At 68.6% G+C, this 110,695-nt stretch carries 123 protein-coding genes (2 of these 123 cut by a window edge); 70 read left to right on the top strand and 53 right to left on the bottom strand.

Annotation, left to right across the window (positions count from 1 at the left end):
- Positions 1–432, bottom strand: the 5' portion of a protein-coding gene (glp, locus tag ACH413_RS14160; RefSeq protein WP_360046470.1) for a gephyrin-like molybdotransferase Glp. It extends 765 nt beyond the left edge of the window; the window shows 432 of its 1,197 coding nt (coding positions 1–432); it begins with the start codon at positions 430–432; the stop codon falls past the left edge of the window.
- A gap of 72 nt (positions 433–504) precedes the next feature.
- Here glp and ACH413_RS14155 point away from each other — a divergent pair, with 72 nt between their 5' ends.
- The 4 genes from ACH413_RS14155 to groL all read left to right on the top strand — a co-directional run bounded on the left by ACH413_RS14155 (position 505) and on the right by groL (position 4,581).
- Positions 505–1,146, top strand: coding sequence for an AIM24 family protein (locus ACH413_RS14155; protein WP_360046472.1), 642 nt, complete (start codon positions 505–507; stop codon positions 1,144–1,146).
- Between the two features lie 88 nt (positions 1,147–1,234).
- Entirely contained in the window at positions 1,235–1,441 is a 207-nt protein-coding gene (locus ACH413_RS14150; RefSeq protein WP_090014840.1) for a cold-shock protein, read from the top strand.
- A gap of 69 nt (positions 1,442–1,510) precedes the next feature.
- Positions 1,511–2,734, top strand: a complete 1,224-nt coding sequence (locus ACH413_RS14145; protein ID WP_360046474.1) for a serine/threonine-protein kinase — start codon at positions 1,511–1,513, stop codon at positions 2,732–2,734.
- Positions 2,735–2,961: 227 nt separating this feature from the next.
- Complete coding sequence (gene groL / locus ACH413_RS14140; protein WP_360046476.1) at positions 2,962–4,581, top strand: chaperonin GroEL; 1,620 nt, start codon at positions 2,962–2,964, stop codon at positions 4,579–4,581.
- A 1,001-nt stretch (positions 4,582–5,582) separates the two neighbouring features.
- On the opposite strand, the gene ACH413_RS14135 is transcribed toward groL, so the two are convergent.
- The gene (locus tag ACH413_RS14135; RefSeq protein ID WP_169746023.1) at positions 5,583–6,059 is read right to left on the bottom strand and encodes a carboxypeptidase regulatory-like domain-containing protein; all 477 of its coding nucleotides are present in this window, start codon (positions 6,057–6,059) and stop codon (positions 5,583–5,585) included.
- Positions 6,060–6,064: 5 nt separating this feature from the next.
- Complete coding sequence (locus ACH413_RS14130; RefSeq protein ID WP_319975859.1) at positions 6,065–6,670, bottom strand: sigma-70 family RNA polymerase sigma factor; 606 nt, start codon at positions 6,668–6,670, stop codon at positions 6,065–6,067.
- A 356-nt stretch (positions 6,671–7,026) separates the two neighbouring features.
- On the opposite strand from ACH413_RS14130, the gene ACH413_RS14125 reads away from it, so the two are divergent.
- The 5 genes from ACH413_RS14125 (at position 7,027) to ACH413_RS14105 (ending at position 12,124) form a co-directional block, all read left to right on the top strand.
- Positions 7,027–7,686 (top strand): copper homeostasis protein CutC, encoded by a 660-nt coding sequence (locus ACH413_RS14125; RefSeq protein ID WP_360046481.1) that lies wholly within the window; start codon positions 7,027–7,029, stop codon positions 7,684–7,686.
- Between the two features lie 79 nt (positions 7,687–7,765).
- The gene (locus ACH413_RS14120) at positions 7,766–9,043 is read left to right on the top strand and encodes an extracellular solute-binding protein (RefSeq protein WP_360046483.1); all 1,278 of its coding nucleotides are present in this window, start codon (positions 7,766–7,768) and stop codon (positions 9,041–9,043) included.
- Positions 9,044–9,045: 2 nt separating this feature from the next.
- A complete protein-coding gene (locus tag ACH413_RS14115) occupies positions 9,046–9,930 on the top strand; it encodes a sugar ABC transporter permease (protein WP_360046485.1) in 885 nt (294 codons plus the stop codon).
- On the top strand, positions 9,927–10,760 hold the full coding sequence (locus ACH413_RS14110) for a carbohydrate ABC transporter permease (RefSeq protein ID WP_360046487.1): 834 nt from the start codon (positions 9,927–9,929) through the stop codon (positions 10,758–10,760). Before ACH413_RS14115 ends, ACH413_RS14110 begins: the two co-directional genes overlap by 4 nt.
- On the top strand, positions 10,757–12,124 hold the full coding sequence (locus ACH413_RS14105) for a beta-N-acetylhexosaminidase (RefSeq protein WP_360046489.1): 1,368 nt from the start codon (positions 10,757–10,759) through the stop codon (positions 12,122–12,124). The genes ACH413_RS14110 and ACH413_RS14105 overlap by 4 nt, the downstream gene beginning before the upstream one ends.
- Positions 12,125–12,130: 6 nt before the next feature.
- On the opposite strand, the gene ACH413_RS14100 is transcribed toward ACH413_RS14105, so the two are convergent.
- Both ACH413_RS14100 and ACH413_RS14095 read right to left on the bottom strand, forming a co-directional pair.
- On the bottom strand, positions 12,131–12,361 hold the full coding sequence (locus ACH413_RS14100) for a PspC domain-containing protein (RefSeq protein ID WP_360046491.1): 231 nt from the start codon (positions 12,359–12,361) through the stop codon (positions 12,131–12,133).
- Positions 12,362–12,445: 84 nt separating this feature from the next.
- Positions 12,446–12,829, bottom strand: a complete 384-nt coding sequence (locus ACH413_RS14095) for a VOC family protein (protein ID WP_360046493.1) — start codon at positions 12,827–12,829, stop codon at positions 12,446–12,448.
- Between the two features lie 29 nt (positions 12,830–12,858).
- Here ACH413_RS14095 and ACH413_RS14090 point away from each other — a divergent pair, with 29 nt between their 5' ends.
- The 9 genes from ACH413_RS14090 (at position 12,859) to ACH413_RS14050 (ending at position 21,874) form a co-directional block, all read left to right on the top strand.
- On the top strand, positions 12,859–13,689 hold the full coding sequence (locus ACH413_RS14090) for a MoxR family ATPase (protein ID WP_360046495.1): 831 nt from the start codon (positions 12,859–12,861) through the stop codon (positions 13,687–13,689).
- Entirely contained in the window at positions 13,686–14,660 is a 975-nt protein-coding gene (locus ACH413_RS14085) for a VWA domain-containing protein (protein ID WP_360046497.1), read from the top strand. Before ACH413_RS14090 ends, ACH413_RS14085 begins: the two co-directional genes overlap by 4 nt.
- A complete protein-coding gene (locus ACH413_RS14080) occupies positions 14,653–15,744 on the top strand; it encodes an XdhC/CoxI family protein (protein ID WP_360046499.1) in 1,092 nt (363 codons plus the stop codon). Before ACH413_RS14085 ends, ACH413_RS14080 begins: the two co-directional genes overlap by 8 nt.
- 80 nt (positions 15,745–15,824) lie before the next feature.
- Positions 15,825–16,358 (top strand): (2Fe-2S)-binding protein, encoded by a 534-nt coding sequence (locus ACH413_RS14075; protein ID WP_360046501.1) that lies wholly within the window; start codon positions 15,825–15,827, stop codon positions 16,356–16,358.
- Positions 16,355–18,781 carry a xanthine dehydrogenase family protein molybdopterin-binding subunit gene (locus ACH413_RS14070; RefSeq protein ID WP_360046503.1) on the top strand — a complete coding sequence of 809 codons (2,427 nt, stop codon included), beginning with the start codon at positions 16,355–16,357 and terminating at the stop codon, positions 18,779–18,781. Before ACH413_RS14075 ends, ACH413_RS14070 begins: the two co-directional genes overlap by 4 nt.
- Entirely contained in the window at positions 18,778–19,602 is an 825-nt protein-coding gene (locus tag ACH413_RS14065) for an FAD binding domain-containing protein (protein ID WP_360046505.1), read from the top strand. Before ACH413_RS14070 ends, ACH413_RS14065 begins: the two co-directional genes overlap by 4 nt.
- The gene (locus ACH413_RS14060) at positions 19,599–20,195 is read left to right on the top strand and encodes an SRPBCC family protein (RefSeq protein ID WP_360046507.1); all 597 of its coding nucleotides are present in this window, start codon (positions 19,599–19,601) and stop codon (positions 20,193–20,195) included. Before ACH413_RS14065 ends, ACH413_RS14060 begins: the two co-directional genes overlap by 4 nt.
- Before the next feature lie 26 nt (positions 20,196–20,221).
- Positions 20,222–21,313 carry a CapA family protein gene (locus ACH413_RS14055; protein WP_360046509.1) on the top strand — a complete coding sequence of 364 codons (1,092 nt, stop codon included), beginning with the start codon at positions 20,222–20,224 and terminating at the stop codon, positions 21,311–21,313.
- 27 nt (positions 21,314–21,340) lie between these two features.
- The gene (locus ACH413_RS14050; RefSeq protein ID WP_360046511.1) at positions 21,341–21,874 is read left to right on the top strand and encodes a Uma2 family endonuclease; all 534 of its coding nucleotides are present in this window, start codon (positions 21,341–21,343) and stop codon (positions 21,872–21,874) included.
- On the opposite strand, the gene ACH413_RS14045 is transcribed toward ACH413_RS14050, so the two are convergent.
- The 4 genes from ACH413_RS14045 to ACH413_RS14030 all read right to left on the bottom strand — a co-directional run bounded on the left by ACH413_RS14045 (position 21,859) and on the right by ACH413_RS14030 (position 25,551).
- Positions 21,859–22,782 carry an o-succinylbenzoate synthase gene (locus tag ACH413_RS14045; protein WP_360046646.1) on the bottom strand — a complete coding sequence of 308 codons (924 nt, stop codon included), beginning with the start codon at positions 22,780–22,782 and terminating at the stop codon, positions 21,859–21,861. The two genes, ACH413_RS14050 and ACH413_RS14045, sit on opposite strands and share 16 nt — an antisense overlap.
- Positions 22,783–22,790: 8 nt before the next feature.
- A complete protein-coding gene (locus ACH413_RS14040) occupies positions 22,791–23,243 on the bottom strand; it encodes a hypothetical protein (RefSeq protein ID WP_360046513.1) in 453 nt (150 codons plus the stop codon).
- Between the two features lie 257 nt (positions 23,244–23,500).
- Positions 23,501–24,874, bottom strand: coding sequence for an ATP-binding protein (locus ACH413_RS14035; RefSeq protein ID WP_360046515.1), 1,374 nt, complete (start codon positions 24,872–24,874; stop codon positions 23,501–23,503).
- Positions 24,871–25,551 (bottom strand): response regulator transcription factor, encoded by a 681-nt coding sequence (locus ACH413_RS14030; RefSeq protein WP_319975839.1) that lies wholly within the window; start codon positions 25,549–25,551, stop codon positions 24,871–24,873. The genes ACH413_RS14035 and ACH413_RS14030 overlap by 4 nt, the downstream gene beginning before the upstream one ends.
- A gap of 129 nt (positions 25,552–25,680) precedes the next feature.
- Here ACH413_RS14030 and ACH413_RS14025 point away from each other — a divergent pair, with 129 nt between their 5' ends.
- Positions 25,681–27,192 carry a trypsin-like serine protease gene (locus ACH413_RS14025; protein WP_360046517.1) on the top strand — a complete coding sequence of 504 codons (1,512 nt, stop codon included), beginning with the start codon at positions 25,681–25,683 and terminating at the stop codon, positions 27,190–27,192.
- Here ACH413_RS14025 and phnE read toward each other — a convergent pair.
- Genes phnE through ACH413_RS14005 form a run of 4 tightly spaced genes read right to left on the bottom strand, consistent with a single transcriptional unit; the run spans position 27,110 to position 30,750 of the window.
- Positions 27,110–27,895: a phosphonate ABC transporter, permease protein PhnE gene (phnE, locus tag ACH413_RS14020; protein ID WP_360046519.1), complete on the bottom strand. Its 786-nt coding sequence runs from the start codon at positions 27,893–27,895 to the stop codon at positions 27,110–27,112. The two genes, ACH413_RS14025 and phnE, sit on opposite strands and share 83 nt — an antisense overlap.
- Positions 27,892–28,509 carry an ATP-binding cassette domain-containing protein gene (locus ACH413_RS14015; RefSeq protein WP_360046521.1) on the bottom strand — a complete coding sequence of 206 codons (618 nt, stop codon included), beginning with the start codon at positions 28,507–28,509 and terminating at the stop codon, positions 27,892–27,894. Before ACH413_RS14015 ends, phnE begins: the two co-directional genes overlap by 4 nt.
- Positions 28,509–29,396: a phosphate/phosphite/phosphonate ABC transporter substrate-binding protein gene (locus ACH413_RS14010; protein ID WP_360046523.1), complete on the bottom strand. Its 888-nt coding sequence runs from the start codon at positions 29,394–29,396 to the stop codon at positions 28,509–28,511. The genes ACH413_RS14015 and ACH413_RS14010 overlap by 1 nt, the downstream gene beginning before the upstream one ends.
- Before the next feature lies 1 nt (position 29,397).
- The gene (locus ACH413_RS14005) at positions 29,398–30,750 is read right to left on the bottom strand and encodes an FAD-dependent oxidoreductase (protein ID WP_360046525.1); all 1,353 of its coding nucleotides are present in this window, start codon (positions 30,748–30,750) and stop codon (positions 29,398–29,400) included.
- A 96-nt stretch (positions 30,751–30,846) separates the two neighbouring features.
- Here ACH413_RS14005 and ACH413_RS14000 point away from each other — a divergent pair, with 96 nt between their 5' ends.
- Both ACH413_RS14000 and ACH413_RS13995 read left to right on the top strand, forming a co-directional pair.
- Positions 30,847–31,593: a GntR family transcriptional regulator gene (locus ACH413_RS14000; protein WP_360046527.1), complete on the top strand. Its 747-nt coding sequence runs from the start codon at positions 30,847–30,849 to the stop codon at positions 31,591–31,593.
- Positions 31,590–32,249 carry a phosphonatase-like hydrolase gene (locus tag ACH413_RS13995; protein ID WP_360046529.1) on the top strand — a complete coding sequence of 220 codons (660 nt, stop codon included), beginning with the start codon at positions 31,590–31,592 and terminating at the stop codon, positions 32,247–32,249. Before ACH413_RS14000 ends, ACH413_RS13995 begins: the two co-directional genes overlap by 4 nt.
- Here ACH413_RS13995 and ACH413_RS13990 read toward each other — a convergent pair.
- Entirely contained in the window at positions 32,223–32,609 is a 387-nt protein-coding gene (locus tag ACH413_RS13990; protein ID WP_360046531.1) for a hypothetical protein, read from the bottom strand. The genes ACH413_RS13995 and ACH413_RS13990 overlap by 27 nt on opposite strands.
- 38 nt (positions 32,610–32,647) lie before the next feature.
- The gene (locus ACH413_RS13985; RefSeq protein WP_360046533.1) at positions 32,648–34,288 is read right to left on the bottom strand and encodes a DNA repair helicase XPB; all 1,641 of its coding nucleotides are present in this window, start codon (positions 34,286–34,288) and stop codon (positions 32,648–32,650) included.
- 109 nt (positions 34,289–34,397) lie between these two features.
- On the opposite strand from ACH413_RS13985, the gene ACH413_RS13980 reads away from it, so the two are divergent.
- The 5 genes from ACH413_RS13980 to ACH413_RS13960 all read left to right on the top strand — a co-directional run bounded on the left by ACH413_RS13980 (position 34,398) and on the right by ACH413_RS13960 (position 37,674).
- Positions 34,398–34,982: a hypothetical protein gene (locus ACH413_RS13980; RefSeq protein ID WP_360046535.1), complete on the top strand. Its 585-nt coding sequence runs from the start codon at positions 34,398–34,400 to the stop codon at positions 34,980–34,982.
- A gap of 50 nt (positions 34,983–35,032) precedes the next feature.
- Positions 35,033–35,515 (top strand): hypothetical protein, encoded by a 483-nt coding sequence (locus tag ACH413_RS13975; RefSeq protein ID WP_360046536.1) that lies wholly within the window; start codon positions 35,033–35,035, stop codon positions 35,513–35,515.
- Between the two features lie 52 nt (positions 35,516–35,567).
- The gene (locus ACH413_RS13970) at positions 35,568–36,080 is read left to right on the top strand and encodes a hypothetical protein (RefSeq protein ID WP_360046538.1); all 513 of its coding nucleotides are present in this window, start codon (positions 35,568–35,570) and stop codon (positions 36,078–36,080) included.
- A gap of 126 nt (positions 36,081–36,206) precedes the next feature.
- Positions 36,207–36,767 (top strand): hypothetical protein, encoded by a 561-nt coding sequence (locus ACH413_RS13965; protein WP_360046540.1) that lies wholly within the window; start codon positions 36,207–36,209, stop codon positions 36,765–36,767.
- Between the two features lie 82 nt (positions 36,768–36,849).
- Entirely contained in the window at positions 36,850–37,674 is an 825-nt protein-coding gene (locus ACH413_RS13960) for a hypothetical protein (RefSeq protein ID WP_360046542.1), read from the top strand.
- Positions 37,675–37,733: 59 nt separating this feature from the next.
- On the opposite strand, the gene ACH413_RS13955 is transcribed toward ACH413_RS13960, so the two are convergent.
- Positions 37,734–38,711, bottom strand: a complete 978-nt coding sequence (locus ACH413_RS13955) for an ABC transporter substrate-binding protein (protein WP_360046544.1) — start codon at positions 38,709–38,711, stop codon at positions 37,734–37,736.
- Between the two features lie 484 nt (positions 38,712–39,195).
- On the opposite strand from ACH413_RS13955, the gene ACH413_RS13950 reads away from it, so the two are divergent.
- From ACH413_RS13950 to ACH413_RS13935, 4 genes are all read left to right on the top strand, one after another.
- The gene (locus ACH413_RS13950) at positions 39,196–42,525 is read left to right on the top strand and encodes a nitrate- and nitrite sensing domain-containing protein (RefSeq protein WP_360046546.1); all 3,330 of its coding nucleotides are present in this window, start codon (positions 39,196–39,198) and stop codon (positions 42,523–42,525) included.
- Positions 42,522–42,941, top strand: a complete 420-nt coding sequence (locus ACH413_RS13945) for a roadblock/LC7 domain-containing protein (protein WP_030470879.1) — start codon at positions 42,522–42,524, stop codon at positions 42,939–42,941. Before ACH413_RS13950 ends, ACH413_RS13945 begins: the two co-directional genes overlap by 4 nt.
- 216 nt (positions 42,942–43,157) lie before the next feature.
- Positions 43,158–43,742 (top strand): DUF742 domain-containing protein, encoded by a 585-nt coding sequence (locus ACH413_RS13940; protein WP_360046548.1) that lies wholly within the window; start codon positions 43,158–43,160, stop codon positions 43,740–43,742.
- A complete protein-coding gene (locus tag ACH413_RS13935; protein WP_093605474.1) occupies positions 43,723–44,328 on the top strand; it encodes an ATP/GTP-binding protein in 606 nt (201 codons plus the stop codon). The genes ACH413_RS13940 and ACH413_RS13935 overlap by 20 nt, the downstream gene beginning before the upstream one ends.
- A 139-nt stretch (positions 44,329–44,467) precedes the next feature.
- Here the strand turns inward: ACH413_RS13935 and ACH413_RS13930 are convergent, their stop codons facing one another.
- Positions 44,468–45,250 carry a hypothetical protein gene (locus tag ACH413_RS13930; RefSeq protein WP_360046550.1) on the bottom strand — a complete coding sequence of 261 codons (783 nt, stop codon included), beginning with the start codon at positions 45,248–45,250 and terminating at the stop codon, positions 44,468–44,470.
- Between the two features lie 122 nt (positions 45,251–45,372).
- Positions 45,373–47,625, bottom strand: a complete 2,253-nt coding sequence (locus ACH413_RS13925; RefSeq protein ID WP_360046552.1) for a helicase-associated domain-containing protein — start codon at positions 47,623–47,625, stop codon at positions 45,373–45,375.
- A gap of 85 nt (positions 47,626–47,710) precedes the next feature.
- Here ACH413_RS13925 and ACH413_RS13920 point away from each other — a divergent pair, with 85 nt between their 5' ends.
- The 5 genes from ACH413_RS13920 (at position 47,711) to ACH413_RS13900 (ending at position 50,806) form a co-directional block, all read left to right on the top strand.
- The gene (locus tag ACH413_RS13920) at positions 47,711–47,896 is read left to right on the top strand and encodes a hypothetical protein (RefSeq protein ID WP_330271303.1); all 186 of its coding nucleotides are present in this window, start codon (positions 47,711–47,713) and stop codon (positions 47,894–47,896) included.
- Between the two features lie 116 nt (positions 47,897–48,012).
- Positions 48,013–49,395, top strand: coding sequence for an NAD-dependent malic enzyme (locus ACH413_RS13915; RefSeq protein ID WP_360046554.1), 1,383 nt, complete (start codon positions 48,013–48,015; stop codon positions 49,393–49,395).
- 48 nt (positions 49,396–49,443) lie between these two features.
- The gene (gene moaC / locus ACH413_RS13910) at positions 49,444–49,917 is read left to right on the top strand and encodes a cyclic pyranopterin monophosphate synthase MoaC (protein ID WP_093605470.1); all 474 of its coding nucleotides are present in this window, start codon (positions 49,444–49,446) and stop codon (positions 49,915–49,917) included.
- Positions 49,914–50,384, top strand: coding sequence for a MogA/MoaB family molybdenum cofactor biosynthesis protein (locus ACH413_RS13905; protein WP_360046556.1), 471 nt, complete (start codon positions 49,914–49,916; stop codon positions 50,382–50,384). Before moaC ends, ACH413_RS13905 begins: the two co-directional genes overlap by 4 nt.
- Positions 50,381–50,806 carry a molybdenum cofactor biosynthesis protein MoaE gene (locus ACH413_RS13900; protein WP_360046558.1) on the top strand — a complete coding sequence of 142 codons (426 nt, stop codon included), beginning with the start codon at positions 50,381–50,383 and terminating at the stop codon, positions 50,804–50,806. The genes ACH413_RS13905 and ACH413_RS13900 overlap by 4 nt, the downstream gene beginning before the upstream one ends.
- Positions 50,807–51,429: 623 nt before the next feature.
- On the opposite strand, the gene ACH413_RS13895 is transcribed toward ACH413_RS13900, so the two are convergent.
- The 3 genes from ACH413_RS13895 to moaA all read right to left on the bottom strand — a co-directional run bounded on the left by ACH413_RS13895 (position 51,430) and on the right by moaA (position 54,088).
- Complete coding sequence (locus tag ACH413_RS13895; protein WP_360046560.1) at positions 51,430–52,077, bottom strand: transglycosylase family protein; 648 nt, start codon at positions 52,075–52,077, stop codon at positions 51,430–51,432.
- A 692-nt stretch (positions 52,078–52,769) separates the two neighbouring features.
- Positions 52,770–53,018 carry a MoaD/ThiS family protein gene (locus ACH413_RS13890; RefSeq protein WP_322789025.1) on the bottom strand — a complete coding sequence of 83 codons (249 nt, stop codon included), beginning with the start codon at positions 53,016–53,018 and terminating at the stop codon, positions 52,770–52,772.
- 11 nt (positions 53,019–53,029) lie between these two features.
- Positions 53,030–54,088 carry a GTP 3',8-cyclase MoaA gene (gene moaA, locus ACH413_RS13885; RefSeq protein ID WP_360046562.1) on the bottom strand — a complete coding sequence of 353 codons (1,059 nt, stop codon included), beginning with the start codon at positions 54,086–54,088 and terminating at the stop codon, positions 53,030–53,032.
- A gap of 115 nt (positions 54,089–54,203) precedes the next feature.
- Here moaA and ACH413_RS13880 point away from each other — a divergent pair, with 115 nt between their 5' ends.
- The 4 genes from ACH413_RS13880 to ACH413_RS13865 are packed head-to-tail and all read left to right on the top strand — an operon-like array spanning position 54,204 to position 57,895.
- The gene (locus ACH413_RS13880; RefSeq protein ID WP_319975810.1) at positions 54,204–54,650 is read left to right on the top strand and encodes a MarR family transcriptional regulator; all 447 of its coding nucleotides are present in this window, start codon (positions 54,204–54,206) and stop codon (positions 54,648–54,650) included.
- 4 nt (positions 54,651–54,654) lie between these two features.
- Entirely contained in the window at positions 54,655–55,446 is a 792-nt protein-coding gene (locus ACH413_RS13875; protein WP_360046565.1) for an HAD-IIA family hydrolase, read from the top strand.
- A 53-nt stretch (positions 55,447–55,499) separates the two neighbouring features.
- Positions 55,500–56,285 (top strand): metallophosphoesterase, encoded by a 786-nt coding sequence (locus tag ACH413_RS13870; RefSeq protein WP_360046647.1) that lies wholly within the window; start codon positions 55,500–55,502, stop codon positions 56,283–56,285.
- Between the two features lie 14 nt (positions 56,286–56,299).
- The gene (locus ACH413_RS13865; RefSeq protein WP_360046567.1) at positions 56,300–57,895 is read left to right on the top strand and encodes an AMP-binding protein; all 1,596 of its coding nucleotides are present in this window, start codon (positions 56,300–56,302) and stop codon (positions 57,893–57,895) included.
- On the opposite strand, the gene ACH413_RS13860 is transcribed toward ACH413_RS13865, so the two are convergent.
- The gene (locus ACH413_RS13860) at positions 57,892–58,374 is read right to left on the bottom strand and encodes a DUF3558 family protein (protein ID WP_360046569.1); all 483 of its coding nucleotides are present in this window, start codon (positions 58,372–58,374) and stop codon (positions 57,892–57,894) included. The two genes, ACH413_RS13865 and ACH413_RS13860, sit on opposite strands and share 4 nt — an antisense overlap.
- 106 nt (positions 58,375–58,480) lie before the next feature.
- Here ACH413_RS13860 and ACH413_RS13855 point away from each other — a divergent pair, with 106 nt between their 5' ends.
- Positions 58,481–58,873, top strand: a complete 393-nt coding sequence (locus ACH413_RS13855) for a VOC family protein (protein WP_360046571.1) — start codon at positions 58,481–58,483, stop codon at positions 58,871–58,873.
- 57 nt (positions 58,874–58,930) lie between these two features.
- Here ACH413_RS13855 and ACH413_RS13850 read toward each other — a convergent pair whose 3' ends face one another.
- Positions 58,931–59,305: a YccF domain-containing protein gene (locus ACH413_RS13850; protein WP_360046573.1), complete on the bottom strand. Its 375-nt coding sequence runs from the start codon at positions 59,303–59,305 to the stop codon at positions 58,931–58,933.
- A gap of 22 nt (positions 59,306–59,327) precedes the next feature.
- Between ACH413_RS13850 and ACH413_RS13845 the strand changes: the two genes are divergently transcribed.
- On the top strand, positions 59,328–60,281 hold the full coding sequence (locus tag ACH413_RS13845) for a Gfo/Idh/MocA family oxidoreductase (protein ID WP_360046575.1): 954 nt from the start codon (positions 59,328–59,330) through the stop codon (positions 60,279–60,281).
- Here the strand turns inward: ACH413_RS13845 and ACH413_RS13840 are convergent.
- Positions 60,260–61,465 (bottom strand): Nramp family divalent metal transporter, encoded by a 1,206-nt coding sequence (locus ACH413_RS13840; protein WP_360046577.1) that lies wholly within the window; start codon positions 61,463–61,465, stop codon positions 60,260–60,262. The genes ACH413_RS13845 and ACH413_RS13840 overlap by 22 nt on opposite strands.
- Before the next feature lie 55 nt (positions 61,466–61,520).
- Entirely contained in the window at positions 61,521–62,063 is a 543-nt protein-coding gene (locus ACH413_RS13835) for a TetR/AcrR family transcriptional regulator (RefSeq protein ID WP_093605457.1), read from the bottom strand.
- Positions 62,064–62,115: 52 nt separating this feature from the next.
- On the opposite strand from ACH413_RS13835, the gene ACH413_RS13830 reads away from it, so the two are divergent.
- The gene (locus ACH413_RS13830) at positions 62,116–62,733 is read left to right on the top strand and encodes an HAD hydrolase-like protein (RefSeq protein WP_360046579.1); all 618 of its coding nucleotides are present in this window, start codon (positions 62,116–62,118) and stop codon (positions 62,731–62,733) included.
- Here the strand turns inward: ACH413_RS13830 and ACH413_RS13825 are convergent.
- Complete coding sequence (locus tag ACH413_RS13825; protein WP_319975801.1) at positions 62,705–62,908, bottom strand: hypothetical protein; 204 nt, start codon at positions 62,906–62,908, stop codon at positions 62,705–62,707. The genes ACH413_RS13830 and ACH413_RS13825 overlap by 29 nt on opposite strands.
- Before the next feature lie 122 nt (positions 62,909–63,030).
- On the opposite strand from ACH413_RS13825, the gene ACH413_RS13820 reads away from it, so the two are divergent.
- Positions 63,031–63,420 carry a cold-shock protein gene (locus tag ACH413_RS13820; RefSeq protein WP_090065801.1) on the top strand — a complete coding sequence of 130 codons (390 nt, stop codon included), beginning with the start codon at positions 63,031–63,033 and terminating at the stop codon, positions 63,418–63,420.
- Positions 63,421–63,433: 13 nt separating this feature from the next.
- Positions 63,434–64,018, top strand: a complete 585-nt coding sequence (locus ACH413_RS13815; RefSeq protein ID WP_360046582.1) for an HD family hydrolase — start codon at positions 63,434–63,436, stop codon at positions 64,016–64,018.
- On the opposite strand, the gene ACH413_RS13810 is transcribed toward ACH413_RS13815, so the two are convergent.
- Genes ACH413_RS13810 through ACH413_RS13800 form a run of 3 tightly spaced genes read right to left on the bottom strand, consistent with a single transcriptional unit; the run spans position 64,019 to position 66,744 of the window.
- Positions 64,019–64,474 carry a DUF2771 family protein gene (locus tag ACH413_RS13810; RefSeq protein ID WP_360046584.1) on the bottom strand — a complete coding sequence of 152 codons (456 nt, stop codon included), beginning with the start codon at positions 64,472–64,474 and terminating at the stop codon, positions 64,019–64,021. It abuts the gene before it with no gap.
- 10 nt (positions 64,475–64,484) lie between these two features.
- Positions 64,485–65,987, bottom strand: coding sequence for an MFS transporter (locus ACH413_RS13805; protein WP_360046586.1), 1,503 nt, complete (start codon positions 65,985–65,987; stop codon positions 64,485–64,487).
- Positions 65,988–65,991: 4 nt separating this feature from the next.
- Complete coding sequence (locus ACH413_RS13800) at positions 65,992–66,744, bottom strand: glutaminyl-peptide cyclotransferase (RefSeq protein ID WP_360046588.1); 753 nt, start codon at positions 66,742–66,744, stop codon at positions 65,992–65,994.
- A 58-nt stretch (positions 66,745–66,802) separates the two neighbouring features.
- Here ACH413_RS13800 and ACH413_RS13795 point away from each other — a divergent pair, with 58 nt between their 5' ends.
- Both ACH413_RS13795 and ACH413_RS13790 read left to right on the top strand, forming a co-directional pair.
- Positions 66,803–67,540, top strand: a complete 738-nt coding sequence (locus tag ACH413_RS13795) for a DUF3027 domain-containing protein (RefSeq protein ID WP_360046590.1) — start codon at positions 66,803–66,805, stop codon at positions 67,538–67,540.
- Positions 67,537–70,311 carry a sacsin N-terminal ATP-binding-like domain-containing protein gene (locus ACH413_RS13790; protein ID WP_360046592.1) on the top strand — a complete coding sequence of 925 codons (2,775 nt, stop codon included), beginning with the start codon at positions 67,537–67,539 and terminating at the stop codon, positions 70,309–70,311. The genes ACH413_RS13795 and ACH413_RS13790 overlap by 4 nt, the downstream gene beginning before the upstream one ends.
- 9 nt (positions 70,312–70,320) lie before the next feature.
- Here ACH413_RS13790 and ACH413_RS13785 read toward each other — a convergent pair whose 3' ends face one another.
- Complete coding sequence (locus tag ACH413_RS13785; RefSeq protein ID WP_360046594.1) at positions 70,321–70,890, bottom strand: TetR family transcriptional regulator; 570 nt, start codon at positions 70,888–70,890, stop codon at positions 70,321–70,323.
- A gap of 84 nt (positions 70,891–70,974) precedes the next feature.
- On the opposite strand from ACH413_RS13785, the gene ACH413_RS13780 reads away from it, so the two are divergent.
- Complete coding sequence (locus tag ACH413_RS13780; RefSeq protein ID WP_360046596.1) at positions 70,975–71,433, top strand: cupin domain-containing protein; 459 nt, start codon at positions 70,975–70,977, stop codon at positions 71,431–71,433.
- On the opposite strand, the gene ACH413_RS13775 is transcribed toward ACH413_RS13780, so the two are convergent.
- From ACH413_RS13775 to ACH413_RS13765, 3 genes are read right to left on the bottom strand one after another with little or no spacing between them, the layout of a single operon-like run.
- A complete protein-coding gene (locus ACH413_RS13775) occupies positions 71,430–72,692 on the bottom strand; it encodes an MFS transporter (protein ID WP_360046598.1) in 1,263 nt (420 codons plus the stop codon). The two genes, ACH413_RS13780 and ACH413_RS13775, sit on opposite strands and share 4 nt — an antisense overlap.
- 58 nt (positions 72,693–72,750) lie before the next feature.
- Positions 72,751–73,176 carry a MarR family winged helix-turn-helix transcriptional regulator gene (locus ACH413_RS13770; RefSeq protein WP_396424978.1) on the bottom strand — a complete coding sequence of 142 codons (426 nt, stop codon included), beginning with the start codon at positions 73,174–73,176 and terminating at the stop codon, positions 72,751–72,753.
- A gap of 40 nt (positions 73,177–73,216) precedes the next feature.
- The gene (locus ACH413_RS13765) at positions 73,217–74,650 is read right to left on the bottom strand and encodes an NCS2 family permease (protein WP_360046600.1); all 1,434 of its coding nucleotides are present in this window, start codon (positions 74,648–74,650) and stop codon (positions 73,217–73,219) included.
- A gap of 17 nt (positions 74,651–74,667) precedes the next feature.
- Here ACH413_RS13765 and ACH413_RS13760 point away from each other — a divergent pair, with 17 nt between their 5' ends.
- Positions 74,668–74,931, top strand: coding sequence for a DUF2530 domain-containing protein (locus ACH413_RS13760; RefSeq protein ID WP_360046602.1), 264 nt, complete (start codon positions 74,668–74,670; stop codon positions 74,929–74,931).
- A gap of 225 nt (positions 74,932–75,156) precedes the next feature.
- On the opposite strand, the gene ACH413_RS13755 is transcribed toward ACH413_RS13760, so the two are convergent.
- The gene (locus tag ACH413_RS13755) at positions 75,157–75,780 is read right to left on the bottom strand and encodes a superoxide dismutase (protein WP_093605442.1); all 624 of its coding nucleotides are present in this window, start codon (positions 75,778–75,780) and stop codon (positions 75,157–75,159) included.
- 91 nt (positions 75,781–75,871) lie between these two features.
- Between ACH413_RS13755 and ACH413_RS13750 the strand changes: the two genes are divergently transcribed.
- The 3 genes from ACH413_RS13750 (at position 75,872) to ACH413_RS13740 (ending at position 78,965) form a co-directional block, all read left to right on the top strand.
- The gene (locus tag ACH413_RS13750; protein ID WP_360046604.1) at positions 75,872–77,524 is read left to right on the top strand and encodes an ABC-F family ATP-binding cassette domain-containing protein; all 1,653 of its coding nucleotides are present in this window, start codon (positions 75,872–75,874) and stop codon (positions 77,522–77,524) included.
- Positions 77,521–77,931 (top strand): hypothetical protein, encoded by a 411-nt coding sequence (locus tag ACH413_RS13745; RefSeq protein ID WP_360046606.1) that lies wholly within the window; start codon positions 77,521–77,523, stop codon positions 77,929–77,931. The genes ACH413_RS13750 and ACH413_RS13745 overlap by 4 nt, the downstream gene beginning before the upstream one ends.
- 65 nt (positions 77,932–77,996) lie before the next feature.
- A complete protein-coding gene (locus ACH413_RS13740) occupies positions 77,997–78,965 on the top strand; it encodes a hypothetical protein (RefSeq protein WP_360046608.1) in 969 nt (322 codons plus the stop codon).
- Here ACH413_RS13740 and ACH413_RS13735 read toward each other — a convergent pair.
- Entirely contained in the window at positions 78,962–80,458 is a 1,497-nt protein-coding gene (locus ACH413_RS13735) for a glutamate--cysteine ligase (RefSeq protein ID WP_360046610.1), read from the bottom strand. The genes ACH413_RS13740 and ACH413_RS13735 overlap by 4 nt on opposite strands.
- Before the next feature lie 209 nt (positions 80,459–80,667).
- Between ACH413_RS13735 and ACH413_RS13730 the strand changes: the two genes are divergently transcribed.
- A complete protein-coding gene (locus tag ACH413_RS13730; protein WP_360046612.1) occupies positions 80,668–81,459 on the top strand; it encodes an RNA methyltransferase in 792 nt (263 codons plus the stop codon).
- Here the strand turns inward: ACH413_RS13730 and ACH413_RS13725 are convergent.
- The 3 genes from ACH413_RS13725 to ACH413_RS13715 all read right to left on the bottom strand — a co-directional run bounded on the left by ACH413_RS13725 (position 81,456) and on the right by ACH413_RS13715 (position 85,754).
- Positions 81,456–82,052, bottom strand: a complete 597-nt coding sequence (locus ACH413_RS13725) for a DUF2537 domain-containing protein (protein WP_360046613.1) — start codon at positions 82,050–82,052, stop codon at positions 81,456–81,458. The two genes, ACH413_RS13730 and ACH413_RS13725, sit on opposite strands and share 4 nt — an antisense overlap.
- Positions 82,053–82,182: 130 nt before the next feature.
- Positions 82,183–84,018: an ABC transporter ATP-binding protein gene (locus ACH413_RS13720; protein ID WP_360046615.1), complete on the bottom strand. Its 1,836-nt coding sequence runs from the start codon at positions 84,016–84,018 to the stop codon at positions 82,183–82,185.
- Entirely contained in the window at positions 84,015–85,754 is a 1,740-nt protein-coding gene (locus ACH413_RS13715; RefSeq protein ID WP_360046617.1) for an ABC transporter ATP-binding protein, read from the bottom strand. The genes ACH413_RS13720 and ACH413_RS13715 overlap by 4 nt, the downstream gene beginning before the upstream one ends.
- A 157-nt stretch (positions 85,755–85,911) precedes the next feature.
- Here ACH413_RS13715 and ACH413_RS13710 point away from each other — a divergent pair, with 157 nt between their 5' ends.
- Complete coding sequence (locus tag ACH413_RS13710) at positions 85,912–86,136, top strand: hypothetical protein (protein ID WP_360046619.1); 225 nt, start codon at positions 85,912–85,914, stop codon at positions 86,134–86,136.
- On the opposite strand, the gene ACH413_RS13705 is transcribed toward ACH413_RS13710, so the two are convergent.
- The 7 genes from ACH413_RS13705 to ACH413_RS13675 all read right to left on the bottom strand — a co-directional run bounded on the left by ACH413_RS13705 (position 86,126) and on the right by ACH413_RS13675 (position 90,676).
- Complete coding sequence (locus ACH413_RS13705) at positions 86,126–86,545, bottom strand: hypothetical protein (RefSeq protein WP_360046621.1); 420 nt, start codon at positions 86,543–86,545, stop codon at positions 86,126–86,128. The two genes, ACH413_RS13710 and ACH413_RS13705, sit on opposite strands and share 11 nt — an antisense overlap.
- A 68-nt stretch (positions 86,546–86,613) precedes the next feature.
- A complete protein-coding gene (locus ACH413_RS13700) occupies positions 86,614–86,961 on the bottom strand; it encodes a hypothetical protein (RefSeq protein WP_360046623.1) in 348 nt (115 codons plus the stop codon).
- Positions 86,962–86,984: 23 nt separating this feature from the next.
- The gene (locus ACH413_RS13695) at positions 86,985–87,395 is read right to left on the bottom strand and encodes a hypothetical protein (RefSeq protein WP_360046625.1); all 411 of its coding nucleotides are present in this window, start codon (positions 87,393–87,395) and stop codon (positions 86,985–86,987) included.
- A 42-nt stretch (positions 87,396–87,437) separates the two neighbouring features.
- The gene (locus tag ACH413_RS13690; protein ID WP_360046627.1) at positions 87,438–87,806 is read right to left on the bottom strand and encodes a hypothetical protein; all 369 of its coding nucleotides are present in this window, start codon (positions 87,804–87,806) and stop codon (positions 87,438–87,440) included.
- Between the two features lie 16 nt (positions 87,807–87,822).
- The gene (gene sepH / locus ACH413_RS13685; RefSeq protein WP_360046629.1) at positions 87,823–88,764 is read right to left on the bottom strand and encodes a septation protein SepH; all 942 of its coding nucleotides are present in this window, start codon (positions 88,762–88,764) and stop codon (positions 87,823–87,825) included.
- A 101-nt stretch (positions 88,765–88,865) separates the two neighbouring features.
- On the bottom strand, positions 88,866–90,020 hold the full coding sequence (locus ACH413_RS13680; RefSeq protein ID WP_360046631.1) for an ATP-binding protein: 1,155 nt from the start codon (positions 90,018–90,020) through the stop codon (positions 88,866–88,868).
- A complete protein-coding gene (locus ACH413_RS13675; RefSeq protein WP_360046633.1) occupies positions 90,017–90,676 on the bottom strand; it encodes a response regulator transcription factor in 660 nt (219 codons plus the stop codon). The genes ACH413_RS13680 and ACH413_RS13675 overlap by 4 nt, the downstream gene beginning before the upstream one ends.
- Before the next feature lie 89 nt (positions 90,677–90,765).
- Between ACH413_RS13675 and ACH413_RS13670 the strand changes: the two genes are divergently transcribed.
- The 4 genes from ACH413_RS13670 to ACH413_RS13655 are packed head-to-tail and all read left to right on the top strand — an operon-like array spanning position 90,766 to position 94,104.
- Positions 90,766–91,266 (top strand): hypothetical protein, encoded by a 501-nt coding sequence (locus ACH413_RS13670; protein ID WP_360046634.1) that lies wholly within the window; start codon positions 90,766–90,768, stop codon positions 91,264–91,266.
- A gap of 8 nt (positions 91,267–91,274) precedes the next feature.
- On the top strand, positions 91,275–92,315 hold the full coding sequence (locus ACH413_RS13665; protein ID WP_360046635.1) for a peptidoglycan-binding protein: 1,041 nt from the start codon (positions 91,275–91,277) through the stop codon (positions 92,313–92,315).
- Complete coding sequence (locus ACH413_RS13660) at positions 92,312–92,962, top strand: ABC transporter ATP-binding protein (protein ID WP_360046636.1); 651 nt, start codon at positions 92,312–92,314, stop codon at positions 92,960–92,962. Before ACH413_RS13665 ends, ACH413_RS13660 begins: the two co-directional genes overlap by 4 nt.
- Positions 92,963–92,991: 29 nt before the next feature.
- Positions 92,992–94,104, top strand: coding sequence for an ABC transporter permease (locus tag ACH413_RS13655; RefSeq protein ID WP_360046648.1), 1,113 nt, complete (start codon positions 92,992–92,994; stop codon positions 94,102–94,104).
- 59 nt (positions 94,105–94,163) lie between these two features.
- Here ACH413_RS13655 and serC read toward each other — a convergent pair whose 3' ends face one another.
- The 5 genes from serC to ACH413_RS13630 all read right to left on the bottom strand — a co-directional run bounded on the left by serC (position 94,164) and on the right by ACH413_RS13630 (position 98,699).
- Positions 94,164–95,291 (bottom strand): phosphoserine transaminase, encoded by a 1,128-nt coding sequence (gene serC, locus ACH413_RS13650; RefSeq protein ID WP_360046637.1) that lies wholly within the window; start codon positions 95,289–95,291, stop codon positions 94,164–94,166.
- A 138-nt stretch (positions 95,292–95,429) separates the two neighbouring features.
- Positions 95,430–96,032: a response regulator transcription factor gene (locus tag ACH413_RS13645; RefSeq protein ID WP_360046638.1), complete on the bottom strand. Its 603-nt coding sequence runs from the start codon at positions 96,030–96,032 to the stop codon at positions 95,430–95,432.
- Positions 96,029–97,084, bottom strand: a complete 1,056-nt coding sequence (locus ACH413_RS13640; protein WP_360046639.1) for a sensor histidine kinase — start codon at positions 97,082–97,084, stop codon at positions 96,029–96,031. Before ACH413_RS13640 ends, ACH413_RS13645 begins: the two co-directional genes overlap by 4 nt.
- Positions 97,063–97,878: an ABC transporter permease gene (locus ACH413_RS13635; protein WP_360046640.1), complete on the bottom strand. Its 816-nt coding sequence runs from the start codon at positions 97,876–97,878 to the stop codon at positions 97,063–97,065. The genes ACH413_RS13640 and ACH413_RS13635 overlap by 22 nt, the downstream gene beginning before the upstream one ends.
- Positions 97,875–98,699, bottom strand: a complete 825-nt coding sequence (locus tag ACH413_RS13630) for an ABC transporter ATP-binding protein (protein WP_360046641.1) — start codon at positions 98,697–98,699, stop codon at positions 97,875–97,877. Before ACH413_RS13630 ends, ACH413_RS13635 begins: the two co-directional genes overlap by 4 nt.
- A gap of 144 nt (positions 98,700–98,843) precedes the next feature.
- On the opposite strand from ACH413_RS13630, the gene ACH413_RS13625 reads away from it, so the two are divergent.
- From ACH413_RS13625 to ACH413_RS13565, 13 genes are all read left to right on the top strand, one after another.
- Positions 98,844–99,443, top strand: a complete 600-nt coding sequence (locus ACH413_RS13625) for an urease subunit gamma (RefSeq protein WP_360046642.1) — start codon at positions 98,844–98,846, stop codon at positions 99,441–99,443.
- On the top strand, positions 99,440–101,122 hold the full coding sequence (locus tag ACH413_RS13620; RefSeq protein WP_360046643.1) for an urease subunit alpha: 1,683 nt from the start codon (positions 99,440–99,442) through the stop codon (positions 101,120–101,122). The genes ACH413_RS13625 and ACH413_RS13620 overlap by 4 nt, the downstream gene beginning before the upstream one ends.
- On the top strand, positions 101,119–101,730 hold the full coding sequence (locus tag ACH413_RS13615; RefSeq protein ID WP_360046649.1) for an urease accessory UreF family protein: 612 nt from the start codon (positions 101,119–101,121) through the stop codon (positions 101,728–101,730). Before ACH413_RS13620 ends, ACH413_RS13615 begins: the two co-directional genes overlap by 4 nt.
- Positions 101,693–102,355 carry an urease accessory protein UreG gene (gene ureG, locus ACH413_RS13610; RefSeq protein ID WP_360046644.1) on the top strand — a complete coding sequence of 221 codons (663 nt, stop codon included), beginning with the start codon at positions 101,693–101,695 and terminating at the stop codon, positions 102,353–102,355. The genes ACH413_RS13615 and ureG overlap by 38 nt, the downstream gene beginning before the upstream one ends.
- A gap of 10 nt (positions 102,356–102,365) precedes the next feature.
- On the top strand, positions 102,366–103,067 hold the full coding sequence (locus tag ACH413_RS13605; protein WP_360046645.1) for an urease accessory protein UreD: 702 nt from the start codon (positions 102,366–102,368) through the stop codon (positions 103,065–103,067).
- Between the two features lie 156 nt (positions 103,068–103,223).
- On the top strand, positions 103,224–103,880 hold the full coding sequence (pdxH, locus tag ACH413_RS13600; RefSeq protein WP_093605417.1) for a pyridoxamine 5'-phosphate oxidase: 657 nt from the start codon (positions 103,224–103,226) through the stop codon (positions 103,878–103,880).
- Between the two features lie 499 nt (positions 103,881–104,379).
- Entirely contained in the window at positions 104,380–105,084 is a 705-nt protein-coding gene (gene pgeF, locus ACH413_RS13595; RefSeq protein WP_360041727.1) for a peptidoglycan editing factor PgeF, read from the top strand.
- On the top strand, positions 105,081–105,779 hold the full coding sequence (locus ACH413_RS13590; RefSeq protein ID WP_360041724.1) for a YggS family pyridoxal phosphate-dependent enzyme: 699 nt from the start codon (positions 105,081–105,083) through the stop codon (positions 105,777–105,779). Before pgeF ends, ACH413_RS13590 begins: the two co-directional genes overlap by 4 nt.
- Before the next feature lie 67 nt (positions 105,780–105,846).
- Positions 105,847–106,500: a cell division protein SepF gene (locus ACH413_RS13585; protein ID WP_330273300.1), complete on the top strand. Its 654-nt coding sequence runs from the start codon at positions 105,847–105,849 to the stop codon at positions 106,498–106,500.
- A gap of 18 nt (positions 106,501–106,518) precedes the next feature.
- Entirely contained in the window at positions 106,519–106,794 is a 276-nt protein-coding gene (locus ACH413_RS13580) for a YggT family protein (protein ID WP_319977848.1), read from the top strand.
- Positions 106,795–106,842: 48 nt separating this feature from the next.
- Positions 106,843–107,658 carry a DivIVA domain-containing protein gene (locus tag ACH413_RS13575; RefSeq protein WP_093597422.1) on the top strand — a complete coding sequence of 272 codons (816 nt, stop codon included), beginning with the start codon at positions 106,843–106,845 and terminating at the stop codon, positions 107,656–107,658.
- 15 nt (positions 107,659–107,673) lie between these two features.
- A complete protein-coding gene (locus ACH413_RS13570) occupies positions 107,674–108,171 on the top strand; it encodes a hypothetical protein (RefSeq protein ID WP_360041721.1) in 498 nt (165 codons plus the stop codon).
- A gap of 59 nt (positions 108,172–108,230) precedes the next feature.
- The gene (locus ACH413_RS13565; protein WP_360041718.1) at positions 108,231–109,109 is read left to right on the top strand and encodes a hypothetical protein; all 879 of its coding nucleotides are present in this window, start codon (positions 108,231–108,233) and stop codon (positions 109,107–109,109) included.
- On the opposite strand, the gene ACH413_RS13560 is transcribed toward ACH413_RS13565, so the two are convergent.
- The 3 genes from ACH413_RS13560 to ACH413_RS13550 form a co-directional block, all read right to left on the bottom strand.
- On the bottom strand, positions 109,093–109,557 hold the full coding sequence (locus tag ACH413_RS13560; protein ID WP_360041715.1) for a hypothetical protein: 465 nt from the start codon (positions 109,555–109,557) through the stop codon (positions 109,093–109,095). The two genes, ACH413_RS13565 and ACH413_RS13560, sit on opposite strands and share 17 nt — an antisense overlap.
- Before the next feature lie 17 nt (positions 109,558–109,574).
- On the bottom strand, positions 109,575–110,021 hold the full coding sequence (locus ACH413_RS13555) for a hypothetical protein (protein ID WP_360041712.1): 447 nt from the start codon (positions 110,019–110,021) through the stop codon (positions 109,575–109,577).
- A gap of 70 nt (positions 110,022–110,091) precedes the next feature.
- Positions 110,092–110,695 carry the 3' portion of a BTAD domain-containing putative transcriptional regulator gene (locus ACH413_RS13550; RefSeq protein WP_360041709.1) on the bottom strand. Its footprint extends 551 nt past the window's final position, so the window shows 604 of its 1,155 coding nt (coding positions 552–1,155); its start codon lies off the right edge, out of view — the gene reads right to left on this strand; its stop codon occupies positions 110,092–110,094.

Genomic DNA, 110,695 nt, shown 5'->3' with positions numbered 1-110,695 from the left:
GTCGCCCTTGCGCACGTCGTCGCCACCGGTGCGGATGTTCTGGCCGGGCGCCACGGCCTGGTTGATCGTCACGGTCTCGGTGCCGCCGTCGGTCCACTCGACCTGGACCACGGCGTCCGCGCCGGGCGGCAGCGGGGCGCCGGTCATGATCCGCTGCACGGTGCCGGGCACCAGCGGGTTCAGCTGCGTGCGGCCCGCGGGGATGTCGTCGGCGACCGGGAGCCGGACCGGCAGCTCACCGGTCAGTTCGGCGGCCCGCACCGCGTACCCGTCCATCGCGGAGTTGTCGAACGGCGGCAGGTCCAGCGGCGCGATGACGTCGGTGGCGAGCACGAGCCCGAGGCACTCGTCGAGCGGGAGCTGCAGCACGGGCATCGACCCGACGAGCTCCGCGACGCGCTGGCGGTGTTCGGCGACAGTGGTGGGGGACACGACTGCATACTGCCAACGTCGCGGTGCTCGTGACGCCCGCTTTGCCTCGTTTCCTTCCCGGAGGTGTTGTTCGTGCAGGTCCGGACCAGGCACACACCGACGTTCGGCGTGGCGAGACTCGTCCTCGCGCCCGGCGAGGCGGTGCTGGTCGACCCGCTGACCATCGCGGCCACGAGCTACGGGCTCACGGTCGAGGTGAAGGGCGCGGGCGCGAAGGCGGTCGCACTGTGCACGTCGGGCGCGGAGGGCGGCTGGATCGACGCGGCCCCCGTGCTGCCCGGTGACCTGCACCAGATCGAGCTCGACGGGGCGTACGGCTGGTGCCTCGCCCGGCACAGCTGGATCGCGTCGAGCAGCACGGTGGCGATGAACCCCGAGGCGCCGCCGATGCAGGCGATCTTCGGAGGCGCCGAGGGCTTCATGAACTACGCGCACGGCAAGGGTGCGGTGGTGCTCGCCTGTTACGGCGCGCTCGACCTCGTGACACTGGCGGTCGGGGAGGCCGTGACCATCAGCAGCGATCACGTCGTGGCGTTCGCGGACACCGTGCAATGCCGTCTCCGGCCGTCGGTCCCCGATGGCGTGCAATCCATTCTGACTGGTGAGGGCCTGGTGTTCGACTTCGCCGGTCCCGGTGCCGTGCTGACGCAGACGCGCGGACCCCGCCGGCTCACCACCTGGTTGCGCGCCAACGGAGTCAGCTCCCGTTCATGACTCCGTAAGGAGGTATCCGCGTGAGATTTCTTCTTTTAGCGTTGCTCTCTGCGCTTTGCGTGAGATGCGTGATCTGAAGGAGGACGTCTTGGCTCTCGGTACCGTCAAGTGGTTCAACTCCGAAAAGGGATACGGCTTCATCGCGACCGATGGCGGGCCCGACGTGTTCGTGCACTACTCGGCGATCCAGATGGAAGGCTTCCGGACGCTCTCAGAAGGCGACCGGGTGGAGTTCGAGGTGCAGGCGGGCCGGGACGGGCGCAGCCAGGCGTCGGACGTGCGCCGGGCCAGCTAGACGTCACTCTGATCACGGCTTCGGCCAACCCGGGACAAGCCGATCTGGCCGGACGTTAGGCTGCCTTGCGTGTCGGAGGACCTGAGCGGACGGCGAATCGCGCATTACCGGATCGACGGTGTGCTGGGCCGCGGTGGCATGAGCGTGACGTACCGGGCCACGGACGTGAGGCTTGGCCGGAAAGTCGCGCTCAAGGTCATCGGTGAGCACCTCGCACCCGACGCGGAGTTCCGCGAGCGGTTCGTGGACGAGGCGCGCAACACCTCGGCGATCGACCACGCGAACATCGTGCCGCTCTACGACTTCGACGAGGTCGAGGGCCTGCTCTACATCGCCATGCGGCTCGTGGACGGCCAGGACCTGGCCGGGCACATCAAGGAGGGGCCGCTCACGCCCGCACGCACGTTGACGCTGCTCGCCCAGGTGGCCGAAGCGCTCGACATGCTGCACGGCAAGGGCCTCGTGCACCTCGACGTGAAGCCCGCCAACGTGCTGGTGACCCAGAAGGAAGGCGTGCGCGAGCACGTCTACGTCGCCGACTTCGGCCTCACCCGCCGCGGCGCCACCGGCCACCGCACCCGAACGGGTGATTTCCTCGGCTCGCCGACCTACGCGGCGCCGGAACACCTGCGCGGCGAGCCCGTCGACGGCCGCACCGACCAGTACGCGCTCGCCTGCATGCTCTTCGCCTGTCTGTCGGGCCGCCCGCCGTTCCAGGGCGGCGTGCAGGAGGTCATCCAGGGCCACCTCGGCAACGTCGTTCCGTCGTTGTCGCAGCTCGTGGCGTTGCCGCCGGCCATCGACGACGTGATCCGCAAGGGCACCTCGAAGGACCCGTCGCAGCGGTACGCGAGCTGCGCCGAGCTCATCAACGCCGCCCGCGTCGCTCTCGCCGGAGTCGCGCAGGGCTCGGCTCCCGCTCAACTCGGGCCGCAGTCCGGCTCGTTCCCCGCTCAGTCGCCGATGTCCGGGCCGATGCCCGTCCAGCAGGGTCAGTACCAGGGCGGCGGCTACCAGCAGCCCCTCTCGGACCCCGTCCGGCTGCGCCCGCCGAACCAGGTGGGCGTGAGCGCGTTCACGGCCGGCAAGAAGGAACGCCCGGCGTGGTTCGCGCCGGTCATCGCGGCCGTGGTGGCGATCGTGGTGATCATCATCGTGGTGGTGATCCTGTCGCCGGGTGACGAGCCCGCGCGCCAGCCCAAGACGAGCTCCGCCCCGTCGCTGAACATCGGCGACGAGACGACCTCGAACAAGCCGCTGCCGACCTCTGTGCCGGTGCGCACTTCCCGCTGAGAGTCGCCTGGGTTCGCTTGCACTCGCCGGTGTCGAGTGCTAAACACGAACTAGCACTCGGCACAGTCGAGTGCCAAGAAGTGAGGCTGGGACTGGTGAGGCCTCCTCGTCGAAAGACGGGGGAGTCGTCCGTCGCGGGCACCTGACCTGGTCACGCGCATCGTGTTCCGCTGCGGGTATGCGCTCGCAGTGGCCCAGAATCCACATAGGCGGAGGAACACACCGCAATGGCCAAGATGATTGCGTTCGACGAGGAAGCCCGTCGCGGTCTCGAGCGCGGGATGAACATCCTCGCTGACGCCGTCAAGGTGACGCTCGGCCCCAAGGGCCGCAACGTCGTGCTCGAGAAGAAGTGGGGCGCGCCGACCATCACCAACGATGGTGTCTCCATCGCGAAGGAGATCGAGCTCGAGGACCCGTGGGAGAAGATCGGGGCCGAGCTCGTCAAGGAGGTCGCGAAGAAGACCGATGACGTCGCTGGTGACGGCACCACCACCGCGACGGTGCTGGCACAGGCTCTGGTCCGCGAGGGCCTGCGCAACGTGGCCGCGGGTGCGAACCCGCTCGGCCTCAAGCGCGGCATCGAGCAGGCCGTCGAGGCCATTGCCGAGCAGCTCCTGAAGGCCGCCAAGGAGATCGAGACGAAGGAGCAGATCGCTGCTACCGCGTCCATCTCCGCCGCTGACCCCACGATCGGCGAGCTCATCGCCGAGGCGATGGACAAGGTCGGCAAGGAAGGCGTCATCACCGTCGAGGAGAGCAACACCCTCGGTCTCGAGCTCGAGCTCACCGAAGGCATGCGCTTCGACAAGGGCTACATCTCCGGTTACTTCGTGACCGACCCCGAGCGCCAGGAAGCGACCCTCGAGGACCCGTACATCCTGCTGTTCGGCTCCAAGATCTCCACGGTCAAGGACCTGCTCCCGCTCCTGGAGAAGGTCATGCAGGGCGGCAAGCCGCTGCTGATCATCTCCGAGGACGTCGAGGGCGAGGCCCTCGCGACCCTGGTCGTGAACAAGATCCGTGGCACCTTCAAGTCCGTCGCCGTCAAGGCGCCCGGCTTCGGTGACCGCCGCAAGGCCATCCTCCAGGACATCGCCACCCTCACCGGTGGCCAGGTCATCACCGAGGACGTCGGCCTGAAGCTGGAGAACGCCGACATCTCGCTGCTGGGCAAGGCCCGCAAGGTCGTCGTCACCAAGGACGAGACGACCATCGTCGAGGGTGCCGGTGACGCGGAGCAGATCCAGGGCCGCGTCAACCAGATCCGCGCCGAGATCGAGAAGTCGGACTCCGACTACGACCGCGAGAAGCTCCAGGAGCGCCTCGCCAAGCTCGCCGGCGGCGTCGCCGTCATCAAGGCGGGCGCGGCCACCGAGGTCGAGCTCAAGGAGCGCAAGCACCGCATCGAAGACGCGGTCCGCAACGCCAAGGCCGCCGTCGAGGAGGGCATCGTCGCCGGTGGTGGCGTCGCGCTGCTCCAGGCCGCCGAGGCCGCCTTCGCGGGCCTGAAGCTCACGGGCGACGAGGCCACTGGCGCCAACATCGTCAAGGTCGCCGTCGAGGCTCCGCTGAAGCAGATCGCGGTCAACGCCGGTCTCGAAGGCGGCGTCGTGGTCGAGCGCGTCAAGTCCCTCCCCGCGGGCGAGGGCCTGGACGCCGCGACCGGCGAGTACAAGGACCTGATCAAGGCCGGCATCATCGACCCGGCCAAGGTCACCCGTTCCGCGCTGCAGAACGCCGCGTCCATCGCCGCCCTGTTCCTGACGACGGAAGCCGTCGTCGCGGACAAGCCGGAGAAGAACGCCGCGCCCGCCGCGCCGGACGCCGGCGGCATGGACTTCTGAGTCCGTCCGCTTCGCTCCACCTCTGAAAGGCCCGGTTCGCTTCGGCGAGCCGGGCCTTTCGGCTGTCCGGGGCCGGGGGATGGCGGGCGCCGGGTCAGGGATCGCGGTTGGCAGACCAGGCGCGGCTCTCGGGAGGCGGGGCGATGGGGCTGGCGTGCCCTGGGCAGGCGCGGCGGCAGGCTTGGCGTGGCGCTGGGAGGGGCGGCGCGGCAGATCCGGCGCGGTGCCTGGAGGGGACGCGGCAACGGATTCGGCGCGGCGGTGGGAGTGCGCGACGGCCGCGTTGAGGTGGGCGGAGGGCTCGCTGGTGGCGCGGTGTTCGGGTGGCGCGGGTGGGCACGGCCCGGTGGTGGATGGTGTGGTGACGGAGCTCGGTGATGGGTGGCGCGGGGATGGCCCGGTGGTGGGCGGCGGAGTGACGGCGCTTGGTGATGGGCGGCCCGTGGTGGGGCAGTCACGGGCGGCGCGGCGACGGGGCGGCGCGGAGATGGCTGGCGCGGAGATGGCTGGCGCGGTGATGAGTGGCGCGGTGATGACGCGCACGGTTGTGGGTCGCACGGTGTCCGGCTGCACCCCCGCGAGCAACGGGGCAAAGCCGAAGGCGAGCCACCCGTCACCCAACGGCAATGGCGAAGCCGAGGCGTGTGAACCAAGTCCAGCCGGGCAACCGGTCACAAGGCGACCACCGCGCGATTGGGGCTTGACATTGAGTGCGAGATGCTACCGTTGAAGACATCGGCCGGGCACTTATGCCCGGCCTTTTAAGGCCGATGAAGCATCTCGCTAGAGGCTCAATGTCAAGCCCCAATCGCAATCGTCGCGAAGCGGCGATGAATTGCCCCGGCTCGTCACGCCCAAGCCCAGCCACCTGCGCAAGGTGACGTCAGCGCACGGCAGCCGCCCACTCCGCTGGAACAGAACACGGTCAACGCAAGCCGACCCGCCACAAAACCCCAGAACCCCAGTAAATCCGTCAGCAAAACCGCCGCACAAACCCAAACTCAAAGCATGATCGTAGGCGTGACCACAGTCCGCCCAGGCTCCCCACGAGAATTCACCAAATGCACCAAGATCTGGGTCGTCCCAGCCGGCACGTCCGGCAGCACAAACCGCCCCCCGTCATCAGCCCGAGTACAGGAAGACTGATGATCGGCCACCCGGACCTCGACCTCGTGCTCCCCGGCCGGCACCAGCCACCCGTCGATCCGGTGCCGTGACCCGGTCGAGGTGAAGTTCACCATCAACGTCAGGTTGTCGACCGTGAACGTGATCGTGCCGGTCTGCCCCCCGCGAACCCCGGCGAACGACCCCGCACGTTCCCACCGAGCCACCTCCACGTCCAGGGACTCCAGGGCGATCGCGAACTTCACCCGATCCACCAGGTCGGCGGGTGGCGGGTCCAGTTCGTCGACGAGCCTGTTCAGCTCGGAGAGGACTGCGGTGTCCTCAGGGCCCCTGCGGTCGTCGCGCGGGTCGATCTCGTTCACCGCGATCCTCCTTCCGTCTCCAGGTAGTTGCGCAGCAGTGTCAGACACCGTCCCCTGGTCGGACCGATGCTGCCGTGGGGCATGGCCAGTGCCTCGGCGACTGCCCGGTACTCCGCGCGGCCCGCGAGCACGGTGAGTCGGAGCAGTTCCTGGCACCTCGTGGTCAGGCGGCCGAACGCGAGCCACAGGCGGCGGTCGCGGTCGTCCAGCAGCGTCACGTCCTCCGGCAGGCCGGTGTCGGACTCGAGCTGTTCGGCGTATTCGTCGGACAGGTGCGTCTCACGCTTGTTGGGTGTCCAAGTTCGGCGTGCTTCACGCCTCGTTGTGACCACCAGGTAGCCGACCAGGGCTTTGGGCTCGTTGATGTTCTCGATGTTCTTCAAGAACGCCAGCCACACGGTCTGCACCACGTCTTCCGCGGCGGCCCTGTCCAGGCCCTGGCCGCGGGCGACGTGCCACAGCAGCGGGGTCAGCTCGGTCACCAGGACGTCCAGCGCGTTGCGGTTGCCCTCACGTGCGGCTTCCACGCACATCGCGTGTCGTTCGGTGCCTTCAAGCCCGTCCCACGGCGGACGGTCATCCGCCGTGTGCAGCTCGTCCATGCAGCACCTCCGATCGGCCGCCCTGTCAGCGCCGTCCGCCAACTCATGAAGGGCTAACTGGGCGGTAGATACAAAATTCACTCGATTGGAGCAGTATCGCCGCCGCGGTGAGGCTCATCTTCCTCCGGGTATGCCAGCGGCCCGTGATTCCCCCTCCGAGTCACGGGCCGCCAGTGGTGGGAGCCCGCGCCGGCCGGCACCCCTCGAACCGGCTGACGCGTGCTCCACGCCTGAACAAAGCGCTCATCCAAAAAGAGCGGAGCTCAGGCGAGCAGATACAGCCTCCGACGCACGAAGAGCCGACGAGGCTCCGCGATTCCCGAAAGCACACGGCAAAGACCGTTATGGTCTAGACCATGCCGATTCTCGAAGTGATCGCACTGGACGTGAGGGACGCCGTCGCCGCGCAGGCGGGGGGCGCTGACCGGCTCGAACTGGTCGCCGACATGGCCTCGGACGGACTCACGCCGTCGGTCGCCACCTTCAAAGAGGTCCAAGGCGCCGTGGACATCCCGATCCGCGTGATGCTCAGGGACGCCAAGGGGTTCGCGCCGGGCAACCTCAAGCAGTTGCGCCGGCAGGCGTGGGAGCTCAGGGAGGCGGGCGCCACCGAGTTCGTCCTCGGCTTCCTCGACGCGGGGGGTGAGATCGACGAGGGCGTCACGCTCAACCTCATCGCCGAACTGGAGGGCTGCGCGTGGACCTTCCACCGCGCGCTCGACAACTCGAACGACGTCTTCCGGTCCTGGGAGATCGTGCAGACCCTCGGCTGCGACACGGTGCTCGCCGCCGGCAGCGCGAAGGGTGTCGAGGACGGAATCGAGAACCTGAAGAAACTCCTCGCCCAGGCTCCTCCCGCACTGCTCGTCGGCGGCGGTCTGCAGGCTCGCCACGTCCCAGAACTGCTGGCAGCGGGCGTGAACGGTTTTCACGTCGGCAGCGCGGTCCGTCCGTCCGGCTGGGACGGACCGGTCGATTCGGCATCGGTTCGGGAATGGGTGAATCGTCTGGTCTAGACCCTTGCCCTGGTCCGTTCTACAGTCACGTTGCTTCCTGTGGAATGGCTGTTGCACTATATGCAATGCGGAGGGCGCGATGAGGCTGAAGGCACTTGTGGCCGTGCTGGGCGTGGGCGCGGTGGTCGCCTGCGCACCGGTGCAGTCCGGACCGACCAACTCTGGCACCGACGAGCAGACCGGGCAGTTGCGGGTCTGGTTGTTCGACGAGGTCAACCGAGGTCCGAAGGAAGCCGTGGTGAAGGAGGCGATCTCCGAGTTCCAGGGCAAGCACAGCGGCGTCACCGTCGACGTCCAGTACATCCAGGTGTCGAGCCGGGCGGAGCGCTTCAAGGCCGCGTTCAGCGACCCGAAGAGCGCTCCCGACGTCGCCGAGTTCGGCAACACCGACCTCGCGGGCTACGTCTCCGCCGGCGGCTTCTCCGAGCTCGACCTGGGCAAGTGGGACGAGTCGAAGGACCTGGTCCCGTCGATCCTCGACACGGCCAAGGTCGACGGCAAGACGTACGGCGTGCCGTGGTTCGTCGGCGTGCGCGCGTTGTACTACCGCACGGACGTGTTCACCGAACTCGGCTTGAAGCCGCCGACGACGTTGGACGAGATCGCGACCACGGCTCGTGAGATCCGGCAGCGCAAGCCCGAACTCATCGGCATCTCGGCCGGCGGCAAGTACCTGTTCGCCGCGCTGCCGTTCATCTGGGCTCAGGGCGGGGACATCGCCAAGCAGGACGGTGGCAAGTTCACCGCCACGATCGACAGCGCCGAGGCCAAGGCCGGTGTAGCCAAGTACACCGAACTGATCAAGGACGACATCTGCCCGCCCGCCACCTGCGCGGGCAACGGCGGTGACGCGAGCATCGAGGCGTTCCGCGCGGGCAAGGCCGCGATGACCATCGGTGGCGACTTCAACCGCAAGTCCGTGGACGCGTCCAGCGCGGCCGGCAAGTACGGCGTCGTGCCGCTGCCGGGCAAGGACAAGGGTTCGGTCGCGCCCGCGTTCGCCGGCGGCAACCTGCTCGGCGTCATGAAGGGCACGCAGCGCAAGACGCTCGCGAACGAGTTCACGCAGCTGCTCGCGTCGAAGAAGTACCAGCAGAAGATGTACACGGCGATGGGCAACCTGCCGACGTTCAGCGACGTGCAGAAGCAGGTCGCGGACTCCGACAAGTTCCTGGAGCCGTTCACGAAGACCCTGCAGTCCGGCACGAAGTTCGTTCCCGTCACGCCGGCGTGGGCGAAGATCGAGGCCCAGACCGTGGTGCCGACGATGCTCCAGGAGATCGTCACCGGCGCGAAGAACGTCGACACGGCCACCGCGGACGCCGCCAAGACGATGAACGCGGCCTTCACGTCGTGAGCGTGACGGCCAAAGGCCAGGGGCGGACCGCGTTCGCCTACCTGGCTCCAGCGCTGCTGATCCTCGGGGGCCTGCTGGCCTACCCGATCTATCAGCTGGTGCTCATCTCGCTCTACGACTACGGCCAGGAACAGGTCAGCGGCGGCGCGCCGCTCGAGTTCCTCGGTCTCGGCAACTACCAGAAGCTGTTGGGAGACCAGCAGTTCTGGGGCGTCTTCGGGCAGACCGTCGCCTTCGCGGCGGTCTGCGTGGTCGGCACGTTGCTAGTGGGCGCGTTCCTCGCGATCCTCGCCACGAGGGTCCGCACCTGGGTCCGGATGACGTTGTTCCTGGCGGCGCTCGGCGCGTGGTCCACGCCCGCCGTCGCCGGCTCGACGATCTGGCTCTTCCTGTTCGACGCGAACTTCGGGTTCGTGAACGAGGTCCTGGGCATCCAGGGCTTCTCCTGGACGTTCGACAAGTGGACGGCGTTCGGACTCGTCGCGGCCCAGGTGATCTGGTGCTCGTTCCCGTTCGTCATGGTGACGCTCTTCGCGGGCATCAAGGCGATCCCCGGCGAGGTGCTGGAGGCCGCCGCACTGGACGGCGCGTCGGCGTTCCGCACGGCGTGGAGCGTCACTCTGCCGTTGCTGAAGCCGATCATCCTCGTGGTGACGATCCAGTCGATCATCTGGGACTTCAAGGTCTTCACGCAGATCTACGTGATGACGAACGGCGGCGGCATCGCCGGGCGCAACCTCGTGCTCAACGTCTACGCCTACCAACAGGCGTTCGCGGCGTCGGAGTACGGACTGGGCGCGGCCATCGGTGTCGTGATGACCGTGCTGCTGCTGGGAATCACGATGTTCTACCTCCGCGCGCTGCGGCGGTCGGGGGAGGTCCTGTGAGGCGCTGGCTGACCGAGGGCTTCGTCCTCATCGTCGCCGCGGTGGTGGCGTTCCCGCTGTTCTGGATGGTGCTCAGCGCCTTCAAACCGGAGGACGAGATCATCTCGGCCGACCCGGTGCCGTGGACGACGCGGCCGACGCTCGACAGCTTCACGCGGGCGCTGACGGTCGCGAACTTCGGGCGTTACTTCCTGAACAGCATCGTCGTCGCGGTGATCGTGGTGCTGCTGAGCATCGTGATCTCGTTCCTCGCGGCGACGGCGCTGACCCGCTTCCGGTTCCGCAGCCGGACGACGTTGCTGATCATGCTGCTGGTCGTGCAGATGGTGCCGGTCGAGGCGTTGACCGTGCCGCTGTTCTTCCTGATGCGGTCGGTCGGGGACAGCGTTCCGGTGTTCGGCCTGAACCACCTGGGCTCGCTCGTGCTGGTGCACCTGGCCTTCAGCCTGCCGTTCGCGATCTGGATGCTGCGGGGCTTCGTCGCCGCGGTGCCGGTGGAACTGGAGGAGGCCGCCACCCTGGACGGCGCCTCGCGGTTCCGGTTCCTGTGGCAGGTGCTGTTCCCGCTCGTCGCGCCCGGCCTGGTGGCGACGTCGGTGCTGTCGTTCATCCACGCCTGGAACGACTTCCTGTTCGCCAAGACGTTCATCATCTCGGCCGTGGAGAACCAGACCCTGCCTCTGGCTCTTCAGGTGTTCGTCAAACCCGACCAGAACGATTGGGGCGCGATCATGGCGGGCTCCACCCTGATGACCATCCCTGTGCTCGTCTTCTTCGTGCTCGTGCAGCGCCGGCTGGTGTCCGGTCTCGCGGGGGCGGTGAAGGGATGAACCTCCTCCCGCGCCCGGTGTCCTACGTGGACGGCGGGAGACTCTGCGACTACCAGGGCTGGCAGACGGTCCTCGTCGACGGCCCGCCCGGCGGCTACCGGTTGCTCTCGTCCGACGCCGGCGTGCTGATCGAGGCGAACGACGCGGCCGGCGAGATGAACGCGCTGCAGACCCTGCGGCAGTTGCTGGGCGCTCAGGCGTTCCGGGCCGCGGGCGAGAAGCCGGCGGTCATCCCCGCGTGCGAGATCGTGGACCACCCGCGGTTCGCGTGGCGTGGCGTGATGCTCGACGTGTCGCGGCACTTCCTGCCCAAGCGGGAGGTGCTGCGGTACGTCGAACTGATGTCCGCGCACAAGCTCAACGTCCTGCACCTGCACCTCACCGACGACCAGGGCTGGCGCTTCGAGTGCAAGCGCTACCCGAAGCTCACCGAGGTCGGGTCGTGGCGGGAGGACTCGCGGTTCGGCGACCGGCGCTCCGCGGGCATGGAAGGCAGGCCGCACGGCGGTTTCTACACCCAGGACGACCTGCGGGAGATCGTCGAGTTCGCCCGCCAGCGGTACATCACGGTGATCCCGGAGATCGACATCCCCGGTCACTCGCAGGCGGCGATCGCGGCCTATCCGGAACTGGGCGTGCACGGCGGTGGCGTCTGGACCGACTGGGGCGTCAACGAACGCGTGCTCAACACCGAGGAGTCCACAGTGGACTTCTACCGGAACGTGTTCGACGAGCTGATGGACGTCTTCCCGGCGGAGATCATCGGACTCGGCGGCGACGAGGCTCCCGGTCACGACGGCGAACTGGTCAGGGCGATCGCGAAGCACATCGTTCGCGCCGGACGGCGGCCGTACGGGTGGGACGAGATCCTCGAGTCGGGACCGCTGCCGGCGGGCACGGTCGTCGCGTCGTGGCGCGGGGTCGAGGGCGGTATCACGGCACTGGGCGAGGGCCACGACGTGGTGATGTGCCCTGAGCAGCACGTTTACCTGGACTATCGGCAGTCCGACTCGCCGGACGAACCGATCCCGGTGGGAACGGTGACCACGCTGGAGGACGTCTACGCGTGGGATCCGGTGCCGGAAGGTCTCACGGGCGAGGAGCCCGGACGGCTGCTGGGCGCGCAGGCGAACATCTGGACCGAGCACCTCGACTCGGCCCGGCGGGTGGACTACGCGGCGTTCCCGAGGCTGGCCGCGTTCGCCGAGGTCGTGTGGTCCCCGGCGGAGAAGGATCCTGATTTCCTGCAACGACTCCAGGAACACCATCTCCCCAGGCTCGATGCCCTGGGGGTGGAGTACCGGCCCCTCACCGGACCCCACCCCTGGCAACGGCTTCCTGGCGTTCCCGGGTTTCCACGCTGATCACGCTTACACGGCCGCGTCTTCCTCGGGCATGAGGATCCAGGCGGCGACGTAGAGGACCGCTCCGGTGCCGAACCCGAGCAGCGTCGCCGCCACGAGGATGATCCGCAGGATCGCGGCGTCCACGCCGAGCGTCTTGGCGAGACCGCCGCAGACGCCGGCGAGCATCTTGTCGCTACGGCTCCTGCGGAGCTTCTTGACCTGGTCAGTGGCTTCGTTGAGCACGTTGTTCGTCATGGCTCAAGGTTCGTCGAAACGAAGCCCCGGCACATCGGTGACCACCCCGAACCCGACCCTGATCCCTGCCCGAGACCCCAGGGTTCAGTCGAGGCAGAACTCGTTGCCCTCGACGTCCTGCATCACGATGCAGGACTCGTTCTCCTCGTCGGCCTCCATCACGCGCACGCACACCGCGCCGATCGCCTCCAGCCGCCTGCGCTCGGCCTGAAGCGCGGCGAGGCGGTCGCGGCCCACCATTCCGGTGCCGGCCCGCACGTCGAGGTGCACCCGGTTCTTCACGGTCTTGCCCTCGGGAACGCGCTGGAAGAACAGCCGCGGGCCCACGCCGGAGGGGTCGTTGCAGGCGGACCACGAACCGTCGGTCTCCGGCTGTGCGTCGTAGCCGAGCACCACGCTCCAGAACTGGGCGACGCGCTGTGGTTCCGTGCAGTCGAAGGTCACCTGGATCTGCTTGATCGAGCCCATTTCCCCACCGTAGTCGTACTCTGAGGCTCATGGAGTCCCCTGAGGAGCTCGCGTCAGGGCTCGACCGCGCGGGGTACCTGCCGGACGGCGGGGTGGCCACCGCGGCGTTCCTCGCGGTCGCGATGGGACGGCCGCTGTTCCTCGAAGGCGAACCCGGCACCGGCAAGACCTCGCTCGCGCTGGCGCTGGCGAAGTCGATGGACGTCCCGCTGATCAGGCTGCAGTGCCACGAGGGCATCGACGCCACGCAGGCCCTGTACGACTGGGACTACCCGCGTCAGCTCATGCATCTGCGCGTGCTGGAGACGCGCGGTGAGGTGGACGAGGCCTCCCTCTACACGCGACGGTTCCTGCTGGCCCGGCCGCTGTTGCAGGCGCTGGAGACGGCGCCGTGCGTGCTGCTCGTGGACGAGATCGACCGGGCGGACGACGAGTTCGAGGCGTTCCTGCTGGAGGTGCTGTCCGAGAACGCGGTCAGCATCCCCGAGTTCGGCGAGATCAGGGCCACGACACCGCCGCTGACCGTGCTGACCTCGAACCGGACCCGCGAGGTGCACGACGCGCTGAAGCGCCGCTGCCTCTACCACTGGCTGGAGCACCCCAGCCTGGAGAGGGAGGTCGCGATCCTCCGCCGCACCCTTCCCGGCCTCGACGAACGGCTCGCGCGCAAGGTCGCGGAGGCGGTCCAGCAGATGCGCGGTCTCGACCTGCTGAAGCCGCCCGGCGTCGCGGAGTCGCTGGACTGGGCGCGGGCGTTGCAGGCGCTCGGCCGCACCGAACCGGACGTGACGACGCTCGGGGCCGTCCTGAAGTACCGGGAGGACGCGGATCGCGTGATCGGGAGCACAATCGTGGGATGACGGAAGCCTGCGTCGGGTTCACCGGCGTCCTGCGGGGCGCTGGACTCCCGTGCGGGCCGGACCGCGTCCAGGCGTTCCTGCGGGCCACCGAGCACGTCGACCTCTACTGGGCCGGGCGCCTCACGCTGTGCGCCGACCCGGACGACCTGCCGCGCTACGACGCCGCGTACCGGGCGTACTTCGGCGGCACCCCGCCGCGTCCACGCACGACGATCGAACTCGACTCGGTCACCGTCGGCGTCGCGGCGTCCGATGTGGAAGTGCTGAAGCACAAGGACATCTCCGAGTTCGACGCGGCACCGCTGATCGCCAGGCTGACCCCGCTCCCGCCGCGCAGACGGTCGCGCCGGCTCCGCAAAGCCCGTCGCGGCCGGATGGACCTCGCCAGGACCGTGCGCGCGATGATCGAGACCGGCGGAGAGATCGCGTTGCCGCGCCACCGCCGTCGAGGCGTGAAGGCACGCAGGCTGGTGCTGCTGATCGACGTGTCCGGCTCGATGGCCGCCTACTCGGACGCGCTGCTGCGGTTCGCGCACGTCATCGCCCACGCCATGCCCGTCGAGGTCCGCACGATCGGCACCCGGCTCACCCGCGTGACCCGCCAGTTGCGCGAACGCGATCCGGAACGCGCTTTGCGAGCCGCGGGACGGGCTATCCCGGACTACGAGGGCGGTACCCGGCTCGGCGACTCGCTGCGGCGGTTCAACCAGCAGTGGCGGCAGCGAGGCGCGGTGGTCGTGCTGTTCAGCGACGGCTGGGAACGCGGCGACCCGACCCTGCTGGCGACCGAGATGGCGAGGCTGAGACGCTTGAGCCACAAGGTCATCTGGGCCAATCCGCACGCGGGCAAACCGGGCTACCGGCCGTTGCAGAGCGGAGTGGTCGCGGCGCTCCCGCACGTCGACACGATGGTCGCGGGCCACAGCGTGCACGCTTTGGAAGAACTGCTGAAGGAGGTGCGCCGTGCGTGATGTCCTCTACGACCTCGCCGAACGGGTGGCGAACGGCGAGACGGTCGGCGTCGGCACGGTGGTCGCGACCTTCAGCTCGGCACCCCGGCCGGCGGGCGCGGCGATGCTCGTGACGCAGGACGGCGAGGCGGTCGGCAGCGTGTCCGGCGGCTGCGTCGAGGGCGCGGTCTACGAACTGGCGCAGGAGACCGGCGGCCCGGTCCTGCAGCGCTACGGGGTGAGCGACGACGACGCGTTCGCCGTGGGGCTGACCTGCGGCGGGATCATCGACATCTACGTCGAGAAGATCAGCTCGGAGACGTTCCCGCAGCTCGCCGAGGTGGTGGAGACCGTGCGTGCCGAGGAGCCGGTGGCGGTCGCGACGGTCATCGAGCACCCGGACGGCATCGGGCGCCGCATGGTCATCTGGCCGGACCGGCGTGACGGCAGCCTGGGAAGCGCACGGATCGACGACGCCGTCACGGACGACGCGCGCGGCATGCTGGCGTCCGGCCGGACCGGCGTGCTCCAGTACGGGCCGGACGGGCAGCGGCGCGGCGAGGGCATGAGCGTCTTCGTGAACTCGTTCGAACCGCCGCCGCGCATGCTCGTGTTCGGAGCGATCGACTTCGCCGCCGCGATGGCGCGGCTCGGCGCGTTCCTCGGCTACCGCGTGACGGTCTGCGACGCACGACCGGTCTTCGCGACGCGCAGCCGTTTTCCGGAGGCGGACGAGGTCGTCGTCGCCTGGCCGCACAGGTACCTGGAAGGCGAAGCGTCCAAGCTCGACGAACGCACGGTGATCGCCGTTCTCACACATGATCCGAAGTTCGACGTGCCGCTGCTGGAAGTCGCGTTGCGACTGAAGGTCGGCTACATCGGAGCGATGGGGTCCCGGCGCACGCACGAAGATCGGCTGGAACGGTTGCGCGAAGCGGGTTTGACCGAATCCGAACTTACGGCGTTGTCATCGCCTATTGGGCTCGATCTCGGCGCCAGAACCCCTGAAGAGACCGCAGTTGCGATTGCGGCCGAGATCATCTCCTTGCGGTGGAAGGGAACCGGGCGCCGCCTCAGCGAGCTCGAGGTGCCGATTCATCGGTGATCGGGTTGTTGAACTCGCAAACAGGGAGCAAGCTGAAGTGACCCTCGTCACTGAAGGCCCACCACCCTGGGAGGGTTTCAATGCACATCTCGGTCAACGTCGACGGAGTGAACTACGCCGACGAGGTCGAACCCCGCCTCCTGCTCGTGCACTACCTGCGAGAGCGTTTGGGCAAGACCGGCACCGTCGTCGGCTGCGACACCGGCAACTGCGGCGCCTGCACTGTCCACCTCGACGGCCACAGCGTGAAGTCGTGCCAGATGCTCGCCGTGCAGGCGAACGGGCACGAGGTCACCACCGTCGAAGGCCTCGCCCGCGACGGCAAGCTGCATCCGGTGCAGGAGGCGTTCCACTCCAACCACGCGTTGCAGTGCGGTTTCTGCACGCCAGGCATGATCATGCAGGCGATCGACCTGCTCGCCGACGAGTCGGATCCCGACGACGAGACCGTGCGCAAAGGCCTCGAGGGCAACCTCTGCCGCTGCACGGGCTACCAGAACATCGTGCGCGCGGTTCAGGACGCCGCGCAGCGGATGAAGCCCGGCGCCGGCCCCGTGCAGGAACAACACAGCGACGAGCACGTCAGCTCGAAGCAGCCGGTAGGTGGCGAATGACCGCCACCGCGGAACCGGAGATCGGCAGGGCCCGGCTCCGCAAGGAGGACGCGCGGCTGATCACCGGTCAGACCACGTGGACCGACAACCTGCAGCTGACCGGCATGCTGCACATGGCGGTGCTGCGCAGCCCCATGGCGCACGCCCGCATCACCAACATCGACGTGAGCCGCGCGACGGCGATGCCCGGTGTGGCAGTCGTCCTCACCGGTGAGGACTTCGCCGCGGAGCAAGGATCTCTGCCGTGCGCGTGGCCGATCACCGAGGACATGAAGGCCCCGCCCGCGCCCCCGCTGGCCGTCGGACAGGTCAACTTCGCCGGTGAGGCCGTCGCCCTCGTGATCGCCGACAGCGCCTACCGGGCCGCGGACGCGCTGGAAGCGATCGACGTCGACTACGACGAGCTGCCGGTCGTGCTCGACATGGAAGAAGCGTTGCGGGACAACGATCTCGTGCACGACGACCTCGGCACCAACAAGTGCGCGACGTGGATCTTCGACTCCGCCGAGGCCGGGGTCGGGACCGACGTCGAGGACGAGATCGCGGCGGCCGAGGTCGTGATCGAGCGGACGTTCAAGCAGCAGCGGCTGATCCCGGCGTTCATGGAACCGCGGTCGGTCGTCGTGGACTCCACCGCGGGCATGTTCACGGTCTGGTCCGCGACGCAGATCCCGCACATCCTGCGCTGGATGCTGTCGGCCGTCACGGGCATCGCCGAGCACAAGCTCCGCGTGATCGCGCCCGACGTCGGTGGCGGGTTCGGCGGCAAGCTCCAGGTCACGCCGGAAGAGGTGCTGTGCCTGCTGGTCGCGCGCCGCATGGGCCGTCCGGTGAAGTGGACGGAGTCGCGCACCGAGTCGATGTTGTCCGCGCACCACGGCCGTGACCAGATCCAGAAGCTCACGCTGTCCGCCCGCCGCGACGGCACCGTGACCGGCCTGAAGGTCGAGCTGCTCGCCGACATGGGCGCCTACCTGCGCCTGGTCACGCCGGGTGTGCCGATCCTGGGCGCGTTCATGTTCAACTCGATCTACAAGTTCGCCGCCTACCGGTTCGTGTGCACCAACGTCTTCACGAACAAGGTGCCTACGGACGCCTATCGCGGCGCCGGACGACCTGAGGCCACGTTCGCGATCGAGCGGATGATGGACGAGCTCGCGGTCGAGCTCGGCATGGAGCCGATGAAGATCCGCGAGCTGAACTGGATCAAGCACGAGGAGTTCCCGTTCAACACGGTCGCCGGGCTCACCTACGACTCCGGCAACTACGAGGCCGCGACGGCCCGTGCGATGGAACTGTTCGGGTACGACGAGTTGCGCGAAGAGCAGGCGCGGCGTCGTGCCGACGGTTCTGTCGTGCAGCTGGGCATCGGAATTTCGACCTATACCGAGATGTGCGGCCTCGCGCCGTCCCGTGTGCTGGGCGCTTTGCGTTATGGCGCGGGCGGATGGGAGACCGCGTCGATCCGCATGCTGCCCACCGGCAAGGTCGAGGTGATCACCGGAACCTCGCCGCACGGGCAGGGCCACGAGACGGTCTGGTCGCAGATCGTCGCCGACCGGCTCGGCGTGCCGTTCGAGGACGTTGAAGTGCTGCACGGCGACACGGCCACGTCTCACAAGGGCATGGACAGCTACGGCTCGCGTTCGCTGGCCGTCGGTGGCACCGCTCTGGTGCACGCGGCGGAGAAGGTGCTGGCCAAGGCCCGCACTCTGGCCGCGCACATGATGGAGTGCGACGAGTCGGACGTGGAGTTCGCTTCGGGCTCGTTCTCCGTTCGCGGCACGTCGACCGTGCGGACTCTGGGTGACGTCGTGCTGGCCGCACACGTCGCGCACGACCTGCCCGAGGGCATGGAACCCGGCATGGACGCCGACGCCACGTTCGACCCGGACAACTTCTCGTTCCCGCACGGAACCCATTTGTGCGCAACGGAAGTCGACACCGAGACGGGCATGGTGCGGATCAGCAGGTACGTCGCCGTGGACGACGTCGGCACGGTCATGAACCCGTTGATCGTCGACGGCCAGGTGCACGGCGGGCTCGCGCAGGGCATCGCGCAGGCGTTGTACGAAGAAGCCACGCACGACGAGATGGGCACGCTGACGACGGCGACGTTCGCCGACTACCTCGTGCCGTGCGCGGCGGACCTGCCGGCGTTCCTCACGGACCGCACCGAGACGCCGGCGACGTCCAACCCGTTGGGCGCCAAGGGAGTCGGCGAGGCGGGCACGATCGCCTCGACCCCGGCCGTGGTGAACAGCGTGCTGGACGCCGTGCGGCACCTGGGCGTGCGGGACATCGAGATGCCGATGTCGCCGGAACGCGTGTGGACCGCCTTGCAGGGCAGGCCGGACGAAGGCGCGGGCGAAGTGGCCGCGGGTGGGCTCGGTTCGATCGACGCGCAGGGAGGACAGTCGTGATCCCGGCGGAGTTCAAGTACCTGTTCCCGTCCAGTGTGGACGAAGCCGTGCGGATGCTCGCAGAGGAGGGCGAGGACGCCAAGGTCATCGCGGGCGGGCAGTCGCTCGTGCCGGTGCTGCGCATGCGGCTGGCGGCGCCCACGGCGTTGATCGACATCGGCGGCCTGACCGAGCTGACGGGAGTGCGCGACGACGGCGACTCGTTGCTCATCGGTGCCATGACCACGCACTACGAGGTGCAGCGCGATCACCTGATCCACGACCACGCGTTGCTCCTGAAGCTGGTCACGGACACGGTGGCCGATCCGCAGATCCGGCACCGCGGCACGTTCGGCGGCTCGCTGTGCCACGCGGATCCGGCGGGCGACCTGCTGGCACCCGCGCTGGCCCTGGACGCGGTGATGATCATCGCCGGTCCTGGCGGGCGGCGCGAGGTGCCGGCGTCGGAGTTCTTCGTCGACTACTTCACGACGGCGCTGGCTCCCGACGAGATCCTGATCGACGTGCGCGTGCCGAAGTACACCGGGTGGGGCGCGCACTACGAGAAGCTCAACCGGGTCGCGCAGGCGTGGTCGATCGTCGCGGTGGCGGCGGCCGTGCAGGTGCGGGACGGAGCCATTTCCGCTGCTCGGGTCGGCCTCACGAACGTGGGGTCCGGGCCGCTGCGCGCGTTCGAGGTCGAGGCGGCCCTGGTCGGGCAGTCCGCTTCCGCCGAGGTGATCTCCGAGGCGGCTCTGCGGGCGTCGGCCGGTGACAGCTACAAGGACAACCTGGCCCGTGTGCTGACCGGTCGTGCGCTGACGGCGGCGGTCGCGGGATGAAGTTGACGCATTCGTTCGTGTCGCCGGGGCCCGCCGAGGAGGTGTGGGCGGCGCTGATCGATCCCGAACGGGTGGCGCCCTGCCTGCCCGGCGCCACGCTGACCTCGGTGGACGGCAAGTCGTTCGGCGGGGAGGTGAAGGTCAAGCTCGGCCCCGTGCAGCTGCTGTACCGGGGCACCGGCGAGTTCGTGGAGATCGACCCGGTGCTCCGCCGCGCCGTCATGAAAGCCGCGGGTAAGGACACCCGCGGCAACGGCACGGCGTCCGCGGTGGTGACGTTCGTGGTCGGCGACTCGGTCGACGTGGAGACCGACCTGTCGATCACGGGCCGTCCGGCTCAGCTGGGGCGTGGCCTGATCTCCGAGGTCAGCGGCAAGCTCGTCGACCAGTTCGCGGAATGCCTGGCGAGCACGCTGGGATCCGTGGATCCTGACGAGGTGGCGCAACAGCAGCATCTCCGAGTGGTCCCCGACGAGCCGATCGACCTGATCGACACGGCAGGCGTTCCGGTGTTGAAGCGCGTGCTGCCCCTCGCGGCCGCAGTGCTGGCGGTCGTGCTGTTCGTGGTCCTGCGACGCAGGCGGCAGCGCTGAAGCGTGGGATCCGGTGGTCGGCATTCGTGCTGGTCACCGGATTTCTGCTGTCCGCGTGCACCGGCTCGCCCGTCGTCATCACCTCGGCTCAGCCGACGCCGGCGACGACCTCCCAGGGCCCACCGCCGCCGCGTTCGTTCGTGCTGACCGCCGGTGGCGACATCCTGATCCACCCGCCGCTGACCGAGCAGGCGGTCGCCGACGGCGGTGCGGCCGGGCGCGACTTCCTGCCGTTGTTCTCGGGCATCAAGGACACCCTGAAGGCCGATTTGGCCTTGTGCCACCTGGAGGTGCCGCTCGGCCCGAAGGAGGGCCCGTTCTTCGGCTACCCGGCCTTCCTGGCGCCGCCCGAGGTGGCGAAGGGCCTGGTCGACGTGGGGTACGACTCGTGCTCGACCGCCTCGAACCACACGCTGGACCGCGGCGTCTCGGCGATCACGTCGACGCTGGACGCGATGGACGCCGTCGGCCTGAAGCACACCGGCTCGTTCCGCACGCAGGAGGAATCGGCGGCGCCGCTGATCCTGGACGCGGGCGGCGTGAAGGTGGCCCAGCTGTCGTTCACGTACGGCTTCAACGGCATCCCGCTGCCCCAGCCGTGGCGTGCGAACCAGATCAACGCGGCCAAGATCCTGGCCGACGCGCGGAAGGCGCGCGAGGCGGGCGCCGAGGTCGTCGTGCTGTCCGTGCAGTGGGGCAACGAGTACCAGCACGAGGCGACCGCCGACCAGAAGGCGCTGGCCCGTCAGCTGCTCGCCGATCCAGCGCTGGACCTGATCATCGGCACGCACGTGCACGTCGTGCAGCCGTTCGAGAAGATCGGCGACAAGTGGGTCGTCTACGGACTCGGGAACGAGGTCGCGCGGCACGAGGAGCCCCGTGGCGTGACCGAGGAGGGGGCGATCGCGCGGTTCAAGTTCGAGCAGCGGCCTGCCGGGTGGACCGTGGTCGAGGCTTCCTACACGCCCACGCTGGTGGAACTGGGGCCGCCGATCCGGCTGGTGGACCTGACTCGGGTGCCTGCTTCGGCCCGGCGGACCGAGGCGATCAACCGGACCGAGGGCGTCGTGTTCAGCATGGGCGCGGCGGCGCAGGGGCTGGCGAGGGCCAAGCCTTAGATCGCCTCCATGTGCGACGGTGATCTGGTGACCGAACTGCTGACCGTTGCCCAATACGCCGCGCTTGGCGAAGCCGGCTGCACCGAGCTCGTCGAAGGGCGTCTGATCCGGTCGCCCAACGCGCTCGCCGATCACAACTACGCCTGCGGCAACCTGATCATGCAGCTGGCGGGCCAGTTACCGGCGGAGCTCCAGGTCACCTACGCCGTCGACGTGGACCTGGAGCTGGCCCCGCCGGGCGAACCCGGTTTCGTCCGCCGCCCGGATCTGGTCGTGTTCCCACGCAGAGCTGCAGGTGGCCTCGTCCGGGCCGCCGAGGTCGTCCTCGCCGTCGAGGTGCTGTCGTCCCATTCGCGCTACACGGATCGTCAAGCCAAACGCCTCGACTACGCGGAGGCCGGCATCCCGTTCTACTGGATCGTCGACCTCGATCCGATCTCGTTGACTCCGTTGCGGCTCACCTCAGAGCGGGTGTACCAGGAGGCACCTGCCGAGACCGGTGTCCACGAGGCGGCTGAGCCGTTTCCTCTGAAGATCCAGATGGATCAACTCAGCGACTGACGCACCCGCTGGAACCGCTCGACCCAGGCCTGGTCTCCGGTCTCGAACTCCGCGATCCGGTCGGGCACGGGTGACTTGGTCAGCACCGGCAGATAGCCGTCCACCGGCGTCAGCGAGTCGCTCGTGACATCGCCGTCCAGCAACGACAACGTCGCCAGTCCGCACGCGTAGTCGAGCTCGGGCAGTGCCGCCGCCAGCGCGACCCCGGCAGCCATGCCGACGGACGTCTCCAGCGCCGACGACACCACGCACGGCAGCCCGCACGCCTCGGCCACCTCCAGCGCCTTCCGCACGCCCCCGAGCGGTGCCACCTTGATCACCGCGATGTCCGCGGCACCGGACACGGCCACCTTCAACGGGTCGTCGGCCTTGCGGATCGACTCGTCCGCGGCGATCGGCACTGCGACCCTGCGCCGCACCGCAGCCAGTTCGTCCAGCGTGTGGCACGGCTGTTCCACGTACTGGAGCCCACCGGCGGACTTGTCCATGGCCTTGATCGCGGTGACGGCCGTGTCGACGTCCCACATCATGTTCGCGTCGATGCGTACGAACCCCGCAGGTCCGAGTGCGTCCCGCACGGCTTCGAGCCGCGCGCAGTCGTCCGCCAGCGTCGACTCGGCGACCTTCACCTTGGCCGTCGAACAGCCCGACCGCGCCACGATCTCGTGCGCTCGTTCGGGACTGACGACGGGCACGGTGCAGTTGACCGGGATGCGGTCCCGGAGGGGTGCCGGCCAGCCCTCGTTCGCGGCCTCCAGTGCGCACGCCAGCCAGGCCATGGCCTCGTCGTCGCCGTACTCCTCGAACGGGCAGAACTCGCCCCACCCGGCCGGCCCTTCGAACAGCAGGCCGGTGCGCTGGGTGATGCCGCGGAACCGGGCGCGCATCGGAATGGAGTAGACGTGCACGCGCCGATTCAAGCGCACTTCTGGAACTCCAGCGAATGCCCGCCCCCGCGCAGGTTCACCGTGCCGACGGGCAGAACGGTGAGCAACGTGCACACGATCTGCTGGACCGCGGGGCCGCTGAGCTGCGAGACGTCGCCGGAAATGGTGACGTCGAGGCCGTTCGCGACGCGGTCGACGGTGGCGGGCGCGGCGTCGAACGGCACCTCGGTGGCGAGGCCGCGGGCCTGCTCGTCGTTGGTGGGACCCTGGGCGAGCAGGGCCACGACGTCGAACCCGCTCAGGCTGCCCTCCGGCCGTCCGACGGGGATCACCCTGCCACCGGGGGCGACCCAGAAGAGCGACGGCGAGGTGTTCTCGGTGGGGCCGCTGGGGGCTTCGAGGCCGGGGATCGGGTCGGTCGGGCGGATGCCGCACGCGGTGAGGACGGCGAGCACGAGGACGGCCAGCGCAAGCTCGCGCAAGGGCAGCCCCGCTTTGGGGCCAAGCTCGCGCAGGGTTCGCCACCAGGCATGCGTTCCGACAGCGTGCGTGTGCGCTGTCAGCGCACGCTCGCGCAGAGGTCGTCCGGCCGCGGGTCCCAGCTCGCGCAGAAGTCGCCCGGCTTTGGGCCCAAGCCCGCGCAAGGATCTCCCCGCCGCCAGTCCAAGCTCGCGCAGGGGTCCCCTCCCGGGGGTCCCCCTGTTTCCATTCTCCCAGGCGGCACCGACAGTTTTCGGCCTCAAGACTCACCGCCCAGCGGCAGCCGCAGCGTGAACAACGCCCCGCCGCCCGGCCGGTTCGCCGCCACCAGCGTGCCGCCGTGCAGCCGCGCGTTCTCCCACGCGATCGCCAGCCCCAGCCCCGACCCCTCCGACCGCCCCCGCGACGAGTCGGCCTTGTAGAACCGTGCGAACACGTGCGGCAGGACCTCCGCGGGCAGGCCGTGCCCGGAGTCGGCGACCTCGATCACCAGCGAGGACCCCGACACCGACAGCACGAGCGACACCGGAGCGGCGCCGTGCCGCAGCGCGTTGCCGACGAGGTTCGCCACGATCACGTCCAGCCGCCGCGGATCCAGCCGTGCCCGCACGCCCTCGGGCAGCGTCGCGGTGATCTCGAAGCCGCGCATCCGCAGGCAGGTTCGCACCACCTCGGCCACGTCGACGTCGTCCAGCGCCAGAGCGGCCGTCCCCGAGTCGAACCGGGTCACCTCGATCAGGTCGTTCACCAGCCGGGTCAGGTTCAGCGTCTCCCGGTTCACCAGCCGTGCCGCCTGGCCCGCGACACCGGGCAGTGAGGCGGTCTCGGCGTCCAGCACGTCGGTCACGGCCGTCATCGCGGCCAGCGGAGTGCGCAGCTCGTGCGACACGTCCGCCACGAACCGCCGCGCGTCCGCCTCCATCCGGCGCAGCTCGCCGACGTGGTGTTCCAGCGAGGAGGCCGTGCTGTTGAACGTCGACGCGACGGACGCCAGCTCGTCCCGCCCGCGCACCGGCACCCGTGCGGAGAGGTCTCCCTGCCCGAGTTGCCAGGCCGCCAGTTGCAGCTCGCGGACGGGGCGCAGCACGCCGCGGGCCGCCAGGAAACCCAGGCCCAGGGCCAGGATCAGCACGGCGCCGCCGATCAGCCACGCGTTGCGCGCCAGCTCGTCGACGAACGCGATCTCCGACGTGAACGGTCGCAGCACGTACACCTCGATGCCCGACGGGGCACCGGACGACACCCGCAGCTGCATGCCGACGACCAGCCACACGCCGTCCGCGTACGACACGCGTTGCCAGCCGACGCGTCCGGACGACACGAGCGACCGCAGCTCCGCGGTGATCACCGAAGGGTTCATGCCGCCCGCGGAAACCCCGTTGCCGTAAGCCAAAGCCTGGCCTTCGCGGCCGGAGACCCGCGCGGCGACGCGTTCCAGGATGGCTGTGTCCACGGCACGTGCGGGCAGCGGGTAGAGCTGCTCGACGCGGTTCGTGGTCTCGATGACGGCGTTGTCCTGGGCGCGCTGCACGATCGCGTCGCGGGCCCGCACGTAACCGGCGCCGGCGACGGCCGCGGCGGTCACGATGGTCAGCAGGGCGAACGCGAGCAGCAGTCGCAGGCGGAGCGTCACAGCGGTCCGAAGCGGTAGCCGAATCCGCGCACGGTCTGGACGTACACGGGCGCGGCCGGGTCGTCCTCGATCTTCGAACGCAGCCGCTGCACGCACGCGTCGACCAGCCGCGAGTCGCCGAGGTAGCCCTGGTCCCACACGGAACCCAGCAACTGCTGCCGCGACATCACGCGGCCGGGCGACGAGGAGAGTTCCAGCAGCAACCGCAGTTCCGTGGGCGCCAGCGAGACCGGCTTGCCGAACCGGGTGACCACGAGGCCCTCGCGGTCGATGGTCAGGTCGCCGTAGCGCTCGGCCACGACCTCGGCGACCGAGGCCGTCGACCGGCGCAGCACGGCGCGGATGCGGGCTTCGAGCACACGGGCCTGCGCCGGTTTGGCCACGTAGTCGTCGGCACCGGCCTCCAGGCCCGCGACCACGTCGATGTCGTCGTTGCGCGCGGTCAGCATGATGATCGGGAGGTCGCCGGTGGCACGGATGCGGCGGCACACCTCGAACCCGTCGACCCCCGGCAGCATCAGGTCCAGCACCACCACGTCGGGCGTGACGCTGCCCAGCAGGTCGAGGCCTTCCTCTCCCGTGCGCACCGCGTCCACGGTGTGTCCCTGGTAGGTCAGGGCGAGCGACAGTCCTTCGCGGACCGCCTCGTCGTCCTCGATCAGCAGTACGCGCGGCATGTCCTCCAGCTTTCCCGATGGGTCTCATGGGGACGTTCTTGCGACGTCATCGTTGCGTAACGACCGCCCGTGCGCAGTTGTTGCGCAGCTATCACCGTGCGCGCACACGGGTTCGGCAGCCTCTGTGACATGCGAAAAGTGCTACCGGCGATGACCTTCGCCGCACTCGCGATGATCACCACCGTGACCCCGGCGCTGGCGATCAGAGGCGGGGTCGAGGCCCCGTGGCCCTATCCGTTCTCGGGCTCGCTCCAACGGCCCGACTCACCCCGCGCGGACGGCCACACGTGCGGCGTCACGCTGGTCGCGCCGCAGTACGCCGTCACCGCGGGTCACTGCACCAGGAACAACCCCAGCCTCGCCCAGGTCGGCAGGCCGCGGGACTGGACGGTCCGCCTCGGCACGACGGACGCGGGCAGCGGCGGTGAGGTGATCGCGGTCGAGCGGTTCATCACCTACGCGCCCAACCCCGTCCACGACGGCGACATCGGCCTGCTGAAGCTGAAGAAACCCGCGAAGACCAAGCCCGTCGCGTTGCCGAGCGCACGACCCGCGGAAGGCACGACGGCGCGGATCCTCGGCTGGGGCATGACGTGCGACCGGCGCGCACCCGAGTGCTACCCGCAGAAGCTGCGCGAGGCGGACACCGTGATCCAGCCCGCCACGGCCTGCGAAGGCATCTACGCGGATCGCGAGCTGTGCATCGGCGCGCTGGACGGCAGCGTCGCGGCCACGAACATGGACTCCGGCGGCCCGGCGCTGGTCCGCGACGGCGACCGCTGGGTCGTCGCCGGCATCGTGAGCGGCGCGGGCGGCGACGACCGCCCCGTCATGTACACCGACGTCCACCACTTCACCGGCTGGATCAACGACGTCGTCACCGGCAGGACCAACCCGCCGGACACCCCGGTGCCGAACCTCGAAGGCGCCGCGTCGCTGGGAGGAGTCTGCTCGGCGTCCGTGGTCAGGACCGATCACAGCAAGCCCGCTGACCAGGCACTTCTGCTCACCAACGGCCACTGCCTCCCGGACCGCCCCGCGCCCGGCGAGACGCTGAAGGACGTCGCGCTCAAGCTCCCGGTGACCATCGGCGACCGTCAGGGCTACCAGCAGGCCAAGGCCGAGACGACCCGTCTCGTCACGGCGACGATGACCGGCACCGACACCGCGCTCTTCCAGCTCGACCAGACGTACGCGCAGCTCAAGGCCAAGGGCGTGAAGGTCTTCAAGCTCGCGGACAGGTCAGCCCGGCCGGGAGAACGCGTCGACATCATCTCGTCCGGCAACGGCAAGCGCTTCAGCTGCACGATCGACGCCGTCGTCCCGCACCTGCGCGAAGAGGGTTACACGCAGGACAACGCCTACCGCTACGACCCGGAGTGCGGACCGTCGCACGGCGGTTCGGGCTCACCGATCGTGCTCAGGGACGGCGTCACGGTCGTCGGCGTGCACAGCACCGGCAACGACAGCGGCGAGCAGTGCACGGCGAACAACCCCTGCGAGGTCGCAGCGGACGGCTCGGTGACGGTGCACCAAGGCGCCCGCTACGGCCAGCAGGTCAAGCACCTAGCCGCTTGCGCACGAGACCAGAAGCCTGGTCGACCACAACAACCAGAAGCAGCACCACGAGGATGTGCGTGACCATCTCGTCGAACCGGAACAGCTTGATCGACTGGTTGATCAGGAAGCCGATCCCGCCCGCGCCGACCAGGCCGAGCACGAGCGACGACCGCACGTTCACGTCCAGCCGGTAGAGCAGAAGTCCCGCCAGGGAAGGCATGACGGTCGGGAGCACCGCGTGCAGCGCGATCTGCGGACCGGACGCACCGGTCACCTTCAACGCGTCGCGCGGCCCGCGGTCGCTCTCGTCCATCGCCTCCGCCCAGAGCTTGCCCATCACGCCGGTGTTGTGGAACACCAGCGCCAGCACGCCCGCGAACGGTCCGAGGCCGACCGCCGTCACGAAGATCAGCGCGAACACCACGTCCGGCACCGAGCGCAGGAACGACAGCACCGCGCGAGCCGCCTGCTGCGCCCACGCCGCCGAAGTTGTCGCACGAGAAGCCAGAAGTGCCAGGACCAGCGCGAACGGGATCGAGAACGTGGTGCCGAGCAGTCCGATGTAGAGCGTGATCACCGCTGCTTCCAGGGACTTCCCGAGCACCGAGAAGTCCGGCGGCAACGACTCGGCCAGGAAGTCCGCCATGCCGTCCCAGCCGGCGATCAGCGCGGCGGGGGAGAACTCCGTGGCCTGCCAGGCAAGTACGTGCACGACAGCGGCGACCGCCACCACAACCCACACCGTGACGGAGGGCCAACGGCGCTGGGGAACCGCGATCGTCATGCCGCCACCACCGTCTGCATGTCCACGATCCGGTGCGCGTACGTCCTGGCGAGCTCGGGCTGGTGCAGCACGGCGACCACCGCCAGGCCTTCGGAAGCGAGGTCCACCAGCAGTTCCATCACCTGCACGGCGGCCTGCGGGTCGAGCGCCGAGACCGGTTCGTCGGCGAGGATCACGTTGGCGCGCTGGCACAACGCCCGCGCGATCGCCACACGTTGTTGCTGGCCACCGGAAAGCCGCGCACACCGGTCCACCGCGCGGTCCGCGAGTCCGACCCTGTCCAGGCACCGCATGGCTTCTTCCCTGACGTCGCCGGGGAAGAACCACGAGCGGCGCAACGGAAGCCGGCCGAGAGCGCCGGAGCAGACGTTGTCCAGCGCGGTGCGGCGACCGACCAGGTGGATCTTCTGGAACACCATCGCGGCGTTCCCGCCGACCTCGATCGACCCGCCGTCCGGGGTCTCCAGCCCGACCACGCACCGCAGCGCCGTGGACTTGCCAGAGCCGTTCGGCCCGAGCAGCGCCACGAACTCGCCGGGTTCGACGGAGAGGTCGAACCCGTCCAGCACGACCCGTCCGCCGAACGACTTGCGCAGGCCGCGGATGGCGAGCATCAGACGTCCTCTTCCTTGAGCCCCAGCGTGGTCGCGAGGTCGAAGAGCACCTTGTACGTGTCGTCGCCGACCTGAACGAGCGGTCCGGGCGGGGTGACGTCGAGGAACGCGCCGACCTTCTCGACGTCGGCGGTCTCCAGCTCCAGCAACGCCTTGCGCACCCTGTCCTTGAACGCCGGGTCGAGGTCGCCGCGCACGGTGATCGGGTCGTTCGGGATGGGTTCGGACTTCCAGACCTGGCGGAACTTCGACTCGTCGAACGTGCCGGCGGACCGCGCCGTGGCGAGCGTCTGGCTGTTGATCTCGGCGGCGTCGACCTTGCCGTTGACCAGCGACAACATCGCCTCGGGATGACCGCCCGCGTAGTCGAGCTTCACGCCGTCGACGTTGTGCTTCTTGAGGCCGTAGCGGGGAAGCGCGTCACCGGACGCCGACCCGACGCTGCTCAGCGCGAGCGACTTGCCTTTGAGGTCCTCGATCTTCTGCACTGGCGAGTCCTTCGGGACCCAGATGCCGGCGGTGTAGCTGGTGAGCTTCCCGGAGCCGTCCGCGAACGAGACCATCGGCTCCGCGCCGGCCTTCTGCGAGGCGAAGACGTAGCCGAGCGGACCGAACTGGGCGATCTCCAGCTTGTCGTTGCGCATCGCCAGCACCTCGGCGGCGTAGTCGTCGACGACCTGCAGTTCGACCTCGCAGCCGAGCTTGGCGGTCAGCGCCTTCGCGAGCACCTCGTAGGCGGGCTTGAGCTTCTCCGGGTCCTCGTACGGCTCGACGCCGAAGCGCACCTTGCCGTTGGGGCAGTCACCGCTTCTGGCAGCGGAGTTCGTGGTGCCGCAGGCTGTTGTCAGCAGCAGTGCCGCGGCGAGGACGACGCTGAAGGCTCTCATCTCACATCTCCTGGAGGAGGTCGTCGAGCACGGCCGGGGCGAGGCCGAGCGCGGTGGTCATGCCGATGCCGGAGGTGACCGAGACGGCCCTGGTGAGGGGAACGGGCGTCGCGGTCAGGAAAGGTTCTGGGGCCGACGCGTAGATCCCGCGCCAGCGTTCGAGCACGCGCAGCGCCGGCACGCCGAGGAGGCGGGCCGTCTCGGTGAGGACCAGGTCGTCCAGGTCCTCGGGCCGGTACGGGTCGACCGTGCGGCTGTAGTGGTGGGTGTCGCCGATCGTGAGCGAGCCGTCGGGGAGCTGGGTGAACATCAGGTTCAGCCCCGCCTCGACGAGCTCGGGGTGGTCGTGCGTGAGGCGCTCGCGGACCTTCTCGGTGCTCGGGCACCGCGCGAACGCCTCGTAGCGCAGCATCGAGAACCCGGTCAGCACGGCCGGGTCGATCACGCCGCCGTGCGCGACGCGCAGCATCCGCAGCTGGCAGCGCTGGATCTCGCGTTCCTCGGCGAGGTCGGGGAAGAACCTGTCGACGTCGTGGCCGACCGCGACGACCGCCGCTCGGCATTTGAGTTCGCCGCGGTTGGTGCGGACCAGGCCCGGCTCGACGGTGAGCACGTTGGTCGACCAGTGGAAGGTGACCCCGCGCTCGGCCAGCAGCGCGGCGATCGCGTGGACGGCTTCGCGTGGGTTGACGCGGATGTCGAGGGGGAGCAGGGCGGCGCCGAGGATCGAGGGATTGTTCAACAATCCGACACTGGGATCGTTCAACGATCCTGCGCTGGCGCCGCTGATCGGAGGATTGTTGAACGATCCCGGGCGGACGCGGCCGGTCGGAGGATTGTTGAACGATCCGACACCGCCGGTTGAAGGATCGTTGAACGATCCGCCGCCGGCGCTGTCGATCGAGGGATTGTTGAACGATCCGGCACCGACGTGGCTGATCGGAGGATTGTTGAACGATCCTGTCGCTGGATTGTTGAACAACCGGGTTGTTGGATTGTTGAACGATCCCTTCGTCGGATTGTTCAACAACTCAACATCGCGGACCTCGGCGAACTCGCGCAACACCTCAAGTTCGTCCTCCGCGCGGGCCACGACGATCGAGCCGGACTCCCGCAGCCAGAAACCGGCTTCGCGAGCGAGCGTCAGCCACTCCTCGCGAGCGGCCATCGCGTACGAGAACGCCACCCCGTCCTGAGCGGTGAAGCACCCGTGCCCGAAGTTGCGCACGGAAGCCCCGGCCGCGTGCTCGTCCCGCTCGACCACGGCGACGGAGAGACCTCGCCGCACCGCGTGCCAGGCGTGCGCGAGCCCGACGACACCCGCGCCGACGACCACCAGGTCCACACTTGTCATGACAAGAACGATGAGTGGCTCCAGAACGAGAATCAATGGCTGTTCTGATGTGTTCACTTGGAGTTCAGACTTGTTATGACATGTATCGTTCGTTGCATGGAGATGCCACTGCACGAGCGCATCGCGGCCGACCTGCGCCGCCGCATCGGCTCGGGTGAACTGGCCGTCGGCGACCCGGTGCCGTCCGAATCGCAGCTGTGCGCGCAGTGGAACGCCTCGCGCGCGCCGGTCCGGCAGGCGCTCACCTCGCTCAGGGCCGAGGGCATGATCGGCGGTGGCCGCGGCAAGCCCGCGGTGGTGCGCAGGCACACGCTGTCGCAGCCGTTCGAGACGTTCCTGTCGTTCTCCAGCTGGGCCGCGGGTCTCGGACACGTTCCGGGACAACGCACCCTGGAGATCGCGCGCCGCCCGGCCGACGCCGACATCGCCGACGCACTGCAACTCGACGAGGGCACGCCGGTCGTCCAACTGCTCAGGCAACGGCTGATCGACGGCCGGCCGACGATGCTGGAGCGCACGACGTTCGTGGAACCGGTGGGGCGCCTGCTGTTCGACTTCGACTGCGACAGCGGCTCGCTCTACGCCTACCTGGGCGAGCACGGCGTCGACATGACCGTCGCACGGCACCAGATCGACGCCGTCGCGGCTGACGACAAAGACGCCGAACTGCTGGAAGTTGCTCCAGGAGCCCCACTTCTGCGGGAACGGCGACGGGCGTCCGGAATGGACGGACGCCCGGTCGAGTACTCGGACGACCGCTACCGCCCCGACATGGTCAGCTTTTCGATCGAGAACTCCCAGCAGGCGCACCCGGCGCTGCTGCGGGACTGGAGGGCCTCGTGAACCCCGTCGACCTCGTGGTGCTGGACATCGCCGGCACCACCGTGGAGGAGCACGGACTCGTCTACAAAGCCTTGGCGGACACCGTGATCGCGGCCGGTGGATCAGCCGAGGACGTCGGCGACTGGATGGGCGCCGACAAGTACGAGGCGATCTCGTCGATGCTCGGCAAGTCCGATGTGGACGCCGAGTTCAAGGACTTCCACGAGCGGCTCGGGCAGTACTACGCCGAGACGCCGCCGACGCCGATCCCGGGCGTCCCGGAAGCGTTCGAACACCTGCGTTCCAACGGCGTGAAGGTCGCGCTGACCACCGGCTTCGACCGCCCGATCGTGGACGGCCTGCTCGACGTGCTGGGCTGGCGCGAGGGCGTGCTGGACGCGGTGGTGTGCGTGGACGACGTGTCCGCGGGCCGGCCGGCGCCGTACATGATCTTCAAAGCGATGGAGCTGACCGGCGTCCGGGACGTCCGGCGCGTGCTCACCGCGGGCGACACCACCAGAGACCTGCAGGCGGGCATGAACGCCGGCGCGGGCTTCGTCGTCGGGGTGCTCAGTGGCAGCCAGACGGCGGAGGAGCTCGGCACCGCGAAGCACACCCACCTGCTGAAGTCCGTCGCTGAGATCCCGGCCCTAGTCCAAAGCGGCGGTGTGGCGTAGCTGCTCCGGCGTCGGGTCGGTGACCAGCACCCGCAGCGCGTCCGCGAACTGGTCGAAGCGCCGATCGAACTCGGCCAGTTCGCGCGACGGCTCCGCGACCAGCGCCGCCCGCCCCGCCCTGGGCACGGCGGTCGCCAGCGCGTCACGAAGAGGCTGAGACCGGCGCAACGCCACGAGCAGCGTCCACAGCCGTTGCTCGACCAACGCGACCTGCACCGGATCGCCGCCCACCCGCAGGAAGTCCGACCGCACCGCAGTGGCACGGCGGCGCTGCGAGGGGCAGGTGAAGTCCTCCGACCGGACGACCTGGGTCTCCGGCGCCGACCTCGCGAGCGACTCCTCCGACCGGAACCGCCGCACTGGCGCGGTCCCTGCCGGGTCCCACATCCACCAGGACGTCATCCGACCAGGTCGTCCGCGTCGACGATCTTGTACGCGTACCCCTGTTCCGCCAGGAACCGCTGCCGGTGCGCCGCGTAGTCGGTGTCGAGCGTGTCGCGCGAGACGACCGAGTAGAAGTGCGCCTGCCGCCCGTCACCCTTGGGCCGCAGGATCCGGCCGAGGCGCTGGGCCTCCTCCTGGCGCGACCCGAACGTGCCGGACACCTGGATGGCGACCGACGCCTCTGGCAGGTCGATGGAGAAGTTCGCGACCTTCGACACCACCAGCGTCTGGACCTCGCCGCGACGGAACTGGTCGAACAGCTGCTCGCGTTCCTTGTTCTTCGTCGATCCCTTGATCACCGGCGCCCCCAGCTCCTCGCCCAGCTCGTCGAGCTGGTCCAGATAAGCACCGATCACCAGGGTCGGCTCGCCGGGATGCCGCTCCAGCACCCGCTTGACCACCGGGATCTTGGTCCGGGCCGTCGAACAGAGCTTGTAGCGCTCCTCGGGCTCCGCCGTCGCGTACTGCAGCCGCTCGTTGTCCGTCAGCGTCACCCGGACCTCGGTGCACTCGGCGGGCGCGATCCAGCCCTGCGCCTCGATGTCGCGCCACGGCACGTCGTAGCGCTTCGGCCCGATCAACGAGAAGACGTCGCCCTCCTGGCCGTCCTCGCGGACCAGGGTCGCGGTCAGCCCGAGCCGGCGGCGCGACTGCAGGTCGGCGGTCATCCGGAAGACCGGCGCGGGCAGCAGGTGGACCTCGTCGTAGACGATCAGGCCCCAGTCGCGCGAGTCGAACAGCTCCAGGTGCTTGTACTCGCCCTTCGACTTGCGGGTGATCACCTGGTAGGTCGCGATCGTGACCGGGCGGATCTCCTTGCGCTCACCCGAGTACTCGCCGATCTCGTCCTCGGTCAGCGAGGTGCGCGCGATCAGCTCCCGCTTCCACTGCCGTCCCGCCACGGTGTTCGTGACCAGGATCAGCGTGGTCGCCTGGGCCTCGGCCATCGCCGCCGCGCCGACCAGCGTCTTGCCCGCGCCGCACGGCAGCACGACGACGCCGGAGCCGCCCGCCCAGAACGCCTGCGCGGCCAGTCGCTGGTAGTCGCGCAGCTTCCAGCCGTTCTCCTCCAGCTCGATCGTGTGCGCCTCGCCGTCGACATACCCGGCGTGGTCCTCGGCCGGCCAGCCGACCTTGAGCAGCAGCTGCTTGAGCCGCCCGCGCTCGCTCGGGTGCACGATGACGGTGTCGTCGTCGATGCGGGCCCCGAACATCGGCGCGATCTTCTTGTTGCGCAGCACCTCTTCGAGCACCGCGCGGTCGTTGGAGTGCAGCACCAGCCCGTGCGCGGGGTTGTTGGCGAGCACCAGCCGCCCGAAGCGGCTCATCGTGTCGACCACGTCCACCAGCAGCGGCTGCGGCACCGGATAGCGGCTGAACCGCACCAGCGCGTCCACCACCTGCTCGGCGTCGTGCCCTGCCGCCCGTGCGTTCCACAACGCCAGCGGCGTCACGCGGTACGTGTGCACGTGCTCCGGAGCCCGCTCCAGCTCGGCGAACGGCGCGATGGACGTGCGCGCGTCGTTCGCGAGCGGGTGGTCGACCTCGAGCAGCAGCGTTTTGTCCGACTGGACGATCAAAGGGCCATCGGTCACGCCGACAAGTCTCCCTGACGACGCCAAATGCGTTCGACCAGCGTCAACTGGCGACAACAAGTGTGAGGCGACACACGCAGCCAACACCCGGTGTCGTACGTTCTCGCGCATGAGCACCGAGTCGACTGATCCCGTCGAGCCGCCGGCCGTGGTGACCCCGGTTCCGGAGGAGTCCGAGACCGACGAGTCGCCCAAGAAGAACAACTGGCTGAAGTTCGTCATCGTCGGCGTGCTGGCGATCGTGCTGGTCGGCGGCGGTGTGTGGGCGCTCACGTCGCTCAACAGCACCAGCGTCGGCGACTGCGTGAGCGCCTCGCCCAAGGACGTGGACAAGCCGGACGGCGACTGGAACATCTCGTCGAAGAGCTGCAGCGACGTCGATGCCACGCATCGAGTCGCCTCGGTGCTGAAGAACGCCGAGGACCAGTGCCCCGCCGAGGGCATCTACGAGCAGATGCAGTCCGACGGCAAGACGATGTGCCTGATGCCGAACCTCGCCGAGGGCAACTGCTACACGTCGAGCGACGACGGTGCCTTCAAGAAGGAAGCCTGCACCACGGACTCGCCCGTGAAGATCGTGAAGAAGGTCGACGGGCTGCCCGAGGAGGGCTCGGTCTGCCCAGAGGGCTCCAGCGAGCTGCGGTTCACCGAACCGGCCTCGGTCTACTGCATGGGTGTCCACGAAGGATCCTGATCGGGTGAACTCGGTTGAGTTGAACCCCGTCTGACGCCGATACCCAGGCCATGAAGAAGGTCGGCCTGGGTATCGCCGTTGTCATCGCGCTTGTCCTGCTCGGCGGGTTCGTCATGAACCAGCTCGGCGACGTGGCCAAGGCGGCCCAGCCCGGCGACTGCGCGCGGATCTCCGGCGCGCTCGACAACCCGAAGTACCAGGCGCTCGACTGCGGTTCGGAGCAGGCGAACGTCAAGATCGCCAAGATCCTCGACTGGAACGAGAAGGCCTGCCCGTCCGGCGGCATGGACTACTCGACGTACACGGGTGACGCCACGCTGTGCCTCATGCCGAACTTCGTCGAGGGCTCCTGCTACGGCCAGAACTCCGACACCGGCATCGCGAAGGTCGACTGCGCGACCAAGGACTCGGTGAAGGTCGCCAAGGTGGTCAGCGGCAAGGCCGACCGCGCGGCCTGCGGGGACACGCGCGCGGCGGTCTTCCCGGAGCCCGCGATCACCTTCTGCCTGGAGCGCGGCGACCAGAAGCAGTGATCTTCCCGCAAACCGCACCACGTCCCACCGTCCACGTGGAACGCTGCGCGGCGTGATGATCGACGAGCCGCCCGCGCCCAGGAAGAACCTCGGGACGCGAGTGCTGACCTACGGACTCACCCTGGTCGCCGCGGCGGTCGCCATCTACGGCATGACCGAGTTCCTCGCTCCGATCACGGCGCCGAAGACCGGTGAGTGCGCGAACGTCACCGGCTACTCGAACGAACCGGACCTCGACACCGTGAGCTGCACGTCGTCGAGCGCGAACTACGTGGTCACCGAGTCACTCGCCAAGTCGAAGAGCTGCGCGAACGCCTACGCGGACATGATCACCAGGCGGGCGCAGGACCCGGCGGTCAGGATCTGCCTGGTCCCGCTGTGGGAGGAAGGCGCCTGTTATCCGGCCGATTCCTCCCGCATGGAACTCACGCCGGTGGAGTGCGGAGCGGACTCGTTCAAGGTCACGAAGATCGGCCGGGACGGGCCGGGACCGTCGTGCGCGGCGGAAGAGCAGAGGTACAGCTACCCCGAGGTGAAGCTGACCTACTGCACCGCGACCCAGTAGCTGATCCAAGTAGTCGTAACGTTTCCGTAAAGCCCGAGCGGTTTCCCGCGCTGCGTGGCACTCTCTGCTCCGGCTGTGTCGGGGGGCATGGGCCGTCTGGGGTAATTCGGAAATGAGAGAACCCGCATGAGCACGACTGAATCCGCTTCGCCCGCGTCCGCGCCGGAGCCCACGCAGGAGCCCGCGCCGAAGAAGTCGAGCGTCGGCAAGCGGATCCTGACCTACATCGTCGGTCTGATCGTCGTCGGTGGCGCGTTGTACGCGTTCAACTACTTCACCAGCGACGCCGCTCAGTCCAAGGTCGGCGACTGCGCCAGCGTGACCGGTACGACGAGCGCTCCCGAGTACAAGGTCGTGGACTGCGGTTCGGCTGAGGCGACCTACACGATCGGCAAGACTCTCGGACTCAACGAGAGCTGCGCGAACGAGGGCTACTCGGAGTACAGCGAGGGGTCGCGCCGTGGTCCCAAGACCAAGCTGTGCATCGCGCCTCTCTACGCAGAGGGCAAGTGCTACGACGCGAACGCCACGTCCATGGACGTCAAGGCCATCGACTGCTCCGGAGCGGGGGCCATCAAGGTGACCAAGGTCGTCAAGGACGCGGCCGCGCCGCAGTGCGCCGAGGGGGAAGTGGCGTTCGCGTTTCCCGAGGTCAAGCTGAACTACTGCGTTGGTACACCCGCGTAAGGCGTTGCACTCGTGAAACCGGAGTCGTGTCCCACGGCTCCGGTTTCGCTGTCTTTCGCTTGACCCATCCGAGAGGAATCCAGTGACCGACCCCAACTACCCCCAGCAGCCAGGGCCCTACGGGCCGCCTCCCGGTGGACAGCCGCAGCAGCCGTACGGCCAGCAGCCGGGCCAGCCGAACCCGTACGGTCCGCCGCCCGGCCAGGGCTACCCCGGCCAGCCAGGACAGCCCGGTCAGCCGCCCTACCAGGGCCAGCCGGGTGACCCGTACGCCCAGCAGCAGAACCCGTACGGCCCGCCTCCCGGTCAGATGCCCGGTCAGCCCATGGGCCAGCCGATGCCCTACGGCCCGCCGCCCAAGAAGAGCGGCGCCGGCAAGGTCATCGGTTCGATCATCACCATCGTCGTGCTCGTCGGCGTCGGCATCCTGGTGAAGGTCCTGATCGGCGGCGGCCTGAGCGCCATCACCGAGCCGTCCGCCAAGGCCGGGGACTGCGCGAACGTCACCGGCACGACCTTCAGCCCGAAGTACAAGAAGGTCGACTGCGGCTCTCCCGAGGCGAACTACTTCATCGCCAAGGCCATGAACTCGACGACCGAGGCGTGCCCGAGCGACGACTACGCCGAGTACACCGAGTCCGGCCGGCGCAGCTCGTCGCTGAAGCTCTGCCTCGTCGAGAAGCTCGAAGAGGGCAAGTGCTACGAGGAAGAGCTCGTCAAGATGAACATGGAGGGCATGAAGGTCGTCGACTGCTCGAAGGGCAGCGCGGCCACCATCCAGAAGGTCCTGAAGATCGAGAAGCTCGTCAAGGCGGCCACCGCGGACTGCGGTGAGGCCACGGCGATCTCGTACACCGAGCCTTCACCGGGCATCACGTACTGCGTGACCGCGCTCGGCGGGCAGTGATCGAACGAGAAATTGGCGGGCCGGTGATCCGGCCCGCCAATTCTCATGCCTGAATGCAACTAGTTCGTCGTGCCTGGCGGAAGTAGCTGCTGCACGTCCAGACGCCCGGAAAGCACGTCCTCGGTGTCCATCATGTCGGCGACGCGCTGGAGCCGGATCGGGTTCAGCGACAGCGGGAACGTGCCCACGGACACGAGTGCCGCGGTCGGCTGGTCGACGTCGGCGTAGCTGGTCAGCGAGTCCTGCACGCCGAGCTTGTTGGCCTGCGCGCGCTGCTGCGCCTCGCGCAGCACGTCCCGGAACGCCTTCATCGTCTTCGGGTTCGCCTCGGCGAACTTCTTCGACGACGCGTACCCGGACATCGGGAAGTCCAGTGTCGGGCCGCGGGCGGTGTCGGTGAGGATCTTCGCACCGATCTTGCGCTGCGCCTTCGTGATGAAGGGCTCGATCATGAACGCCGCGTCGACGGTGCCGGACGTGAGCGCCGCCTCCATGTCCGCGAACGCCATCGGCTTGAACTTGATCTTCTGCTTCTCGACCGCGGCGGTGTCCAGCACGGCACGCGTGGTCAGCGCGCCGATGTCGGTCTCGCTGTTCACCGCGATGGTCGGAGCGGCCTTCTTGCCCGGGTCGTCGTAGTCCGACGCGGCCGACGTGACCAGCGCCATCGAGTTCGGACCTGCCTGGTAGGCCTCACCCTGCAACTGCAGTTCGGTGCCCTCGGCGACCGCGCGGAAGAGGCTGACGTGCGTCGCCCACGTGAGGTCGAGCGTGGTGTCCAGCTGCTTGATGGCCTCAGCCTCGCTGGGCTGGGGGACCAGGTTGACCTGCAGACCGGCCTTCTCGAACAGCTTTTCGGTCAGCGCGATCCGCAACGGGGCGACGTCGACGACCGGCAGCACGCCGATGCGGATGACGTTGCGCTCAACGTCCGCGTTGCCGCCGTTCGACGAACTTCCGAACAGGCCGCAGCTCGCGGTCAGAGCACACGTGATGAGCACTGCGGCAAGCCGCAGAGCTTTGGCTCGGGTAGCCATGGCACCTCTTGCCGGTAGGTCTTGAGTAGCATCGATTTGATCAGTGAGTGTCGTTACAGACCTGGTACTCCGCAGCCCCAACTGGGCGTTCGGACGGAGGCGAGGTGTGCCGACATCCGGGGATGTTAACCACCTGAACGTATGAAACGACACCCCATCTCGATACGGTGAGTGCTTCTGGAGACTTCCCCCGAGTAGGGGGTGACCATTACCCTTCCGGCTCGGGTGGCACTGGTCGTAGTAGACCTACGTGTCTTCAGACGGGGTAGGGCGCCTCATCGGGCGAACAACCTCTGTGCTGCAATTCGGCCCGTTTGACGAGTCCATGCTCGGTCCTGGGGAGAGACCGGGACACTGCTGCTGGAAGAGGAAGCCCAGAGTGGCCCGACGTGAGAGAGGTCCCAGCCAGTTTGGCGTGGGTGACACCACACGCTCCGAAAGGCCCGAATCGGGTGACGGACTGGCTGCGCTGGGTAACGGACCGATGAACGTGACACCGGACTCGGTGACGCACGAAGTCGGTGCCGCACCCGGTTCAGGATCTAACCGATCCGCGGGATGGCGCCTGCGCAACTGGCGGCTGCGCACGAAGCTGCTCGCCGTTCTGCTCATCCCGACCGTCTGCGCCCTCGCCCTGGGTGGTCTGCGCGTGCGCAGCGACCTCCAGGCCGCGACGGAGTTCAACAACCTCGCGAACCAGATCCGCCTCGAGACCGCGGTCGCGGACCTGGTGCAGCAGCTGCAGCGCGAACGCGACCTGTCGGTCAGCTACGTCGCGTCGAACAAGAAGGTCGACAGGGTCGTCCTGGAGCGCCAGCTGCGCCGCGTGAACGACACCAGCGAGGCGTTCAGCAACAAGATCGCCGAGCTCAGCTCCGACCTGAACCCGGCTGCCGTCGAGCGGTTCCAGGTCGCGTTCAACCAGCTCAACCGCCTGAACAGCCTCCGCAACTCGGTGCGCGACACCCAGTACCCCGCCGAGGCCGTCCAGCGCACCTACTCGGAGTCGATCGAGACGCTCATCAACCTCGGTGAGCAGACGATCTCCGAGATCAACGACCCGGAACTGGTGCGACTGCACCTGACCACGAACGCCATCGCGCGCATCAAGGAGCAGGAGTCGCTCAAGCGGGCGATCCTCCTGGACGTCTTCCAGCGCAAGGCGTTCACGCCGTCCCAGCTGCGGTCCCTGCAGTCCGCGGACGCCGAGCTCAACGCGGCCCGCAACGACTTCCGCAAGTCCGCGACGCCCGACCAGGCCAAGATCTACGACGACACCGTCACCGGCCTGATCGTCGACAACGCGAACGACATGCAGGAATCGGCGATCAGCCAGCAGACCGGCGCGAAGGACTTCACGCAGGTCACGCCCGAGAAGTGGGACATCGCCGCCACGCTGACGGTCAACCTGACGCGTGACGTCGAGAACCTGCTGGTCGAGCAGCTGCAGAACAAGACCGACGAGCTGGCCGGCGACACCCGCACCAGGGCGTACGTCGAGTCCGGCATCGTGCTCGCGATCCTCGCGCTCGCGTTGCTGATGGCGCTGTTCGTCGCCCGCTCGATCCTCAACCCGCTGCGCACGCTGCGCCGCACGGCCCTCGACGTCGCCGACCACGGTCTCCCCGACGCGGTCGAGCGAATCCTCGCGGACCCGAACCCGGAGGACGCCGCGAAGAGCGCCGTCGAACCGGTGCCGGTGCACACGCGGGAAGAGATCGGCCAAGTGGCGCGCGCGTTCGACGCGGTGCACGGTGAAGCGGTGCGACTGGCCGCCCAGCAGGCCCTCCTGCGTGACAACGTCAACGCGATGTTCGTCAACCTGTCCCGCAGGTCGCAGGCCCTGGTCGAACGCCAGCTGAACCTGATCGACCGGCTGGAGCAGGACGAGCAGGACCCGGACCAGCTGGCCTCGCTGTTCGAGCTCGACCACCTCGCGACCCGCATGCGCCGCAACTCGGAGAACCTGCTGGTCCTCTCGGGTACGGACCTCTCGCGGCGGCTGACCCGGCCCGTCCCGGCCGCCGAGGTTCTCGGCGCCGCGGTCTCCGAGGTCGAGCAGTACGCCCGCGTGCAGGTCGGCCAGACCCCGGACCTCACGGTCCAGGGTCGCGCGGTCAACGACCTCGTGCACCTCATCGCCGAGCTGCTGGACAACGCCACGGCGTTCTCCGACCCGGTCACCAAGGTCACCGTTCGCACGGCGAAGACCCGCAAGGGCGAGCTGGCGATCGAGATCCAGGACCGCGGCGTGGGCATGGGCGACCAGGAGATCATCGACGCCAACGACCGGCTGGCCGACCCGCCGGACGTCGACGTCGCCGTCTCCCGCCGAATGGGCCTGTACGTGGTCGCGCGGCTCGCCAAGCGCCACGACATCAAGGTCCGCCTGCGCGGCAACGAGGACATCGAAGGCGGCACGACGGCACTGGTGATCGTGCCGGAGACGCTCATCGCGATCCCCGGCCAGGCACCGATCTCGACCCCGCCGTCGGGCTCCGGTTCGCTCGCCTCCGCGTTCGGCATGTCGCAGCCCGCGCTCGCGCCGGCCCCGACTCCCGCCGAGCACACGACGGAGATCGGCACCACCGCGAACAGGGCCAGCGGCATCGCCGGTGCCTTCGGCGGTGCGACCGGTGTCACGCCGCGGATCGACGAGTCGAGCCCGAGCCTGCCGAGCATGCCGGTCAGCTTCGTCCCGAGCTCTCTCACCGACACCGGTGCGGGCGCGACGGCGGTCCCCGTCTACAGCGATCCGCCGATCGAGGACGTCACACCGTCCGAGCGGTGGCGCCGCGACCAGCTGGCCGCGGTGGAGCCGGAGGGTTCGTTCGGCGAGCCCACGCTCTTCACGGCCTACGAGGACCGCAACGAGGAAGCCGGCGAGATCTCCTTCGAGCCCGGCTACGAGACCACGCAGTTCGTGCCGATCTCGCCGATCGACGACGAGCGTTCGCCGTCCAACGGCGTTTCGCGCGACTCGTCCGGCGAGGGCCTCCTCGATTTGGGGATGGCACACCGCAACGGGACCTCGGAAGCCTCGCGCAAGCAGATCGAGCACGACCTGGACGCCCCGACGGAACGCCTGCCGATCTACGAGGCGGTCCTGTCGCAGTGGTTCCAGGCCGTGGGCAGCGAGACGTCGGCTTCGGCCGCTCAGCCGGTCCGTGCGGCCGCTGAGGACGACGCACCGGCCGCCACCAACGGACACGTCGAGTCGAGGCTCGGCGGAACCGACAAGGGGTCCGTCGAGTACATCGACGAGCCGCCGACCGTCCCGCCGCTCTCGGACGGGCCGGAACCGGAGCTGCCGACCCGATCCCGCAAGCCTGTACCGGCGGTGGCACCCACCACCACGTCGGCCGCTGGTCTTCCGGTGCGCACGCCGCGCTCGAAGGTCCAGCCGGTGGCCGAAGAAGTACCCGCACCCGCCGAGCAGGAGCGAGTTGTGGAACCCGAGCCCGTTGTGGAGGAGACTCCAGCGGCGGCAGCTACTTCCGAGTCGGCCTGGCAATCGCCGGCCGATGAGGGATGGCACGCGGCTCAGGCGTTGTTGAACAAGACGCCGGAGACGAAGACCACGGCAGGACTGCCGAAACGGACACCCAAGGCTCAGCTCGTGCCAGGATCTGCTGCACCCAAGCCGCAGTCCCTGACATCGACAGCGCAGCGCCCGCCGCTGCCGCCCCGTACCGCTGACGCGGTGCGCGGACGGATGTCGAGCCTGCAGAGTGGTGTCAAGCGAGGCCGGCACGCATTGATCGAGGCATACGCTGGTGACCAATCGAGCCGGCAGAACGAGGAGCAGGAGTGACGACCGCAGCGCAGCCAGGCAGCTTTGGTTGGCTTATCACCGACTTCGTGCGGAGGGTGCCCGGTGTGGCACATTCCGTTGTGGTGTCCGCGGACGGGCTGTTGCTCGCGGGGTCCCAGGGCTTGCCCCGGGACCGTGCAGAGCAGCTCTCCGCGGTCGCGTCCGGACTGGTCAGCCTCACCCAGGGTGCTGCCCGCTGCTTCGAGGCAGGCGGGGTCAACCAGACGGTCGTCGAGATGGAGCGGGGTTACCTGTTCCTCATGTCGATCAGTGACGGTTCTTGCCTTGCCGTCCTGGCGGCACCCAACTGCGACATCGGCCTCGTGGCCTACGAGATGACGCTGTTGGTGGAGAGAGTCGGTCAACAACTCACCCCTGAGCTGCGCGCGCAGCTTCAGGGCGTGGTCCGTCGCTAGACCTCATCTGAAGTTCAGGGGTGAGAACCAATGGCTGGTAGATCTGGCGCTAGAGGCCGGGGCTTCGGTAGGAACTTCAACTACCAGGAGTGGGCTTCTGGTGGGTTCCAGTTCGAAGAGCCTGACGCGATACCCCAGGAACAAGAGGAAGCCGAGGACGCACCCCACGATGAGCGGGTTACAGGGCAAGGGCTAGGCGATATGTCTCAGCGTGAGGTGGACGACTCGTCGTCGTATCCGTACGACGACGTGCCGAACCGATTCGACATAGACGGGTACGGCTCCGGGCTGTTCGGTGGCCCAGGGGCGGACCTCTTCGGCCAGCACGAGATGCCGGATGCCGTACCGGAGCAACTGCCGTACACAACCGGTTCGCATCCGGTGTACAGCACCGGCGGGCAACCGGCGTACAGCACCGGTGCGCAGCCTCAACTGCGCCCGGAGGAGAATGCTTCCGCGGACTCGGGTTCACTGGTGCGGCCCTACACACGCACCGGTGGACGCACACGACCTGATTACGACCTTGCTATCGAGGCGCTGATTTCGACCAGCGAAAAGGGCCTCGAACGGGATGCCGCAGTTCTTCCCGAGCACAGGTCGATCTGCGGGTTGTGTGTGGACACGCGGTCGGTGGCTGAGGTCGCGGCACTCCTACGCTTGCCACTTGGCGTCGTGCGGGTGCTGATCGGCGACATGGCAAGCATGGGTTTGGTTTTGATTCACCAGGGCGGTCTGGTCGTGGGGGACCGGCCTTCCATGGAATTCCTGGAGAGGGTGCTCAGTGGGCTTCGCAAGCTCTAGTCCCCAGGGCGCCGAGGGCGCACGGAAGCCGACGACGTCTGCCAAGATCGTGGTGGCGGGTGGCTTCGGTGTGGGCAAAACGACGTTCGTCGGCTCGGTGTCCGAGATCGTCCCGTTGACCACCGAGGCGGTGATGACCGAGGCCAGCGCGGGGGTGGACGACCTCTCCGCCACGCCCAACAAGGTCACCACGACCGTCGCGATGGACTTCGGCCGCGTGTCGCTCGACAGCGACCTGATCCTGTACCTCTTCGGTACACCGGGTCAGCACCGGTTCTGGTTCATGTGGGACGACCTCGTACGCGGTGCCATCGGCGCCATCGTGCTGGTCGACACCCGCCGCCTGGCCGACGCGTTCGCCTCGATCGACTTCTTCGACGACCGGCAGTTGCCGTACGTCGTCGGCGTCAACTGCTTCGACGGCCTCCTGCACCACAGGCTGGAGGACGTGCGTGAAGCGCTGACGATCGACGAGTCGGTGCCGATCGTGACGTGCGACGCGCGCAACCGGCAGTCGACGAAGCAGACGCTCATCACGCTGGTCGAGCACGCCATGCGCCAGTGGATGTCCGTCCGCGCGGGCTGATCTCCTCCCGTTTGGGGACAACTGCAAACATGAACGAGGCGAGCGCCACCTTCGGGTGCGGCGCTCGCCTCGTCGTTGCGGTCTGACTCAACTGGTTCGAGATCGGTCCAAGCGGTCGCCCTTTCGTCGTCGGTCGCTGCTAGCCGATGGTCAGGCCGACGCCGATGAAGGCCTCCGCGGAGACGTCGCCGCTGCCGAGGTCGATGCTGGCGTCAGCACCGACCGCGGCACCCGCGTCGACGGTCACCAGGCTGGTGTCCACGCCGACGTCGGCTCCGATTCCGATGCCGGCGTCCACGGCGATGCCCGGACCCACGTGCACGCCTGCTCCGGCGTGCGCGTCGATCACGGCTGCCGCGTGCGGGCCGACGTTCACCCAGATCCCGCCGACGTGGATGGCGTTCGCCTTGTCCTCGACGACGGTCTCGGTGGCCACGGCGGGGGTGACCGCGGGAGCCACTGCGGGTGCGGCCGTCTCGACAGCGGTCTCGACGACAGCGGGCGCGCGGTCGTCCGTGGCGCTCACGTCGGCAGCGACTTCAGCGTCAGCTACCACCGCGGCGTCCACGTCCGCGTCCACAGCCGCGTCGAGGTCGATGTCGAGATCCGACTCGAAGGCACCGCCGACGTCCACGCCGGCGCTGACGCCCGCGTCGACCTGGGCGGCGAGCCCAAGAGCGACCTGAATGCCACCGTTGGTCATCACGCTGATGCCTGGACCGGTGTCGAGCGCGACGTGGGCACCGGCGGCGACGTCGAGCATGTCGACGTTGCCGCTCACCCCCACCGTCGCGTTGACGTGGTTGTCCTGCAGCAGGACGAGGATCGGGTCGGCGTTCGCGGTGCCCGTCGAGAACGGCAGGGCGAACGCCAGGGTCGTGACGGTGGCGGCGGCTCTCAAAGCCCACCGGGAGCTGGCCATGTGCGCAGGACCTCCTCGGGTCGATGCGGACGTTTCTCGGGAACGTCCACGTCAATCGACGCTAGGTCGCGCACCAGCCACGCAAGGGTGGTCCGGGTTTCCTACCGGGGGATGACCGACCGTCAGTCCTCGTCCACCAATGCGGCGGACGTGACGCGATGAAGAGGGAACCTCAGCACCTCTCCGTAGCTGTGGTCGTAGCCCTCCAGCACGCCACCCCCGACGACGTGCGGCTCGATCACGCGCTGTGCCGCCGTGCCGTGGGAGTCGACGAACCCGACGAGCACCCTGCGGCGCGCCCGTGCGGCCTGCTGGAGCAACGACAGGGTCGCCGACGGACCGGCGCCGAGATGGCCGGGAACGGCCACCCGTTCACCCCGTGGTGTCGCGGCGGCACGATCACCGGCCCGGACCAGCCGGACGAGTTCACCCAACCGCTCGTCGGCCTGCACGGCGGGTGACACCGGTTTGCGGGCACTGCGCTGCCTCGGCGTGGTCCGGCGGCCACCCGGCCGCAGGTCGAGGACCTGGCCGTCCGGGCCTTCCGCGGCCGGGGCGAACCCCGCCGAGCGCAGCCCGTCCAGCACGTCCGCCAGCGGCAACGGGCTGACGAGCACGGTCGGCGCGATCCGGCGCAGCTCCAGCCGCCCGGCCTCCGGGTGCGCGAGGACCTCGCTGATCAGCACCGAGTCGTCGCAGCGCAGGAACGAGCCCGCCGCCCCGCCGCGCAGCCTGCCGTGGCGGCGCGCGGCGTCGTCGATCAGGTAGGTCAGCGACTGCGGCACGGGCGTGCGCGAGCGGGTCTTGAAGAGTTCCTGCAGCTCGTCGGCGGTGCGGCCGGAGTCGAACGCGCGCCGGACCGTGGCCTCGCTGATCCGGTAGACCGTGGCGCTGCCGGCGGACTCGACGTTCGCGACCAGCGCCAGTTCGTCGGCGAGCTCCGGTTCGAGGCGGCCGGGGGCGACGACGGTGAGGTCGGCCTGCACCAGCACGTGGTCGAGCGGTGCGGGCAGGGCGTCGCCGAGTGCCTTGGCGGCGTGGCCGGGACCCTCGTCGAGCAGCACGCGGCCCGCGCTGGTGATCGAGCCGAGGGCGAGCACGCCGACCGCGGTGCCCTCCTCGACGGTCCAGCGCACCAGTTCGTCGCGCTGACGCCCGCCCCGGCGAGGTGCCCGCCAGGCCAGCAGCGCGGCCAGGTCGGTGGGGCTCGAGATCGAGGTGCCCTTGGGGAACGCGCCGAGCGCCTCCAGGACCCACCGGCGGTCGCGCGGGGCCTGGGCGCGGCGGATCTCGTCCGCGAGCGGGTTGAAGAGCTTGTCCTTCTCGTCGCGGCGGCCGACCAGCGCGGGCAGCCGCGGCAGTTCCAGCCAGGCGTGCGCGAGGGTGGCCCAGCGGACCTCGGTCGTCGCCGCGAGCCAGACGTCGGCCTTGGTCGTCGGCATCCACTCCGGCTCGGAGGCCTCGGTGTTCGCGGCCATGTCCGCGCCGACCACGAGCTCGATCAGCAGGGCCGCGCGGCGTTCGTCGACGTCGAGGTCCTTGGCGACCTTGCGCAGCTCACGGACGCCCAGACCGCCCGTCCGCAGTACCGGCGCGGGCTCCGCCGACCAGCTCGCGATCAGGTTCTCGACGTGCCGGACGAGTTCGAGCGCCTCGCCGCCGCCCGTGGCGTCGACGCTGGTCTGCTGGAGCGTGGTGGTCTTCGGCTTCGGCTCGGTGACCTGGATCGGGCCGAGGGGGCGAGCGCCCCGCAGTTCGAGAGCGATCTCGCGGGGCAGTTCGACGGTGCCGGGGTCGCGGCGCAGCAGCAGGCCGCGCGCGAGCAGCCGTTGCACCGGCGTCTCGGCCTTGTCGAGCGGCACGACCCGGGAGGCGTCCTTCGTGTCGCCGATGGGAGGGCCGGCCGCGAGCTTCTGCAGGACGCGCTGCTCGCCCTCGGTGATGCCTTGGAGGTCGTACGTCTGACCGGTCTGTCGGCCCAGCCCGCCGGGGTAGGAGCCGAACGCCTCCCGCGTGACGGGCGGGACCGACAGCGCGTCGTCGTCGCCCCAGGCGAGCGCGAGGGACCTGAGCCTGCCGACGGCCTGCTTGAGCGGTCTGGGCTTCACGTCCGGCCCGAGGATCTCGCCGAGTGTGGGCAACGCCACGGGCTCGGCGTCCGCACCCTGCACGACCAGTGCCTCGAGCACGGCCAGCGTGAACGTGTCGAGGTCCTCGCAGGCGCGCGCGATCGACGCCCTGGTGCCGACCCGTGTCGCGAGCACGGACATATCGGCAGGTGGGGGCGTTGCCAGGTCAGGACGGGCGCGCAGCAGTGCGACGAGAGCAGCGTCGTCCTGGGCGCGCAGCCAGTCGGCGAGAGTGGTGCCGGACATTCTCACCACGGTATATGGGCCGCTGGTGATCTCGTCGTCCTCTGTCACACTTGTCGCGTCATCTGGCACCACCGAGGAGGAGAACGTGGCGAAAGGACGCCCTGGACGGGTCGACCCGCACTGGCCGGAAGGTCCGGACGGCGGTCACCCCGTCACCGAACTGACCAGTGACGTGCAGGGTGCGCTGTCCCCGTTCGGCACGGTGACGTTCCCGCTGTCGTCGGACGACCTCCCGTACCGGCACCCGGTGACCGAGATCAACAAATCCTGATCGGTCCTCATCGGACTGTCAGAGCGGTCTTAAGACTGTCGAGTCGCGTGCGTACCGCAATGGGGCCGGGGATAGGCTCACTTCCCGCTTGAGCTGTACTTCGTGGGAGGACGACGATGCCGGTCCCCGGCCCTGGTTACTCGATCACCGTTCGTCTGGAGGCGCCGCCGTCAGCGAGCGCCGCGGGTGACCTCACCTCGGCCGTCGGCCGCGCCGGCGGCGTGATCACGGCGTTCGACGTCGTGGAGTCGCACAACGACCGCGTCGTCATCGACCTCACGTGCAACGCGCTTTCCGCGAACCACGCCAAGGACATCACCGACACGCTGGAGACGCTGCCCGGCATCGTCGTCCGCAAGGTGTCGGACCGCACGTTCCTCGTGCACCTCGGCGGCAAGATCGAGATCGCGTCCAAGGTGCCGCTGCGCAACCGCGACGACCTGTCCCGCGCGTACACGCCGGGTGTCGCCCGTGTGTGCGAGGCGATCGCCAAGAACCCGGACGACGCGCGCCGCCTGACCATCAAGCGCAACACCGTCGCCGTCGTCACCGACGGGTCCGCGGTGCTGGGCCTCGGCAACCTCGGCCCCGCCGCCGCCCTGCCCGTGATGGAGGGCAAGGCCGCGCTGTTCAAGAAGTTCGCCGGCGTCGACGCCTGGCCGGTCTGCCTGGACACCCAGGACACCGAGGAGATCATCCGCGCGGTCGAGCTCATCGCTCCCGTGTACGGCGGCATCAACCTCGAGGACATCTCCGCTCCGCGCTGCTTCGAGATCGAGGCCCGGCTGCGCGAGAAGCTCGACATCCCGGTGTTCCACGACGACCAGCACGGCACGGCCATCGTCGTGGTCGCCGCTCTGCGCAACGCCCTGCGGGTCGTGAAGAAGGACATCAAGGACTGCCGCATCACGGTCTGCGGTGTCGGCGCGGCCGGTTCCGCGATCATCCGCCTGCTGCAGGCCCAGACGCCCGGCGACATCATCGCCGTGGACGTCGACGGCATCGTGCACCGCGACCGTCCCGGCCTGGACTCGAACCTGAAGTCCATCGCCGCGACCACGAACAAGGGCAACGAGTCCGGCCGCCTGCACGACGCGCTGGTCGGTTCCGACGTGTTCATCGGCGTCTCGGCTCCCAACCTGTTCGGTGCGGAGCAGGTCGCGACGATGGCCAAGGACGCCATCGTGTTCGCGCTGGCCAACCCGGACCCGGAGATCGACCCGATGGAGGCCCAGCAGCACGCCGCCGTCGTCGCGACCGGCCGCTCGGACTTCCCGAACCAGATCAACAACGTGCTGGCGTTCCCCGGCGTCTTCCGCGGCCTGCTGGACGCGCACGCGCGCACCATCACCGACGCGATGCTGCTGGCCGCCGCGCAGGCCATCGCCGACGTGGTGGAGGGCGAGCGGCTCAACGCGTCGTTCATCGTCCCGTCGGTCTTCGACAGCACCGTTGCTCCGGCCGTGGCCGAAGCGGTGCGCAAGGCAGCGACTTCCTAGGGCCTTTACGCACGGGCTGTACGCCTTGGGCAGGCATACGATCGCCATATGACCAAGCAGTTCACCCACCTGGACTCCCACGGCGCGGCCCGGATGGTCGACGTCTCCGGCAAGGAGCAGACCACCCGGACCGCCGTGGCGACCGGGATCCTGCACACGACCGCCGAGGTGGTGGAGTTGCTGGGCGCCGACGGCCTGCCCAAGGGCGATGCCCTGGCCACGGCCCGGATCGCCGGCATCATGGCCGCGAAGCGCACCTGGGAACTCGTGCCCCTGTGCCACCCGATCTCGTTGTCGTCGGTGGTGGTGGATCTGGCTCTCGCGGACTCCGCTGTGCTGATCACGGCCACGGTGCGCACCACCGACCGCACCGGAGTCGAGATGGAGGCTTTGACCGCGGTCTCCGTGGCCGGGCTGACGTTGCACGACATGGTGAAGTCGGTCGACCCCGCCGCGTCGTTGGACGCGGTTCGGGTGGAGCGCAAGGAAGGCGGCAAGTCCGGTCTGTGGGAACGCCCGTGAAGGCCGTGGTGATCACCGCGTCCAACCGTGCTGCCGCTGGGGTTTACGCCGATCGCAGCGGGCCTCTGATCGTCGAGTGGCTTTCGGCGCGCGGCTTTTCGGTTTCCTCGCCGGTCGTTGTGCCTGATGGCGATCCGGTTCGTGAGGCGCTGGTTGACGCGGTGGCTTCTGGGGCCGAACTTGTTCTGACCACTGGTGGGACCGGGATCAACCCGACTGACGGGACTCCGGAAGCCACCCGTGCTGTTCTGGACTACGAGGTGCCCGGGTTGGCTGACGTCATTCGGATGTCCGGATGGCCGCGTGTGCCCGGGTCCGTGTTGTCGCGCGGGGTGGCCGGGGTTGCCGGGCGGACGTTGATCGTCAACCTGCCTGGATCCACCGGTGGGGTGCGGGACGGGCTGGACGTGTTGTCCTCGGTCGTTGAGCATGCTCTCGACCAGCTGCGTGGAGGTGACCATCGATGAGCGTGGTGTTGCGGGCCGTTGTCACCTCGGAGCCGTTGTCGGTTGAGGAGCACGCGGCTTTGGTCGGGTCTGATCGGGCCGGTGCCGTGGTCACCTTTGCCGGTGTGGTGCGGGATCACGACGGTGGGCGGTCGGTGCTGGAGTTGGAGTACCACTCGCATCCTTCTGCTGCGGACGTGGTGGCTGAGGTTGTTTCGGCCTTGGCTGAGAAGTACTCCGGGGTGCATGGGATTGCTGTTTCGCACCGGGTTGGGCCGTTGAAGATCGGTGATGTCGCGCTGGCCTGTGCGGTGGCTGCTGAGCATCGGGGGGAAGCGTTTTCCCTTTGTGCTGACCTGGTGGATGAGGTCAAGGCTCGGTTGCCGGTGTGGAAGCGGCAGGTGTTTCCTGGGGGCGAGGACGAGTGGGTCAACTGCCCCTGAGCCGTTGCCGTGCGGTGCGGGTTGCGTGCGGGCCGTTGCTGTTTCAGCGGGGTTGGTCGCGTTCCGTGCGAGTGGTCGCTTTCCGAGGGTGGTCCATCAGGTAGTGACGAAGTGCGGGGTTGCGATTGGGGCTTGACCTTGAGCCTCTAGCTGGGTGCGTAGTCGGCCTCACAAGCCGGGGTTCAAAGCGCCCCGGCCGAGCCCAGACAGGGTGGCACCCAGCCCCTCAAGGTCAAGCCCCAATCGCCATGAGCGGGGTGCACCGCTACCCGGCGCTCTAGGTTCAGACGGCTCGCCTTCGGCATTGCGCCGCCAGGTTTCGTCCGTGGTTGCTTTTCGTTGTTGGGCGTCTGGTGGCACCGCGCGGTGCCGGTTGCGATGGCGGCAAGGGGGCCGCGTCGGTCGGCTTGCGGGCGTTCGTCACGTTCCAGCGGAGGGGCGCTTTGCGTGGGGTCGTTGCCCGGCTTCCGCCCCGCTCGTCGCCCTTGTGCGGAGACGCAGGCAGGGACCTCACCGTCGGGGGGTAACGGTGAGATCCCTGGTCCTGTGTCAGCCCGAGTCGAAAGGGCTGGCGTTCGTGCGGCCTGTCAGATCCGTGGTGGATCGGTCTGGTCTTGGAAGACTCAGATCAGGATCTTGTGGCCCGGGAAGATCAGGTCCGGGTTCGTGAGGAAGTCCTTGTTCTTCTCCACGATGGCCTGGTAGCCGCCGGCGACCTTGTTGGCCTCGGCGATCTTCGACAGGGTGTCGCCCGCCTTGATCTCGTAGTTGCCGGCCGGGTTGGTCTTCGAACCCGCGAGCGCGACGACCGGCGCCTGCTGCACTGGTGCGGTCTGGCGCTGCTGCGGCTGGGCCTTGCGCTGCTGGGGCTGCGCCTGCTGCTTCGGGGCCGGGGCGCTCTTGCCCACGTAGGCGCCGAGCTTGGCGCTGCAGGCGGGCCACGCCTGCGAGCCCTGCGTGCGGAGCACGTTCTCCGCCACGCGGATCTGCTCCTCGCGGGAAGCGTTGGCCGGGTTGCCCTGGCCGCCGTTGGCGTTCCAGGTGCCCTGCGTGAACTGCAGGCCCCCGTAGAAGCCGTTGCCGGTGTTGGCGGCCCAGTTGCCACTGGCCTCGCACTGCGCGAGTGCGTCCCAGTCCATTCCAGGGGCCGCGTTGGCGGTGCCAACGGCCAGGCCCAGAGGGGCGCCGGCGATGATGCCGACAGCCGCGACCTTGGCGATAGTGCGAGCGGCGGAACTCTGCTTGCCCTGCTTGCCTCGGTTGAAAGCCATGTGCCTCTCGGTCCACCGCACCTGCTGCCAGGAACTCGGGTTCGGGGCCCGGTACGTTCCTGCGTCCCAGTCCGGCGGTTTCTCTCGCTCGGGGTTGTTCCGGAACACCCTCGGACTGGGCTCGGTGCTGGTGCTCCGGTAGTGCTCGTGGCCGGTTCGGGGCCAGCCGAGGAGCGACCGTACGTAACCGGCGGGGCCCTCACCAAATGTTTGCGGCTGTGACGCGCATCACAGTAACAGTTTGGCGCGTTGTGCAGAGCCTACAAACGCGCAGGTCAAAGGTGTCGTTATCGGTCCGTTTCCATTCTGAGATCGGGCGAAAACTATTACGGAAAGTGAGGCGTGGCTCACGCGTGCTGGGCCATCGGAGGCGGGGACCGGTCCCCTGAAAGGGGCGCCACGCGGACCGCATGACCGAGCCGGCACGGCGTCCGAAACGCCCTCGCGTGTTGATCATCGCCCTGGTGCTGCTGGCCTTCCTGACCCTCTAGAGGGGGCCGGGCGGCGTCGTGAACCTGGGCGACGCGGAGGTGGGCCAGGCCGCGAGCTGCGCCGTGATCGGCGCAGTCTTCTTCGCGGCGGGCACCGCGCTGGTCTTCCTCGCCCCGTCGAACCAGTACTACCGGCCGGCCAGGAGCCGGCGGAGGCACAGGAAGAGCCAGCGGCACGCCACGACGTGTACGCCGCTCGGCTCAGCCGCCCGCGAACGGCGGCAGCACGTCCAGCTGAGAGCCCGCGGGCACGCGCACCGACGTGTCGCGGACCGCGACGCCGTCCAGCAGGAAGCTCGACGCGGCGAGGACCTTGCCGAGCTTGTCGCCGTGCCGTTCGCCGATGGTGCTGACCACGAGGGCCACCGTCGGCTCGGAGGCGTCGAGCAGCAGGTCCTCGTCGGCCACCCCGGCCGCGGCGCGGGCGCCCGCGAAATAGCGGATCTTCACGGCCGTCACTGTCATCCTCCGATGGCGCTCATGGGGCGGTCCGGCTGCGAGAAGCCCGCGTCGTTGATGCCGTGGCCGGCCGCCTTGGCCCACATCGTGGCACGCCAGGCGTCGGCGATCGCGGCGTCGGGGGAGCCGTCGCGCAGCAGCGCGCGCAGGTCGGTCTCGCTCTGGCTGAACAGGCAGTTGCGGATCTGGCCGTCCGAGGTGAGCCGGGTGCGGTCGCAGGCGGCGCAGAACGGCCTGGTCACCGACGCGATCACGCCGACCACCGCGGGGCCGCCGTCGACCAGCCAGCGTTCGGCGGGGGCACCGCCGCGCGGGGTCTCCTCCGGCGTCAGCGTGTAGGCGGACGAGAGCATCGTGAGGATCTCATCGGCCGTGACCATGTTCGTGCGCGTCCAGCCGTGCTGCGGGTCCAGCGGCATCTGCTCGATGAACCGCAGCTGGTAGCCGTTCTCGACGCAGAACCGCAGCAGTGGGACGGCCTCGTCCTCGTTCATGCCGCGCAGCAGCACGGAGTTGACCTTCACCGGTTCCAGCCTGGCCTCGCGGGCGGCGTCGAGGCCGTCCAGCACGTCCGTGATGCGGTCGCGCCTGGTCAGCGTCGCGAACCGGTCGGGGTCGAGGGTGTCGAGCGAGACGTTGATGCGGTTCAGGCCGGCGTCCTTGAGCGACTGGGCCCTGCGCTTGAGGCCGATGCCGTTCGACGTCATCGACATGCGCGGACGGGGCTCCAGCGCGGCCGTCGCGGCGATGACCTGCTCCAGGCCGCGCCGCAGCAACGGCTCGCCGCCGGTGAACCTGATGTCCGTCACGCCCAGGTCGACCACGGCGATGCGCATGAGCCGGATCAGCTCGTCGTCGGTGAGCAGCTCGTCCTTCTGCAGCCAGTCGAGGCCCTCGGCGGGCATGCAGTAGGTGCAGCGCAGGTTGCAGCGGTCGGTCAGCGAGACCCGGAGGTCCTTCGCGACGCGGCCGAACCTGTCGACGAGCAGCGGCGAGTCCGGACGTGCGGACACGTCAGGGGTGCCGCGCACGATGGGTAGTCCCAGCTCAACTGCAGTCACCTTGTTCAGCTTAATGAACAACCCGTTGTAGGTGACTCCACAAACGAGGTTTCTCACTCTCTGCCCGTTTGGAGCACTCTCACAACCAATTGTCTTAGCGGCTAAGATGTTCAACATGGAACCTGAAGTGCTCGAGAGGTTCACCTGGTACATGCGGGAGCAGAGCGCGCTCACCGTCATGTTCCACACGAAGGTCGCCGCGCGGATGGGCCTGTCCGCGACCGACGAGAAGTGCATCGACCTGGCGATGAGGGCCGAGGGGCCGATCACGGCCGGTCGTCTCGCCGAGCTCTCCGGGCTCTCCACCGGCGCCGTCACCGGCGTGATCGACCGCCTCGAACACGCCGGTTTCGTCCGCCGCGTCCGGGATCCGCACGACCGCCGCAAGGTGCTGGTCGAGGTCACCGTCGGCGACGTGGAGAAGTTCGGGCAGCTGTTCGAGGAGGCCCGGCAGAGCCTCATCGAGGTGCTCGGTCACTTCGGCGACGATGAACTCCAGGTGATCGAACGTTATCTCCAGCTCCAGATCGCGACGTTCCGCGCCCGCGTGATCGATACTTAGACCCATGTGGCACTACTTGATGGACATGGACGGCGTCCTCGTGCACGAGGAGCACCTGATCCCGGGAGCGGACGAGCTGGTCGCGGAGCTTCGCGCCGCCGAGACCCCGTTCCTCGTGCTCACCAACAACTCCATCTACACGCCACGGGACCTCCGCGCGCGTCTGCAGCGCACCGGCCTGGACATCCCGGAGTCGTCGATCTGGACGTCCGCGCTGGCCACCGCCAAGTTCCTCGACTCGCAGCGCCCGAACGGCTCGGCGTTCGTCATCGGCGAGGCCGGCCTCACCACCGCGCTGCACGAGATCGGCTACGTGCTGACCGACCGCGACCCGGACTACGTGGTGCTCGGCGAGACCCGCACCTACAGCTTCACCGCGATCACCAAGGCCATCCGCCTGGTCGAGGAGGGCGCGAAGTTCATCGCGACCAACCCCGACGCGACAGGCCCGTCGCGCGAGGGCTCGCTGCCCGCGACCGGCGCCGTGGCGGCGTTGATCGAGCGCGCCACCGGCCGTGAGCCTTATTACGTCGGCAAGCCGAACCCGTTGATGATGCGCTCGGCCCTGCGCGCGCTGGGCTCGCACTCCGAGAACGCGCTGATGATCGGCGACCGCATGGACACCGACGTGCGCTCGGGCCTGGAAGCGGGTCTGTCGACCATCCTCGTGCTGTCCGGCGTCTTCACCGCCGAGAGCGCCGAGATGTTCCCGTACCGCCCCACGCGCGTGCTGAAGTCGATCGCCGAGCTCGTCGGTCACTCTCAGGACCCGTTCGGCGACTGGACTGACCACTGACGCGCGAGGGTTCATCACCTATCGTCGCGGAGGTGGACACGGATCGACGCCCTATGTACGTCGTGGGTGACGTGCACGGGCACCTCGAGGAACTGATCAGAGCGCTGCACGCGGCCGAACTGTGCGACGAGGACGGGCACTGGACGGGTGGCGAGGCCGAGCTCTGGTTCCTCGGCGACTTCGTGGACCGCGGGCCCGACGGGGTGGGCGTGATCGATCTGGTCATGCGCCTCGGTGAGGAGGCGGCGGAGGCGGGCGGCACGGTCAGCTCGTTGATCGGCAACCACGAGGTCCTGCTGCTCGGCATGCACCGGTTCGGCGACGAGCAGGTGCCGGACAGCATGGGGCCGCGGTCGTTCGCGCGCAGCTGGCTGCTCAACGGCGGGCTGCGCAGCGACCAGGACCGGCTGACCGACGAGCACGTCGAGTGGCTCACCAACCGGCCCGTGCTGAAGCTGCGCGACGATCACCTGCTGATGCACTCCGACACGGTGGCCTACCTCGAATGGGGGGCCTCGATCGAAGAGGTCAACGAGGCCGTCCGGCACGTGCTCAAGGGCGACGACCTCGTCGACTGGTGGGAGTGCTGGCGCAAGATGACGACCCGGTACGCGTTCCGGGGTCCGCAGGGTCCGGAAATCGCGGACGAGCTGCTCGCGACCCTCGGGGGCAGCACGATCGTGCACGGCCACAGCGTCATCGCCGACCAGCTCGGGGTGCCGCCGGACCAGATCGACGGGCCGCTCGTCTACGCCGACGACAAGGTGCTGGCGATCGACGCGGGCCTCTACAGCGGCGGTCCGTGCCTGGTCGTCCCCTTGCCATACGCCGGAGCCTGACTACCGTCTGGTGGATGACCGCCAGCTACTCCTCGGGCACGTCCGCCGCGCCGCTGCTGGGCGACACGATCCACGCGAACCTCGCGGCGACCGTCGCGCGCTTCGGTGACCGCGAGGCACTTGTCGACAAAGCCACAGATCGACGGTGGACGTACGCGGAACTCGCGCAGGAGGTCTCCCGCGCGGCCGCCGGGCTGCACGCGCTCGGCGTGCGCAAGGGCGACCGGGTCGGGATCTGGGCGCCGAACTGCGCCGAGTGGGTGTTCGTGCAGTACGCGACGGCTCGGATCGGCGCGATCCTGGTCAACGTCAACCCGGCGTACCGCGTGCACGAGCTGGAGTACGTGCTGAACCAGGCGGGCATCCACACGCTGGTGTCCGCGCGGTCGTTCAAGACCTCCGACTACGCGGCCATGATCGAGGAAGTGCGGCCGCGCTGCTCGTCGTTGCAGAACGTCGTCTACGTCGACGATCCACAGTGGACCGGCGACGAGATCCCGGACGTCGAGCTGGACCGCGACGACCCGATCAACATCCAGTACACGTCCGGCACCACGGGTTTCCCCAAGGGCGCGACGCTCTCGCACCACAACATCCTCAACAACGGCTACTTCGTCGGCGAGTTGATCAACTACACCGAGGACGACCGCATCTGCGTGGTGCCGCCGTTCTACCACTGCTTCGGCATGGTCATGGGCAACCTCGCCGCCACCAGCCACGGCGCGTGCGTCGTGATCCCGGCACCGGCCTTCGACCCGGCTCGAACCCTTGCGGCCGTTGAAGAAGAGAAGTGCACGTCGCTCTACGGCGTGCCGACGATGTTCATCGCGATGCTGGACCTGATCGACGGCTACGACCTGAGCAGTCTGCGCACGGGCATCATGGCGGGCTCGCCGTGCCCGGTCGAGGTGATGAAGCAGGTCGTCGACCGGATGGGCATGCGCGAGGTCTCGATCTGCTACGGCATGACCGAAACCTCCCCGGTGTCAACGCAAACGCGCGTGGACGACTCCCTCGACCGTCGCGTGGGGACGGTCGGCCGGGTCGGTCCGCACCTCGAGGTCAAGATCGTGGACCCGGAAACGGGCCGCACGGTCCCGCGCGGCGAGCCGGGGGAGCTGTGCACGCGCGGCTACTCCGTCATGCTCGGCTACTGGAACGAGCCGGAGAAGACCGCCGAAGCCGTGGACCAGGCCGGCTGGATGCACACCGGCGACCTGGCGGTGATGGATGACGACGACTACGTGAACATCACCGGCCGCATCAAGGACATGGTCATCCGCGGCGGCGAGAACGTCTACCCGCGCGAGATCGAGGAGTTCCTCTACACCCACCCGGACGTGCTCGACGCCCAGGTGATCGGCGTGCCCGACGCCCGGTACGGTGAGGAGCTGATGGCCTGGGTGCGCCTGCGCGACGGCGTCTCCGGGCTGACCGCCGAGGCCGTCAGGGAGTTCTGCGCCGGCAAGCTCGCCCACTACAAGATCCCGCGGTACGTGCACGTGGTGGACGAGTTCCCGATGACGGTCACCGGCAAGATCCGCAAGGTGGAGATGCGGGCGAAGTCGGTGGAACTGCTCGGCCTCGACGACAGCGCGAAGCACGCCTAGGACAACTTCGGCTCGATCACCTTCATCACGGCCTGGGCGATCTCGCACGACCTGCCACCGGCGTCGGTGAGGACATCCGCGGCCGTGACGCCGCCGGGACGCGTCAGCACGACACCGCACGTGCCTGGTCCCCTGCTGTTCTCGGCGAGCAGCCCGGAGTGCCCGCCGATGGTGATCGGGGAGGTCTTCAGGCCCTCCGGCTTCCCGAGGTACTGCTCGGGCGTGGACCTCTCGCGAAGGTTGATCGAGAGCGGGCCGGAGTCGTCCGAGAGCCAGAAGCAGCTCGAAGCGTTCGCGTACCCGTTGTAGAACCGGTGCTCGGTCAGGTCGGCCGGATCGAACAGGCGGCACGCGGGCGTGTCCGCGGGCGTCGTCGACGGCGCCACGAAGGGCTCGACGGTCTTGACCGGAGGTCGGATCATCGCGCAACCGGACAGTCCGAGGGCGATGGCGAGCACAGCGAGGCGCAGAGCGTTCACGGAGCGAAATCGTCCCGCGAATCAACAATCTGCGCAGGTCAAAGTGCCTCTTGCGGGAAAGGTGTGACCGGCGCAACATCAGTGGATTCCGCCGAAGGAGGCGCGCATGCTCACCGCCACCAGAACCACGACGATGCTGCCCGTCGAAGACCCCGAGCGCGCCGGCCGCTTCTACGCCGACATGCTCGGCCTCAAGCCCATCACCACGACCGAGGACGGCACGCGGATCTTCGCGCTCGGCCAGGGCGACGCGCTGGGCCTCAGGCCCGCCGAGAAGGGCGCGCAGAGCCGGCAGACGGCCATCAGCTTCGAGGTGCCCGATCTGGAGGGCGAGATCGCGGAACTCGAAGGCAAAGGCGTGCGCTTCGAGGACTACGACCTGCCCGACTTCAAGACCACCGGCCACATCGCGGTCATGGGCAACGAGCGCGCGGCGTGGTTCACCGACACCGAGGGCAACATCCTGTGCCTGCACGAGCTGTTGGACGGCGAAGCCTGACGGCACGTGCCACCGAGTGGTCGTCCGCGCCTCGCCCCGACGAGGCGCGGACGACCCTCAGGGAACCTCGATGATCTCCTTGCCCAGCGGCACCAGCGAGACCTTCACGAGCTTGAAGTTCGCGATTCCCAGCGGGATGCCGATGATCGTGATGCAGAGCGCGATGCCGGTGAGCACGTGGCCGATCGCGAGCCACAGTCCGGCGACGATGATCCAGATGACGTTGCCCAGCAGCGATCCGGTGCCCGCGCCCGGCTTGTCCACGACCTCGCGGCCGAACGGCCAGAGCGCGTAGTTCGCGATCCGGAACGACGCGATGCCCCACGGGATCGTGATGATCAGGACGCAGCAGATGAGGCCGGCGACCGCGTAGCCGACGGCCATCCAGAAACCGGCGAGCACCAGCCAGATCACGTTGAGGATGAGGCGCATGCCTCCAATCTAAGCTCACCTCATGACGTGGGGTGTGATCGCTACAGGTGGAATCGCGCATGCCGTGACCGCCGACATGCTGAAGGCGGGCGTCGAGGTGGGCGCCGTGTCGTCGCGCGACATCGCGAAGGCCGAGAAGTTCGCGGAGAAGTTCGGGATCGCGCGTGCGTACGGCGACTACCACGACCTGCTCGCCGACCCCGATGTCGACATCGTCTACGTCGCCACGCCGCACGGCCAGCACCACGAGGTCGTGCTCGCCGCTCTGGACGCCGGCAAGAACGTGCTGTGCGAGAAGGCCCTCGCGCTGACGGTCGCGCAGGTCGAGGAGATGATCGAACGGGCAAGGACGAAGCAGTGGTTCCTCATGGAGGCCATGTGGACGCGCTTCAACCCGTTGATCCAGAAGATCGCGAAGGCCGTCGACGACGGTGAGATCGGTGATGTGCGGATGATCCGCGCGGACTTCGGGTTCCGGCACACCTTCGACGCGGCCGACCGCCTGTGGGCCAAGGAAGCGGGCGGTGGCTCGATCCTCGACCTCGGCATCTACCCGGTCTCGCTCGCGCATCAACTTCTAGGCGTACCAACGCACATCCACGCGCACGGCAGCCTCGCGCCGACCGGAGTGGACGCTGACGCCGGCATCCTGCTGGGTTACGAGAACGGTGCCCAGGCGTTGCTCAGCTGCTCACTGGCCGCGAACACCGGCAGCAGCGCCACCATCGTCGGCACCGAGGGACGCATCGACATCCCCGACGCGTTCTACAACCCCACCAGGGTGGTCATCAACGGCGTCGAGCACGAGATCGAGGACGGCGGCTACACGCACCAGATCCGTTCGGTCGACGACTGGATCGCGATGGGCTTCATCGAGCACTCCGAGATGTCGTGGAGCGACTCGCTGGAGATCATGCGCATCCTCGAGACCGCGCTCGGTCAGCTCGGCGTCTCCTACGCGGACGTCGTCAAGTAGATCAGCGCCACGTTCAGCACGACGACCGCGAAGGCCACGCCCCACGCGGCGAACGTGACGGAGCGCCGGTTCGTGAACGAGCCCATCACGGACCGGCGCGAGGTCAGCCAGACCAACGGCACCAGCGCGAACGGGATGCCGAACGACAGCACGACCTGCGACAGCACCAAGGCGAACGTCGGATCGACGCCGACCGCCAGGATCGCCAGCGCCGGCACCAGCGTGATCAAACGCCTTGTCAGCAAAGGGATCCGCACGCGCAGCAGCCCGTCCATCACCACCGCTCCGGCGTAACAACCGACAGCGGTGGACGCGAAACCCGAAGCCAGCAAACCCAAAGCGAACAGCAGCGCGATCCCGCCACCCAACGTGGCACCGATCGCCGCGTGCGCGCCTTCCAACGTGTCCACGCCTTCGCGACCCTGCAAAGCGGAAGCGGCGAGCAGCAGCATCGCCATGTTGACCGCGCCCGCCAGCACCATCGCGACCACGACGTCGACCTTCGTCGCGCCGAGCACCGACGGATTCCTGCCGTGCCGGTCGCGGGCCAGCGCGGAGTGCAGGTAGACCGCGTGCGGCATCACGGTCGCCCCGAGCATGCCCGCCGCGAGCAGCACGCTGTCCGCGCCGTCGAACCGCGGCACCAGCCCGGAAACCGCACCGCCAACGGAAGGCGGTGACACGAACAATCCCGCCATGAACCCGACCGCGATCACGAACAGCATGGTCGTGATCACCCGCTCGAACGGCTTCTGCCCGCGCTTGTCCTGCACCAGCAGCAGAACGGTCGACACCACACCGGTGATCACGCCACCGAGCAGCAACGGCAGGTCGAAGAGCAGGTGCAGCGCGATCGCCCCGCCGAGCACCTCGGCCAGATCGGTCGCCATCGCGACGACCTCGGCCTGGCCCCAGTACGCGAGCCGCACCGGACGCGGCAGGTGGTCCCGCACCGCCTCGGGCAACGACTTCCCGGTGACCAGGCCGAGTTTCGCCGACAGGTACTGCACGAGCCCCGCCATGACGTTCGCGACGACGAGCACCCACACCAGCAGGTACCCGTACCGCGCGCCCGCCGCGGTGTTGGTGGCCACGTTCCCGGGATCGACGTACGCGATCGCGGCGACGAACGCCGGACCGAGCAACGCCGCACCCGCACGCAGGCGGGCCGAGACAGCGACCACCGGACACCTCCTCTTGTTGCAGGATTATTGCAACAAGGGTGCCGCAGCTACCCGATCATGCGTCCATCGTCACTCTGGCGACCCTGACGACGGCGTCCATCGCGCCGTCCAGATCCCCGCTCGGCATCAGCAGATGACTCAGGGCGAGCCGCACGGTCGTCTCGGCCGTGAACCGCACGTGCCTGCCGGGGAAGTGGTTGCTGAGGTGCTGTTCGACGACCTCGGTGGCGTGGAACAGGATCGGATGGCCGCGGATCGTGATGAACGGCAACAGGTCCTCGGCGTTCTGCCCGGTCAGCACGGCCGAGACCAGGCGGTCCTTCTCGGTCTGCTCGAAGGTGAAGCGGAACGCCGACCGCATCGCCTCCCACGGGTCGGGGTCCTCCTTGAGCCGGGTCGCGATCCCGGTCAAGTACTCCTCCGTCTTGTGCACGGCGACGGCCTGGACGAGCCCTTCCTTGTTGCCGAACTCGTTGTAGACGGTCTGTCTGCTCACTCCGGCGCGACTGGCGACCTCGATCATGCGCAGCCCGTGGAATCCACGGGTCGCCAGAAGGTCGGCGGCCGAGTCCAGCAAGAGCTCGGTGATGTCGCTCACCCATTCACCTTTACACGTTTACAGGTTTTGTAAAGACGTAGAGTGAGGTTCTGTGCCGTTCACTGTGGGCTTCGACCTGGACATGACCCTCATCGACCCGCGGCCGGGCATGGCCGCCGTGCTGAACGAGGTGGGCGCCCGCACCGGGCACGCCCTCGACGGCGAGCACTTCGCGGCGAACCTCGGCCCGCCCCTCGACATGACCTACCGCGACATGGGCGTGCCCGAGGAGGAGATCCCGGACATGGTCTCGCTCTTCCGCGCCCTGTACCCGGAGCTCGTGATCCCCGGCACGGTCGCGCTGCCCGGCGCTGCCGAAGCCCTCGCCTGCGTCCGCGAACTGGGCGGCCGGACCATGGTCGTCACCGGCAAGTACCGCAAGAACGCCGCGCTGCACCTGGAAGCCATGGGCTGGGAGGTCGACCACCTCTACGGCGAGCTGTGGTCGACGGGCAAGGCCGAGTCGCTCAAGCTGCACGGCGCCGCCGTCTACGTCGGTGACCACATCGGCGACATGAACGGTGCCAGGGCCGCCGGCGCGCTGGGCGTCGGCGTCGTCACGGGACCGTGCTCGCGTGCGGAACTGACCGAGGCGGGCGCGGCGGTCGTGCTGGAGGACCTGCGGGAGTTCCCGGAGTGGCTCAGGACTTCTTCTGGCGTGATTTCCTGATCACCGCGACGATCCCGAGGCCGAGGCCGATCGCGGGCAGGTAGGTGCCGGCGAAGTTCAGCCACGCGGGCAGGTCGCTGTGGCCCAGGGCGAAGAGCACGAAGACCGCGATGATCGCCAGTACGCCCACGGCGAACAGGCCGATGGCCAGCGGCATCAACTTCGGAACGGTCATAGGTGCAGGGTAGTCGCGCTAACGGAGGTGCCTTCCTCAAGGTCTTCTGGCTACTCTGGTGGAACGCGTCCTGGGTACGCCTGGGGCGCGTTCGTCATGCAGACAAGGGAATGGTGAGCGCGGTGCCGACCGGCAAGGTCAAGTGGTACGACACGGAGAAGGGCTTCGGATTCGTCACCCAGGACGGTGGCGAGGACGTCTACGTCCGCAAAGCCGCTCTGCCTGCCGGTGTCGAAGGCCTCAAGGCCGGCCAGCGCATCGAGTTCGGCATGGCCGAAGGCCGCCGCGGTCCGCAGGCGCTGTCCGTGCGCCTGGTCGACCCGGCGCCGTCCGTCGCGGAGGCGCGCCGCCGTCCCGCCGAGGAGCTGCACGGTCTGATCGAGGAAGTGATCAGGCTCCTCGAGAACAAGGTCCAGCCTGACCTGCGCCGCGGCCGCTACCCGTCCGACAAGAAGACCATGAAGCTCGTCGCCGAGGCCGTCCGCGTGGTGGCGCGGGACCTCGATCCGTAAAAGGATCAGCGTCATGTCTGACGCTGACAGGATCGTCGAGTTCGTCTACGAGGTCGGCCAGCTCAAACGCCTGCCCAGAGCGGGGTGGCTCTTCGCCGGGGTGCAGAACCCCGAGTCGGTGGCCGCCCACTCGTTCCGGGTGGGCGTTCTGGCGTACGCGATCGCCGTGCAGGAGGGCGCGAATCCTGACAGGGCGGCGACTTTGGGCCTCTTCCACGACGTGCCCGAGGCACGCATCGGTGACATCCCGTACGTCGGCAAGCTCTACCTCGACGTGAAGATGCCGCCGGAGCAGGTCGCGCGGGACCAGGTCCAGCACCTGCCCGCGCCGCTGGCCGCGCACATCGAGGCGCTGGTGGCCGAACACGAGTCCGCCAAGGGCTTCGACCACACGCCAGAGGCGCGCTGCTCGCGTGACGCGGACAAGCTGGAGTTGTTGTTGCAGGCCAGGGAGTACCAGGCCGCGGGCATCACCAAGATGGAGCGCTTCATCCAGACCATGCAGGCGTCGGTGGTCACCGACACCGGCAAGGCCCTGATGGACTCGGCCCTGCGGATCGCCCCCAGCGAGTGGTGGGAGGCGTTCGGCAGGCGGTGATCAACGGGTGACGTCGACGACCCACGAGCCGCGCATGAGCGGCTGGCCGGTCTCCAGCACCGCGCCGGCCGCCTCGTGCACCTCGATGCGCAGCAGCTGGTCGGAGTCGTTCGGCACGGCCAGCGTGTACGTGTAGTCGTCGCCCTTGCCGAGCAACGGCGAGGAGCAGCCCTCCTGGACCTTCGCGGCGTTCTCGAACACGCACACGACCTCCCAGAGGCCGTCCGCGAGCCGCCCGTCCACGGAGATCTGCACGACCTTGCCCGCCGGCACCTTCAGCGTGCCGGGCGCGTTCTTCTCGGCGCAGTTGGAGCCCTCGACGTCGCAGTAGATCGTCGGCTCCATGCGGATGGTCTTGCCGTTCGCGTAGAACGTGACCTCGGGGTCGTGCTGCTGGAGCGAACATCCGGACAGCACGAGAACGCTGGCGGCCATTACAGAAGCAAGTCGACGCACGTCAGGCAGCCTACGGGGTCGCCGGGGCCGGCCTGCGGACCAGGCTCTGCAACGACGTGCCGTTGCGGTACATCCACGTCTGCGTGAGGCCCAGCGCGAGCAGCACGGCGAGCACGAGGAAGCCGATCCAGAACGTCGCGGGCAGCAGCACGCCGAGCGCGCCGCCGAAGACCCACGCGAGCTGCAGGATCGTCTCGGAGCGGCCGAACGCCGACGCGCGCGACTCCTCCGGCAGGTCGTCCTGGATCACCGCGTCGAGGCCGACCTTCGCCAGCGACGACGCCGTGGCACCCAGCAGCCCGACGACGGCGGCCGTGACCAGGCCCGGCAGCGCGGCGGCGACGATCGTGGCCGCCAGCGCCGTGCCGACGCAGGCGAGGATCACCTCGTCCGGCTTGGAGAAGTGCTGGCGCGCGCCGATCGCGTTGCCGAGGAAGCTGCCGACACCCGCCGCACCGGCGATCACACCGAGCAGGAGCAACTGCCGCACCGCGTCGCCCTCGGTCTGCTCGCGGATCACGAACGCCGCGAACAGCGTCAGGAAGCCGGTCAGGACGCGGATGGAACCGTTGCCCCACAACGAGACCACGACGTGCCGCGAGACGCGCTGCCTGGCGGGCTTCGGGGTGAGCGTCGCCGGGACCTCGCCCTCGGTCACCTCGACCCACGACGGGATCTTCATGCACAGCCACGCGTTCACCAGGCACAGCACCGCGGTGAACCACAACGCGCCCGGCGAGCCGAACACGTTCGCGAAGCCAGCGGCGAACGCACCGAACACGCCGCCCGCCGCGAGACCGAAGATCGTCATGCGGGCGTTGGTCTTGGACAGCGTGATCTCCGGCGGCAGCACGCGCGGTGTGATCGCGGACTTGAGCACGGTGAACGACTTGCTCAGTACCATGCTGCCCAGCGCGGCCGGGTACAGCAGCCAGTTGTCGAAGTTCAGCGCCATCACGACCGACAGCACGATCCGCAGCACGCACGACGCCGCCAGCGCGAGCCGCCGGCCGCGTTGGATCTTGTCCAGCAGCGGGCCGATGACCGGCGCGATCAACGCGAACGGCGCGACCGTGATCAGCAGGTAGAGCGCGACCTTGGTCTTGGACTCGGCGGACGCGGCCGAGAAGAACAGGGTGTTCGCCAGCGCGACGGCCATCGCGGCGTCGGCGGCGTAGTTCATCATCACCGCGTAAGTGACCGACGTCATGCCGGACTGGCCGGCACCGTCGGCACGCGCCGCGCGCCGGAACGCCGCGAGCGCCTGCTGCGAGATCTGCTTGCCGCGGAACCACGCCACCCGCGTCACCGTGAGCTTGCGCGGCGGCTTGGGCGTCGGAGTCGTCTGCTGGTCGGAGTTGGGCAGCGGACGGGTGTTCTGGGGACGGCGGGGCGGGGCGTGGAAACCGTGCTCGGACGCGGGCCCTCGACGCTCCCGCGGCCGGTACTCGTCGTCCTGCCACGGGTAGCGCTTCGGAGCCGGTCCGTCACTCCGCCCGCGGTCGTCCGTCACACCCTCAATCCTGCCCCATCCCGTTGAACCTCACTCGGAAGATGGTCGGCCAGTTCTTGCCTGTGACCAGGAACTCGTCGGTTCCGGGGACGTGCGCGATGCCGTTGAGGACGTCCACGTCGCCCGCCGGCTTGAGCGAGGACAGGTCGTAGGTGTTCGTCACCTGTCCGTTGGCCGGATCGATGCGCACGATCTCGTCGGTCTTCCACACGTTCGACCAGACCTTGCCGCCGACGCACTCCAGTTCGTTGAGCTGGGTGAGGGGCTGGCCCGCCCGCGTGACCTGCACGCTTCCGTTCTCCTTGAACGACTTCGGGTCGCGGAAGGTCAGCTTCGCGGTGCCGTCGCTCATGATCAGCTGCTTGCCGTCGTCGCAGATGCCCCAGCCCTCGCCCTCGTAGCTCACGCGGCGGAGCTCGTTCAGGGTCTTGCGGTCCCGTTCGATCGCGACGCCGTTCTGCCACGTGATCTGCCAGATGGTGTCGCCGACGACGGTGATGCCCTCGCCGAAGTAGTCGGGCGGCAGATCGACCTTCTTCTGGACGTTGCCGGTCGACGGATCGAGCGCGCGCATCGTCGACTCGCCCTCGAGCCCGGTGCCCTCGTAGAGGACGCCGTCGACCAGTTCCAACCCCTGGGTGAACGCCGACGTGTCGTGCGGAATCTTCTGCAGGACTTCTACCTGCGGTTTCGTCTCCTGCGGAGTCGAGCAGGCGGCCAGCACCGCGACGAGGACCAGCCAGATGGGTGAGCGCACCCAACGGAGGGTGGCACGAGTTTTCGTCCCGGCGAAGACCTGCGGCACAATTCACCACGTGACCGCGACTGAGATGCTCCTCGACGCCGTTGATCTCGCCCGCGCAGCTGCGCAGGAAGAGGCCGGGGTGGAACGCGTCGGCGCTCACGTCGGGGTGCAGGACGAGGACGAGTACTCCGTCACCCATCTGTTCGAGGCCGAGCACGCGGGCTATCGCGGCTGGAGCTGGGCGGTGACCGTCGCCCACGCCGGCGAGGGCACGCCCGTCTCGGTCAGCGAGGTCGTGCTGCTGCCCGGCCAGGACGCCCTGGTGGCCCCGGAGTGGGTGCCGTGGAGCGAACGGGTCCGTGCCGGTGACCTGGGCGTGGGCGACCTGATGCCGCCCCGCGAGGACGACCCGCGCCTGATCGAGGCGTACGTGCAGTCCGACGACCCGGCCATCGAGGAGGTGGCGCTGGAGATCGGCCTCGGCCGTACCCGCGTCCTGTCCCGCGAAGGCCGCATCGACGCTGCCGACCGCTGGGCGGCCTCCGACTTCGGCCCGCGCTCCGACATGGCCCGCAGCGCCCCCGCGCACTGCGGGACCTGCGGTTTCTACACCCGCGTGGCCGGTGCGTTCGGTGCCGCGTTCGGCGTCTGCGCCAACGAGATCGCTCCGGCGGACGGCCACGTCGTGCACGTCGAGTACGGCTGCGGCGCGCACTCGCAGGTCGAGGTCGACATCAGCCCGATGGTGCCGGTCGCCGACCTGGTCTACGACGACGCGCAGCTGGACGTTCTGGACGTCTCGGAGTGACCGACCCGTTCGGCACCGAGGTCCTGCGCACCTCGGTCCTGGCCGCGTGGCGTGGTTCGCCCACCCGCTTCCGTGAAGACGCGAACGCCGAGGAAGACCTCCGCATCGGTGGCTACCGGGACCGTTTGCTCGTCGAACTCGCCCAGAACGCGGCCGACGCGGCCGGTTCCGAGCCGGGTGTGTTGCGGATCACTCTCGTTGATGGCGAGCTGCGCGCGGCGAACACCGGTGCGCCGCTGACCGAGGCCGGTGTGGCCGCTCTGGCCTCGCTGCGGGCCTCCTCGAAGGAGTCCGGCGTCGGTCAGTTCGGCGTCGGCTTCGCGGCCGTGCTGGCCGTGTCCGACGCACCGCGCGTGGTCTCCACGACGGGTGGCGTCGAGTTCTCCCTGGCGCGGACCCGTGCCGAGGTGCCGGACCTGGCCTCCGAACGCGGCGGCGACGTGCCGGTGCTGCGACTGGTCTGGCCGGTCGTGGAGGACGTGCCGGACGGGTTCGCGACCGAGGTCCGCCTGCCGCTGAAGGTCGACCTGTCGCTGGACGACCTGGCCGCGGAGGTGCCGGACCTGCTGCTGGCGTTGCCGGGTCTGCGTCGCATCGAGGTCGGCTCCCAGTCGTGGGAACGCTTCGTCACCGAGGACGGTGTGGTCACCGTCGGCACGTCGCGCTGGCTGGTGGAGCGCACCGTCGGCGAACTGCCCGCGGAACTCGTCCAGGGCGTCGAGCACCGTCCTCAGTGGACCGTGTCGTGGGCGTACCCGCTCGATTCGGAGCTGGGCGAGGACGTGCTGCACGCGCCGACGCCGACCGACGAGCGCCTGTCGTTGCCCGCCCGCCTGATCGCGACCTTGCCGGTCGAGCCCTCGCGCCGCCGGATCCTGCCGGGCCCGGCCGCGTGGTCGGTGCTGGACGCCGCCGCCGCTGCCTATCCGGCCCTGGTGGCGCGGGTGCCGGCGATCGAGCGGACCGCTCTCGTGCCGTTGCCGGGCTTCCCTCTGTCCGAAGTGGACGATCGGCTGCGGACGGCCGTGGTGCGCTCGTTGCGCGCCTCCGCCTGGCTGCCGCTGGCTTCCGGCGAGTGGATCGAGCCCTCACGCGCTCGCGTCCTGGACGTCGGTTCCGAGGAGCTCGTCGACCTGGTCGAGGACGCTCTGCCCGGGCTGCTGGACGCCGAACTGTCCGCCCCGGTGCACGCCAAAGCCCTGGCAGCGCTGGAAGTTCCGCGCGTGACCACCGCCGAGGTCGTCGCGGCTCTGGCGGGCGTCTCCGGTGATCCCGGCTGGTGGCGTGACGTCTACGCGGCCTTCGCGCCTCTCGCCGAGGTGGATCCGGACGTCCGCGAGGCGTTGGCGTCGCTGCCCGTGCCGCTGGCCGACGGCCGCGTGGTGACGGGGCCGCGGACCACGTTGATCGCCGACGAACCGTTGCCCGGTCTGCGGGTCGTGCACCCGGACGCCGTGCACCCGTTGCTGGTGCGGCTGGGCGCGGTAGAGGCCGGTGCCGCCGAACTGCTCGCGGATCCCTCACTGCGTGAGAACGTGGCGCGGTCGCTGGAAGACGCCGAGGCCGGTCTCGACGGGCTGGACCTGGTCGAGACCGTGCTGCGCCTCGTGGACCGCGCCGGTCTGCGGGCAGGGGAGGAGCCCTGGCTGGGGTCGCTGGCCCTGCCGGACGGCGCCGGTGAGTGGCATCGCGCGGACGAGTTGCTGCTGCCGGACTCGCCGTTGGTCGGCGTGGTCGAGGCGGACGCGTTTCCGTTGCTGTCCAAGGAGATCGCCGAGACCTACCCGCGTTCCGCGCTGGTCGCCGCCGGTGTGGTGGACGGGTTCTCGGTGGTCGTCGACGACGAGCCCTCCGGACCGGATCACGACCTCGCCGACGAGTCCGCGTGGTGGGCGTCCGTGCCGGACGAGCCCAGTCGCGTCGTGGCCGTCCGGGACCTGGACCTCGTAGCGGACTGGCCCGCCGCACTGCGGTTGCTGGCCTCCGACCCGGTGACCTGGCGCGCGGTGACCGAGCCCGACGGCTACACGGGCTGGTGGATCGCCCGGCACGCGCTGCTGGCCGGCAAGTCGCCGCGGTCGTTCCGGCTGCCGGACGCCTCGTTGCTGGACGGGCTCTTCGACGCCGTGCCGGATCTCGAACTGCCCGAGCACGTGCTGCGGGCCGTCGGCGTCCGGTCGTCGCTGGAGATCTGGGACGACGACGATGCCGAGTTCGTGCTGGAACGGCTCGGGGACGCGGACCGTGCGATCGCGGATGCCGTGGTGTTGCGCGCCTACGGGGCTCTGCCCGAGGGGGACTTCGCTCCGCCTGAGCAGGTTCGGGTGCTCTCCGGGGAGGTGGCCGCCGCCGAGGACGTCGTGGTGCTGGACCACCCGTGGTTGCTCGGGGTGGTGCCGGCTTCCCGCGTGCTGCTGGCCGACGGCTCCGAGGAGCTGGCCGACCTGCTGGACCTGGCGCTGGCCTCCGAGGAGTTCGAGGGTTCGCCCGACCACGTCGGCGAGATCGTCCAGTGGCGCGACCTCGGTGCCGTTCGGATGGCGTGCGAACTGCTGGAGGTCGCGCTGCCCGACGGTGTTGTCGTCGTGCACGACGAACTGCAGGTCGACGGGCAACGGGTCGAGTGGTGGATGGCCGACGACGTTCCGCACGCCTCCGACACGCCTGAGGGGCTCGCACGGGCGTTGGCCTGGGTCACGCAGCGGTGGGCGGATCGGCACACGTTCGCCGCGCTGATCACCGATCCGAGGGCTGCGACCCTGCTGGGCTGAGTCGCCGGGTCAGGCCGGTTCGACGGTCGTGCGCAGGGAGCGCAAGGCTTCCTGCAGCAGGTCGTGCAAGGTCCGGGTCTCGCCCGGCCGGCACCAGTTCCGGAACGCCACCTGCTGCGCGAGCATGGCGGCACCGGCGGCGAGGAATGCCGTTTCAGCGTCACCGCACCGTGCTTGCAGCACGGCCGCGATGGCCTCGGTGAGCGCGGCGTTCTTGGAGAGTTCGCGCTCCTGCAACTCCGGGTTGGCGGCGACAATGGCGTAACGGCGTGCCATCAGGGCACGGCGGTCCTCGAACATCCTGTCGCCAACGACTTCCAGCGCGCGCACGACGGCGTCGAGCGGCGGCAGGGAGTCGTCGCCTGCCTCGATCTCGCCGACGATCTCCTGCTGGAGCTGTGAGCTCAGCCGGAACAGCACCTCGCGCTTGTCGGCGAAGTGGTTGAAGAACGTGCGCTGGGTGAGCTCCGCCCGCTGGACGATCTCGGCGACCGTCGTGCGCTCGAACCCCTGGTGGTCGAAGAGTTCCAACGCGGCGGTCTGCAGGCGCTCGGGCGCGTCCGGTTTCCATCGCGGCATGCGCCGAAGCCTAGCGACTGCACAATGTGCAGTCACTGCTGTACGGTGATTGCACAAGCTGCAATCACATCGGGAGGCTTCCACATGACTGAGGTGTCGATCGTCCGGCCCGGCGAGGGCGAGCTCATCGCCAGCGGTCCGTCGCAGATCCGGATCCTCGAAGACGGCAGCAACACCCACCGCCGCCTGGGCATCGGTGAGGTCGTCATTCCCCCGCACACGCCCGGTCCTCCGCAGCACCGGCACGCGCAGCACGACGAAGGCTTCTACGTGCTCTCGGGCACCGTGCGGTTCACCATCGGGCAGGACGACCACGAGGTCGGTGCCGGCACGTGGGTCACCGTCCCGCCGGGTGCGCCGCACACCTTTGCCAACCCCGGAGACGACCCTGCGGTCATGCTGACCACCTTCACGCCGGACCTGTACGTGCAGTACTTCCGCGACCTCAAGGCCATGGTCGAGTCGGGGCAACCGATGACGCGCGAGACCATGACGCCGATCTGGAAGAACTACGCCACCGAACCGTCCACCGAGTTCGCCTAGCTCGCTACCTCTGCCGGCTCCGGCAGTGCCTCCGCGGGGGCCTGCCGCCGCCGTCGCAGCCTCGGCTTCCCGATGTCGCCGCGCCTGACCAGGACGATCCACGCGGTGATCGTCACCAGCATCGACACGGCACCGCCGATGATGATCGGTGCCCGGCCGTTGATCTCGCCGAGCCAGCCCATCAGCGGACCGCCGACGGGGTTTCCGCCGAGGAACACCAGCATGTAGATGCCCATCACGCGGCCGCGCATCTCGGGTTCCACGGCCAGTTGGACGGTGGCGTTGGCGGTCGTGTTGAAGGTCATCATCGCGACGCCGACCGGGATCATCATCAGACCGGTCAGGAGCATCGTCGGCATCATCCCGGAGACGATCTCCAGCAGTCCGAAGATCACGCCGGAGCCGATGAACACGCTCATTTTCGGCGTTTTTCGCTTGGCTGCCAGCGTCGCACCCGCGAGCGTGCCGACGGCGATCAACGTCGACAGGAGTCCGTAGGCGTCGGCGTCGCCGCCGAAGACGTTGCGGGCCACGATCGCGAGCGTCATGTAGAAGTTCATGCCGAACGTGGCGATGAAGAAGACGAGCACCATGACCGTCAGCAGGTCAGGGCGGCTTCTGACGTAGCGCAGGCCCGAGAGGAGCTGGCCCTTTTCGCGCGGCAGCGGCTCGGAGCGCAGCAGCTGGGACGTGCGCATCAGCCAGATGCCGCCGACCACGCCCACGAAGCTGATGGCGTTGGCCAGGAAGACCCAGCCGGTGCCGATCGCCACGATCGTCAGGCCGGCGATGGCAGGGCCGATGATGCGGGCCAGGTTGAACATCATCGAGTTGATCGCGACGGCGTTGGTCAGCTGGTCGCGGCCGACCATCTCGACCACGAACGACTGGCGCACCGGCGTTTCCACCGCCGAGAAGGCGCCCAGCAGCAGGCAGAGCAGGTAGACGTGCCAGAGCTCGACGACGCCGGTGACGTCGAGGATGCCCAGCGCCAGGGCGCAGATGCCCAGCGCGGACTCGAGCCACAGCAGGAGCTTGCGCTTGTCCATGCGGTCGGCGAGGACGCCACCCCACATGGACAGCAGCAGGACCGGGAGGAACTGGAGCGAGGCGGCGAAGCCGAGTGCGACGGGGGAGCCGTTCGAGAGCTCCAGGACCAGCCAGTCCTGGGCGACCCGCTGCATCCAGACGCCGACCAGCGAGATGATCTGACCGGAGGCGTAGAGGCGATAGTTGTATATGCTTAAGGATCCGAACATTCCGGTACGACGAGGTGGCGAACTGTCTGCTCCACCACCCGCGTAACCCGACACGTTCTTACTGACCCGCCATCCTGTCGATGATTTCGGCGGCCCGGGTGAGCAGTTCCCGCTCCTCGGGGTCCAGCTCGGCCAGCCGCCTGTCCAGCCACGCTTCGCGGGCCGTGATCTCGTCTTCCAGGTACGACAAGCCTTCGCCCGTGAGCTCGACGATGGCTTGACGGCCGTCGGTGGGGTGCGGGCTGCGCGTCGCGAACCCGAACTCCTCCAGGGCGGCGATCACGCGCGTCATCGACGGCGGCTGCACGCCTTCCTTGGCCGCGAGCTCGCCAGGGGTCAGCGGACCGCACTTGTGCAGTGTGGACAGCGCTGACACCTGGGTGAGCGACACCGACGAGTTGGTGCGCTGCGCTCGCAGGCGGCGGTTGAGACGAACGACGGCAAGCCTCAGCCTGCTCGCCAGTCCGTGCTGATCGATCGCCACGTAGTTAGCATACCTCACGAAATAGTTTCCTGCCGAAAGGTCAGCTCAGCAGGGCCTGGATCGGTCCCAACGAGAAGTAGACGACGAAAGCGGCCGCCACGATCCACATCAGCGCGTGGATTTCTCGTGCCTTGCCCGTCAGGGCCTTGAGCAGGACGTAGCTGACGAAGCCCGCGCCGATGCCGTTCGCGATCGAGTAGGTGAACGGCATGACGACGATCGTGAGGAACGCGGGCAGGGCGATGGTGAAGTCGGTGAAGTCGATCTCGCGGACCTGCATCATCATCAGCGCGCCGACGATCACCAGCGCTGGGGCCGCTGCCTCGATCGGGACCACTTCGTAGAGCGGCGTGAAGAACATCGCGAGCAGGAACAGCACGCCGGTCACGACGTTCGCGAGCCCGGTCCGCGCGCCCTCCGCGATGCCGGACGCCGATTCGATGTAGACGGTGTTCGACGAGCTGGACGCGGCACCACCGGCCACGGCACCGAGGCCGTCGACGAACAGCGCCTTGCTCACGTTGGGAAGCTGGCCGTCCTCCTTGATCAGGTCGGCTTCCTTGCCCAGTCCGGTCATGGTGCCGACGGTGTCGAAGAAGTCGGTCAGCACCAGCGTGAAGACGATCAGCGCGGCGGCCAGCGCCGGAATCCGCGTCCACGCGCCGAACGACACCTCGCCGAGCAGGGAGAGGTCGGGGATGCCGAAGACCTGGTCGGGCAGCGCGGGGTAACCGAGGTTCCAGCCCTTGGCGTTGACGCCCGCGGACGGCCCGGCCTTGACGAGGGCCTCGAGGATGATCGCGAAGATCGCCGTCGCGACGATGCCGATGAGGATCGCGCCCTTGACCCGGCGCGCGAACAGCACACCCGTGAGCACGAGCCCGACCACGAACACCAGCGTCGGCCAGCTCGCGATCGACCCGTTGATGCCGAGCCCGACCGGCACGGTGGTGTTGGCGGCGTCCGGCAGCCGGCGCACGAACCCGGCGTCCACGAGTCCGATGAAGCAGATGAACAGACCGATGCCGACCGCGATCGCGGCCTTCAGTTCGTTCGGCACGGCGTTGAACACCGCGGTCCGCACGCCCGTCACGACCAGCAGCAGCACCACGAGCCCGTTGACCAGGATGAGCCCCATCGCCTCGGGCCACGTGACCTTGGCGGCCACCGACACCGCGACGAACGAGTTGATGCCCAGCCCCGTGGCCAGCGCGAACGGGTAGTTGGCGATCAGTCCGAAGAGGATGGTCATCACGCCGGCGACCAGCGCCGTCACCGCGGCGACCTGCCCCACCGGCAGGATGTTGCCGAGCACGTCGGGGTGCGAACCGGGCCCCGTCGGCGCGAAGCTGCCGATGATCAGCGGGTTCAGCACGACGATGTAGGCCATCGTGAAGAAGGTCACGACACCGCCGCGCAGTTCACGCGCCACGGTCGACCCGCGCTCGGAAATCTTGAAGAACCCGTCCAGCATCTGCTCTCCTTACCGATGTGTCCGAACGCGACCCCGCCCCACACCCGCCCGCACTGCCTCATCGACTGGCCGACCCGGTGCCGGTGGTGCTCGGCGGCACCGCGGTGTGGTTCCTCGGATTCCTGGTCGTGCTGCTCGTCGACCGCTCGAACAGCACCCTGATCTGGACGACGCTGTCCGGCGGTCTGCTCGGGATCATCGGGTACGGAGTCTTCTACTGGCAACGCCGGGCGGCGAGGCGCGGATCACGCGGGGCGCAGCAGGGGCTGGAAGGCGCCTAGTCCGGCAACACGTTCGTCATCTCCACACCCTTCCGGGTGTTTTCCCGGCATGCGTCCGGGACGCGGGGTTCCCAAGGAAGCGAAGTTAGGCTAACCTAAGTCTCGTCGCTTCGTGGTGGGAGCGGCAGTCAGTTCGGGAACGGACGAGGCCCCCACTCTGGGCAGGGCGGGGGCCTCGTCGTATTCAGCAGCGGGGAGCTTGTCGGAGCACCCACCGCCGAAGCTCTACGGCAGCTGCAGCCCGTTCTGGCCGGCGCGCGCCGCCTCGAAGCGAGCGGACACGTCCTCCCAGTTGACGACGTTCCACAGCGCCGAGATGTAGTCGGTCTTCAGGTTGCGGTACTGCAGGTAGTACGCGTGCTCCCAGATGTCGAACGCGAGCAGCGGCGTGGTCGCGATCGACAGGTTCGAGTGGTGGTCCTTGAGCTGCAGCGTGACCAGCTTCTGGCCGATCGGCTCCCACGCGAGGATGCCCCAGCCGGAGCCCTGGATCGAGGACGCGGCGGCGTTGAGCTGGCCGCGGAACTTGTCGAACGAGCCGAAGTGCTCGTCGATCGCGGCCGCGAGCTCGCCGACGGGCTTGTCGCCGCCGTTGGGCGAGAGGTTCTTCCACCACACCTGGTGCAGCGCGTGGCCCGCGAGGTGGAACGCCAACGTGGTCTCCAGGCCGACGATGCCCCCGAAAGCCTCCTTGTCGCGGGCCTCCTCGATCTGCTCCAGCGTGTCGTTCGCGCCCTTCACGTAGGCGGCGTGGTGCTTGCCGTGGTGCAGCTCGTTGATCTCGCCGATGATCGCCGGCTCGAGGTCGCCGTAGTCGTAGTCGAGATCCGGCAGCACGTACTGGGCCATGACATCTCCCCAATTGCAATCTCTTGGTATTTGCAACTTACTAGCAACAAGGGCCAGTTAACCAGTTGCGCGCGGTCGTACCGTCGTAAGCGTGTCCGTGCTGACAGCCAGGAACATTTCGCTGTCGTTCGGTCCGAGGACCGTGATCTCGGAGGTTGATTTCGATGTTTCGCCTGGTGACCGCGTCGGCCTGATCGCGCCCAACGGCGTCGGCAAGTCCACGTTGCTCCGCCTGCTCGCCGGTGAGCTGCTGCCGGAATCCGGATCTGTCTCAAACACCGGGACCGTCGCGCACCTGACGCAGGAGACCCTCCACGTAACTGGAGAGTCGCTCAGGGACCACCTCGCGCGGCGCACCGGCGTCGCGCAGGCCGAGCAGTGGCTGCAACGGGAGGCAGAAGCCCTCGCGGACGGCGGCGGTGAGCGGTACTCCGACGCGTTCGACCACTGGACCGCCATCGGTGCCGGTGACTTCGACGAACGCGCGGATGCCGTCTGCGAACGTCTTGGCCTGCGGGCGGATCTGCTCGACGGCCGGGAGCCCGACGCGTTGTCGGGCGGTCAGCAGGCGCGGCTCAGGCTGGCGGCGGTCCTGCTCACCCGTGCCGACGTGCTGCTGCTCGACGAGCCGACGAACGACCTCGACGCCGCCGGGCTCGATCTGCTGGAGTCCCACGTCAGGGCGTATCAGGGCGCGATCGTGCTGGTCAGCCACGACCGCGAGTTCCTGGCGCGCACCACGACCGCGATCGCCGAACTGGACGAGTTCACCCACAAGATCGCTGTGTTCGGCGGTGGGTGGGACGCCTACGTCGAGGAGAAGGCGAACGCGGGCCGTCGGGCGCAGGAGGAGTACGAGGCGTACTCGGCCAAGCGCGACTCGCTGGTGCAGCGCAGCAGGCAGGTCAAGGAGTGGTCGCGGCAGGGCGTGCACCGGGCGAACAGCGCCAAGGCGCGCAGGGACGAGCCGGACAAGAACGTGCGCGCCGGTCGCACGCAGTCGGCGGAGAACCTGACCGCCAAAGCGTCCGTTGTGGACCGTCAGCTGGCCAGGCTGGACGAGGTCGAGGAACCGCGCGAGGCCTGGGAGTTGCGGCTCACGCTGCCGTCGGCCGGGCGGGGGAGTTCGGTCGCGTTCACCCTGCGCCACGCCGTGGTCAGTCGCGGCGACGTGACGCTCGGACCGATCGACCTCACGATCGGCGCCGGTGAGCGGTGGCGCGTCACCGGTCCGAACGGCTCCGGCAAGTCGACGTTGCTGGGCGCGTTGCTCGGCCGCATCCCGCTGTCCGAAGGAGACCGTTCCATCGGACCCGGTGTCGTCGTCGGCGAGGTCGACCAGCTCCGGGCGGAGTTCGCGAGCGACGAGAGCGCGTTGCGGATCGTGGCCGGCGCGACGGGGCTGCAGGACGTCGAGGTGCGCACGTTGCTGGCGAAGTTCCGGCTCGGCGCGGACGCCGTGCTGCGACCGGCGCGGGACCTCTCACCGGGTGAACGCACCCGCGCGGGATTGGCTTTGTTGCAAGCTCGTGGCACCACATGTTTGGTCCTCGACGAACCGACGAATCACCTCGACCTGCCGGCCATCGAACAGCTGGAACAGGCGCTCGAAAACTACGAAGGCACGTTGTTGCTGGTCACGCACGATCGGCGGCTCGCATCGGCCGTGCGGGTGGATCACGAGATCAACGTCCGCGACCTTCTCACGTTTCCTCGTGTGAAGGGTGGAAGATATGAGGCATGACCACCGAGGAGGACTGGCCGGTCGAACAGACCTGGTCGATGCGCAACACCCACTGGCACGCCTATGTGGAACACACTTCGCTCGATCACGCCTCCCCTCGCCAGGTTCGGCTCGAACGCACCCCTGAGGAAGTGCTGACGTCGCCGGCGGAGGTGGCCGCGTGGCTGGAGGTCAACCTCCGCAGCGCCACCAGGCCCGAGGAGACCGGCAAGAAGCGGGTGACGGACGAGCGCGACTTCACCGACTCGAACCGCGTGCACGCCTCACTGGCGTCGCGCGGCGAGTCGATCTACACGGGTGTGAAGGGCGAGCTGACGCTGGCGGTCGAGGCCGTGACGCCGGACGAGTGCCGGATCTCCCACGACGGCGCGGACGTCGCGCCACTGAAGGCGGGGCGCCGCCGCTGACGCTCTGAGGCTGGACGCCGCCGCTAGATTCGATTCCCTGGGGGAGTTTCACGCTGGGGGATGCGATGAGGCGGGTTCTGGCTGTGCTGGGGGCGCTGGTCCTGGTGATCGCCGGCGTCGTGGTGTGGCAGCGGTCCGACGAACCGCCGCCCAGGTACGTGGTGCTGCAGTACGCGGACGCGTCGGAGCTCTGGCGTTCCGGCGACCCCGAGACACCGCTGGTCAGGCAGGTCGCCAGAGAGCTCGCCACGCGCGGGTCGCTGTCGCTGGACAAGCTCCGCCGGGACGGCGCCGTCGTGGTGACGACGATCGACGCGAGGGCGCAGTCCGGTGCCGATGCCGCGATCCGGGAGAAGGCGTCCGGTCGTTCGGGACTGGTGGCCGTCGACCCCGCCAGAGGCGCCGTGCGGGCGTACGCGCCGGGGGAGGACGCTGCCGTCGATCGCGCGGGCGGTGTGGTGAAGCAGCCCGGTCCGGTGTTCTTCCCGTTCAGCGCCGCTGCGGCAGCGCAGGAGGGCAAGGCGCTGGACCAGGGCGACGCGGAACGGGCGGTCAGGGTCGCGCAACGGGCCGGGGTGCCGGAGTACGCCGACGTCGAGGGCACCCGGACCAAGCTGCTCGACGGACCGGACGGCGGACTGCGGCCGCTCGACCTCGCGTCCGGGTACGCGACGTTCGCCGCGGAAGGCACGCACCGCGACGCCCACTTCGTCACGCACGTGACCGACGTGCACGGTGCGACGCTGTACCAGGCGCTGGACACACCGCAGCCGGCGTTCGACCGGGATCCGTTGCGCAGCAAGGAGATCGCGAACAAGGTCAACGAAGTGCTGAGGAACGACCCGGCGTGCGGCAACGACCTCTGGACGGCCTGCCGCGAAGGAACGCCGACGGGGACACGGCACGCGTGGTTCGCCGGGGCCACCCCGGAGCTGTCGGTGGCGGTGCTGGCAGAGGACGAGGCCGGCGGCGCCGTTGACGCCGGCCTGCCCAAGGCCGTGTGGGAGAAGTTCCTCGAGAAACTGCGGCCCTAACCCACGTGCCACGTGTGCACGGGCTCGCCCGCGTGCATCAGCTCCATGTACCGCTTGAGCATGCCGGACAGGGCACTGTCCCTCGACATGCCACGCTCTTCCAGCAGCGCAACGGTTTCCCGCTGCCACGACGATCCCGTGCGCCGCGCGAGGCAGCGCTGCTCGATCACGCCGAGGTAGCGCTCACGGGCCTCGTCGGAGACACCGCAGTCGCGCAGGCCGTCGTGCGCCATCGGCAGCAGCCGGCGCAGCACCAGCTCGTCCGGTGGGATCCAGCCGATGCCCGGCCAGTACAGCTGGGCGTTCATGCCGTGCCGGGCACCGGTGTAGAGGTTCTCCTCGGCCGCCTGGAACGACATCTGCGTCCACAGTGGACGTTCCTGGGAGGTGAGCGCGCGCTGGGCGCCGTAGAAGAAGGCGGCGTTGGCCATCGTGTCGAGCACGGTGGGTCCCGCGGGCAGGACCCGGTTCTCGACGCGCAGGTGCGGCACCCCGTCGACGACGTCGTAGACAGGGCGGTTCCAGCGCCAGATCGTGCCGTTGTGCAGGCGCAGCTCGGAAAGACGAGGCGCGCCACCGGCTTCCAGGACCTCCAACGGGTCCTCGTCGTCGGTTTCGGGCAGCAGGCTGGGGAAGTAGCGCACGTTCTCCTCGAACAGGTCGAAGATCGACGTGATCCAGCGTTCACCGAACCACACGCGCGGACGGACGCCCTGGTTCTTCAGCTCGTCCGGACGGGTGTCGGTGGCCTGCTCGAACAACGGGATCCGGGTCTCGTGCCAGAGCGCTTTGCCCAGCAGGAAAGCCGAATTCGCGGCGATGGCGACTTGCACGCCCGCGAGGCACTGCGCGGCGTTCCAGTGCGCGGCGAAGTGCATCGGCTCGACCTGCAGGTGCAGCTGCACGGACGTGCACGCGGCCTCCGGCAGGATCGACTCCGCGTACGTGTCCAGCTTCTCCGGGTTCTTGCCCGGCATCGCCGGGCCTTCCATGCGCAGCACCATCTCCTCGCCGCGGGCCTTGAAGATGGTGTCGTTGAGCAGGGCGTACCTCGGCGCCTCGGAGAGCCACTTGCGGTCGAAGTGCCTCTCCCGCAACGTGGGCAGCACGCCGATCATGGCGAGGTTCGCACCCGCGTCGTTGGCCTTCGAATCGGCGTTGTCGAGCGACGTGCGCAGTTCCTCTTCCAGGCCAAGCATCTCACCCCCGGCCAGCTCGCGCGGGGGGACGTTGATCTCCAGGTTCTGCTGCCCCAGCTCCAGCGTGTAGGAGGGATCGTCGATCTTCTCGAGCACCTCCGAGTTCGCCATCGCCGGCCGCATCGCGTCGTCGACGAGGTTCAACTCGATCTCGAGCCCCATCTGCCGACGGGGAAAGGAAAACGTGTCTTCGGCCAGCATCGTGGCCAATGCGTCGAGACTTCGCTGCATCTTCTCGCGATAGCGCTGGCGATCGTCTCTGGTGAAAGTGCGGCTGGACACTTCACTTCCCATGCCGCTACCCCTTCGCTCGGCGCCGGTGGGCGCGGGCCAGGCGGAACGCCAAAAGTCGCACAGCGCAATCCCCCTTTACATCGCCCAAAACGGTGCTCTCTGTCACATGGAGGTAACAACCAGCGATCATCCCCTGGTCGGACGTGTGCGGTTCCGCCCTCCGGACTACCTCGCCTGTTCCACCCCCGGCCGGATGCGAAACTTCCGGCGTGGCGAAGGTGATCGAGATCAACGACCCGGCGGACCCTCGGCTGGACGACTTCCGGGACCTGTCGACGGCCGACCGCAGGCCTGATCGGCCGGGCGGACGAGGACTCGTCATCGCCGAGGGTGTCGTGGTGGTGGAACGTCTGCTGGCGTCGCCGTACCCGGTGCGCGGGCTGCTCGGGGTGCGGCGGCGGATCGAGGCGCTGGACCTTTCTGACCTGGACGTTCCCGCCTACGTGACGTCAGCAGAGGTTATGGCGTCCGCCGTTGGTTTCCACTTGAACCGGGGTGTACTCGCGGCGGCGGATCGCGCTCCCGCGGTGTCGTTCGAGGAGCTCGCGACGACGTCCCAGCGCCTCGCCGTGCTCGAGGGCGTGGGCGACCACGAGAACCTGGGTTCGATCTTCCGCAACGCCGCCGCGCTGGGCGTCGACGGCGTCGTGCTCGGCCCCGGTTGCAGCGATCCGCTGTACCGGCGCAGCGTGCGGGTGTCGATGGGCCACGTCCTGCGCGTGCCGTTCGCTACCACAGATGAGTGGCCCGCGGCGCTGAACATGTTGCGGCAAAAGGGTTATACCGTTGCCGCTCTGACGCCGCGCCCATCCGCTCTGCATCTTGCAGACGCGGGTTTGCGCGGCCGTCGCGTGGCGGTGCTGCTGGGTTCGGAGGGGCCGGGCCTCACCGACGAGGCGATCGACGCCGCGGATCTGGCCGTGCGCATCCCGATGTCGTCCGGCGTCGACTCGCTGAACGTGGCCACCGCGGGCGCGGTGGCGTTCTACGCCCTGCTCTAGAGCAGCGTCAGGATCAGGGCCAGCCAGGCGACCAGCACCCCGGTCACGACGCCGTACGCGACCCAGCGCCACACCGGCACCTTGCGCCCGAGCCAGACCGACGGGGCCAGCCCGCCGACCACCAGCACGTTCGCGACGAGCGCGAGCCACCGGCTGGTCTCGCCCAGTCCGAGCGACAGCGACACGACGGTCACCGTGACGATCGCGGCCGTGATGACGCTGACCGTGAGCCCGGTGCCCCAGGGCGTCGGCTCGGGTTCGTCCTCGACCAGCGTCTGAACCGGAGCTTCAGCCGCCTCGGGGGCGTCGACGCTGACCAGTTCGCCGCTGACCGGGTCGGTGTAGCTGACGGGGGAGTTCATGACCGACGCGATCCTGCCCGCGAGCTGCTTGCCCCTGCGCGCGACCAGCGCACTGGCCACGCCGTCGGCCGGCGTCTCGGAGCGCACCACCGCGTCGGCGACCTTCGCCCACTCGTGCAGCGCCTCCGCGAGGTCGGCGCCGAGGGGCAGGCTGTGCGGGTCGACCTCGCGCTCACCGGAGTCGTCTTCCCCGGCCAGCACGGCGCGGCCGTCCCGGACTCGCAACTCCACTGCGTCCTCCTCGGTCTGGACCTTCGGCCAGAAACCTATCGGACGCGGGTTGCGATCGAGAACGACCGAGCTGGAGTCGTGAGGTCGCGTTCGCGCCAGATCCCCATTGGCGCGAACGCGACCTGCAGGCCTAGGCGAGCGAGTCGCGCCAGGCCGTGTGCAGGGCCGCGAACCGGCCCCGCTCACCGATCAGCTCCGCGGGGGAGCCGTCTTCCACCACAATGCCACCATCCAGCACCAGAACGCGGTCCGCGATCAGGACCGTCGACAGGCGGTGGGCGATGATGAACGCGGTCCGGTCGGCCAGCACTGTCTCCAGAGCTGCCTGCACGGCGCGTTCGGTGGGTACGTCCAGGGATGATGTTGCCTCATCGAGGACCAGCACCGCCGGGTCGGCCAGGAAAGCACGTGCGAAAGCGACCATTTGGCGCTGTCCCGCCGACAACCGGCCGCCCCGTTTGCGGACGTCCGTGTCGTAGCCGTCCGGGAGAGCCGCGATGAACTCGTGCGCTCCGAGCTCGGCCGCGGCGGCCTCGATCTCCGCCCGCGACGCCGACGGACGGCCCAGGGCGATGTTGTCCGCGACCGAGCCGGAGAACAGGAAGTTCTCCTGCGTCACCATCACCACGGCCTTGCGCAGGTCCGTGTCCGCGATCTCCCGCAGGTCGGTGCCGTCGAGCCGCACCGAGCCGGACGACGGGTCGTAGAAACGGCCCACGAGCTTCGCCACCGTGGTCTTGCCGGCGCCGGTCGCGCCCACCAGTGCCACGGTCTGCCCGGCCGGTACGTCGAGCGTGAAGCGCGGCAGCACCAGCCGGGACGTGCCGGGGTACTGGAACTCCACGTCGGCGAACCGGACGGCGCCCCGCGCGTGCGGGATGGCCACCGGTGACGACGGTTCCGGCACCGACGGCCGCTCCTCCAGGACGCCGGAGATCTTCTCCAGCGCGGCGGTGGCCGAGGAGTACGAGTTCGCGAACATCGCCAGCTCGTCGAACGGGTCGTAGAAGCGGCGCAGGTACAGCATGAACGCCGCCAGCACGCCCAGCTCGAGTGAGCCGCCCGCCACTCGGTAGGCACCCCAGGCGAGGACGAGCGCCAGCGACACGTTGCCGATGCCGCGGACCGTCGAGACGAACGTGGCCATCACGCCCAGCGCGTCGGTGTTCGCGTCGCGGAACTGGCCGTTGAAGCCCGTCATGATCTGCTCGTTGCGGGGCTGGCGGCGGAACGCCTGCACCGCGCGGATGCCGTTCATGGACTCCACGAACTGGACGATGATCTTGGCGATCGCGCCGCGCGTGCCCCGGTAGGCGTCCATCGAGCGGCGGCGGAACCAGCGCCAGATGAAGAAGATCGGCACGAAGCCCGCGATCACGACCAGGGCCAGCGGGGCGTCCAGGTAGAGCAGGATGACCGCGATGCCCGTCACCGACAGCGCCGCGTTGAACAGGCTGTCCAGGCCTTCTTCGAGGAGGTCCTGCAACGAGTCCACGTCGCTGGTCAGCCGGGAGATGACCTTGCCGGACGTGTAGGACTCGTGGAACCCGACCGACAGGCTCTGCGAATGCCGGAAGATCCGGCCGCGCAGGTCGAGCAGCACGTCCTGTCCCACGCGGCCGGAGAGCCGCAGGAACGCCCAGCGCAGGAACGTCATCAGCACGGCGGAGACCGTGTAGCCGGCGACGCACCACACCAGGATCGACGGACTGCCGCCCGTCGCGGCCGGGATGCCGCTGTCGATCGCGGCGGCGATCAGCAGCGGACCCGCGAGAGCCGCCAGGTTGCCGCCGACGACCGCGGCGATCGCCAGCGACGTGAGCCCGATGTGCGGGCGCAGCAACGATCCCAGCAACCTGCGCGAGCGGGCCTGCAGACGCAGGCCCGTCGAGTGCGTGATCTCCTCGATCTCCTCGGCGGCGACGCCGCGCCATTCTTCTTCTTGTGTCACAGTCACTTCACTCACGACGCCACCTCCTCTTCGATCAGGTCTTCGTCCATTGAGGACAACAGACGCCGGTACTCGTCGTTGGTGTCCAGCAGTTCCCGGTGCGAACCGATCGCGGCGATCTTGCCGTCGACCAGCAACGCCACGCGGTCGGCGAGCTGCACGGTCGACGACCGGTGCGCCACGACCAGTGCCGTGGTGTCGCGCAACACCCTGCGCAGCGCGCCCTCCACCTCGGCCTCGGTGTGGACGTCCAACGCCGACAGCGGGTCGTCCAGCACCAGCACGGCCGGCTTGCCGACGACCGCGCGGGCCAGCGCCAGTCGTTGCCGCTGACCTCCGGACAGGGACAGACCCTGCTCGCCGATCCTGGTCGCGAGACCCCACGGCAGCGCGTCCACGAACTCCTCCGCCTTGGCCACCCGCAACGCCTCGCGGACCTGGGCCTCTGTGACGTTCGGCAGGCCCAGCCCCACGTTCTCGGTGACCGACGCGGAGAACAGCACGGGCTCCTCGAACGCGGTGCCCACGACGGTCCTCAGGTCCTCCAGCGAGAGGTCCCGCACGTCGGTGCCGTCGATCGTGATCCGGCCACCGGTGACGTCCGCGAGCCGCGGCACCAGCGCGGTCAGCGTCGTCTTGCCCGACCCCGTCGCGCCGACCAGCGCCAGCGTCTCGCCGGGACGCAGGTCGAGATCGATGCCCGACAGCACCTCGCGGCCGTCCTCGAACGCGAACCGCACGCCCTCGAAACGAACGTGCCCGCGCAGCGGCGTGGGCAGCGGCGCGGGCGAGGCGGGGCTGGTGATCGTGACGGGGGAGTCGATGACCTCCCAGTAGCGTTCCAGCGCCGAGGCGGCCTGGTTCGTCTCCGCGAGCAGCCAGCCGATGGAGTCCATGGGCCAGCGCAGGTAAGCGCTCACCGCGACCGCCGCGACCAGCGTGCCGACCGTCATCCAGCCGTTCACGATGCCGATGGCGCCGACGCCGAGCATGCCCGCGATCGACAGCTCCGGCAGCACGATCAGGACCGACCACAGCGAGGCCAGGATCGAGATCTTGTTCAGTTCGGTCGTCCGCAGCTCCCGCGCCTGCGCCAGGAACCGCTTCGAGAGCTCAGGCCCGCGCCCGAACGCCTTGAGCACCCGGATGCCGAGCACCGACTCCTCGACCGTCGTGGTCAGGTCGCCGGCCTGGTCCTGCGCCCGCCGCGCGACGACCTTGAACTTCGACTCGAAGAAGTACGAGATGATGATCAAGGGCAGCGAGCCGCACAGCGACACGACCAGCAGCCACGGCGAGAGCGCCGCGATGATGCCCAGCCCGATCAGCACGACCAGGGTGTTGACGATCAGGAACACGACCGCGAACGCGACGAACCGGCGCACGGTCGTGAGGTCGTTCGTCGCGCGCGACAGCAGCTGACCGGACTGCCACCGGTCGTGGAACGCCACCGGCAGCCGCTGAAGGTGCTTGTACAGGTCGAACCGCATGCGCGCCTCGACCTCGGCCGCCGGCCGGGCGACGATCTTGCGCCGGATGTAGAACAGCGCCGCCTCGCCGAGCCCGAGCACCAGCACGCCCAGGATCAGCCACGGCAGCGGACCGGTCTGCTTGTTCTGAATCGGACCATCGACGATGCGCTGCGTCAGCAGCGGGATGCCAAGACCACACAGCATCGCGAGCATCGTCGCCGACAGCACGACAGTCATCCGTGCGCGGTGCGGCCGCACGTACGGCCACAACCTCCGCAAGGTCCTGATTGTCGAGTTTCGTTGATCGCTCACGCGATGAGCCCCCTCCAGGTCATCTCCAAAGTACGAAGTCGGACCCGTCTTCAGCATCCGGTTTTTCTCCCCAGCGGAGGGTGCAGGCTCGACTTAGGTCGAGGTCAAGGGCACGATGACCACCATGACGCGGTTTCTGCGAACCGAGCAGACGATGGCGTTTCCACACGGACGGCTCATCGCCTCACGCGACGGATCGAACTACGTCCTGGCTCCGGACGGCTGGGACCACCTGGCCGGCCCGCGCCCGAGACACGCGATGCTCGTCTCCCGCGAGGACGCCGAGGACTGGTGCGAACGCGAGGGCTGGGACCTGAACCTGCTGGACCAGGTACCGGTCACTTCCTGAAGGTGAACAGGCCGACCAGCCCGTAGGCGACGGCCGCCAGCAACGCCTCGGCGTGGTGCCGGTTGGCGAACCACCCGATGACGGGTTCGTGCACCTTGAAGTAGAGCCCGATGCCCAGAACGATCGGCCCGAGCAGGATGATCGGCCACACCGGCCGCACCCCGAAGACCCACAGGATCGGCCCGGCCAGCACCAGCGACGACACGAGCGCGAGCGGCAACCCGATCAGCACGAGCAGCAGGAACGCCGACATCGACGTGCTGTCGAGCCACGACTTGAGGAAGCCCGACTCGTACGCCCACGTCCACCCGAGCACCAGCCCGGCACCGACGGCCATCGACAGCACGACCCGGAACAACAGCCGGCGTCCCGTCCTGCCCGTCTTGCCCGCGGTGCTCTGCTCCGTCACGCCACCCACCGTAACCAGCGTCACCACGCCAGCCAAGGCATGGCGGGCACCTCCTGCCACCGCGAACGTCACGTTTGCGCGCGCCGACCGGTCGCCGCGCCCGCGACGGCGAAGGCCACCACCGGCACGAAGATCATCGAGACCTCGTCGCGAGTCCACCCCACGTGCAGACCCACGATCCAGACGACCGGCCAGAACATGCACCCGAGCCATGTCGCCCGCCAGGCCCGCGGAAGGCGCAGCAGGGTGAGCGTCCAGTAGTGGGCCGGGCTTGCTACAGCGGCCCAGCAGACGGGGAGGACCAACAGCCCCGAGAGCGACCACCTGTCGCAGGTCCGGCCGACCGCGTCCACGCACTGAGGCGGCAGTACCCACCACCAGGTCAGATACCCCGCGATCCCGGCGACGGCTCCCACAAAGGCTCCGAGCAGCGCCCGTTTCAGCACCGCCGCGCCCGACCCACGCCCAACGCGGCGACGCCGTAAGCAACGCACGGAACGACCACGTACATCGTCGCCATGAACCGGTGGACGTCCTCCTGGTACATGTCCACCTGGAAGGTCCTGAAGAAGACGACCCCCACGAACAGCAGGAGCCACAACCCGCTCCCGGCCCCTGCAACCCACCAGCCGCGTTCCGTCCGCGTCACCCGGAACCCCAGGTGGACCAGCACCCCGGCCACCACCATCCAGAACGCGAAGACGGGCCCGACGGTCAGCGGGAAACCGGAACCACAGCCGGCACGCCCAGGCCCGCCGTTGCAGTACCTCGTGAGCGTGTCCAGGGTCAGCAGGAATCCGGCGCCGACGACCGTTCCGACAACGGCCCCCAGAGCCGTGCGCGACAACATGCGCCCAGAACTACCTGATCAAGGCTCGCAAGAGCCCGGCCTTCACGAACCCTCCACAGCACCTTCACCGCGCGGAGGGTTCGTGAGCACGGCGATCAACGCGTACAGCGCGGCGAACACCGCGAAGGCCAGGAAGGTCATCCCCAGCAGCAGGATCATCGCGACCACCGCCATGAGGGTCGCGGGCACGGCCACCAGCCATGCCCGCGACACGCTCAACGAACGCAGTGCGATCCCACCCACGACCGCCCCGGCCACCGCGAACACCGGAGTGGCGATCACGAAGGCGCCGAGACAGCCCCAGTCGTCCTTCGAGCAGACGGCACCCGAAGCGAGGAGCTCGAACATTCCCCACCAGGCCAGCCCGAGGAGTGCACCCACTCCGGCAGCCAGCGCGACACGACGTCCCACGGTGTCAGCGTCTCACTCAGCGGTTCGACCGCACGCCCAGTAAAACGTCTTCCCACGAAGGGACGATGGGGTGGTTCTTCTTCCCCCGCTTCGGAGGAGGGTCCTTGCGCACCGGCTTCTCCGCCGCGGGCTCCTGCTCCGTCTTCACCGGTGGCGGAGGCGGGGCAGGCGCGGGCTCCGGCTCAGGCAGCTTCTCCTGAGCCGGCTTCTCGGCCACGACAGGTGCCGCCACGGGGGCGGGCGCCTGCGCGGGAACCGGCACGGGTGCGGGCTCCTCGGCAACGGGCGCGGGGGCCGCGGGGAGGACCGGGGTCGTCTCCAGGGCCTGCCGTGCCAGCTGCGTCACCGGACGCACCGTGCGCAGCGTGCGGTTCGGGTTCGGGTCCATCAGGTCGACGGCGGCGTCGTCCAGTGCCGTCACCGTGCCGCCCTGAGCACCTGGGTGGAACGCCCAGTGCGCGCGGTTCTCCGAGCGACCGGTCTTCCACTGCAGCTGCACGACCCAGCGGTTGTCGTCGCCGCGCCACGCGTCCCACTTGGTGTCGGACAGGTCGTGGCCGCGCAGGCCGAACGAGTGCGCGACGACCTCGCCGAGCGTCTGCACGTCCGGGCCGTCCTCACGGACCGGGTGCGCGCGCTGGGCCAGGTCGGCCGTGCGCGAACGCTCCAGCAGAACGGGGTAGGCGAAGCGCTCGATGCGGTGCGTCGGCATGCCTGCGGCAGCGGCGACCTGCTCGATCGACTCGCCGGCGCGGATGCGGGCCTGGATCTCACGAGGCCGCATGAGGGCCTCGCCCGATTCGATCTGCATCTGGCCGAGGCGCGCGAGATCACCGCGCAGGGCAGCCCGAAGGCGCTCGTCTGCGGGGAGCGTGAAGCGCTCGCCGCGGTTTTCGGGGTCCTCGAGGATGACGGACTTGCCGTCCTCGTCGAGCCCGATGACTCGCAGCGCTCGCATCGTGGCCTCCCTGAATTCGCACCTCGCCAGCAGACAACGTTAGGACAACGAGCCGTCCTTGCGTGGGAGACTCGCCGATATCTCTACGTGATCTTGCCAGTTCACGAGGCCTGTCGCACTCCCGTTTCCGGAAGGTTCACCTGGACCACCAGTCCGCCTCCCCCGTTCGGGCGAGCCTTCGCCGAACCCTGATGAGCCTTCGCGACGGACTGCACGATCGACAGGCCGAGGCCGGATCCGGCGGTCCCGGTGCGGTCGCGGAGCCGCCGAAAGGGCTCGAACAATCCGGGTACTGCCTGGGCAGGCACGGTGGGACCGGTGTTGGTGACGATCAGTTCTTGATCAAGCCGCACGGACACGGAGCCGCCCGGTTTGTTGTAGAGGACGCCGTTGCGCAACAGGTTGCCGACGAGTTGGGCAAGTAGGACCGGATCGCCGTCCACCAGATACCTGCGAGTCTGAACCGCAAACGTGACGTTCTTCTCCGAAGCCAACGCCGCGCACGACTCGATTTCGTCGTCGATCACCTCGTCCAGCCACACCAGCTCACGCGTGGCGAGCCCGCGATCACTGCGAGCGAGCAACAGCAGCCCGTCGATGAGCTTCTCGCTGCGCTCGTTGGTGTCGAGCAGGTGCATGCCGAGCCTGCGGGTCTCGTCGGTGACGTTGGGGTCGGCCATCGCGACCTCGATCAGCGTCCGCTGCACGGCCAGCGGCGTGCGCAGCTCGTGCGAGGCGTTCGCGACGAACCGCTTCTGGCTGTCGAACGACGACGCGAGCCGGTCGAGCATGCCGTCGAAGGTGTCCGCGAGCTCTTTCAGCTCGTCCGGCGGCCCGTCCAGCTCGATGCGCTGGTCCAGGCGTTCCGCCTCGAGTCGGTGCGCGGTCGAGGTGATCGAGTGCAACGGCGCCAGCACCCGTCCGGCCACCACCCAGCCGAGCCAGACGGCGATCACGGCGGCCACCAGCAGCGCGATGATCGATTGCCACAGGACCGTGCTCATCGTGTCCGCTTTGACCTGGTCGGCGGTGACCACCAGGGTGTCCGCCGGCAGTTGTGCGGCCTCGACCGCCGCGTAGCCCGGGTAGACGGTGCCCATCGGCGCCGTCGGCACCTCCGTAGCCCGCTGGAGCGACATCCCGCCGGCCAACGGCTCCCAGTCGGCGAGCAGCCAGTAGTTGAGCGCGATCAGCGCGATGCCCGCGATCAGGAACACCCCGGCGTACCAGGCCGTCAGCCTGGTCCGCAGCGTCACGAGCCGAACCGGTAGCCGGCGCCGGGCACGGTCTGGATGACCTGCGGCGCGCCCAGCTTGCGGCGCAGCGTCATCACCGCCACCCGCACGGCGTTCGTGAACGGGTCCGCGTGCTCGTCCCAGGCCTTCTCCAGCAGCTCTTCCGGACTCACCACGTTGCCCTCCGCCCGCATCAGCACTTCCAGCACGGCGAACTCCTTGGGGGACAGCGGCAGGAACGTCCCGTCGCGCGACGCCTGGTGGCGCGGCAGGTCCAGCGTCACGCCTGCCCGTTCGAGCACCGGCGGCAGGGCGGGACGGGCCCGGCGACCCAGCGCCTGCACGCGGGCCACGAGCTCGGCGAACGCGAACGGCTTGGTCAGGTAGTCGTCGGCACCGAGCCCGAGCCCGGCCACCCGATCGTCCACTTCGGCCGCCGCCGTCAGCATCAGCACCCGTGCCTCGCCGCCGGTCGCGTGCACCGCCTTGCACACGTCGTCACCGTGCACGATGGGCAGATCGCGGTCGAGCACCACGACGTCGTACGCGTGCACCCCTACCCGCTCCAACGCCGCTTCGCCGTCGTAACAGACGTCGACCGCCATCGAGAACCTGCGCAACCCCTCGGCGATCGTGTCCGCGAGCAGTTGTTCGTCCTCGACCACCAGCACACGCATGACACCTATTTTCCGCGCAACGGGCATAAGCGCCGGATAAGGTCTTTCGCTTAACGCCGCCGAATGGCCGCCTCCGTAGACCTGTCCCCATGAAATCCACCATCGCGGTGTTGCTGGGCCTGCTCCTGGCGCTCACGGCCTGCGGCTCGAAAGAGCAGCCTGCCGCGCAGAAGGACGAGAAGGGCGACATGGTCAAGTTCGCCCAGTGCATGCGGGAGAACGGCGTGAACATGCCGGACCCCAAGGACGACGGCAGTGGCGGCGTGATGATCGAGGCGATGCCCGCCGACGGCGGCGGCGAGGGCGGCGCTCCGGACATGGAGAAGATGAACGCCGCCAACGAGGCCTGCAAGAAGCACCTCCCCAACGGCGGCGAGCTCAAGCCGCCGTCGCCTGAGCAGCAGGACAAGATGCGCAAGGACGCGAAGTGCATGCGGGACAAGGGTTACGACTGGCCTGACCCGAACTTCGACGGTGGCGGCACCGCGGAGGTCCAGGAGCTGCCCGACATGTCCGACGACAAGGTCAAGCAGGACATGAAGGACTGCGGCATGGGCGAGGGCATGGTCGCTGTGAGGCCCGCCGGATGAAGCGCGCGGTGAACAGGAAGATCCTCATCGCCACGCTCGTCGCGGCGGTGGTGCTCGGCACCGGCGGGGTCGTGGTGCTCACCAGGATCGCGTCCAACCAGGCCAACGCCGCGCCGTTGCAGAACGACCCGGCGAAGACCGCCGCAGTCAAGAAGACGAACCTGGCGGACCAGCAGTCGGTGACCGGACAGCTCGGCTACGGCGCGGAACGAGCTCTGGCCAGCCGGAAAAGTGGCACCGTCACCGGGCTGCCGAAGCAGGGCGATGTCATCGAACAGGGCAAACCGGTGTTCCACTCGGACGCCAAACCGGTGCCGCTGTTCTACAGCTCGATGCCGCTCTACCGCGACCTCGAGTCGGGCATGTCGAACGGACCCGACGTCAAGGTGGTGGAGGAGAACCTCGCCGCTCTGGGGTTCAAGGACTTCGGCGCCCCCGACGAGAAGTTCACGTACTACACGGCCACCGCGCTGAAGAAGTGGCAGAAGGCCAACGGTCTGGAGCAGACCGGAAAGCTCGGCGCCGGTGACGTGATCGTCCAGCCGGGAGCGATCCGCGTCTCCTCGTTGAACGCCCAGCTCGGCGCACCCGCCGGCGGCGACCTGATGAAGGTCACCGGCACCGAACGCGCGGTGACCGTCGAACTGGAGCAGTCCAAGCAGCGCCTCGCCAAGCAGGGCGAGAAGGTCGAGCTGTCGATCACCGGTGGCAAGCCCACCACGGGCACGATCACCGGCGTCAGCCGCACCACGGGCGACCCGAACCAGGGCTCCAAGCCCAAGATCGTGCTCACGATCTCCGTCGACGACCCCAAGGCCGCGGAAGGCATCGACACCGGCAGCGTCACCGCGCTGTTCACCGTGACGAAGAAGCAGAACGTGCTCGCGGTCCCGATCGGCGCGCTGCTCGCGCTCAACGAGGGCGGCTACGGCGTGGTCACCGACGACGGCAAGACCATCCCGGTCACCGTCGGCATCTTCGCCAAGGGCCAGGTCGAGGTGCAGGGCGAGGGCCTGCGCGAGGGCATGAAGGTGGTGACCACCGAGTGATCACCGTCGACCACGCGAGCCGGACGTATCCCGGTGGTGTGCAGGCGTTGCGCGACGTCTCCCTGACCGTCGGGGGCGGCGAGATGCTCGCGATCGTGGGACCGTCCGGCTCGGGCAAGTCGACGCTGCTGCACCTGATGGGCACGCTCGACAAGCCCACGACGGGCACGGTCGAGATCGACGGCAACGACATCTCCACCTTGTCGGACAACGCTTTGTCGGCGCTGCGCGCACGCACGATCGGGTTCGTGTTCCAGCAGTTCTTCCTCACCGACGGGCTGTCCGCGATCGAGAACGTGGCCTCCGGGCTCGTCTACGCCGGCGTGCCGCGTTCGAAGAGACGCTCCATGGCGATGTCCGCTTTGGACAGAGTGGGGCTGATCCACCGCGCGCTGCACAAGCCGCACGAGCTGTCCGGCGGTGAACGTCAGCGGGTCGCGATCGCGCGGGCCGTGGTGAACACGCCGGGAATCCTGCTGGCCGACGAGCCGACCGGAAACCTGGACACGAAGAACGGCGCGGGTGTGCTGGAGTTGCTGGAGAGCCTCAACTCCGACGGCACGACGATCGTGATGATCACGCACGACCGGGACATCGCGGCGTGGGCTCCGCGCAGGGTCGAGGTCCGCGACGGGGTGATCGTGTGATCGACCTCCTCCGCCTCGGGTTCTTCGGCATGCGGACCCGCCCGATCCGCGCGGTGCTCTCCGCACTGGGCATCGCGATCGGCATCGCCGCGGTGGTCGCGGTCGTCGGCATCCCGGCCTCCAGTGCGGCGGCGTTGAAGGAGAAGATGTCCAAGCTGGGCACCAACCTCCTGACCGCGGCGCCGGGCCAGGACTTCTTCGGCCAGGACGCGAAACTGCCGGAGACCGCGGTGCCGATGGCCAAGCGGATCGGCGCGGTGTCGGCGGCCAGCGCCACCGGCAAACTGTCCGCGAGCGTCCGCAAGAACGACCTCGTGCCGACGAGCGACACGCTCGGCCTGCAGGTGCAGGCGGCGGAGAAGGACCTGCTGAAGGTGCTGGGCGCCGAGGTCCGCGAGGGCAGGTGGCTGTTGCCGGGTGAGAAGTCGGTGGTGCTCGGGGGCACCGCGGCCTCGCGCCTGGGCATCGACAAGCCCGGTGTGCAGCTGTGGATCGACGGGCAGTGGTTCACCGTGGTCGGCATCCTCGGGCCGCTGCCGCTCGCGCCGGAGATCGACAGGTCCGCGCTGGTCGGCTGGGACGCGGCCAAGGAGGCGTTCGGCTTCGAGGGCAACGCGAACACGGTCTACGTGCGCACGTCCCCTGACCAGGTCGACAACGTCCGCAACCTGCTCGGTCCGACGCTGAACCCGCAGAAGTCCAACGAGGTCAAGGTTTCCCGGCCGTCCGAGGCGCTCGAAGCGCAGCAGCTGGCCGAGAGTTCCTACAACGCGCTGTTCCTGGGCTTGGGCGGAGTCGCGTTGTTGGTGGGTGGCGTCGGCGTGGCGAACACGATGGTGATCTCGGTGCTGGAACGCCGCAGGGAGATCGGTCTGCGGCGGGCGCTCGGGGCGACCCGGCGGCAGATCCGGTGGCAGTTCCTCACCGAGTCGGTGTTGCTGTCCGGCCTGGGCGGACTGGTCGGCGTGATCGTGGGAATCGCGGTCACGGCCGGATATTCGATCAGTCAGCAATGGCCCGCGGCACTGCCGTGGCCGGCCCTGCTCGGGGGAGTGGGCTCGGCGATCCTCATCGGCGCCATCGCCGGCGTCTATCCCGCGGTGCGGGCGGCACGTCAGTCGCCCACGGAAGCACTTGCCTGAAAAGCCCTGGGGTGCACCGAGAACTCATCGGTGCACCCCAGGCCGCTACTTCAAGAACGTCAGAGCTGGCCGACGACCCAGTCGATCGCCTGCGTGAGGATCGTGACGTCGTTCGGCTCGATGGCCGGGAACATCGCGACGCGCAGCTGGTTCTTGCCGAGCTTGCGGTACGGCTCGACGTCCACGATGCCGTTGGCGCGCAACACCTTCGCGACCACGGCCGCGTCCACGTCGTCGCTGAAGTTGATCGTGCCGACGACCTGCGAGCGGTCAGCGGCCTTCTCGACGTACGGCGTGGTGTACGCGGTCTTCTCGGCCCAGGTGTACAGGCGGTCCGAGGAGTCCTTGGTGCGTGCGACGGACCAGTCGAGGCCGCCGTTGCCGTTGATCCAGTCGATCTGGTGCGCCAGCAGGAAGAGCGTGGCGACCGACGGCGTGTTGTACGTCTGGTCCTTGGTGGAGTTGTCGAGCGCGGTCGGCAGCGACAGGAACTCGGGAACCCAGCGGTCCTTGAGCTCGTCGACGCGGGCGAGCGCGGCCGGCGACATCAGCGCGAGCCACAGGCCGCCGTCCGAGGCGAACGACTTCTGCGGCGCGAAGTAGTAGACGTCGAAGTCCTCGGCCTTGACCGGCAGGCCACCGGCCGCGGACGTCGCGTCGATCGCGATCAGCGCGTCGCCGGAGCCCTCGATGCGGGTGACGGGCATCGCGACACCGGTCGAGGTCTCGTTCTGCGCCCAGCCGACCAGGTCGGCGCCCTCGGCGTAGAAGAGCTCGGGCGTGGTGCCCGGCTCGGCCTTGGTGACCAGGGAGTCCTTCAGGAACGGCGCGGTCTGCGTGACCTTCGCGAACTTGGAGGAGAACTCACCGTTGGTGAAGTGCTGCGCGGTCTCGCGGACCAGGCCGAACGACGCCGCGTCCCAGAACGCCGTGGTGCCACCGTTGCCGAGCACGACCTCGTAGCCGTCCGGCAGCTGGAACAGGTCGCGCAGTCCGGAGCGGACGCGGCCGACGAGGTTCTTGACGGGCTTCTGCCGATGGGACGTGCCGAGCAGTGCCGCACCCTCGGACGCGAGCGCCGCGACGGCCTCGGGACGCACCTTGGACGGTCCACAGCCGAAGCGGCCGTCAGACGGCTTGAGCTCGGCGGGAAGCACCAACGAGGTCGGATCGGCGGTCTGGGTCATGTGGTCACGCCTCCGGGGCGATTGACGAGCTTCAGGGACCTGACCGGCGCCGTTGCCGGAGTTCACAGTGTTGCAGGCCGGTGGCCGGGAGGTGACAGCCGGGTGTCCTGGGTCACTTCACCACGGCCCGGCCGCGCCTCACTGCAGCATGCCTCGATCCATCGCCGTCGTCACCGCGGCGGTGCGGTCCGAGACGCCCAGTTTGTTGAACACCCGCAGGAGATGAGTCTTCACAGTCGCCTCGGAGATGAACAGAGTCCTGCCGATCTCGACGTTGGACATGCCCTTCGCGACCAGCTTCAACACCTCGGCCTCGCGTGCCGAGAGGGGCGGCGTGCGGACCTGCCCGACCACCTTCGCGACCATCGACGGCGCCAGCACGGTCTCGCCGCGCGAGGCCGCCCGGATGGCCGCGATGAGGTCCTCGGTCGTGGAGTCCTTGAGCAGGTACCCGGACGCACCGGCCTCGACCGCGCGCAGAATGTCCGAATCCGTCTCGTACGTCGTGAGGACCAGAACGCGCGGCCCGGTTCCGACGATCTTCGCGGTCGCGGCCACACCGTCCATTTCGGGCATTCGCAGGTCCATCAGCACGACGTCCGGCTTCAGCAGGGCGGCCTTCTCGATGCCCTCCTGGCCCGAACCCGCGTCGCCGACGACCTCCAGGTCGTCCGCGACGAGCATGCCCTTCAGGCCCTGACGCACCACCGGGTGGTCGTCCACCAGCAGAATCCTGATCACAGCGGTACCTCCACCAGCACGGACGCCCCCTCGTCGGAGAACAGGGAAAGCGTTCCACCCACCTGTTCCAGCCTCGCACGCATGCCCCGCAGCCCGAAGCCTTCCGGCGCGTCCCCGAACCCGCGCCCGTCGTCGCGCACCTCCAACGAGACGCTGTCCTCGTCGAACCTCATCACCACGTCGACCCGTGACGCCCCGGAGTGCCTCGCCACGTTGGTCAGCGCCTCCTGAACAGTCCGCAGCAGCACCACCTCGGCCGAGGTCTGCAGCCCCACCGGATCGCCGATGACCCGGAAGGTGGACTCCAGCTCCACGCCGTTCACCAACCGCCGCAACGCGTCCTCCAGCGAGGAACCGTCCAAAGGCGACGGTGAGTTGGAGGCGACCAGGGCCCGTGCCTCGCGAAGGTTCTCCCGCGCGGTCTGCAGAGCCAGTTCGACGTTCGGCTGGGCGCCCTGCAGCAGCGTGATGATCGACGTGAAGCCCTGCGCCAGCGTGTCGTGGATCTCGCCGGCCCAGCGGGCCCGCTCGGCCTCGATGGTCAGCGCCTCGATGCGTTGCAGCAGCTCACCGCGCTGCTGGCTCTGCGTCGCGATCCGGCTGATCGCCCACCCGAACGCCTGGGAGAAGCCGATGATCAACAGTGCGGCCGGCCACGGCAGTGCGGGGACGGCACCAGCGGCCCAGGTGAGGATCTGCGGTGTCATCACGAACAGCACCATCGGGATGAACGCCCACGCGAGCGGCAGCACCATGTAGATCTGCGGGACCAGGCCGAACAGGGCGAAGGTGGCGTTGCCGCTGAACCAGACCGCCGGTGCGAACGTGGCGAGCGAACCGGCCGCGTAGACGAACCCGTGCCAGTCGTCTTCCCCCCGGACGACCAGCCTCCTGCCGTAGAGCAGGAACCACAGACCGTTCAAGCACAACAACCCCGCCGCCGACAGGCGGTCGGCGAGGGTGTTGTTGTCGATCAGGATGAGCACGAGCGCGGTGACCTGGGTGACCGCGAAGAGCACGTACCAGGTGATCAGCTGGCGGTGTTGCTCCACTTGAAGGTCCTGCTCACGAGCACCAGTCCACCGATGGTCCACGCTCCCAGCACCAGCGCGATCTTCCCGAGCTCCCATGATCCCGCCGCCTCCATGACCGCGTAGCCGTCGTTCAGTGCGAACACCGAGCGGAAACCCTGGCACACCCACTTGAGCGGGAAGAGCGAACCCGTCACGCGCAGGGACTCCGGCAGCACCGCCTGGCTGATGAAAACACCGGAGAGGAACTGCAGCACGATGTAGGGCAGGTTCAGCACGCCCGCCGCGTTCCGGGTGGACTTGGCGATCGAGCTGAGCGCGACGCCGATCAGCGAGCACGAGATGACGCCGAGCACGAACACCCAGCCGAACGTGAACCACTTCTCGGCGCTCGACGGCAGCTCGACGTCGAACCGCACCATGGCGACGATCATCAGCAGCACGGCCTCGAACAGGCTCGACACGAAGACCAGGACGATCTTGCCGATGAAGTAGGACGTGAACGGCATCGGCGTGCCGCGCAGGCGCTTGAGCGTGCCGTCCTCGCGGTCGGCCACGACGCTCATGCCGAGTCCGACGAACGACGTCGAGATGATGCCGGCGCCGATCATGCTGGCCGCGAACATCTGGCCTTGCGCCACCTCGTGCACGTAGACGGTGCCGAGCAGCAGCATCAGGATCGCGGGCAGCGACACCGTGAAGATGAGGTTTTCCTTCTGCCGGAAGAACTCCCGCAGCTCGGTCGCACCCCTCGAGAGACCGAGCGACAGGGTTCCGGGAAGCACAGCCGCTTTGGACGTGACGGCGGTGGTCATTTGATCAGCTCCAGGTAGACGTCTTCCAGCGACGGGCGGGTGACGGTGAGTTCGGCCAGTTCGCCGTTGCGGGACAGCTCGGCGATGGCCTTGGTGGGTTCGGAGGTCTTGATCTCCGTGTAGCCCCGGTCGGACATCCAGCGCACGGTCGCGTCGGCGTGCGCACGGCCACCGAGCGTCTGCGGCGTGCCCTCGGCGACGATCTTCCCGCCGGCGAGCACGGCGACGCGGTCGGCGAGCGCCTCGGCCTCGTCGAGGTAGTGCGTGGTCAGCAGGATCGTGGTGCCCTCGGCGGCCAGCAGCTTGATCAGGCTCCAGAACTGGCGGCGCGCCTCGGGGTCGAAGCCGGTGGTCGGCTCGTCGAGGAACACCAGCTCGGGGCGGCCGATGATGCCGAGCGCGACGTCGAGCCGGCGCCGCTGGCCACCGGAGAGCGTGCCGCCGCGGGACTTGGCCTTCTCGGTGAGCCCGACGAGGTCGATGACCTCGTCCGGGTCACGCGGGTCGCCGTAGTACTTGGCGTAGTGGTGGACGGCCTCGCGGACGGTCAGGGTCGCGGCGTCCGTCGCGCTCTGCAGGACGATGCCGAGCTTGGAGCGCCATTCCCTGGTGCCCTTGGCCGGGTCGACGCCCAGCACGCTGACCTCACCGGCGTCGCGGTCGCGGTGCCCCTCCAGGATCTCGACGCTGGTGGTCTTGCCGGCGCCGTTCGGGCCGAGGACCGCGAACACCTCGCCCCGTGCGACGTCGAGGTCCACCCCTGCCACCGCCTGGTGGCCCTTGTAGGCCTTCTTGAGGCCCCTCACTCGGATCGCGTTCATGGGGTAAATCCTGCGTTTTCGAGGTGCTCCGGCGGGACGACCGCACCGCTGACTCCGGCTGTCAACCGGTCGGTGGACACGCGGTCGTGTTTCGGCCGTGTTTCCACTCCGCGATAGCCCGCTTTCGCGTGTTAGAACAGCCGGGTGCATCTGACGCCGCATGAACGGGACAAGCTCCTCGTGCACGTCGCCGCCGACGTGGCGCGGAAGAGGCTCGAACGCGGGGTGCTGCTCAACTACCCCGAGGCCGTCGCGTTGATCACCGACCACGTGCTGGAAGGCGCGCGGGACGGCCGCACGGTCAGCGAGCTCATGGAGAGCGGGCGGACCGTGCTCGCGCCGGAGCAGGTCATGCGCGGGGTGCCGGAGATGATCGACTCGGTGCAGGCCGAGGCGACCTTCCCGGACGGCACCAAGCTCGTCACCGTCCACCACCCGATCGCGCCTTCCGCAGGCCCGGCGCCGGGTGAGGTGATCGTCGGCTCCGAGCCCGTCGAGCTGAACCCGGGACGGCCGCGCGTGACGATGGTCGTCGTGAACGTCGCCGACCGGCCCGTCCAGGTCGGGTCGCACTTCCACTTCGCCTCGGTCAACACGGGGCTGTCGTTCGACCGCGAGGCCGCGTTCGGCTACCGGCTGGACATCCCGGCGGGCACGGCCGTGCGGTTCGAGCCCGGCGTCGAACGCGAGGTCACGCTGGTTCCGCTGGCAGGGTTGAGGATCGTCAGGGGGCTGCAGCGATGATCGACCGCGAGCGTTATGCCGAACTGCTCGGACCGACGGTCGGCGACCGGATCCGGCTCGCCGACACCGACCTGTTCATCGAGGTCACCGAGGACCGTTCGCGCGGCGCCGGTTCCGGCGACGAGGTGATCTTCGGCGGTGGCAAGGTGATCCGCGAGTCGATGGGGCAGGGCGTCGCGACCCGTGCCGAGGGTGCTCCCGACCTGGTCATCACGGGTGCGGTGATCCTCGACCACTGGGGTGTCGTCAAGGCCGACGTCGGCGTGCGGGACGGCCGGATCGTCGCGATCGGCAAGGCCGGCAACCCGGACACCATGGACGGCGTCCACCCGGCGCTGGTCATCGGTCCGTCGACGGAGATCCTGTCCGGCAACGGGAAGATCCTGACCGCGGGCGGCATCGACTGCCACGTCCACTTCATCTGCCCGCAGATCGTGGACGAGGCGCTGGCGTCCGGGCTGACCACGTTGATCGGCGGTGGCACCGGCCCGGCGGAGGGCACGAAGGCCACCACCGTCACGCCCGGCGCCTGGTACCTCGACCGCATGCTGACGTCGATGGACCACATGCCGATCAACGTCCTGTTGCTGGGCAAGGGGAACACGGTCTCGGAAGAGGGCCTGCGCGAACAGCTCGTCGGCGGGGCCGGCGGGTTCAAGCTGCACGAGGACTGGGGCACGACGCCCGCCGCGATCGACGCCTGCCTGCGGGTGGCGGACGAGTCCGGTGTGCAGGTCGCGATCCACACGGACACGTTGAACGAGGCGGGGTTCCTGGAGTCCACTGTGGACGCCATCGGGGGCCGGTCGATCAACGCCTACCACTCCGAAGGGGCCGGTGGCGGGCACGCGCCGGACATCATCCGCGTGGTGTCGTTGCCGAACGTGCTGCCGTCGTCGACCAACCCGACGCGCCCGCACACCGTCAACACGCTCGAAGAACACCTCGACATGCTGATGGTCTGCCACCACCTCAACCCGTCCGTGCCGGAGGACCTGGCGTTCGCGGAGTCGCGCATCCGGCCGACCACGATCGCGGCCGAGGACGTGCTGCACGACATGGGCGCGATCTCGATGATCTCGTCGGACTCGCAGGCGATGGGCCGCGTCGGCGAGGTGATCATCCGGACCTGGCAGACCGCGCACGTGATGTCGTCGCGTCGTTCGCTGGACGCCAACCTGAGGGCGCAGCGGTACGTCGCCAAGTACACGATCAACCCCGCGGTGGCGCACGGGATCGCGTCCGAGGTCGGGTCGGTCGAGGTCGGAAAGCTGGCTGACCTGGTGCTGTGGGAGCCCAAGTTCTTCGGCGTTCGGCCGTCTGTGGTGGTGAAGGGCGGGTTCATCGCGTGGGGCGCGATGGGTGACGCGAACGCCTCCATTCCTACGCCGCAGCCGGTGTGGGCGCGGCCGATGTTCGGGGCGACGGCTGGAGCGGCTTCCTCGGTGTTCTTCGTTGCACCTTCGGCGATCGAGGCCGGGATTGGCGAGAGGTATTCGCGGCGGGTGTTGCCGGTGGAGTCGACCCGGTCGGTGACCAAGGCCGACATGGTGCTGAACGACGCGATGCCGGACGTCCAGGTCGATCCGGACAGCTTCGCCGTGCACATCGACGGCGAACTGGTCGAGCCCTCGCCGGTCGCGGAACTGCCGATGGCGCAACGGTACTTCCTGTTCTGATGCTGACCGCGCTGATCCTCGCCGACTCCCGGTTCCCCGGCGGAGGCCACGTGCACTCCGGTGGGCTGGAGGAGGCTGCCGCGCGTGGGCTGGTCGTCGACGAGCCTTCGCTGCGGTCGTTCCTGCACGGGCGGTTGCTCGGCGCCGGGCTGCTGGCCGCTGGGTTCGCGGCCGCGGCGGCTCGCGGTGAGGATCTGGCGATGCTGGACGCGGAGCTGGACGCCCGCACGCCTTCGCCTGCTCAGCGTGCTGCTTCGCGGGCGCAGGGGCGGGGCATGTTGCGTGCGGCTCGGCGGGCTTGGCCCTCTGCCCGGCTGGAGTCGTTGCCGCGCGATCCGCATCAGCCGTTGGTGATCGGCGTGCTGGTCGCCGAACCTTACGAAGCTGCTTTGACCTGCGCTTATCTTGCTGTCAGCGGGCCGGCCTCCGCGGCTGTGCGGTTGCTGGGGCTGGATCCGTTCGGGGTCAACGCGATCGTGGCTTCGCTGGACGTGGAGGACGTTGCTTCGCGGGCGTGCAAGGAACTGCCCGCGCTGGGTTCGCCTGCCTTGGATCTTCTGGCCGAGGCACATGATCGACGTGAAGGGGTGCGTCTCTTTGGGAGCTAACCACGGGCCCGACCCGCATGATCATCACCACGGGACCGCGCCGCGCATCGGTATCGGCGGGCCGGTTGGTAGCGGCAAGACCGCTTTGACCGCTGCTTTGTGTCGCGCTTTGGGTTCTCAGTTGGAGTTGGCGGTTGTCACCAACGACATTTACACGACTGAGGACGCGGACTTTCTGCGTCGCGCCGGGGTGTTGGATCCGTCGCGCATCGAGGCGGTGCAGACCGGGTGCTGTCCGCACACCGCGATTCGAGATGACATCACCGCGAACCTCGATGCGGTGGAGCGGTTGGAGCATCGGTACTCGTCGTTGGATCTCGTGATCATCGAGAGTGGTGGCGACAACCTGACCGCGGTGTTCTCGCGCGGGTTGGTCGACGCGCAGATCTTCGTCGTGGACGTGGCCGGCGGGGACAAGGTGCCGCGCAAGGGTGGGCCTGGGGTGACGACCGCTGATCTGCTGGTCATCAACAAGATCGATCTTGCGCCGTACGTGGGCGCGGACATGGACGTGATGATCTCCGACGCGCACCGGATGCGCGGGGACCTGCCGGTCATCGCCCAGTCGCTGGTCGAGACGCCCGATGCGCCCGAGGTCGCCAAGTGGGTGCTGGCCCAGCTGTGAAGGCGGTTCTGTGAAGGCGTCCGCTCGGCTGGTGGTCACCTTGGACTCGCACGGCAACAGCGTCGTGCGAGTCCTGCGGTCGATGACACCGTTGACATTGGTGCCGCACCGGCGGGTGGGGCCCGTTGCCTTGGTGCACCTGGTTTCTTCGGTCACCGCGCCACTGGGCGGCGATTCGTTGTCCCTGACCGTCGAAGTCGGTCCTGGAGCCTCGCTCGAGCTTCGAGGTGTTGCGGCGACGCTGTTGCTGCCCGGTTCGTCCGGTGCGGTTTCTTCGTCCGTCGTGCGGTTCTTGGTCGAGGGAACCGTGTCCTACCTGCCGGAACCGACCGTCGTGACGAGCCGTGCCCGCCACACCGCAGTGGTGGAGGCCGAATTGGACGGTCACGCACAGTTGCGAACCCGCGAGGTCCTGGTGCTCGGCCGGGCCGGCGAGAAGCCGGGCACGTTGTCCACGACGGTGCGCGCAACCCGTTGTGGCAAGCCGTGGTTGCACCAGCAACTGGTCGTGGGGGATCCGTTGGTCGACGCTTCCTCCGCCGGCTTGGCGGGCAAGCGGGTCGTCGGCACCGATCTGGTGCTGGATTCGGTGGAGCGTGCGAGCGACGGCGGGGAGTGGTGGAGCGTCGTTCCGTTGGCAGCAGGCGGAACCCTTGCCACCGCACTGGGTGATGACGTGGTCACCGTCACACGTGTGCTCGATGCCATCTGACTCGATCACGAGCTCGATCCAGAACTGTTCTTTGCACGGACAGTCACCGTTCAGGTGGTGGTCATCACCGCGCAGGCGGTTTCGGGATCCGTTCGCCGTGCGTATGGTCGCGGGTCCAGGGACCACGAGTTCTGCCCGCCGCTTGGAGGTTCGCCGATGACGGAGACCACGAACATCGCACTACCGGCGATGCGCGTGTCCTACGAGCAGGGCTCGCTCAGCGAGTCGGAGCTTGCCGCCACCTGGCACGAACAGCTCCAGCTTTGGCTGGACGACGCGACCAACGCCGGTCTTGCTGAGCCCAATGCGATGGTGCTCGCGACTACGGATGTGAAGGGCCGTCCTTCGTCGCGGACCGTGTTGGCGAAGGGGTTGGACGTACGTGGGTTGGTGTTCTTCACCAACTACACGTCCAACAAGTCCCACGATCTGATGGCTACTCGCTACGCGTCCGCCACTTTTCCGTGGTTTGCGATGCAGCGGCAGGCTCACGTACGTGGGGTTGTGGAGAAGGTCGGGCCTGTGGAGACCGCTGAGTACTGGAACTCTCGGCCTCGGGGGTCGCAGATCGGGGCTTGGGCTTCGCCTCAGTCCCGGGTGGTGACTGGGCGGTCCACTTTGGATTCTGCTCTTCACAAGATCGAGCGGCAGTTTGCCGATACCGAGAAGATTCCTGTGCCTCCGCATTGGGGTGGGTGGCGGATTCGGCCTGAGGAGGTCGAGTTCTGGCAGGGGCGGCGGGATCGGATGCATGATCGGTTGCGGTTCCGGGATGGGCGGGATGGGTGGTCGTTGGAGCGGGTTGCTCCGTAGGTCGCCGGATTAGAGCTTTTGCGGATGGGGTGTCTCCTGTGGGCGGGAGGCGCCCCTTTTGCTGTTCCCAGTCGCGGGCTTGCGGGTGGGTCACCTTGCGGGCGGCGACCTTGCGTTGGGTGCTTCCCCTGGGGGCTCTGCCCCCAGACCCCCGGCAATCTGATCGGGGGGTGGCGCCGCCTGCGGGTAGATGGCACGCCTGTTGCGTTGGGCGGCTGCCTGTTTCGTAGTTGGGTTGCGTTGGCGGTGGGGTCCCGTCACGAGCCGCACCAGGAGCGGGCCACATGTGAGGGGGGAGGTCAAGTCGACGAAAAGCGTGTCGACTTGACCTCCCCCCTCACATGCAGCAAGAGCTGTGGCGCGACTCGTGACGGGACCCCACCGCCCAGCCCGTTCGGTAAGGACGGCTCGCCTTCGGCTTCGCGTGCGATCAGGCGCTGGCGTGTGGGCTTGGGGCGGCTTGCCTGGGGCTGGTGGGTGTGCGAACTAGGGTGTGGGGGTGCGCATTCGTCGTGTTGTCACCACCCGCGCCGGTGGCGTGTCCAAGGGGTCCTACGAGTCGTTCAACCTCGGCGATCACGTCGGGGACGAGTTGGAGGCGGTCGAGGCCAACCGGGCTCGGCTTGCTGAGGGCATTGGGCTCACGCCCGACCGGTTGGTCTGGATGGAGCAGGTGCATGGGCGCACCGTTGCCACCGTGGACGGGCCGCAGGTCGAGCCGTTGGAGGCCACTGACGCCGTTGTGACGAAAAGGGCTGGTCTCGGGCTTGTCGTGTTGACTGCCGACTGTGTGCCGGTGTTGCTCGGTGATTCGGAGGCTGGGGTCATCGGGGCGGTGCACGCTGGGCGGGTTGGGGCTCGGGTTGGCGTTGTTGTCGAGGCTCTCAAGGCGATGATGGCGTTGGGGGCCGAGCTTGAGCGCATCGAGGTTCTGCTCGGGCCCTCGGTCTGTGGTGAGTGTTACGAGGTGCCCGTGGAGATGCAGCGGGACGTCGAGAAGCACTTGCCCGGTAGTGCTTCCAAGTCGCGGAAAGGTACGCCCGCGCTGGATCTTCGGGCCGGGTTGTGGAACCAGCTCGGGAGTGCCGGGGTCGGGAAGATCGGGGTCGACCCGCGGTGCACGTTCGAGGAGAAGGATCTGTTCAGCCATCGGCGGCAGGCGCCTACTGGGCGGCTCGCGTCGGTCATCTGGATCGAGCCGTGAACCGGGCCGAGGAGTTGGAGGAGAACCTCGCCGAGGTCGAGGAGCGCATCGCCAGGGCGTGTGAGGCTGCCGGGCGAGGGCGGGACGAGGTGATGTTGCTCGCGGTGACGAAAACCTGGCCCGCGAGCGATGTGGAGATCCTTTACGGGCTCGGGTTGCGGCACTTCGCGGAAAATCGCGATCAGGAGGCCGGCGAGAAGGTCCGCCAATTGAGACATCTCGAAGAAGCTCGTTGGCACATGGTCGGGCGATTGCAGCGCAACAAAGCGAAGTCCGTCGTCGAGTGGGCCGATCAGGTCGACTCGGTGGACAGCGTCCGGCTCGCGGAGGCGTTGGCGAAGGCGGCGCACGCGAAGGGCAAGACGCTCGACGTGTTGCTGCAGGTCAGCATCGACGGCGACACGTCGCGTGGTGGGGTTGCTGTTGCGGATGTGGCGGAACTCGCTGGCGTGATCACTCGTTCGGGTGATCTTATTCTCCGAGGTGCGATGACTGTCGCGCCCCGGACGATGAACCCATCGCAGGCGTTTCAGGCGTTGGTTTCGGTGGTATCAGGCCTACGTGATCATCATCCCACTGCCATCGGAGTGTCAGCGGGAATGAGCGGTGACCTGGAAGATGCCATCTCGCACGGATCGACCTGTGTGCGTGTCGGAACGGCGTTGCTCGGCAGCCGGCGACTAACCTCGCCATAGGTTGTCGGGAACCTCGGGACCGTCCGCACCGTCCCTAAGAGTGGGGAACCGCCGAGGAGGGGCTGGAATGAGCGCTTTGCACAAGCTGAAGGCCTACTTCGGGATGGTCCCCGCCGAGTACGCAGACGACCCCGGCTACGACGACGACCGCGGCCGCTACGGCGACTACCGGTCCGAGTACGCGGCCGAGGCCGACGACTACGACCCATACCCGCGGCGCAACCGCGTGTTCACACCGGGCCGGTCGGAGCTCCAGGGCTCCGGATACCGGGCCGACATCGACGAGTCGGACGACTACGAGCCGGAGTCGCGGCGCGGGGGCAGCCCCTCGAGCACGCGACGCTGGAGTGCCGATGCACCCGTGCACGGCGCACTCGCTGTCGAGCCGCAGCGCGAGCCCGTGAGCAGGTTGCGTCCCGTTGCCGAGCCGGCAAGCAACCCGTTGGCGCGCATCACCACGCTTCACCCCCGTACCTACAGCGAGGCGCGCACGATCGGGGAGCACTACCGGGACGGCACCCCGGTGATCTTGAACCTGACCGACATGGACGACGCCGACGCGAAGCGTCTCGTCGACTTCTCGGCCGGTCTCGCGTTCGCTCTGCGCGGGTCCATGGACAAGATCACCAGCAGGGTGTTCCTTCTCTCACCGCCGAACGTTGACGTCACGGCGGAGGACCGCAGGAAGCTGGCCGAGGGTGGGTTCGGGAACCACGGTTAGAGTTGACCCGTGGACCCGATCCGTCTCGTCATCTTCTACGTCCTGTTCGCGTTCTCCCTGTTCCTGACCGCGCGTGTCGTGGTCGAGATGGTGCGGACGTTCGCGAGGGAATGGCGCCCAGCGGGCGGCGTAGCCGTGACGCTTGAGACCGTGTACACGGTCACCGACCCACCGGTCCGTTGGCTCCGTCGGGTGATCCCGACTGTGCGGATCGGGGGCGTCGGGCTGGACCTATCGATTATTGTGCTGTGGCTAGTCGTTATCATTCTGATGCGATTCGCAGATCCCAGGTGACGGGGAACCGTGGGATGACCGCAGCCCAGGAGTGCGAGAGGTGATCCGATGCCGTTGACCCCCGCTGACGTGCACAATGTTGCATTCAGCAAGCCGCCGATTGGCAAGCGGGGCTACAACGAGGACGAGGTGGACGCGTTCCTCGACCTGGTTGAGGGCGAGCTCGCCCGCTTGATCGAGGAGAACAACGACCTCCGTCAGCAGGTCGAGCAGCTCGACCAGCAGCTTGAGACGTCGCGCGCCGACCTCGACGACGCGCGTGCGAAGGCTTCTTCCAGCCCCATGACGACCCGTATGCCGGTCGAGGAGCCGCGCCGCCTGGCGCCGGTCCCGCCGCCTTCGGTCATGGAGCAGACGTCCCCCGGTGGTGGCGGAGACCACCACGTGCAGGCCGCGAAGGTCCTGGGCCTTGCCCAGGAGATGGCGGACCGGCTCACGGGCGAGGCGAAGGCCGAAGCGGACGGCATGCTGTCCGAGGCCCGCACGAAGTCCGAGCAGCTGCTGTCCGAGGCCCGCGCCAAGGCAGACACGATGGTCAACGAGGCGCGTACGCGTGCCGAGACCATGCTCAACGACGCGCGGACGCGTTCGGAGACTCTGGAGCGGCAGGCCCGTGAGAAGGCCACCGCGCTGGACCGTGACGCGCAGCGCAAGCACGCCGAGGTGATGGGCAACATCACCCAGGAGAAGAACACGCTCGAGAAGCAGATCGACAAGCTGCAGACGTTCGAGCGCGAGTACCGCACGCGACTGAAGACGATGCTCGAGTCGTCCCTGCGCGACCTCCAGGACCGCGGCCCGGCCGCTCCGTCCGAGGGTCGTTCCCAGGGCTACTCGTTCGGCGCACGCGCTGAAGCGGGCTGAACTACTGTTCGCTAGGTGCTCTTCGTAGTTCTACTTCTGGTGCTGGCAGCCCTCGGGTTGCTCGTGCCTGCGCTGACCACGTCCAACACGATCTGGGCGTGGTCGTCCGTGGGCGCGAGCGTGCTCGCCGCCCTGGTCCTTGCTTGGGACTGGTGGCGACGGCGACCGGGGGACCCCGCTGCCGACGCGCAGAGTGTAGATCAACAAGCTGTAGCTGATGATCAACGGGTGGTGGTGCCGGCGGAAGCCGACACGCCGCCCGCTGACGAGGAACCACTGGAAGAGGACACCGACGCGGCGGATCTGCTCGTCGTGGCCGATCTGGTGGACGAGGTCCGGGTGCTGGACGAGCGGCCCCGGTATCACCTGAGCTCGTGCTCCTGGCTTGCCGGGAGGCCCACGCTGGGCCTCCCGGTGCAGGAGGCACGGCAGTTGCAGTTCACGCCTTGCGCCCTCTGCACCCCTGACGCGGTGCTGGTGCGCAGGAGCCGAACCGCCTCCCGCGACGCCTGAACGGACCGGTTGAGTCCGTTTCGCGGACGAGCGATGTCTTCGTGGGCTATGAATCCGCTATGCCACTGAGATCATTGCTGGGGGCCGTGGTCGTCGTCGGGTTCGTGCTGGCCAGTGCCGCACCAGCCGTCGCACAGCCCCAGACGGAGCTGAACAGGTGCGTGCCCGCCGAACTGCGCGAGGACGCCATCACCTTCAAGGCCGAGGACGGCGTCGAGCTGCCAGGACTGGTGTTCGGCAGCGGCTCCAGCGGAGTCCTCCTCGCCCACGCCCAGTTGGAGACCCTCTGCGAGTGGCTGCCGTTGGCGCGCGAACTCGCGGACGACGGTCATCAGGTCCTGCTCTACGAGATGCGCAGCATGCGTCTCAAGGAGAACAGGCACTCGTACGACCTCGACGTCCTGGGTGCCGCGAAGGAGCTGGACAGCCGCGGTGCCTCCTCGATCATCGCGGGCGGTGCCGGCACCGGTGCCACCGCGATCGCCACGGTGGCGGAGAAGATCCCCGGTCTGAGGGGGATGTTCCTGCTCTCGCCGTTCCGGGCCTTCCAGACGCAAAGCGCCGACCTCAACGCCGTGGACAACATCGGCGCCGTCCAGGTGCCGTCTCTCGTCGTCGCGGCGCAGGACGACGTCGTCGAGTCCGTGGGACTCCCCGATCATGCCCGGGACGTGGCCGGCGCCGCCTCGAACGCGAAGCTGGAGATCGTGCCGGGCTCGGCGATGTTCGGCGAGCTCACCAAGGACGCGGCGCTGCGGGACCGGATCCGGGCGTTCGTCCGCGAGAACAAGGCGACACCGACGTTCCTCGACCGCTGGCTGATGCCGATCGTGGGTGCGGTGGTGCTGCTCGTGCTGGTGATCGGCGCGGTGGTCGTGCTCCGCAGGCGGTCCAGGCGGAACACGACCACTGATCAGAACGTCAGCGTCGGTAGCTGATCTTCGCGCGGAACGTGCTGTCCGGGTTGTCCTCGTGGTGGTGCTCGATCGCGCCGTCGAACTCCGAGATCAGGCCCTCGTCGTCGTAGGCGATGTGGTCGACGTCGAAGTCACCGGCGTTGTCGTACCAGCCGAGGCCGCGGTTCACGACCAGGACCTTCTGGTCCTCGAAGTGGCCCTCCGCGATGCGCTGCCCGTCGTGGGGGTACAGCTCGATCATGAGGGACTCCCACCCGTCGGAAGACCTGCCCTTGATCCGAATGAGGTTGCCCTCCTCCGGGTCCTCGCGCACGGAGAACAGCTGCGGCGGCGTCCAGCTGCCGGAGCGGCCCTGAGTCGGGTGCGCCTTCGGGTCGGAGTCCCAGAGGAGGTAGCCGGTGGCGTCGGCCGACGCGGGTGTGGCGGTGGCGAGCAGTAACGCCGCGGTGGTCAGAACAGCGCGAATCATGGTTCCCCCCAAGGATGTCAGCGGTTGAAGTCGACCCGTGCCCTGAACGCGTTGAAGGGCTGGTCTCCGCAGGTGTGCGTGATCGACGCGGCGAACACGTCGGTCCACCCGTCGGCGTTGTACTCGACGCGGTCGACGGTGAACTCGGCCGTATCGTCGGTGCAGACGAAGCCGTCGCCGAAGACCCTGACCTGCTCGTCGTGGTACGAGCCGGCGGTGATCAGCTGTCCGTCGTGCCGTTTCAGCTCGACGAGGACGTAATCCTCCACGCCGTTGGGCTCGGCGTGGATCCTGATCGTGTTGTCGGACCGGCGCAGCCCGACTCGGATCTCGTCCGCCGGGGCCGACCAGGTCGCGGACCGGCCGCCGATCGGCCGGGCGTTGGCTTCGGCCTCGAAGGAGAACTCCTGCACCGGAGCGACGACGGTGGTGCTCAGCAAAGCGGCGAGTGCCAGAACTTTCACGTGATCCCCCAATCACTTCGTGAGGAAAGTCTGGGGGAGATGAGGCTCGGCGCACCATGCGTGGATCTACTCAGAGCACCACCGGGCGTGCGCCGTGCGCGGTGACTAGGCCCGGCAGACGTTCGCGGCTGGTCACGACGACACGGCACCGCGGTGTGCCCGGTAGCAGCGGCACGACCTGGGCGGTGTCGGCGGCGTTGTCGAGCACGATCAGCATTCGCCGGTCGGCCAGCAACGTGCGGTAGAGCGCCGTCTGCGCGTGTGGTTCCGGTGGGATGCCGTCGGGACTGGTGCCCAGGGCGGTGATGAACCCGCGGACGACGTCGGCCGGGTCGGAGCCGTTGAGGTCCACGAACAGCTGGCCGTCCGGGTAGTCGGTGGCGTGTTCGTGCGCCCAGTGCAACGCGAGCCGCGTCTTCCCCGTGCCGGGCGGGCCGGTGATCGTGACGATCGGACCGGCCTGGTCGAGGGCCGCGAGCTCGGCCGTCATGCCGGTGAAATCCGTTGGGGCGTCGGGAAGCTGACGTGGACTCCACTGTGGACGTTGGATCAGCGACGCGTGCAGGTCGCGCAACGCGGGGCCGGGGTCGAGGCCCAGTTCGTCCGCGAGCCGGTCTCGGAGCTGTGCGTAGTAGGCGAGCGCCTCGGGGCGTTGGCCGGCGCCGATCAACGCG

The organism is Lentzea sp. NPDC020367 (genome assembly GCF_044387305.1).
Lineage (GTDB): Bacteria > Actinomycetota > Actinomycetes > Mycobacteriales > Pseudonocardiaceae > Lentzea.
The sequence above is the reverse complement of the archived record's forward strand: the minus strand, read 5'-3'. Positions and strand labels throughout refer to the sequence as shown.

What these genes read in the sequence shown, in the direction of transcription:
- moaC (WP_093605470.1), top strand. Translation starts at nt 49,444, where the DNA reads ATGACCAAGCAGTTCACCCACCTGGACTCCCACGGCGCGGCCCGGATG.
- ACH413_RS13575 (WP_093597422.1), top strand. Translation starts at nt 106,843, where the DNA reads ATGCCGTTGACCCCCGCTGACGTGCACAATGTTGCATTCAGCAAGCCG.
- sepH (WP_360046629.1), bottom strand. Translation starts at nt 88,764, where the DNA reads ATGCGAGCGCTGCGAGTCATCGGGCTCGACGAGGACGGCAAGTCCGTC.
- ACH413_RS14085 (WP_360046497.1), top strand. Translation starts at nt 13,686, where the DNA reads ATGACGGAAGCCTGCGTCGGGTTCACCGGCGTCCTGCGGGGCGCTGGA.
- ACH413_RS13825 (WP_319975801.1), bottom strand. Translation starts at nt 62,908, where the DNA reads ATGACCGTTCCGAAGTTGATGCCGCTGGCCATCGGCCTGTTCGCCGTG.
- ACH413_RS14095 (WP_360046493.1), bottom strand. Translation starts at nt 12,829, where the DNA reads ATGGGCTCGATCAAGCAGATCCAGGTGACCTTCGACTGCACGGAACCA.
- ureG (WP_360046644.1), top strand. Translation starts at nt 101,693, where the DNA reads ATGATCGACGTGAAGGGGTGCGTCTCTTTGGGAGCTAACCACGGGCCC.
- ACH413_RS14090 (WP_360046495.1), top strand. Translation starts at nt 12,859, where the DNA reads ATGGAGTCCCCTGAGGAGCTCGCGTCAGGGCTCGACCGCGCGGGGTAC.
- pdxH (WP_093605417.1), top strand. Translation starts at nt 103,224, where the DNA reads ATGACGGAGACCACGAACATCGCACTACCGGCGATGCGCGTGTCCTAC.
- ACH413_RS13670 (WP_360046634.1), top strand. Translation starts at nt 90,766, where the DNA reads ATGAAATCCACCATCGCGGTGTTGCTGGGCCTGCTCCTGGCGCTCACG.
- ACH413_RS13710 (WP_360046619.1), top strand. Translation starts at nt 85,912, where the DNA reads ATGACGCGGTTTCTGCGAACCGAGCAGACGATGGCGTTTCCACACGGA.
- ACH413_RS13980 (WP_360046535.1), top strand. Translation starts at nt 34,398, where the DNA reads ATGAGCACCGAGTCGACTGATCCCGTCGAGCCGCCGGCCGTGGTGACC.
- ACH413_RS13695 (WP_360046625.1), bottom strand. Translation starts at nt 87,395, where the DNA reads ATGTTGTCGCGCACGGCTCTGGGGGCCGTTGTCGGAACGGTCGTCGGC.
- ACH413_RS13630 (WP_360046641.1), bottom strand. Translation starts at nt 98,699, where the DNA reads ATGAACGCGATCCGAGTGAGGGGCCTCAAGAAGGCCTACAAGGGCCAC.
- ACH413_RS13955 (WP_360046544.1), bottom strand. Translation starts at nt 38,711, where the DNA reads ATGGCTACCCGAGCCAAAGCTCTGCGGCTTGCCGCAGTGCTCATCACG.
- ACH413_RS13880 (WP_319975810.1), top strand. Translation starts at nt 54,204, where the DNA reads ATGGAACCTGAAGTGCTCGAGAGGTTCACCTGGTACATGCGGGAGCAG.
- ACH413_RS13975 (WP_360046536.1), top strand. Translation starts at nt 35,033, where the DNA reads ATGAAGAAGGTCGGCCTGGGTATCGCCGTTGTCATCGCGCTTGTCCTG.
- ACH413_RS13675 (WP_360046633.1), bottom strand. Translation starts at nt 90,676, where the DNA reads ATGCGTGTGCTGGTGGTCGAGGACGAACAACTGCTCGCGGACACGATC.
- ACH413_RS13745 (WP_360046606.1), top strand. Translation starts at nt 77,521, where the DNA reads ATGACCACCGAGGAGGACTGGCCGGTCGAACAGACCTGGTCGATGCGC.
- ACH413_RS13735 (WP_360046610.1), bottom strand. Translation starts at nt 80,458, where the DNA reads ATGGGAAGTGAAGTGTCCAGCCGCACTTTCACCAGAGACGATCGCCAG.
- ACH413_RS14010 (WP_360046523.1), bottom strand. Translation starts at nt 29,396, where the DNA reads ATGAGAGCCTTCAGCGTCGTCCTCGCCGCGGCACTGCTGCTGACAACA.
- ACH413_RS13925 (WP_360046552.1), bottom strand. Translation starts at nt 47,625, where the DNA reads ATGTCCGGCACCACTCTCGCCGACTGGCTGCGCGCCCAGGACGACGCT.
- phnE (WP_360046519.1), bottom strand. Translation starts at nt 27,895, where the DNA reads ATGACGATCGCGGTTCCCCAGCGCCGTTGGCCCTCCGTCACGGTGTGG.
- ACH413_RS13865 (WP_360046567.1), top strand. Translation starts at nt 56,300, where the DNA reads ATGACCGCCAGCTACTCCTCGGGCACGTCCGCCGCGCCGCTGCTGGGC.
- ACH413_RS13780 (WP_360046596.1), top strand. Translation starts at nt 70,975, where the DNA reads ATGACTGAGGTGTCGATCGTCCGGCCCGGCGAGGGCGAGCTCATCGCC.
- ACH413_RS14075 (WP_360046501.1), top strand. Translation starts at nt 15,825, where the DNA reads ATGCACATCTCGGTCAACGTCGACGGAGTGAACTACGCCGACGAGGTC.
- ACH413_RS13620 (WP_360046643.1), top strand. Translation starts at nt 99,440, where the DNA reads ATGATCGACCGCGAGCGTTATGCCGAACTGCTCGGACCGACGGTCGGC.
- ACH413_RS14025 (WP_360046517.1), top strand. Translation starts at nt 25,681, where the DNA reads ATGCGAAAAGTGCTACCGGCGATGACCTTCGCCGCACTCGCGATGATC.
- ACH413_RS13850 (WP_360046573.1), bottom strand. Translation starts at nt 59,305, where the DNA reads ATGCGCCTCATCCTCAACGTGATCTGGCTGGTGCTCGCCGGTTTCTGG.
- ACH413_RS13655 (WP_360046648.1), top strand. Translation starts at nt 92,992, where the DNA reads ATGCGGACCCGCCCGATCCGCGCGGTGCTCTCCGCACTGGGCATCGCG.
- ACH413_RS13765 (WP_360046600.1), bottom strand. Translation starts at nt 74,650, where the DNA reads ATGCTGGACGGGTTCTTCAAGATTTCCGAGCGCGGGTCGACCGTGGCG.
- ACH413_RS13585 (WP_330273300.1), top strand. Translation starts at nt 105,847, where the DNA reads ATGAGCGCTTTGCACAAGCTGAAGGCCTACTTCGGGATGGTCCCCGCC.
- ACH413_RS13560 (WP_360041715.1), bottom strand. Translation starts at nt 109,557, where the DNA reads ATGATTCGCGCTGTTCTGACCACCGCGGCGTTACTGCTCGCCACCGCC.
- ACH413_RS13965 (WP_360046540.1), top strand. Translation starts at nt 36,207, where the DNA reads ATGAGCACGACTGAATCCGCTTCGCCCGCGTCCGCGCCGGAGCCCACG.
- ACH413_RS13950 (WP_360046546.1), top strand. Translation starts at nt 39,196, where the DNA reads ATGAACGTGACACCGGACTCGGTGACGCACGAAGTCGGTGCCGCACCC.
- ACH413_RS13740 (WP_360046608.1), top strand. Translation starts at nt 77,997, where the DNA reads ATGAGGCGGGTTCTGGCTGTGCTGGGGGCGCTGGTCCTGGTGATCGCC.
- ACH413_RS14005 (WP_360046525.1), bottom strand. Translation starts at nt 30,750, where the DNA reads ATGACAAGTGTGGACCTGGTGGTCGTCGGCGCGGGTGTCGTCGGGCTC.
- ACH413_RS14130 (WP_319975859.1), bottom strand. Translation starts at nt 6,670, where the DNA reads ATGGACGAGCTGCACACGGCGGATGACCGTCCGCCGTGGGACGGGCTT.
- ACH413_RS14060 (WP_360046507.1), top strand. Translation starts at nt 19,599, where the DNA reads ATGAAGTTGACGCATTCGTTCGTGTCGCCGGGGCCCGCCGAGGAGGTG.
- ACH413_RS13900 (WP_360046558.1), top strand. Translation starts at nt 50,381, where the DNA reads ATGAGCGTGGTGTTGCGGGCCGTTGTCACCTCGGAGCCGTTGTCGGTT.
- ACH413_RS13845 (WP_360046575.1), top strand. Translation starts at nt 59,328, where the DNA reads ATGACGTGGGGTGTGATCGCTACAGGTGGAATCGCGCATGCCGTGACC.
- ACH413_RS14105 (WP_360046489.1), top strand. Translation starts at nt 10,757, where the DNA reads ATGAACCTCCTCCCGCGCCCGGTGTCCTACGTGGACGGCGGGAGACTC.
- groL (WP_360046476.1), top strand. Translation starts at nt 2,962, where the DNA reads ATGGCCAAGATGATTGCGTTCGACGAGGAAGCCCGTCGCGGTCTCGAG.
- ACH413_RS13915 (WP_360046554.1), top strand. Translation starts at nt 48,013, where the DNA reads ATGCCGGTCCCCGGCCCTGGTTACTCGATCACCGTTCGTCTGGAGGCG.
- ACH413_RS13930 (WP_360046550.1), bottom strand. Translation starts at nt 45,250, where the DNA reads ATGGCCAGCTCCCGGTGGGCTTTGAGAGCCGCCGCCACCGTCACGACC.
- ACH413_RS14120 (WP_360046483.1), top strand. Translation starts at nt 7,766, where the DNA reads ATGAGGCTGAAGGCACTTGTGGCCGTGCTGGGCGTGGGCGCGGTGGTC.
- ACH413_RS13785 (WP_360046594.1), bottom strand. Translation starts at nt 70,890, where the DNA reads ATGCCGCGATGGAAACCGGACGCGCCCGAGCGCCTGCAGACCGCCGCG.
- ACH413_RS14030 (WP_319975839.1), bottom strand. Translation starts at nt 25,551, where the DNA reads ATGCCGCGCGTACTGCTGATCGAGGACGACGAGGCGGTCCGCGAAGGA.
- ACH413_RS13635 (WP_360046640.1), bottom strand. Translation starts at nt 97,878, where the DNA reads ATGACCACCGCCGTCACGTCCAAAGCGGCTGTGCTTCCCGGAACCCTG.
- serC (WP_360046637.1), bottom strand. Translation starts at nt 95,291, where the DNA reads ATGACCCAGACCGCCGATCCGACCTCGTTGGTGCTTCCCGCCGAGCTC.
- ACH413_RS14100 (WP_360046491.1), bottom strand. Translation starts at nt 12,361, where the DNA reads ATGACGAACAACGTGCTCAACGAAGCCACTGACCAGGTCAAGAAGCTC.
- ACH413_RS14000 (WP_360046527.1), top strand. Translation starts at nt 30,847, where the DNA reads ATGGAGATGCCACTGCACGAGCGCATCGCGGCCGACCTGCGCCGCCGC.
- ACH413_RS14070 (WP_360046503.1), top strand. Translation starts at nt 16,355, where the DNA reads ATGACCGCCACCGCGGAACCGGAGATCGGCAGGGCCCGGCTCCGCAAG.
- ACH413_RS13895 (WP_360046560.1), bottom strand. Translation starts at nt 52,077, where the DNA reads ATGGCTTTCAACCGAGGCAAGCAGGGCAAGCAGAGTTCCGCCGCTCGC.
- ACH413_RS13565 (WP_360041718.1), top strand. Translation starts at nt 108,231, where the DNA reads ATGCCACTGAGATCATTGCTGGGGGCCGTGGTCGTCGTCGGGTTCGTG.
- ACH413_RS13855 (WP_360046571.1), top strand. Translation starts at nt 58,481, where the DNA reads ATGCTCACCGCCACCAGAACCACGACGATGCTGCCCGTCGAAGACCCC.
- ACH413_RS13775 (WP_360046598.1), bottom strand. Translation starts at nt 72,692, where the DNA reads ATGTTCGGATCCTTAAGCATATACAACTATCGCCTCTACGCCTCCGGT.
- ACH413_RS13815 (WP_360046582.1), top strand. Translation starts at nt 63,434, where the DNA reads ATGTCTGACGCTGACAGGATCGTCGAGTTCGTCTACGAGGTCGGCCAG.
- ACH413_RS13875 (WP_360046565.1), top strand. Translation starts at nt 54,655, where the DNA reads ATGTGGCACTACTTGATGGACATGGACGGCGTCCTCGTGCACGAGGAG.
- ACH413_RS14015 (WP_360046521.1), bottom strand. Translation starts at nt 28,509, where the DNA reads ATGCTCGCCATCCGCGGCCTGCGCAAGTCGTTCGGCGGACGGGTCGTG.
- ACH413_RS14125 (WP_360046481.1), top strand. Translation starts at nt 7,027, where the DNA reads ATGCCGATTCTCGAAGTGATCGCACTGGACGTGAGGGACGCCGTCGCC.
- ACH413_RS13870 (WP_360046647.1), top strand. Translation starts at nt 55,500, where the DNA reads ATGTACGTCGTGGGTGACGTGCACGGGCACCTCGAGGAACTGATCAGA.
- ACH413_RS13755 (WP_093605442.1), bottom strand. Translation starts at nt 75,780, where the DNA reads ATGGCCCAGTACGTGCTGCCGGATCTCGACTACGACTACGGCGACCTC.